Here is a 112,911-nt window from a genome sequence, read left to right on the forward strand (position 1 = left end):
ATCGACTCCGTCTCCTGGGGCGGCCACCACCACCGCTGACCCGCAACCACCGCACGCCGGCGGCTGACCGAGACCCGCACCGGTGGGCGGATGAACGCCGGCGGCGCGCCGGCCCTGACCTCGGCGCGCCGCCGGTCAGCTGGACAGGAAGAGGGACAGCGGTTCCGCTGCCCCTCTTCCTGCTGGCCGGGGTGTTCTATCCGCAGTCGTTGCGGTTGATCTTCAGGGAGCGGCATCGATGGCCCCCGGGGCTTGGACATCGACCACCTGGTGCCGCTCGCGGAAGCTGGGACTCCGGCGCGTACGCGTGGAGCCCGGCGGAGCGGGAGGCCTACGCCAACGACCTGGGGGATGACCGGGCGCTGATCGCGGTGTCCGCCGCCTCGAACCGGTCGAAGGCGGACCAGGACCCGACGACGTGGCTGCCGCCGGCCGTCGGCTACCGCTGTACGTACGTGACTCGACTGGGTGGCCGACAAGATGCGCTGGGGCCTGAACATCGACGCCGGCGAACAGTCTGCACTGGCCGAGACGTTGAACCAATGTCCCGACAGCCCCATCACCGTCACCCTGGCCCGGTAGCCCGGCGCTGGCCCTGCAGCCCAGTGGGCAGTGCACTTGGGGGAGGTTCGGCCGGAGTCGCGTGTGCCCTGTGACCAGCAGCCCGGTCATAGCGTTCCCAACCTTGCCCGGTGCCTGACCCCGCCATGGGCGTGTGGGGCATGTGAGTGGAGGCACCCCTTGCACCCTCCACGCCGGTCGTCGCGCCTTGGGGCAGCTCATGGCCGCGAAGATCGTGGGCGATCAGGTTGTCGAGCCAGTGGAGTCCGCCCGGGCGCTCGACCTCGTGGCGGCACTGGAGGAGATTGTCCGGGCTGCCGAGCGGACGCACGAACGCTCGCGGCAACGGCCATAACCGGCAGTGTGGCCCGACGCCTTGGGAGGCGCCAGGCCGCCTGGCCTACAGGAAGGTCAGCTGCTGCGGTCCGTTCGGATCTTGCGGCGGTCGCCAGGTGGACGGCGGTGCGTCGGGTGCGTTCCGGTTGGTTCGCAGCCACCACGCGAACTGCCAGTTACGGCAGGTCCGGTATCTCCACTGGTCCCGCCTGCGAGCCCAGGCGGGTATTGAGTGCTCGCCCCATCCGGTGATAGGGCGAGCGTTTTCGAGGGTCACCGTGAGGCCCCGCACGAGGGCGGGGCCTTCCCACTGGTGGCCTTCGGTGTACTCGAAGGCCAGGTGTGCGTTCTTCGTCCAGTCCCACGGGTGGGGAAGGGCGCACACGTACCAGGCCAGCGGCGGGTTCTCCGCCGGCAGGGTGATGCTCTGGCGGGGTGCCCGTGGGTTGACGGGGTGGCGGTCGGAGGCACCGAACGATTCCAGGCAGTGGCGGTCGAGGTTCACGTTGCGAACCCCGGCCAGCCACATGATCAGGTATGGCGTGGCGCTGTTCAGACCGACCCTGACAGGCAGCTGTGGCATTACTTGAATCCCCCCTCTTGATGAATGCTAGGGCGTTCCCCTTTCTTTCACCAATTTTACCAAATTTTCCACGAGCTGCTTATGGCGGCCATGCCGGAATTCATTCGGGTAAGGCATATTGAATTCCTCGTCCAAGGCCCTTTCGTAATCGAGGTCGGAAAGCCTGAGAGGGCGTTTGCAGGTGGCCCGGAGCGTGGCGTTGGACCGGCCGACGACCTTCACTTCCCCGAAGTACGCCTCCAGCAGTTCCTGCAGCGACTCGGGGGTGTGGTAGCGGATCCGCATCCACTTGCCCTGCATGAACCGCATGTCGACGTTCTCCTTGTCCAGGAACGACAGGCGGGTGGAGTCGTGCCGGCTGGTCGAGTGCTGCTTCTTCTCGAAGTTCAGCTCGGCGAGCAGGTTGCGGGTGCCGATGCACACCGTGCCGTCGGCCCGGCACAGCGCATTGACGGTGGTGAGCACCCAGTGCTGGTAGTCCAGCGACGTGGTGGCGTTGATGACGGAGTCGAGGACCACCATGTCGTACAGGCCGTGCTCGGCGACCCGCTTTTCGATGGTGCGGATCATGCCGACGACGCTCTTGATGTCGACGGCGTACTTGCCGGGCGTGGTGCGGTACGGCTCGTAGTCGTCGATCAGGTAGCCGTCCTCGGCGCGCAGCTTCTTGGCGTAGTCGCCGTGCCCGGCGCCGAAGTCGACCACGCGCATGTCGGGCTGCTTGCGCAGCCGGGGCAGGGCCAGCTTCTCCCACGTCTCGCTCTTGTAGGCGAGCTTCCCGGCCTTCTTCAGCGAGCTGTACTGGCGCAGCCGCTTGGGCTGCACGATGTGCTGGTTGTAGACGGGCGCCTGGTCCTCCAGGCCGGACCAGTCGTAGACGCCGTACTCGCCGGTGAGGTCCGCGACCAGCTGGGCGGCGTCCAGGGAGGGGCAGGTCCAGGCGAGGATGTCGAAGTGGTTCGCGGCCGCCACCACCGCGTACTCGGCGTTCAGGGCGATGCGGCCCTGGTCGTCGATGACGACGCTGCCCCACGCGCCGTGCCCGCCGGTCATGTAGGAGATGGCCTGCTGGAACGGCTTGTTGCGGGAGTGGGCGACGTTGATGGTCTCCCACGGGATCCACGACCAGGCGCCCACGGGGCCGGGCTCGGCGTAGACGATGCTCGCCTCGGTCTCCACGCGGTTGTGGAGGAGGTTGAACTGGATTTCGTCGGTGAGGCGGACCTTCGTGCCCAGCATGACCGCCGGCGTGTGCGTGATGCCGAGGGCCTTCATCGCCTTGGTTCTCTGGTGGCCTGCGACCAGGGTGCCGTCCGCGTTGAGGATGACCGGCTTGACGATGCCGTGCCGGCCGATGGACACCTTCAGTCGCTCGAAGGCCTCCTCGCTCAGCAGACGCGGGTTGTAGTCGGCGGGCTGCAGGTCAGCCAGCGGATACGCCTCGTAGAACGTGGTCTGGGGTGCGGCGGTCCTCATGCGTCCTCGTCCTCCGCGTCCTCGTCCTCGTCGGCGTCGGGCAGCTCGTCCTTGTCGGGGGCGGGCTCGACGGCGACGTCGGGGGCCTCGGCGGTCTCGGTGTGGGCCTCCTGCAGCAGGTGCCAGCCGAAGCCGAGGTCGCCGCGGTTCTCGGTGGTGTACCGCTCGTAGATCTGGTTGAGGGTTTCCACCTCGGCCGCGGTGATCTGCACGCGCATGTTGGACCACTGCAGGTAGCCCCACTGCAGGTACTCCAGCTTGGCCATCGCGCCGGTGCCCTGCCCGTCGCTCGGCAGGTCGATCGTCTCGGGCAGGGCCCGCACGTCGAGCAGCTTGTCCAGGGCGTCCTGGTCGTAGCCGGTGCCGTCCAGGTCGGGCAGCTCCTCCAGGATGTCGGCCAGCAGCTCGCTGTCGTAGCCGGCCAGGTCGGAGGTGCGGTTGTCGACGACGACGATACGGGCCGCGTCCTCGTCGGTGACGTCGACGAAGGTGGCGGCGATCTGCTCCCAGCCGAGCTGCTTGGCGGCGGCCCACGTGTGGTTACCGGCCAGAATCTCGTTGGGGCGGCCGGTGTGGGTTCCGCGGTTGACGACGATGGCCTTGTACTGGCCGTTGACGCGCAGCGAGTCGGCGATGGCGTCGACGTCGCCGCTGCGCGGGTTGCGGTGATACTCGGCCAGCTCGTCGATCGGGACGGCCAGCGGCAGCAGCGACTCAGGAATGCGGGCGGGCGCAGCACTCACAGCAGGAGCCCTTCGTGTAGGAGCGTGCCCCCGCGCCCTACGCCCGCCCACCCTAAAGGATTAACGGCTCAGCAGGTCCATCTAGCCAAGCAGCCGCCGGTATCTACATCCTCCGTCCGGTGATCACGCAGTCGCGGCAGGAGACCCAGACACTCTTCCGAACCGCTGGCGGACACTACGAACTCCTGGACAGAGCCACTCAGCCTCAGCTGGCTTTCACCGTCCTTGCACGAAGCCTGCGACATCCAAGGCGCTGCGGGCACCCCGCCCGTATACAAGGGATGCGCCAAGGACACCACTCGCGCCGACGAGGGCAGTAGTGGCGGAATCGGGCAGGTTGAGCACTGCGATGGCGACAGCCGCGCCCGCGATGAACAGGGCCGTGATGACCATTCGCACTGGCTCCCAGTCTCGAACAGGCTGCAGGTCCTGGAGATCTTCGGGCGGCAGGAGAGCGCCGCGCTGCCCTCGCGTATAGCCGTCCGCAATCTTCATCAGCAATGTCGAGAGACTGGTCAAGCTGGCGATTGGGGCGACATCGAGCTGTGTCTCAGCCCTCTGGATGGCTGCAACCACCAGGTTCTGGTGCTCGCGTAGTCGCCGAGCCCGGGAGGAGAAGACTGGCACTCCCGCGGCCTGATGTGAACTGGCAACCTGACGCTTGACTGCTTTGAGACATGTGACGAGCCGGCCGGCATTGCGCGGGATATTCCTGCTCCCTTGCCTCCTTATGCGGTCTGCCGCCACTACCGCCGACGCGATGCGCCCGATGAGAGCTGTTTCGCGCGCTACGACCGCCCTCATGCGTCTGTGGGGTACGACCTTCCACAGCAGGCGCGCACTCTCATAGGGGATGCCGATGTAAAGGATGAACGCTGCCTGGACAGTTGCGGTCACGAAAAAGAACGTCAACCCGATAACTGCGGCGTAGAGGAAGGGAGTCCACGGCATGTTGTCGATCCCCGGTACATCTGCATTCTCGTGCTGCTTTGGCGCGTGAAACAGCCTGGTGACAAAGACGGTCAGCCAATAACACAGCTGAGCGTAGAGCGTGAGGAACGCAACGACGGCACTGGCACGCATCAAGCCGATCGGTGTGTTGGCGCCTTTTGACCAGTACCAGCGACGCAGGGCTATCCGTACCTGAACTGGCGGCGGTGGCAGGCCAAGGGCTGTGAGGGCCTTCGTGACTTCGCTCATTTGCTCGGCAATGTACTCCCGGCGCCTCACATTCAGCCGCACAGTCACTCCCCCGCAATGGCTGTCGTGCAGGCAAGCTTACTGCCGTTGCACCGCTGCCGGGGTCCGGCCGGTCATGTGCCCCTCGTGTTGCCGAAGGGAAGGACGGCGGTCGAAAGTCGCTGGCTGTGCGGCGCTCCAGTGGGCTGCCCGTAGCGGGTGACGCACGTTGAGCCCACCGGCGCCTTGCAGGTGGGGCAGTCGACGTCGAGGGCGGGGCGGGAGCCGGCGGCGAGCAGCCGGGTGAGCCGGGTGACCTCGGTGGCTAGCCCGGCCTGGCTGGCGAGCAGGTGCTCCATGCCGGCGCGCAGCCGGGCGGCCTCGTCTGCGGACAGGACGCGGCTTTCGCTCCGGCTAATCAGGTTGCGGAGCTGCTCGACGGTGGGCCGCTCCATCTTGGGTCGGGTCCGCCTCACCGCAAGCCGCCACCGTGGAAGAGATGCAACGCAGCCTCGCTCACGAGTTGTTGCAGCCGCAGATGCCCTGCGGGGTGCACCAGCCGTCGCACGAGTTGCACCAGGTCATGCCCGGAGCCGGCGGGGTGCGCTTGGTGGTCGCGGCCGGGGCGGGGCGGGTGACCGTCACGCCTATCGCCTCCTGCAGGTCGGCGAAGTGCTCGGCGGCGTCGGGGTCGGGCTTGGCGGTGTAGGCCGGGCGCATGGTGACGGGTCTCCGGGGCGGGGTGGGTGGAGGGGGGCCCGGGCGGGTGCGTTCGGCCAGGATCTTGCTCGGCTGTCCGTTGCGTTCCGTGATGAGCCGTTCGTATAGGGCTGGGTCAGCCGTGACCTCGGCCAGCGGTCCGTAGCGTTCCGTCATGAGCCGTTCGTATAGGGCTGGGTCAGCGGCATGGTCGCTGCGATAGGTCGCGGTCATGTGGTTTCTCCGGATGGACGCGGGGACCCGCCCGGCCTGGCGGCGTGGGCGGGTCCAATCGCGAGTGCGTGGAGCGGCGTCCCCGTGTGGCGCCGCATGGGCGGAGCCGGCGCCTGGCGGGTAGGGCGCGGGGGGTTTGCCACCCGCCAGACACCGTTGGGGGATGCCGCATGCCACGGCAGTGCTGAGGGGCCGGTCCCGCGGCTGCAGCCGTTCCCGTTCAGCGAGTAGAACATAACACGGTCGAGCGTTGTGGCACATTTAGCGGGAGGGATCTTCGTCGGGCGGGGCGGTGTCGTCCTGGGTGCCGGACAGGGTGGCGCCGTAGCCGTAGCCGTCGAAGGCGTCGGTGCCGCAGGCGTCGGGCTCGTCGACGAGGAACAGCGCGTCCTGTTTGGGCTTGGTGGGACGGCCGAACTCGTCGGGTGTCATGCGCCGCCAGTCGCGGCCGGGGGTGTTGCTCACGGGGTTCCCTTCGGTGGTCGAAAGCGGCCCCGGCCCTCCCCCAGGCGGGGGCGGGCCGGTCGGGTCAGGCCTTCGCGGAGACGGCGCGCTTGGCCGGGACCTTCGGCCGGGGCGCGATGGGCTTGGGCGCGGCCTTCTTGACGGCGGGGGGCTGCGGCCTGGGTGCGGCCTTCTTGGCCGGGGCGAGGCTCTGGTGTTCGGCGTCGGGGTTCAGGCGGGCGATCTCGCGGGCCTCGGCGTGGGCCTTGGCCTGCCGCAGGTTGAACCGGGCCTTGGCGATGGCGTCGGCGACGCGGTCCATCTGCTCCAGGCGCTTGGTGACCTCGCCCTCCAGGGCGATGGCGAGCTTCATCGCGTCGGCCTTGGCCAGCTCCTCCACCAGTCCCAGCACCTGCTCGATGCGGTCGATGTCCTTGCGGGTCGTGGTGCGCTCGCGCTGCCGCTCCTCGCGCTCCTCAGGGCTCATGTCCTCGACGATCATCGCGACGACCTGGTTCTGCTGCTGCTTGAGCGCGTACGCGAAGTGGACGAGCTCGTTGTCGCCGGCGAAGGCGCCGCCCGCCCACTTCTTGAGGACGGCGGCCTGGTTGCCGGGGGTGAGCGCGGCGATCTGGACGGCGGCCTGGGTGCCGATCGCGCCGGAGTTGACGTGCTGCTGGACCTCTTCGGTCAGGTCGAGCAGCGCCAGGCGCAGCATCACGTACTGCGTGGACTTGCCGAACTCCTTGGCGACGTCCTTGGCTTCGGCGCCCTCGCTGTCGTCGAGGATCCGGCGGAAGGCCTTGGCCTCCTCCATCGGCGTCATGTCGGCCCGGTTGATGTTCTCGGCGACGGACCGCTTGAACCGCTCGATATCGGTGAGGTTGTCGTCGATGACGATGACCTTGATCTCGGTGAGCTCGGCGAGCTGGTGCGCGCGCCAGCGGCGCTCGCCGGCAACGATCTCATAGGTGTCGCCGTCGCGGCGGACCTCGATGGGCTGCATGAGGCCGAACCGCTTGATGGAGTCGGCCAGCTCCTGCAGGGCGGTGGGCTCGAAGTACTCGCGGGGCTGGCGCTCGTTTCTATGGATCTGGTCGATGGGGAGGGTCGTGATCGTCATGGCTCGCTCCAAGAGGCCGTGGTCGGTGCGGGCCGGTCCCTTCCCTGCCCGCTCCTCTTATTCTAGCGCACTGGTGATCTTGGGCCAGATTTTTGGGGGGAATTTTTGCAGGTCAGAGGGCATGCGGAGGGGCGGGCATCGAGAGATGCCCGCCCCATGCGGATGTGGTTTCAGCTTGCCTGCTGCAGCGCCACAGGATCGCCCGTCGGCCCCTCCCGTGGTTCCCCGCCGACCACTACGGCCAACGCGCGTAGAGCTTCGACAGCCTCACCGACACTCAAAGAACGTCGGCCCGACTGCTCAGCCTCGAGGGCGCGTCTCCGTATCCGGGCCGGATCGATCGCCACTGCACTATTCCTCCCCTACGGCGGTCCCCCGCCCTCGATCTCAGCCACATCCACCGACCCCGCAGTCCCCCCTCGTCATGGCCGGCCCCCACCGGCCCGAGGCGAGGAACTACCAGGTCGTATCGAGGGACTGGATCCGGGAGCCGCCGCCGTTGCCGCCGTCGCCCTGTTGGACCAGCCAGGTGGTGTCGTCGGCCTGAACCTGACCCGGCGCGTGATGTGATTCCACGCCGACGATGAGGGCCAGACCAGCGAGCACGACGATCGAAGCAACGCGGAAGGCACGTTTGGTGAGCACTAGTTTTCCCCTGAGGTTTCAACGCTTGGTCGGAGCGGGCAGCACGGGAAGGCGGCAACTGGTCTGCTGAACCGTTGAGTTCGCGCCATGCGCCCGTCAGACCACACCTTGTTACGGGCGCAAGTCATATGCAAGCGTGATCTACACCGTACTTTCACCAGGCTTACAAATCAGGGGATTGAAAGGTGCCACAAGTTCCTGACCTGCCGGATCTGTCCGATGACGTGATCGTCGCGTACCAGCGGGTACTGGACGGCGAGTCAGTGGCGGCTGGGACTCCGGGCCTGGCTGAACTGCTCGCCACCGGGCTCGTCGTGAAGAACTGGCACGCAGGCAACGACACTTACAGCCCCATCGAGCCGAGGTACCCCGCGCTCGGGATGATCGAGCAGGTACACGCCCACATGGACATGCTCACCGCACACCTGGGCGCGTTGCCGGGGTTCCTGGCCACCCTCCGCGACCAGTACCAGTCAGCCCGCCTGCCGAACGAGACCATCCAGCACCTCAAGGGCCGCGGTCTCGTCAACGACCACATCGCCCGCGAACACGCCAGCGCCCGCACCGAGATCATGTCTGCGCAGCCGGGCCCCCGGACCCCGGAGGACCTGGCGTTCTCTTACGACCGGGACCTTGGCGCTCTCAAGCAGGGCATGGCCATGCGAACGCTGTACCACAGCTCAGTGCGCCGCGTAGCCACGGTCGGCAACTGGGCGAAGGCCATGGCCGCTGCCGGCGGGGAGATCCGCACACTCAACGGCCGGTTCCCCCGGAGCATCATCTTCGACCGGCGCGTGGCCTTCGTTCCCGTGCACACCGGCACCAGCGACAACGAGCCTCCCGCCGACGAAGCCGTCATGATCTCCGATCCCCTCGTAGTGGCACGGATCGCTCACACCTTCGACCTGTTCTGGGAACGCGCCGACCCCTGGGATAGCGGGCCACGGGGCGAAGAGAAGGGCCTGTCGACCACACCGTTGCAGCGGGCAATCCTGCGAGAGCTGTGCTTGGGCCGCACGCAGGCGCTGGCCGCGAAGAACCTCGGCATCGGCCCAGCCTGGATCAACGAACAGCTCAGCCAGCTCCGCAAGAAGCTCGGCGTGCAGACCCTGAACGAGCTCATCTACTGGTGGGCGAAGTCACCCGACCACGACGTACAGGACTAAGACGCCCTAGGCACGGTGTCGGCGCGCCAGTGCAGCGTGACCCTGTCGTCCACATCCCGAACCCCGCGCGCCCGCGCGGGGTGGACGAGCACCTTCTCCAACAGCAGGACCGACAGGCTTCGCTTGGAGCTGTGCGGCGCGTGCTCCCACCAGCGGGCCAGGTCCTCGACCCCGCCGATCGGCACATCCACGATCTGCTCCAGGAACCGCAGGCGGGCCCGCTCCTTCTTCAGGCTGTCCCCGATCTTCCGGTCGGCAGCACCGAAGGCGGCCCGCGACAGCTGGCGTCCCTCGTACGGCTCGGCCAACTCGATCCGGGCCTTCTCCAGATTGGTGATCCGAACGCGCACCTCGTCAGCCTCGGCAGCCATGCGCGCACGGGCCTCCTCCAGCGCGGCCTGCGCGCCAGGACGCGCCAACTCGCCAAGGATGTGCTCGGCGACGTAATCCTCCAGCAGCGACGCGGTGATGCGGACCTTGCCACACCCGCCTCGGCCCTCGAAGGTCGTGGGGCAGCGGTAGGAGGGCGTGCCCGCGCTGGTCCGCCCACCAGTCATCTGCTGTCCGCATTGGCCGCACACGCCCAGCCCGCCCGTCAGCAGGTACTCGTAGTCGTCCTCACGGCGCTGACCACTGCGATGGCTGCCAAGACGGCTAGGACGGTTCTCCTGCAACCACACGAACTCTTCTGGTTCGATCAGCCTTTCCCGGCCGGTCTCCCGCAGCTCGCCTGTGTCTGGATCCCGCTCTAGTCCGGCGATCGCAGGATTGTCCAGCAGGCGGCCGAGCGTCATGGTGGTCCACTCACCGCCTAGCGTGCCACGGTGCCCCTCGGCGTTCATCCACGCTGCGACCTCGGCCTGCGACTGCCCGGCACGAAGCCGGCCAACGGCCTCTCGAACGACTTGCCGCTCCTCGGCGCGGGTACGCGTCAGCGCCTGGTTGTCGAAGCCGTACAAGCGCGGCATGCACGCTCCCCATCACTCAGCGGCCCGCGGTCAATCGTGCCGCAGCGGGCCGATCCCCAACGCCTCCCACAAGGCGGCCGTCGGTATGCGAACCGTGCTGCCCATTGCCAGCGTCCGCACAGGGAACTGCCCCGCCTTGATCAAGTCGTACGCCTTGTTGTGACCGATACCCAACGCCCGGGCCGCAGTCACGACGTTGACCGTTACGGGCAGAGCAAGGACCTCTTCCAGGCTCATCCCGCCGTGGTCGGCAGCCGGAGTACTCGTCGTCGCCATATTTGTTGTCGCGTTTCTCCCCCGCGCCAACCTGGGCACACCATACACGGGTAAAGCAAGGCTGTCCCGAACAACATCGGTAAGAACCAGCGCCAACGGTGACCAGTGCGGTTGGGAGGGGCAAGTGCCGGAAAGCGACTTCTGCACAGCGCGTCCTGCAAGTCCCATCGCTGCCGATCCTGTAGGCCCTGGCCCAGGAGCTGAGGGTTCCTGACACAGCTCTGTTGTCCGGGCAGCCGCCGGCCAAGGCTGTTCGTACCCATGTTCGAGTGGCGGGCGCTGTCTCGATTGGCAGCCGCTTCAGGCAAACCCGGCGACAAGTCCTGAAGCTTGTCGCCGACACGGACCGGCCGCTCCGTCGACCGCTCCCAGGCTGCGGCGGCCACGACCGAAAGCCCACCAGTCGCATTGCGGCTCGGGGGTGCTGCCGTGTGTGGCCATCTGCACTCAAACCCGCTGGCACAGGCGCCGGCCGCCTACGCCCGCTTGGCCCGGGCCAAACTAAGTGCCGCCGAGAGGCGGCTGATGTCATCGAGCGTCATCGAAAGGCGTGTGTTTGTCCCGATTCCCTGCGTCTTCGCAGGTCACATTAGGGTCAAAAATCGGGTTCGATTCCCGTCCGCCTCCGTCGCTCTCCCCCGTCCGGCAGCGTCTGCGCTGGTCGTCGACGCGTTCCGTGAGCCCTCGGGAGTCGAGGAACTCCAGCAGCGGCACGGCGACCCTGCGGGTGGTCTCGAGCGCCGTGCGGGCCTCGCTGAGCGTGAAGGGCTGCGGCAGCCGGCTCAGCACCTCGGCGGCCCAGGTGTCCGCCCCCGGCAGCAGGACGACGGTGTCGGTGATCCGCAGCAGCGCGCCCGCCCGTACGGCGGCGGCAACCGCCTTGCGGGTCAGGCCGAGTTCGGTGAGCCGGTCGGCCTCCGGCGCGCGGAAGGGCGCCTTCTCCAGCTCCTGCCGTACGGCGTCGACGGCGGCCCGCACGGGCTCGGGCAGATCGGGGCGGGCGCCGTCGGGGCCGTACAACCGGCCCTGACGGCACAGCAGTTCGGTGCTGCCCGGGGTGCGGGCGAGGGCGTCGACCAGGGCCCGGTCGGGCAGGTTCAGCAGCCGCCGGGCGGCCTCGGCGGGCAGACCCGGCTCCATGGGGTGCTGCCGCGCGTGGCGCTCGGCCTCGGCGGCGAGGCGCTCGCGCAGCCGGGCCCAGTGCGCCGGGTCGGCCAGCCAGTCCCCGGTGACGGGCTCGCCGGGCGCGGGTACGCCCATCGCCAGCAGGTCCGAGCGGCGTACCAGCCCCCGGCGCCGCAGCTCCGCCGTGCCGTCGGGACGGCCGGTCATCGCGGCCAGCTCCGCCGCCCTGGCGCGGCCCGCGCCCCGCCGGGTCAGACGTGGCGGGCGCACGTCGAGCACGACCACGGCGGAAGGCGGGCGTCCGCCGCCCGGTTCGCGCAGCACCGCCCGGTCCCCGACGCGCAGCGGCAGCCGCCGTACCAGGGTCAGTCTGGCGGTGTCGTCTCCCAGCGGTCGGACGGTCACGGGGACCGCCGCGGTGCCGATGTGCAGGGTGACCGTGCGGGGCAGTTCGCCCGCGGGCTCGCCGGTGACGCGGACGTCGATCAGGTCGGTGCGCAGCCAGCGGTCCGGGGTCAGCAGCACCTGACCGCGTCGTAGCTCGCCGTCCCGGTCGCCGTGCACGTTGACCGCCACGCGCGCCACCCCGCTGACGGCGGTCCGCTCCTGCTTCAGGCACTGCAGTCCGCGCACCCGCAGCACCTCCGAGCCGTCCCCGGTCACCAGCCGGTCGCCGACACGCAGGGTGCCGGCGCCCAGCGTGCCCGTCACGACGGTGCCGTGGCCGCGCACCGTGAACGCCCGGTCCAGCCACAGCCGTACGTCGGCGTCGGCGGGCGGCACCGGCAGCGTGCGGGCGAGCCGGGTCAGCTCGGTGCGCAGGCCGTCCAGTCCGGCGCCGGTCACCGCGCTCACCGCGGCGGACGGAACGTGCCCCAGCGAGGTCCCGGCCAGCCGCCGCAGCGCCTCGGCGCGCACCGGTTCGGGGTCGGCGAGATCGCTGCGGGTCACGGCGAGGACGGCGTGCCGTACGCCGAGGGCGTCGAGGATCGCCAGGTGCTCCTGCGACTGGGGCTGCCACCCCTGGTCGGCGGCGACCACGAACAGCACGGCGGGCACGGGTCCGACCCCGGCCAGCATGGTGGCCACGAACCGCTCGTGCCCGGGGACGTCCACGAAGGCCAGGTGCTCGCCGTCTGCGTCCGGGCCCGTCCAGACGAAGCCGAGGTCGAGGGTGAGTCCGCGACGTCGCTCCTCCGCGTGGCGGTCGGGTTCCATCCCGGTCAGCGCCCGCACCAGGGCGGACTTGCCGTGGTCGACATGGCCCGCGGTGGCCAGGACCCGCATGGCGCCCACCTAGCCCTCCACCGCTGCGGCGGTCACCGCTGTGGCGGCCGCCTCTTCGGTGGCCGCCACGGCAGTGGCCGACCGGACGGCCTGGGCCAGCCGGGCGTCGTCCTCCGGCGCCACCGCCCGCAGGTCCAGCAGGCACCTCCCGGCCTCCAGGCGGCCGACCACGGGGACGGGGCCGGTGCGCAGCACGGAGGCATACGGCTCCGGCAGGGACAGCGCGGCGCTGGGCAGGGTCACACCGGGTGCGCCCCCGCCACCGATCGTGGCGGTGCTGGTGACGGCCCGTACGTCCACACCGGCGGCGCTCAGCGGGGCGGCGAGGTGTTCGGCCCGGCGCATGAGGTCGCGCGGGTCGGCGGTCAGGGCCTCGGCGGTGGGGGTGGCGGGGCCCGTGAGGGTCGCCTCCAGCGCGGCCAGGGTGAGCTTGTCCACGCGCAGGGCGCGGGCCAGGGGGTGCCGGGCCAGAGCGCGGACCAGGTCCTCGTCGCCGAGGAGCAGCCCGCACTGGGGTCCCCCGAGCAGTTTGTCCCCGCTGGCGGTCACCAGCGACGCGCCCGCCCTCAGCTGGGTCTCGGCGTCGGGCTCGGCGGGCAGCAGCGGATGGGGGGCGAGCAGCCCGGAGCCGATGTCGACGACGACCGGCACGCCCAGTGCCGCCAGTTCGCGGGTGCCGGCGGCGCGGGTGAAGCCGGTGATGCGGAAGTTGGAGGGGTGGACCTTCAGGACGAAGGCGGTGTCGGGGCCGATCGCGTCGGCGTAGTCCTCGACGCTCGTACGGTTGGTGGTCCCGACCTCGCGCAGCCGGGCTCCGGTGGACACCAGCAGGTCCGGCAGCCGGAAGCCGTCCCCGATCTCCACCATCTCCCCCCGGCTGATGACGATCTCCCGGCCGGTGGCGAGCGCGGTGGCGGCGAGGACGAGGGCGGCGGCGCCGTTGTTGACGACGTGTGCCGCGGCGGCGGACGGCACCCGGGCGCGCAGCGCGTCCAGGGCGGAGCGGCCCCGGCGGGCCCGGACACCGGTCGGCAGGTCCATCTCGACGTCGGTGGGTCCGGCGGCGTCCAGCACCGCCCGCCGGGCCGCCGCCGACAGCGGCGCCCGGCCGAGGTTGGTGTGCAGCAGCACTCCGGTGGCGTTGATCACCGGGCGCAGGCCGCAGGCCGTGGACGGCAGCAGCGCCACCGCCGTGTCCGCGACCTCCTCGGGCGGGAGCGTGCCGTGGCGCGCCTGCTGCTGAGCCCGCCGGACGGCGGCCTTCACCGGTTCCGGCCCGAGCCGCGCCACCGCCGCCTCCAGACGCGGGTCGCGCAGGACGGCGTCGGTGCGCGGGATCCGGCGTCGCGGGTCGGGGCCGGTGCCCTCGGCCCCGCTCTCCTCGGTCTCGCCTCGGTCGGTCTCGCTCCCCTCCGACTCGTTCTGCTCGGTCCTACTCTGCTCGGTCTCGCTCTGCTCGGTCTCGCTCTGCTCCGTCTCGGTCTGCTCCGCGACCCGCTGGTCCACGCAGCCCCTCCGTTCCTGGCCCGGCCTGATGGCGGTGCGGGTACCACGCCCATCGTCTCCCGGTCCCGGCCACCGCCCGCATGACACGCCGGGCGAGGGTCAGGTGCTCAGGAGGCGGTTGAAGAAGGCCCGGTAGCGCTGCAGCGCCCTGCGCAGGTCCTCCGTGTCCACCTTCTCCCCCTGGCTCCACTGGCCCTCCAGATCCTGCTTGTGCCGGGCGAAGGTGGCGGCCAGGGTCTGCATGACGTCCGCGACGAGGGTGTCGGCGGTGTGCACCGCCTCGCGCGGGTCGTCCACGAACCTGCTCTGCACCGCGCGCCACCGCTCCCGGAAGGCCTGTTCCTCGTCCGGGGTCAGCAGCCGAGGGGTGGCCTCCTCGGGGGCGGGCGGCTCGGGCCGGTCCGGGGCCGTGCCCGTGGTGGTGCCCGTGGGCGTGCCGGTGTCCCGGCCGGTGTCCGGGGTGGCCGCGGGCCGCTCGGCTCGTTCGGCTCCCTCGGGCCGTTCCGCTCGCTCGGGTCGCTCCACGGTGGGGCGCTCTGCTCGCTCGGGCCGCTCCACGGTGGGGCGCCGTGTCGTCGCCTCGCCCGTGCTCTCACCGGGATAGACCGGGGTTCCGGTCGAGGAGGAGGTCTCCTGGGCGAGATCCTCGGTGGACAGGCCGCGGCCGAAGCGGCTCGGTTTCTCGTTGCTGTGCATGGCGTTCCGTTCCTCCCTGCCGGGACGGCGGGGCAGGCGGGTTCTCAGGAGGGGGCGGGCTGGGCACGGCCCCCGTCGGAGATCAGTTCGTCGAAGAGCGTCCGGTAGTGGACCATGGCGCCCCGGAGCTGCTCGGTCGTGGCCTTGCTGCTGGTGCTCAGCGCTTCGACCTCGTGGGCGGCGCGGTAGTGCTCGAGCGTGCGGCCGTGCTCCACCGAGAGGTCCGCGGCCTGCTGCTCGAAGCCCTCCGTCGGGTAGCCGCGCTCGTGCATCAGCGCGGTCACCAGCCGGTCGGCGTCGTGCACCGCGTCCTCGGGCCGGTCCACGAATTCTTGCTGGACGTTGCTCCACTCGCGTGTGTAGCGGTCCCGTGAGACGGCCGGCAGCGGCTTGATGTCGAGCGCGTCGTGCCGCTTTTCGCGGGCCCTGAGCTCACGCTCACCGGCCCGCCTGCTCTCGGCGTCCTCGACCGTCCGTTCGTACTCGGGGCCGAAGCGCTCACGGAGGTGACGGCGCCTGGTCAGCAGTGTTGCCGCCACGGCGATCAGGGCGAGCACGACGACGATCGGGATGATGATCGCGAGAAGGGTTCCCGTGGACATGTGACACCCCCTTGGGCATTGGTCCGTCTGCCCCTCCGCGGCCGCATCATGCGCGTGGGCGCTGCTTTGCCCAGGCACATGCCGTGGCTGCCGCCCCGGAACACACCGTCACCGGAGGGTCCCGTTCCGTCGCGTATTCCGGCCGGAACAAAGGGCGTTGCCGTGTTGCCCGGGGCGCCCTCTCGAGATGCCGACCGGCCGAGGGGCGACTAGCGTCTACCGATGAGAGCCGCAAACGGGGGCACGCCCCGTCCGGCGTGGTCTCCACAGCGGGGGCCGTTGCCGCAACGCTCGCCCGTGCGATCCCGCGCGGACGGGACGTGGCGGCGTCGGGCACCGAGACGTGCTTCTCACATACGGCGGCGACACCTCAGACCGCGCCGCACCTTCTCATCCATCCGGCGGGCGCGGCCATCCTCCTCGCGCGGTTCCCTTGCGCGAGACGATGGAAGGAAAGGTACTACCCATGCGAGCACAGCGCGTTAAGCGTCTCATCGCCGTGTCCGCGGCCGGCATCGTCATGGCAGGCGGCGCCGCGATCGGCGCAGCGGGGACCGCTTCGGCTCACGACTCGGGCTACGACCACTCCGGTTACAGCTGGGGATCCGGCGACGACTGGTGGGGCGGCGGCGACCACGGTGACCACGGTGACCACGGCGACTACGGCGGCCACCACGGCTACAACGGCGGCGGTGGAGACCACGGCGGCGACCATGGTGACCACGGCGGCTATGGCGACTACGGCGGCCACCACGGCTACAACGGCGGCGGTGGAGACCACGGCGGTGGCGGAGACCACGGCGGTGGCGACCACGGCGGTGGCGACCACGGTGGCGGAGACCACGGTGGCGGAGACCACGGCGGGTACTGAGCCCTCTGGTCCGAGCGTCGAGTCACCGCCCCTCTGACGCCGAGTCTCCAACCCACTCGGTGAACGACAGCCGCGGTGTGCGGTCCGGTGAGGACCGCGCACCGCGGTGTGTTTCCGTCCGCCTCCGGCGGCTCAGCCGCTGGCGTGCTCCACGCGCATCCGCACCTGGTCCTCCAGCCGCCGCAGGCTGTCGTCGAGGGCTTCCAGGGCGGCGCGCTCGCCCGGGTCGTGACTGTCCTCGAAGAACGACAGGTGGACGGTCACCTCGCTGGCGCCGCCGCCGATGCCGGAGACCTGGAGCCAGCCGGCGTAGCTGCCCTGCTCGCGGGTCCCCCATTCGATCCGCATCTGCTCGCGCTCCGCGCGCATCAGGGCCGAGGTGTCCTGGTCGGTGTGGTCCTCGTGCACGGTGACGGCGGGCGGCTCCTCGACGCGCACGTGGAGGGCGTCCGGCAGCCAGGCGTCGAGCTGGCCGACGTTGGCCGCCTGGTCGAAGACCTGCTCGGGCTGGGCGGGCATCGTGCGTGAACGTTCGTACTCGGACATCACGGCACCGTTCCTCTGCTGCTCGGGGGTCGTACCCAGGAACGCGTGCCCGTTCTGCCGCGGCCGAAAAGGCCACCGCCGAACGGCTCGGGCGTCCGCGTCGCTACGGCGGTGCGGGCCGCAGCGCGGACAGGACCGCCCAGACGACCGAGACGAACGGGACGGCGACGACGGCGCCGATCACACCGGCGACGATGCTGCCGGCGATGACGGACACGGCGACGACGAGCGGGTGCAGGCGGACCGACCAGCCCATCACCAGGGGATGCAGGACATGCCCTTCGAGCTGGCCGATGACGACGATGAGCAGCAGCACGGCCAGCGCCGTGATCGGGCCGCGCCCGGCCAGGGCGACCACCGTGGCCACGCCGAGCGCGACCGGCGAGCCCACCAGCGGCACGAACGTCGCGAAGAACTCCAGCAGCATCAGCGGCAGGGCGAGCGGCACGCGCAGCAGGATCAGGGCGACGCCGACCAGTACGGCGTTGGTGGCGGCCACGATGATGATGCCGCGCGTGTACCCGGCGAAGGCACGCCAGGCGGCGTGCCCGGCCCGGTCCCACACCGGCCGGGCGCCTGCGGGCAGCAGCACGTCCCGCACCCAGCGCCACTGGCGTTCTCCTGAGTGGATGAAGAACACGGAGGTGAACAGCGCGAGCGCACCGGCGGTGACCAGCTCGACGATCCGGCCCAGGCCGCTGAGCGCGCTGTTGAGCAGGCTCGCCCGGTGCGCGGACAGATAGGCCAGGAGCTGGTCCTGAAGGGCGGTGAGCCTTCCGGGACTGATCCGGAACGGCGGACCCTGGAGCCACCGCTCGATCCGGTGGATGCCGCCGCGCAGCTCCTCCGCCAGCTGCGCCCACTCCCCCGCGACCGCCTCGCCCACGAAGGCGAGCAGGGCGGACACGAGCAGCACGCTGCCCACCAGGACCACGGCGACGCACAGCGGCCGTGGCAGCAGACGGTTCAGCAGGTCGGCGAGGGGGCGCAGGACCGAGGTGACGACGAGCGCGATGAACAGGGCCACCGCGACGAGCTGGAAGCGGCCGAGGATCGTGAAGACGCCGTAGACGACGATGCCGACGAGGATGAGCCGCCAGGCGTAGGCGGCGGCGACGCGCAGCCAGGGCACGGTGCGCTCGGCCCGGGGGTGCTCGGTGGCCAGGGCCGCCGGGCCGGAGCGCGAGGGCGGCGGCAGCCGCACGGAGTGCGCCGGCCGGCTGCCCAGCACCACTTTGCCCGGCCGGCGCCCGCCGCGCCGCCCGGACGCCGGACCGCCCGCTTCCGTCACCGCGCCTCCCGTTGCCGCCCGACGGTCACGTCCACAGCACGGTACGGGCCGCCCGGGCGGGTGTCCGGGCGCAACGCGCCAGGGCGCCGGTCATCGGGGGACAGGGCTGCCCGTCCGGCGCAGGTGGGCGCCGGTCACGGCGCGGGCTTCTCCAGCAGGCCCGGCCCGTTGTTGCGGACGTCGTTGACGGCCGGGGAGACGGGCCGGGCGGCCAGATGGCCGCCCCCCGGAGGGCCGAGCAGCTCCCGCAGCCCACCGGGGTCCTGGTGGCCGGGGTCGAGCCAGGCGTCGTAGTGGTCCGGGCTGAGGGCGAGGGGCATGCGGGGGTGGACGCGGCCGGCCGCGTCGGTGGCCTCGGTGGTCAGGACGGTGCAGGTCGTCACCCAGGCGGCGGGGTCGTCCTCCCCCGCCACCTCCGGGTCGCGCCAGTACTCGTACAGGCCGGCGAGCGCCATCACCTCACCGTTCTCGGGGTGGATGAAGTACGGCTGCTTGCGCGTCCTGCCGGTGTCCTTCGCCCTGACCTGCTGCCACTCGTAGAAGCCGTCGGCGGGCAGCAGGCAGCGGCGTTTGGCGAAGGCACGGCGGAAGGCGGGCTTCTCGTGCACGGTCTCGACCCGTGCGTTGATCAGCCGTGCGCCGATCCGCAGGTCCTTCGCCCAGGACGGAACCAGCCCCCAGCGCAGCGCCCTCAGCTCCCGGCGCACCGAGCCCTCCTCCCGGTCCTCCCGCGGGGTGCGCTCCAGCACGGCCCACACCGGGTCGGTGGGTGCGACGTTCCAGCTCGGCTCCAGTGCGTCCTGAGGGCGCCACTCGGTGACCCGGAAGTGCCGGACCAGGTCTCCGGGGCTGCGCGTGGAGACGTAGCGACCGCACATATCGAACCACCTCTCCGACCTGCGGAAACGCCAGATCACGCCATGTCGGTCAGCACCAAATCAGCACGGTGCCGGGTCAGCGCCCGACCCGTCACCTTCACAGCCCGGCCCGTCGAGTCGGGGGTGAGGTGCCCATACGCTTCCGCCGTCTCCTTGATGCTCTTGTGCCCGAGCCACCTGGACACATCCAAGAGTGGCAGACCATGACTGAGTGCGGTGGTAGCGAACCAGTGCCGCAGGCCGTGCGGGCGACCAGTCATGGTCGACCTTCTTGATCGCTTCACGGAACCGGCCGACTACAGTGGACCGCCCAGTCCATTCTGTGGAGGTCGGCATGACCGGGAAGCTGACGGCGAAGGGCAGGGCCACGCGCGGCCGGATCGTCGAGGGAGCCGCCGAGGTCCTGCGGGAGCGCGGTGTCACCGGGACGACGCTGGACGACATCATGGCGCGCACCCGCACCAGCAAGAGCCAGCTGTTCCACTACTTCCCGGCCGGCAAGGACGAACTGCTGCTGGCGGTCGCCCGGTTCGAGGCCGATCAGGTGATCGAGGACCAGCAGCCCCATCTCGGCCGCCTGGACTCCTGGGAAGCCTGGGAGCGGTGGCGGGACGTGGTCGTCGAGCGTTACGAGGCGCAGGGCGACCATTGCCCGCTCGGGTCGCTGTTCTTTCAGATCGGGCGTTCCACCCCCGGCGCGCGGGCGATCGTGATCGAGCTGATGCGGCGCTGGCAGGAGAGCCTGGCGGCGGGCATCCGGGCGCTGCAGGCCGCCGGCAGGCTGCCCTCGGACATCGACGTCGACGCGAGGGCCGCGGCCCTGCTGGCCGCGATCCAGGGCGGTGTGTCGATCCTGCTGTCCACGGGCCGGTCGGCCCACCTGCGCGCCGCGCTCGACCAGGGGATCGCCGACCTGCGCCGGACCGGACGCGCCGGGGACTGACCCCCTGCCCCGGCCTCGGCGGGGCAGGCGCCGACGGTCGGCACCGGGCGTCAGGCGGCGATCACGGCGGCGGTGGTTCGGCCGCCGTCGACGTCGAGCACGATGCCGTGGACGAAGGAGGACTCGTCGGCGGCCAGGTACACAGCCGCCTTCGCGATCGCGTCGGGCGTGCCCATACGGCCCGCGGGAGTGCCTTTCATCATGGTCTCGGCGGGGTGGACCTCGCCGGGGACGGACGGCAGCACGACGCCCGGGGAGATAGCGTTCACCCGCACGCCCCGCGGCCCGAACTCGGCCGCCCAGGCCCGGGTGAGGGTCTCGACGGCGCCCTTGGTGGAGCTGTAGAGGGCACCCACCGGAATGCCCAGCCGCGCGATCCACGACCCCAGGTTCACGATCGCCCCGCCGCCGGCCTCCGCCATGGCCGGCGCGACGGCTGCGGTGAGGAAGAAGGGCGCCTTCACATTGACCGCGTAGACCTCGTCGAAGGTCTTCTCGTCGGTCTCCGCCGTGCTGTCGGCGGGGTAGATGCCGGCGTTGTTGACGAGGACGTCGATCCGGCCGCCGAGGACCCGGCCCGCCTCCTCGGCGAGTGCCCGCGAGGCGGCGGCGCTGCCGTCCAGGTCGGCGCGGACGAAGTCGGCGCGACCGCCGCGTGCGCGGATCCCGTCGACCACCTCCGCGCCGCGCTCGGGGTTGCGGCCCGAGACGACGACATGCGCCCCCTCGGCCGCGATCTCCTCCGCGATCGCCCGCCCGATGTTGCTGGTCGCCCCGGTCACCAGGGCGGTCTTGCCTGCCAGCCGATTCGGCATGGTCACTCCCTCAGCAGGTCGTTCCGTGTGGACCCGAGCGGCCGGACCGCGGGTGCCGCCGCGACCGTCGGGGCCCTGGAGGACCAGGGCAGTGCCACTGTGCGGCAGGAAAAATGGACCAGCAAGTCCAGAAATAATGCCGACTCAGTCCTTGCCGAACCGGGCGGTGAGCCTCTGGCGCAGGAGAGCACGCTCGCGGGCAGTGGTGGCAGCCCAGCTGCCCTCCGGGGTGAGGCCGGGGTGAGACAGGGCCCACTGCAGGCAGGCGGTGGCGATGGGGCAGCGCCGGCAGGCAGCCTTGGCCCTGTGCGGTCGCGTACTCCGGGGTCCCTGCCGGTGCCGCGGTCGTGGACGAAGGTCTGCGGCTGTGCACGGCAGGCGGTCGGGGTCGGCGAGCAGGGGAACGGGATGCGTTCGTCGGCACAAGACGTGCGCGGAAGCCTGGATCACTGCCAACCCTGCCCAGGCCCTGTTTGGGCCGGTTCGTGTCCGATCCCCAGCCCTCCAAGGGAGGCGAGTCCCAGACCGAGGCGAGTGATCCGCAGGGTTGTGCGGCCCAACGGCACTGACTCGTCCGCTCGCATCCGCAGCTCCTTCCTTCCGCGAGCCACGCCCTCACCCGTCGAGGCGCAGCGGGAACGGGCTACGAGCCGAACGGGGAAAGGCTACGAGCCGAACGTCAGGCCGGCGCCGCAGCCGTCGTCACGATCCTCACCGAGGTCCGGATGAACGCCGGGCGCGCGAGCACGCCGCTACCGGCTCGTGCTGACGAAGGCCGAGGTTCGGTGCCCGGGCGGAAGGATTCCGAGACGCGCCACGGCCGGAAAACGGGCGCCGGGGGCGAGCACCTGCGTGCTCGACCCCGGCCAGGCCGCTGCGCGTGGCCGGCCGGATCGCTCAGGAGCCGGTCCGCAACGGCCACGTGTCCATGGTGGTTACGGTCATTCAGACGCGGCCGGCAGGACCTCGATGGTCTTCGAGGTCGTGATCGGCGTGAGCGAGCTGTCGTCGGTGTAGGCGCGCATCGAGTCGTTCGTCACCGACACGGTCACCGAGCCACGGCGCAGCGCGGTCAGCGTCCCGGTCTGCGGGTCGAGGATCGCGACCTCACCCATGTCGCGGGCCTGGTCGATGGCGTGCTTGCCACTGCCGATCGCCAGGTTGGACGAGCCGCTCCAGTGGACCGACATCGGGTACCGCAGCGGCACCACGCGGGTGCCCGTCCCCACGCCCTGCGGCTGCACGATGCTGCCCGAGAGCTGCGCGGTCCTGCCGGCCTCTACCGAAGCCGGGGTCTTGAGCGTGATGGACTGCGCGAAGGCGCGCACATCGGCCTCGAGCCACTGCTCGTTCGCGCTCCGGTCCGCGTCGACGGACCAGTCGACCCACCCGGTGAAGCCACCGCGGTCCGGCGTGCCGTACGGGTCCTTGCCCGACGACGGCAGCACCATGTACGGGACGCCTTCGAGGCGGTGGACATCGGCGATCTGGGCGTGGGATCCGACCATCGCCGCGCCCTTGCCCGTGGCGCCACGGAAGTCCGTGAGCATGTGCTCAACGAGCGCGGCCTCGTCGCGGTCGCCGAGCTGGCTCGACTTCGTCTCGGCGGGGTCGTCCACCGGGTGGTGGGCGAACACCATGACGTTGTTGACCGAGTCGTCGTTCTTCGCGTCGGCGAGCGCCTTCTGGAGCATCGGCAGCTGGTCCCATGCCGTCCCGCGCAGCGACCCGACGGAGCTCGCGAGCAGGATGAACCGCGTGCCCTTGTGGTCGAACGTGCGGTACGGCCGGCCGAACTCCTTGGTGAAGTTCGTCAGGTCCTGCTGGACGTTGTCGAGGCCGTAGGACTCGTGGTTGCCCGGCACGTAGTAGCAGGGGACCGAGCCGGACTTCGGGTCCGGCGTGCTGTTCGCCGCCGGCTCCTGGCCGACCGGTATAAGGTCGCACCCGGCGTCGGTGAGTACCTTGCGGGCGAGGGAGAGGTCCTGCGGCAGGCCGCGGTCGGTGATGTCACCGTTGAGGACGATCAGGTCCGGATCGGTCTTGCGGATCCGCTGGATGGCGGCCGTGGCGACCTGGGTCAACGCCGGGTTGTCGGCGGTGAACTGCACGTCCGACAGCGTGGCGAACCTCCACGTGTCGCGGCCCTTGAGCAGCGAGCCGTCGTCGGAGACGAGCGGGTCCGGCTGCAGGTCGGGCTGGGCGGGCAGGTCGATCGCCGTCGGGACGTCGGCCTCGATGCGGTCCAGGACGAACGTGCCCGCCTTCTGCTGCGCGGTGCTCGTGTTGATGCCCTGGAAGCCCGAGATCGCGATCGGGAACTTCGTGCTCGCCGGCAGCGTGAACGAGGCGTTCTGCCAGTTGTCGCTCGCGGTCAGGCCGCTGCCGTAGACGCCGTTGCTCTTGCCGTCCGCGTCGACGTAGCTGATGTAGGTCAGACCGTTCGGCACGCTGATGCTCGACTTGAGTCGCATCCGCAGGCGAAGCGGTTGGCCGGGCACCGGAATGCGTCCGGCCGCCGATGCCGTGGTGATGCCCACGTTTCGCATCGCGTCGAAGTCGATCCGCAGGCCGTCGGGGTCCGCCGAGAACGTTGTGGCCGCGGTGCTGTTGTTGCGCCAGCGGGCGAGTACGTCGTCGTCGAAGTCGTAGACCGTCTTGGTCTGCACGCCGACCGTGATCGGGAGCTGGACCGACTTCCCGCCGACCGAGACCTTGAGGACCGTGCCCGCGTCGGTGAGCGGGGTGATCTTCAGCTTGCCGTCCACGGACTTGATGTCCACGACGCTGTGGTCGTAGTCGAGCGAGAGGTCCTGCGGGTCGATCGGAGCCGTGTAGCCCTGGGCGTCGCGTCCGGTCACGGAGATGGTGACAGCGTTGTCAGGCGTCGCGTCGGGGATCGACAGGCGCTGGGACGACATCTCCACGCTGTTGACCGGGCCGAGGACGGAGACCTTCTCCTGCGCCTGCTTGTTCCGCACATGCGCGCGGACGGTGATCGCGCGATGCGCCTGGGCCGGGGCCGCGAGACTGCCGCCCTTGACGGCTGCTCCGTTCGCGGTCCACAGCACGGACTTCGGGTCGACCGTCACCGGCGTCTCGTGGTTGTCGACGCCCTCCGCGACGAGGCGGCGGTGCATTCCCGGGAAGACCTTCACACCGCCGTCGGCCGACGCCGCTCCAGGAGCGGGCTTGACGAGGAGCTGGTCCAGGTGGCCGTCGCCCTTCGCGACGAACACCCCGACGCCGTTGGGGTCGTTGCGCTCGTGGCCGTCGGACGGGACGTTGCGGACGGTCGCGGCGTCCTCGCCGAGCGCGCGGGCGACCATCGTGCTGGAGCCGCCGCCGTCGAGGTTGACCGCGGTCTCCACGCCCATCGCGGCGAGGTCACGCGCCTCCTTGTCGATCCCGACACCGCCCTTGCCGGTGCCGCCGGGGCCGTCCCAGGTGGCGAGAACGAGCGTCCTGCCGCCGTTCCTGAAGCCGAGCGCGGTGCGCGGGGCGATCGAGGTGTCGAGACCGCTGACGACCTTGCCGCCGGAGACGATGGTGCCGCCATGGCCGAGCGCGAACTTCATCGTCTTGGCGGCGCTGTCGGCGAGATCGTAGTCGAGCTTCACCGAGTCGCCGGGCTTCAGCGCGCGGAGCGCGGTCGCTGCGGCGCCGCGCCCGACGAGCACGAAGCTGTCGTCCGCGATGGTGCCCGAGCCCGCGGGACCGTTCGGCGTGACCGACACGACCGAGCCGTTCTTGACCAGTACCTCGGCGATCTGGTCGTTGGCCACGCCCGTCAGGCCGCGGTTGCGGCTGTAGTCGCCCCACGCCGACGTGAACGCGATCAGACCGTCCGCGGGGACCCCGCCGCCGTTCGCGGCGTTGAGCGACAGCACCTTGTGGTCCGCACCCGCGAAGTTCGCGTTGGCGTTGACCGTGAGGTCCACGAGCCGGGCGATGCCGTCCTTGGTGACGCCCACGTGCTGACGGCCGCCGATATCGGCGGACTTGATCAGCTTCCCGTTCTGGACCTCGCCGCCGAGCGCCGCGTTGGAGTTGCCGATGTCGAAGAACTCGCCGTTGACGCCGGCGACGGCACCGGCCTTGTCGGCCGCCTCGCTGAGCGGTCCGCCGGACGCGACCGGTCCGGAGGTCAGCAGGTCCGTGCCGACCGCGCGGTTGGTCAGGTCCACGGTCAGGAACTGCGCGTCGTACCAGCCCTTCTGGTCGAGCGCCTTGACGTGCTGGAGGCCGATCCCCGGGCCGATCTGCTCGGACGTGCTGGTCAAGGGGATACCGCCGGTGACCGGCGCACCGGTCACGGGCGCACCGGTGGTCTGAGCACCGGTGACGGGCACACCGGTTACGGGCACACCGGTGACCGGATCGACGTTGGCCGGAGCGACGACGACCGGCGCGACCGGGCCGCTGTCCGCGTACGCGACGGCAGATGCGGCGGCCATTGCGGTCGCTGTGGCGAGTACGACCAGCCATGGTCTCGTGCGCCGATGGTTCAAGACCATCAATCTCATGGGTACCTCGGGTAAAGAGAGGAAGCGGGGGAAACTCCCCCGCTACGCCCATTTCGATCATGGACGCACAACCGATCACAAAGGGCTACCCGTACGTGAGAACGACGCCGACACAAGTCTTTGGTGAACATTGGCCGTAAGTTGCCGCTTGTTGCTGTGATGCGCCCGAGAGCGCTTGCCGTGTCCGCCTGATGAATTGACGCCCTGTCGGCGGGCCCCGTTGTCGGCTGCGTCGGCCCGGACGGCGACCCCGACGACCCGTCCAGCGCAGCGACATGGACATCGTGAGCCACCCGGTCTTCACGAGGATCTGCGTGGGACGCTTTGGTCGACGGAGGGGCGGGAGACCGCCTGGCACTGCTCCTGGACGACCAGCACACCGACGGCGCGGTCACCATGGACGACCCGGACGCGGACCAGGACGGCGGGATCGAGCAGGTCGAGGCGCACGCGGAGGGCGCCCAGGCGGCAGGCGAGGCCGCCTGCGCTTCGATCGACCTCCGCCGTGCTCCCGCCGGTGCGCAGCTCGCCGAGGCGACGCTCGACCCTGATCGGCCTGTGCCAGAGCTAGCGTGCGACTTCGCGCCGCACCCCAGCTCAGACACCAGCCGCCAAAGCAGCCCGCCGGTTCAGGGCGGAGCCGCCGATGGTCGAGCTGCCCGCGGACGTTGCCTACGTCGTCCGACTAGCGCCAGATGAAGCCGCCCGCGTTGGCCATCATGAACGGTGCCGATGACTGACAATGCCGGGATGACCCGACCCAGAGTCCGTGTCGCCGCATACGTGATCCGGCATCGTGCCGTCCCCGAGCTGTTGGTGTTCGACCATGTCGGTATACCGGAGGCCGGCACCCAGGTCCCTGCGGGAGGAGTCAAGTCGGGCGAAGGACTGGAAGACGCGGTTCTCCGAGAGGTCGCCGAGGAGACCGGTCTGCTGACAACCACAGTGGTCCGGCAGATTGCCGTGGAGGACAAGCCCCACCCCGACACGGGTCAGCCACGACGAACCGGCTTCTTCTACCTCCAGGCACCCGCGGACACCCCCGACGCGTGGGAGCACCACGTCCACGGCGACGGCGACGACGCCGGCCTCACTTTCGCCTGCCGGTTCCTCTCGCTTCCCTTGAGGCAACCACTGGCCGACGATCAAGATGCATGGCTGGGCCGCATCGACCCGCGATGGACCACCGATACCCGTTACAGTCACTAATCAGCCGCCGAACCCACACGCCGGATAAGTGAGCCGAGCTGTTTCAGACGCTGCGGGCCGCGACCCGGTGGCCGCCGCAGTGGTGGTGAGGTCTCTGATGATGCTGGGCGTGATCGTGACGGTGCCGGGGCTGAGCCACTTCTTCGGCAGCCGGTCCCTGGGCCCAGCGGGCTGGACGATCGCGCTGACGTCGGCGGCGGAATCCGCAGTGTTGCCCACCGTGGCGACCGACGTGACCCGTCGGCTGGGGCCGGGGAACGTGGCACTCCGGAAAGGGAGAGTTCACCTTCAGGTCATGTGACTGCCGCCTGCCGGATGCCGTGGGACCGGACAAAGGAGAGGTACCCAGCACAATCCTCATGAAAGACGGCCGATCATGCCGCACATTCTTGCCAAGATACTGACCCAGGTGGCGGTCGCCCTGCTGGAGGCCGCCCTGGTTCGTCTGTCCGCCCAGCTCTGGAAGACGTTCACCGCCGGCCGACAGTCGGCCACCGCGCACGCCTGATCGGTCATGCGCATCTGACCACCTCATCCTTCCACCTCGTTCTCGTTCATTGACCTCCAAACATGGAAGGTGCCCGAAGGCCACCTCCTCTCCACGCGGTCCGCTCAGCATGTCCATCTGGTTGCCTTGCACTGATGGGCTTGTCCGGAGTCTGGCGTGATCGGCGGCCGGCGGTCGGCGGTCGGCGGTCGGCGGTCGGCGGTCGGCGGTCGGCGCATGGTTGCCTGACGTGGCCGGTGGCGACGTTGCCCCTGGCGGGAAGAAGATTGGGGTGAAGAGCGCGGGCGCGGTCTGCTGGACTGCGGGGCATAGGCGCGGAGTCCCCGCACAGCGTCCTGGCCCCCGGGCCGTGACGTGCCCTGGGCCCGGCCGGCCCGTGAGGATTCGCGAGGCCGCCAGGCGCCGGAGACCGTTTCCCGGGTCCAGGCCGGAGGAGGATGTGACTCGGCAACCCGGCCCGGGTGTGCCGGGAAGTCGATTCGGCAGTGAAGAAGCCGCCCCGTGATCTATTACATGCTCAAGTACGTCCTTCTGGGACCATTGCTGAGGTTGCTGTTGCGGCCGCGGGTCGAGGGTCTCGAGCATGTTCCGACGCAGGGTGCGGCGATCGTCGCCGGGAACCACCTGTCCTTCGCCGACCCCCTCCTCATGGCCGCGGTACTGAAACGGCGCATCACGTTCCTGGCCAAGGCGGAGTACTTCACGGCGCCGGGTCTCAGGGGCCGGCTGACCGCGCTGATCCTTCGCCGTACCGGGCAGATCTCGGTGGACAGGTCGGGCAGGGCGGCAGGACAGGCAGCCCTCAGCGAGGGGCAGGCGGTACTGGCGCAGGGAGAACTGCTCGCGATCTATCCAGAGGGCACGCGCTCCCCCGACGGCCGGCTGTACAAGGGCAAGGTGGGGGTGGCGGTGATGGCTCTGGCGGCGCGGGTTCCGGTGATTCCGTGCGCGATGGTGGGGACGTACCAGATCTGGGATCGGGCACGTGTCCGGAAGAGACACCCGCCCGTCACGATCCGCTTCGGGGAACCGCTGGACTTCTCGCACTTTGCGGGGACGGCGCACCAGGAGACGGTGCTGCGGGCCGTCACCGACGAGATCACGTACGCGATCTTGCGGCTTTCGGGCCAGGAGTACGTGGATCTGTACGCGGCCGACGTGAAGGCCGCACAAGCTCCGGGGCGCCGGGGAAGCTGAGGTCTCCGCCGCCGTTGGGCGCGCTCAAGACTGGGGCCTCGAAGGCCTCCGAACCGGGCGAGGTGGTCCTCAGGCAGCCAGTCGTCCAGCGACGGAGGCAGCAGCAGGACCTGATGCGGGTCGAACGCCCGGAACCGCTTGTCCACTGTCACCCATGCCGTCGGCTCCCCCGCTCGGGCAGCTGGACCGGCTCCATGGCGAACAGCCCATCACCATCGCGCATGCCCTGATCATCCCGTACGAACAGTCACGCACCGCGGGTGGGCTGCCGTCTGATCGGCACGCATCACGGCTGTGGCCGCGACGCCCCGATCAACGAGACCGCCGCGCTCAGCAAGCCGATCTCGCGGGCAGTCAGGTTGGGGTCGTCCCGCCGGAACCGCACTGCCTGATCCAACGCCTCGGAAGGCACAGCGCCGACGCCGGCCAAGAACGCGGTGAGGAACGTACCGGCTAGCGCGGCCTCCTCCCGCACGGAGTCGACCGCGACTTGCGCCACGATCAGTGCGGACACGGCGACATCGAACTCAGGCGGACCCTGTCCGGAGTTACGCCAGTCGATCACAACCGGTCCTCGCGCTTCGAGCATGACATTCGCCGGGTGCAGATCCAGATGCACCTGGCGGTCTCCGGGCTTGTGCGGCATCTGTGGCGGCAACGCGTGCAGGCGCGCATGCAGGCCGGCCAGCAGGTCCGCAGCCGCCACCGCGGTGATCTCCCCGGAGCCCAGCGCCTGCAGCATGGTCGGACCGGTGAGCCGTTCGAGGACCAGATCACCACCATTCGCCGAGTAGACCCGTGGCACCGGGAATCCCAACCCACCCACATAGGCCATCACAGCGGCTTCAGCGGCCACGTCCCCTTCATCCCGATATCGACGCAGGACGCGCTGCGAGTCGAGAGCGTAGACATCAGCGTCTCGGCCAGCCGCTAGCAAAACGAACTCGGTCACACCGTGACTCTACTGGCGTTACTGACCCATGCTCCTAGCCGGCGGCAGTGACGTTGTGGCCCAAAGAGCTGCTCTACCGGCCCACCCTGCATGGCTGAGTCCACCGGCCGGCGGGGCGGGACACCGTGCCGGCTCGCGCCCGTACAGGCGGTGCTGGAACGGCGGCCGCCGGAGGCAGCAGAACACCGATGCCTCGATTGCAGCGACGACCGGGGCATTGAGGAAGCGGAGGATGGTCGGCGAGAAAGTACCGGACCGCGCAATCCACTTGACGTTCGTCCGGTCGACGGCCCCGGAGCCTTCCGACAGCACCCCGGCGCTGGTCTCCCGACAGGCGGCGCGGGAGCCCGCCCGATTCCCGTTCATGAGCCACCGCCGTGAGCTCCGGTTCGGGACGCGCCGCAAGGCGGCCCGAGCGCGCCGGCAGCCCGACGCAGTACGCGCAGAACGCTCCCGGCCCAGAGGACACCCACCACACGATGACATCGGCGAACTCGATCTGGTCGATCAGCAGGTCGCTGGTTCCGGCCGCGACTGCGTGATGGTCACGCCAGATGCCCATCGCTCTCGTCGGCACCGGCTGGTGCTCCACGGAAGCGCAGTCAGAGCTGCCTTCAGGCCGTCGGCTTTCGCTGCTCAGCTTGCCCGCCACCTTGCAGCGCCGCGATCCGGCACACCGACCGCCCGTGCCAGGCGCTTGTCCTCCCAACCGGTCTGGCGGTGCAGGAGGTGTGGTCAGGGTCCTCTCTCCTCCCAGGCGGAGCCAGGGATGCCGGCGAGCTTTGCCATCACGGCCGTGGCTGCGACCGGCTACGCGATCCTCGTACAGCGAGCCGTCCCCGCTTCCCCCCTCGGACCACGCCGGCCGGCGACCAGCCAGTAGGGATTGGACCTTTCACCGGTTCCAGCTTTCGTCGTACGGATCTCGCGGGGTCGGCACCGGTTTCGCCTCGGTTACCTGCAGGTACGGGATCGGGCGGTTGTTCACCGGATCCTTGGTCTGCTTCGGGGTGTATACGCCCGTCACTTGCAGCCATGCGTCCGGTCGCAGGACTGGCGGAATGTCGCCCATCAGGGCGAGCTTCACCGGCTGGGCGTCCGCGGCGCAGCAGTTCAGGGCCATCCGGACCAGGTACGGCGCGCCTTTGGTGTCCAGGGCCACGAAGCCCGTGATCCGTACCTTTCGGTTGCGCAGCGACCGGCCGTGGTCGTACACCGCGCGCCCCGCGTAGTCGACCAGGCTGATCGGCACGGGGTCCGAGGCCGGAAGCTTCGCGTAGCCGTACGGCTGCTGCAACGCCGTACCGGTACGCATCGCGCTGTAGGAGCCGAGTGCCGGCGGCGCCACCAGCATCAGCGCGAAGAGGGGGACCAACAGCAGCCATGAGATGCGCGCTTCGCGGTGCCCGTGATCATTGTCCACACGGTGGTCATGTTCGTCACCGGGGTCAGGGCCGTCGTCGTGGACCCGGTGAGCATGCGCGTCCTCGCGTCTGTCCTGCTGGGCGTGTCGCCTCCGGCCCTTGAACTCGTACCAGACCGCCGCCGGCGCCCCAACCATCAACACCGCCCCCGCCGCCAGCAGCAGCGGCCGCAAGCCTGCCTTCACGTACCGCAGATACAGATCCGTGAACCCGGCATGCAGTAGTACCGCGCCGACCAGGAACATGACCACCGCCTGAACCTGCCGGTTCACAGGAGCACCGCCCCAGTCACGACCGCTCCCGCGATCGCCAGCACGAAAGTGGCCGGGGCGAAGCGGAGAGCGAAACCACGGCCGAAGGTACCCGCCTGCATCGCGAACAACTTCAGGTCGATCATCGGGCCGACCACCAGGAACACCAGCTTCGCCGTCAGCGAGAACTGCGTCAGCGAGGCCGCCACGAACGCGTCCGCTTCCGAACAGATCGACAGCACTACGGCCAAGACCGCCAACGCGCCTACGGCTGTAAAGGGATTACCCGCCGCCGTGCGCAGCCAGTCCGCCGGGGCCACCGTCTTGAGCGTCGCAGCCGCCATCGCGCCCAGGACCAGGAAACCCCCTGCGTGCATCACGTCGTGCCGGACCGAGTCCCAGAATGCCGCGCCCTTGCTCCGCCCGTCGTACCTCGCGTGTGCCGGCGGACGCAGCCAGTCCGTGCGGCCCAGTCGCTGCCACAGCCAGCCCATGGCACAGGCGACGAGCAGGCCGGCCGCGAAACGGCCCAGCACCATCTCCGGCCGGCGCGGGAACGCCACCGCCGTCGCCGTCAGCACGACCGGGTTGATCGCCGGCGCGGACAGAAGGAATGCGAGTGCCGCCGCGGGAGTCACGCCACGACGCACCAGCGCCCCCGCCACCGGGACCGACGCACACTCGCAGCCCGGCAGCACCGCGCCCGCCATGCCTGCGACCGGCACGGCGAGCCCTGGGCGGTTCGGCAGTGCACGGGCGAAGAACGAGGAAGGGACGAAGACCGCGAGCACCGCGGACAGCAAGACGCCCAACACCAGAAACGGCAGCGCCTGGAGCACGACCGCGACGAACACCGTCATCCAGCTCTGCATCACCGGAGCGGCGAGCGCCGAGCGGATCGGGCCCTGCACCACGACGACCAGGAGCAGGACCGTGATCAAGGCAAGGGAGGAGTTCACGTGCCAGCCATCACCGGCCATACGATCCCCGCCGGTACGCTCACCCGCGGTCTCTGCCGGTCGTTCCGGGCCGTCCGGCGCCCGTACGATCGCGTCCCGGTCGTCCGTCGCGGTCGTGAGGGCTGGTCTTGTGGTGGCCACGGGTGCGACACCTCCGGCGGGCTGCGCTTGTCGGTCTGCCTCGCCCCTGACTACGACGGCCACAGCACAGACGTTCAACCCGCTCTGGAACCACCCGCACCATGTGCAGTCCAAGGCCACTCCAGCACCACGCAGACAGCCAGTGACACCACACTCCCACTTCGCGAGCGTCGAAGGAACACGGACCGCAGTGCGGCAGGCCCGTGTCCTCACCCTGTCATTCCGCCCCGTCGGCACCCCCCGAAATTCCCCACCCGCGCTCTTCTCCCCGGTTGATTGCGGACTCGACGAGGAGGCTACCGGCTACCAAGCCAACTGTGGCGCGCATCACATCGGCCTCATGTCACGGACTGGCTCGCAGCTTCCATCCACTGGTCGTCAACAGCGAGCGGAGGAAGGCAGAGCGATGAGCGAACAGCACGAAACCGGCACGGTGACCACCACCCACCGCGTTCTGATCCTGGGCGCGGCTATTCGGGCATGTCCGCAGCTGTCCAACTCGCGACCCGGGTCAAGCGGCGCGAGGACGTGCGGGTGACCGTGGTGAACGCGCAGGAGCGGTTCACCGAGCGGCTGCGGTTGCACATGACGGCGACCGGGCAGCAACTCGCCGAGCTGAGCATTCCGGAGCTGTTGGAGGGGACGGGCGCACAGTTCGTGCGCGGCTGGGTGACGGCGGTGGACGCGGACGCACGTACGGTACGGATCGACGACGACCGGGTCCTGCATTACGACACGCTGGTGTACGGATTGGGCAGCGTGGCCGACACGACTGCGGTGCCGGGCGTCGACGACCACGCGTACACCCTCAACAGCCCCCAGGACGCCGAGGTGCTGGCCGATCGGCTGGCGCGGCTCGGCAGCGGCACGGCAGTGATCGTCGGCAGTGGGCTGACCGGCATCGAGTCGGCAGCGGAGATCGCCGAGCGGCACCCGGAGCTGAACGTCGTACTGCTGGGCCGGGACGAACCCGGTGCGGCCATGACCCCGAAGGCCAGGAGGTACCTGCAGTCGGCGCTCGACCGCCTCGGCGTCCGCGTGCGCAGCGGCGTCGAGGCGGTGAAAGCGCTGCCCGGGTCGGTCGAGCTGGCGGACGGGCAGAGCGTCGCCGCCGATGTAGTCCTGTGGACGAGCGGTACGCGGGTGTCGCCGCTGGCAGCCGCCGCCGGACTGGCCGTCGACGAACACGGCCGTATCGTCACCGACACCGCGCTGCGTTCGGTGTCGCACCCCGATGTGTACGCCATCGGTGACGCCGCAGCGATCCGCCAGGGCTACGGCGTCATGCACGGCACCTGCCAGGGCGGGATGCCGACCGGCGTGCACGCCGCGGTGTCGATCGTCCGCACGCTGAAGGGCAAGCGGCCCAAGCCGTTCCGCTTCGGCTACTACCACACGCCGGTGAGCCTGGGCCGGCACGACGCCGTCGTGCAGTTCACCCGCCCCGACGACAGCCCGCGACGAATTCATCTGACCGGCCGGATGGCGGCCCGGTATAAGGAGACGGTGACTGCCTCGCCCTGGCCGACCTTCGGCCGCATGAAGAAGATGCCCGCCTCGGGCGCGTTCTGGCCGCACGGCGGTCGCTTCACCCCCGTCGCCGAGGATGGCGAGTGAGCGCCGACCAGCAGGTCTTCCACGAGTACCGCAAGCTGCTGTTCTCCGTGGCCTACCGCGTCCTCGGCTCCGCGGCCGACGCCGAGGACGCGGTGCAGGACGCCTGGATCAAGTGGTCGTCCGCCGACCGTGGCCAAGTTACCGACCCCAGAGCGTACTTGACACGGATCGTGTCCAACTTGGCGCTGGAACGCCTGCGTTCCACCCGGCACAAGCGCGAGACCTACGTCGGCCCGTGGCTGCCCGAGCCCATCCTCACCAGCAGCGACACCGCCGACGCCGTCACGGACGCCGAGTCGGTGTCGATGGCGATGCTGGTGGTGCTGGAGACGCTGAGCCCGCTGGAGCGCGCGGTCTTCGTGCTGAAGGAGGTCTTCGGCTTCAGCCACGCCGAGATCGCGGAGGCGGTGGAGCGGTCCGAGGCGGCGGTACGACAGGCCGCGCACCGTGCGCGTGAGCACGTACGGGCCCGCAGGCCCCGGTTTGCCGCCGACCGCTCTCGGCAGCGCGAGGTCACCGAGCGGTTCTTCGTCGCCGCGACCGGTGGTGACATCAACACCCTGATGGAACTGTTGTCGCCGGACGTCACCCTGTGGACCGACGGCGGCGGCAAGGTCCGTCAGGCGCTCAAGCCGGTCGTGGGAGCGCAGACGGTGGCCTCGTGGTTCGCGGCCATCGGCACGGTCACCTACCAGGGTGTCCAGCCCGCCGACATCCGCGCCGAGCTCGTCGAGATCAACGGCGGCCCCGGCATCGTGTTCAGCACCCCGGACCGGGTGATCGCCACCGTCACCTTCGACTTCGAATTCGACGGTCGCATTACCGCCGTCCACAACGTAGCCAACCCCGACAAGCTCCGGGCCATCACGGACGGCACCGCCCACGACGTAGCGACGCGGTGAGCGTTGGGCGGGAACTGCCCTCGGACGGCAACCGAGGGTCGGCCCGGAAGGGCCGCTCACCCTTTTGCGCCATCGGCCCCAGCGTGTGTCGGCCCGTGCCCACGACGCGTCCCACTGCCGCACCCGGTACCTGGACCGCACATATCAAGCCACCCACGGAATAAAGTGCACATTATGAGTGCGAACAGTGACGAAGACGCAACGAACCCGGAAGAGGCCGGACAGAGCGAGGACGCCGAGCGCCGGGCGACCGAGAAATTCATCGGCGATCTGCTGGCGAGGGGCGAGGCGGTGTTCGAGGGAGAGGAGCCGACGCCGAGAACGACGCACGTCGTCGGGCGCGGAGACGACGGCCGGCTCACCGTCCGCCGCCTCCGCTTCTTCCACTGATCCAGCCGATACCGCTACCCGCTCAGTCGAAGCACTTCCGCACGAGGGCGAGGCCCTCGCCGGTCGAGCTCCGCGTGATCTGGTGCGTCTTGAGCCGCGAGGGGTTGTCGTCGCTGAACGCCACATCGGAGCGGTGCTCCTCGGGCACATGGACACGGCCGCGACGGAAGAGGTCCTCCAGATACGACGCGGCGACCCGCTCGGGGTCGGCGGGCCGGAGTGTGCCGCCGGCCGGGTCGGAGCCGGCGATGCCGAACCGTCGTTCCGCCGCGGGGGCGGAGAGCGTGAGGGCCTGGGTGACGCCGTACGTCGCCCCGTGGACCGTGACGGCCGTGAGACCCTCGTCGTCGCCACCGCCCGGCGTCGCCTCGGCCATTCCGGCACCTCGGCGTGCCAGCTCCGGCTCGGTGATGGACGCGGCGGCGTCGAGGGAGAGAATGCCGTGCCGGATGAACGCCGAGCGCAGGGACTGGCCGTACTTGCCGCCGTTCCTGCGCTGGTCCGCGGCGATCATGTGACCCGCCACCTGTGCGTAGTAGGCGGACACCACGGGCGCCGCCACGACAGCGTCCACCAGCAGCTGTCCCGCGATCTCGGCCGCCGCGGCCAGGCCCGCCTGGTCCTGCAGGTCCTGCTGCCGGAAAATCCCGGCCACGACCTTCAGGAACGCTCCGCTGAACACCCTGGAGAACGAGTGCGGCTCGCTGGAGAGGGTGTTCGCGGGACCGTTCGGCGGCAGCTCCACCGGGTCGCGGTAGAAGAAGCTGTTCGACAGGTTGCGCAGGCAGTCCCGGTCGACCGCGTTCGGGTGGCCCTGGCGGATCGCCCAGCCCAGTTGCTCGGCCATCCTCGACACTCTCGAGGACAGTTCGAGGTCGCCCTGGGTCTCGGCCAGTACCGCGATCCGCAGCGACTCCAGCCCGAGTGAGCTCAGCAGGGCGCTGATGTCACCGAACGCTTCGTGGAGGGCAGCCGCCTCCGCACTCGCCGCATTGAACAACTGAGGGCGCAGGGCGTCGAGGATCGCGTGCCCCGTCTCATGCTCGACGACCTCGTTGCTCTCGCACGCGGCGACGGTGACGCCTCCCACGGTGCGGCGGAAGAACCACAGACCCCTGCGGTCGTAGAAGGCGTTGAGGTCGTCTCCTGCGTTGAGGTGTGCGGTGAGAGCGCGGCCGACCATCGGATGCCATTGCGTTCCGGCCGGGACGAGTGGACCCCAGGTCCGGCTGGCCCTGCTGAGCGCGTCGGCCGCCACCCAGTACCGGAATGCCTCGCTGCCCGGCCCGGCACTGTCCGGCTGCGGCGCCGCTTCGGCGATGGCCGTCGGAAAGGGCTGTGTGTCGAGTTGTGGGATGGGATGCGGTACGGGCATGTTGACCAGCGGAGGATTTCCGGGGTCGTCCTCATAGACCAGAACCGTCGGCATCGTGGCTTGCTGTTGCTGCACCGTCATGGAGCCTCCCTGGGCGGAGAGTTTGCAGATGGCGGAATCCCCCCAGGGAACCGTTGGCCAGGGGTCCCTCGTGTTCAGTACGGGGTCATGGCAGCCCGCTGTCAATCCCGACACCGGGGGTGAGGCCCCACTCCGGCCGGTTGTGGCAGCGGACAACCGGGCGGGCACTGTGGCCCACGGCCGGTGTGTACGGGCCGGCGCACTGGGCGACGGACAAGCGGCCGAACGGGTGACGCAAACCAATGCAGGCGTTCGACGGCCTCCAGATCCCACGTCCAGAGGAGCCTGGATGGCGATGCCATGGATCAACGGTGACGATGAAACCCGAGCCCATGGCGCGGCGGCAGGTCTCCTGGGTCCGTGCTTCGCACGTGCGGTTTCCCTGATGCGGTGGCCGCAGGAGGTGATCGCTTGAAGACTCCCCCCAGGCCTCGCTCCAACTCGCGCCTGAAGGCGCGTCGGCCACCGCCGAGAACCCCGCGGTCCCGGGTGACCATGGCGGTGATCGTGCTGGTCCTCCTCCTGACGACCCTTCCGCTGAGTTTCTTCGGCATTGATGACTTCTTGCATGCTCTGACCTTCCCCGGGCGGGTCACCGGGACGGTCCTCATCGCGGTCGCGCTCGCAACGTTGTTGGGGGCCGCCGCGGCCCTGGACCACTGGCTCTGGCGCAGCTTCCCCTACTCCGGAGTGGTCGCGCTGATCGGAGCGTTCGCGGCCTTTCTGACCAACCTCTTTCTCCTGGTCGAGACGACGAAGGACGGCGATTCCACGATCGTCCCGGCGCTGTTCGCAGCGCTCACGGCGGGTTCGGTCTGGGCTGTCTACGCGGTGTGGCGGACATCGGTCGTGATCCCCGCTCCGAAGCGGGTGGCCGTGGCGCTGATCGTTTCCTCGGTCATCGCGATCGCCAATTTCGGTTACCAGAACCTGTACCAGCCGTACCAGCGTGAGACCAGGCCCCTCCTCAAGTTGTCCACGGGTAAGCCAGACGTGAGTCAGGACGGGAAGGCGTTCGCCGTACCGGTCGACATCACGTTCGAGAATCACGGCACCGTCGGTTTCTACGTGCTGGGCACCGAATTCCATGCCATGGCCGAACACGTGCCGCTGAGCAAGACGGACCGGCTCCGCGAACAGTGGCGAACCGACGCCGAACAGTGGGCCAATTCCCAGGAAATAAACCCACTGTCCCGCCGGGAGATTCACCAGCCGGGGCAGTTGGTCCAGGCGCAACCGTGGATGGACCCTGGAGTGTGGATCGATCCGGGCGACGTGTTCTCCATGCGAGTGGTGGTGCAACTGCCCATCGACACGCCGTACGACCAACTGGCGATGTATGCCAGCGCGAGCCTTGCCCGCAAGGACCAACTCGACCTCGAGCCACCGCTTCAGTTCAAGGCGTATTCCTGGAAGGGGAGCAACGTCCCCGTATGGGTGAAGAAGCAGGAGAAAAACGGTCTCGACACCCTCGTCTACCAGGCCAGGGTGCACGAGAACAACGCGATCGACGAGTTTACGAGGGAACCACGATACGTGAGCGTCTACTGGGAATTCGGCGCGCACGGCTCCAGTGTCCTGTCAGCCGTTGCACCACAGGGTGAGGAGGACCACAAGGTGAACGGGGAGGAACAAAAAGAGGTGATAAGCCGGTACGGTCTCGTCGACGTCCTCGCGGGCCCGGTCGAACGCACCCTGTGGGACATCAAGAGCCGGCAATGACGGGAACGGCCGGGCGGACCGCGCCGGAGCACTGGTCCAGGCGCTCCAGCCACATCACCAGAGCCAGCGAGCTGTTCACACGATCGCAGGCGTAGGAGTCCCCGATGCCGAGCTGGGCCTCCCGCACCGCCTGGCACAGCGTCTCGACATCGAACATCTCCGGGATCAGCGGATGCCGGGCGGTGCGGCACAGGTCGATGAGTTCGTCTCCGTGGGTCCGCAGGCCGCGGACGTAGAGCTCGTTGAACGGGGTCTTGACCGCCCTGCCACGGATCCGGGCCGGGAGCAGGTCCGCCATGGCCTCACGCAGCACCGACTTGGGACGACCTGGATCGAATGCGACGTCGACGGGGAGGCGCCGCATCGTGGCGACGACCTCCGGGTCGAGGAAGGGGTGCGTGAGGAAGAACCCGTCCTGTCGCGCTCGGTGCCAGGACAGCGGGTCCGGAGCGGCGAGGTAGTTGGCCGCGTCGTAGAGCGACTGTTCCGGCTTGCGCCCGTACACGAAGCGGCTCTCCGCGATGCTGGCCTCACGGTAGCCGTGGGCGCGCGCGAATCCGGAGCGCAGCCACCGGGGGCGGTTGAAGGTGCCGAGGCCGCCGAGCGCCGTTCCGCCGCGGACGAGCGCTGTGATCCGTTCGGCTGCCAGCGGAAGTGCCGGCTGTACGACGTATGCCTGGACGATGTCCCTCGAGCCCCGATCGCTCCCCGCGGCCCAGGCGTGCGCCTGCCCGGCCATCTGTCGGAGCCGTCCCGTGCGGGCGAGTCTGTGCAGGTGAAACGGGTTGGCGTCGACTATGGGATCGGCCCCGCAACCGGTCAGCAGGGTCTCACAGCCCAGCTCGGCGGCAGCGGCGTGAAGCCTGGCCCAGAACGGGGCGCGGAAGGCGTGCGCATGAGGCTCGTCCGTGTCTCCCGCGTGGTGCTGGAAGTCGTCGAAGTCGGCCACGTCGTCGGCGTCGACGAGCACCGGTCGGGCCGCCGGGGCGTGACGGCGGATCTCCTCCAACGCCGCATGCAGGTACGGCTGCTCCCCCGCCAGCTCTCCCCCGGAGAAACGCCCGGCGAGCAGGACAAGGTCCCCGGGGTCCGCCCGTCCCGCGGCCGGCAGGTCCGCCGCGAGCAGCGCGACACTGGTGGAGTCGGTGCCGCCGGACACGTGGCATGCGGTCTTCGCGCCCATACGGCGGCCGACGGCGTGCTCCAGAGCGAGGCGCAGGTCCTGGGCGGCGGTCCGGCGGGCGTGGGGTCCGTCCGCTGCCGACACGGGCGGATCGGGTGCCTGACGGCCGCGTCCCAGCAGCCGACTGCGCATGCGCCCGGTGACCGAGAGCTCCACCATCTCGCCGCCGAGGACACGGTGCACCCCGGCGAACGGGGTGAGGTCCGTGTGCTGTTGCGCCATGTTCCCGGTGAGGTAGCGGCAGAAGTAGCGCGGTTCCAGCTCAGTGACGCTCCCCAAGGCGCGGGCCGAGGTGCCCACGGCGCTCACCCGGCCACCGGACTCCCTGAGGAACAAGGGGATGCGCGCCTGCTCGTCCCGCATCACCAGGATGCGGTCGCGGCACGCCAGAACGGCCGCGTAGTCACCCGCCGGCAGCGGGAGGGCGGCGCCCCGCCGGCCGAAGTCGTCGAGGAGGCGGCGTGCGCACGCCACTCGGTCTCGTGTCGAGCCGACCCAGCCGACGACGGCGGCGACGCCGACCCGCGAGGTGACCGTCGTGACGAGTCCCTGACGCTCCATGGTCTCGTCGGTCCAAAGCTTCGGTGCGCCCCCCACCCACTCGAGGCGGAGCGCATCCATGTCACTGTCCTCCGCAGTCGATCGAGAGCACCGGTGTGAACGCGTGCCCGCGCGGGTCGGCGTCGGGGATGCTCAGCCCGGCCGAGGTCGTCCAGGCGTGCATGGCGAAGGGGTGTTCGCGCACCCCGACGTGGAGCGTGGCCTTCAGCCCTCGCCGCCGCAGCAGGACGAAGGCCGTCACGGCCTCGGACTTGCAGTCGCCGTTGACCAGCCAGCTTCTGCGGCTGTGGGACTGCACCGCTCGTTTCAGTCGTAGCACCTCTTCCGCGGGGGCAGGGTCCGCACGGATGTAACCCGGAGCCGCCAGGGACAGCAGCCGAAGGGCACCACCGAATCCCGTGGCCCGGATCAGCAGATGTACTCCACGCAGCCACGACCCGACGCCGATGTCCGAATGCTCCTTCGGGCGGTGGTCAGCGCACCCGGCGCGAACCAGTTCGGTGACAAGTTCGCCGTGCTCCCCCGGACTTGACTCACCGAACGTCTGGACATCCGCCGTCGTCATCCCGAGAAAACGCGTCCGCTTCCAGTCCGCGATCAGCACACCGCTGGACATCCGGGTGACACGGCAATGCGGTGACAGAATTCGTGCCATGGCCGCCAGGGCATCGGTGTCGGCATCGGCGTCTTCTGTCACCGCACATCCTCCCGGATTTCCGTCGTGAACGGTGTCAGCCGTGGTACCCGTGACCGTCGTAGAATCCACCGCTGAAGCCCCGGATCCGACGGCCGTTGCCGAGTCGGACGAGCCGATGCGGCTTGTGAAGCCGCAGCAGTCGGAGAAACATTCGTCTACCTCCAGAATCAGGCAGAGGCCATCACTTCCAGGTTCCCTCCGCACCGATGGGCCCGCAAGCGCGATGCGCTCCGGGAGAGTTTCATGCCGTCCGCAGGACGTCATTGAACGAGTGACCACCGGGCACCACGCGGTAGTTGCGATGCCGCAGCAGCGGGAATAGGCTTTTGTGTAGGGCGCATGTACCACCGCCCCACTGGTACCACCGCCTCACTGAAGGGCGCTCAGCCGGCCCGGGCAGGGTCCCATGATCCCGTGATGTGCGGAGCGATTCGCGAAACCTTACGAACGCGGGCTGGAGTCAGGGGACTCGGCGGCGCGGACCGGCGCGTTGGACCCGTGCGGTCGACGCGAGGAGAACATCATGACCACCGCCGGTGCGGCAGCACCGCACAGGACTCCGGCCGAGTTGCAACTCGGTGGCGTGGAGTCGGAGAACCACCCCTGGAAGATCCGCTTGGTGGATCACCCCAAGCGCTACGAATCGGCGTACTTCCGCGCGGCCAAGAAGACGGTGCACAAGATTCTCGCCGAGATGAGCGATGACGACCTGCCTTACGGAACCCGGCCATCCGGAACTCAGCACTGGGAGATGCACCACGGCGGCAGCCTGTGGGTGAAGGGGGAGAGCGGCTGGCGGATGTACCGCGCCAGGGTCGGCATCGAGTGGAGCATGCAGTTCTGTGCCGAGCCGTCGAGGGTCGACCGGCTGCGCCGGGACGCGGCCGAGCTGGTCGACGCGTTCCCCCTCACCCTGCCTGCTCTGGCGGCGCTGGGGTACGAGGAGGCGGCGGACCTGCTCCGCACTCCGGTCACGGACGCCGATGGCGTCGAACGGTGGACCGACTGCCTGTTCAACTCCTCCGTGCCGATGAGCCACGGCAACCACCAGGGAGTCCTGCCGCAGGTTCCCGGGGAGCACCACTACCCGTGGCCGGTGAAGGGCGCGGACTTCGTCCGGTACGAAGACTTCGAGCTGTGGGTGACCCTGCCCGACGGGACGCACGGCGCCGTCGCGCCGGTGGACCGACGGGGCTCGGGCGACGGCCACGTACGCCTGGTCCACGTGCCCGAGGAGAGCGAGGCGGCAGCGGCGTTCGTCGCGGCACAGGAGCAGGGGAAGATGGCGGTGCTGCCGCCCAACAGCTCCGTCGCGTTGCAGGCCTTCGCCCGGCAGATCGAGCCTGAGCGGCGCACTGCGACCGGCCCGCTGGTCACCTCGTCGCGGCGGACTCGTGCACCCCGGCGGGCCTCGGGCCGTCCCCGGTAGTCGAGGAGCGGACATGCCGCGCAGTATCGTCATCTGCCTCGACGGCTCGGGGAACCAGGTGGGTGCCAGTCACCCCACCAACGTGGTCAGGCTGTTCGAGATGCTCGAGGCGGACCGCCCCGAACGGCAACTGCTCTACTACGACCCGGGCGTGGGAACCATGTCGTCGGCCACCGCGCGCGGACCGGCCGGCCGCTGGCTCTCACGCATGTGCGGACTGGCGTTCGGCACCGGGCTGAAGACCAACCTCGCCGAGGCCTACACCTACCTGATGCGGCACTGGCAGCCGGGCGACCGTGTGTACGTCTTCGGGTTCAGCCGCGGCGCGTACACAGCTCGCGCACTGGTGGGGATGCTCAACAAACCCGGACTCATGCGCCCCGGCTCCGAGAACCTGGTCACGTACGCCGTGGGGAAGTACGCGTTCAACCAGGACATCGAGGCGAGCCAGGAGCAGGTCGCCCGCTTCTCGCACGCCTTCTGCCGCAGGACCGAGACCGAGCCACTGTGGGCCACGGTGAAAGAGAACAACCCGCGGCAGGTCTCGCACCACGCCCTGCCGGTCACCTATCTCGGCCTCTGGGACACAGTGAAGGCAGCCGGCGTACTCCGGTTGGGCAATCTGCGCTGGCCCTACACCCGCCAACTGCCGAACGCCGCCCGCATCCGCCATGCCGTCTCCCTCGACGAAAAGCGCCGCCCTTACCGCGAGTATCTCGTCACCGCCCGCGAGGGCCCTCTTCGGGACACGGCTCAAGAGGTGTGGTTCGCAGGGGTCCACTCCGACGTGGGCGGCACCTTCGCACATCCCGCGGGCGCGCCCTTGCTCTCCTCCATACCCCTGAAATGGATCGTCGACGGCGTCCGTGAGGAGCTGGACTTCGCCCCCGACGCCTACGACGAAGCCTGCGCCCTGACCGAGGACTTCGCCGACGCACCCGTCCACGACAACGGACCGCTGTGGATCCTGGCGGGCCGGCGCACTCGGCCCGTACCCAAGGATGCCCTGCTGCACGCGAGCGTCAGGCTGCGGTGCGAGCACGATCCCGGCTACCGCCCGGATCTCCCCGGTCCGCATGAGGCCGGACGCTGGGCCGACCTCGACTGGACCAAGACGACATGACAGAGCGCCAGGTCTTCGACCGACCGATCACAGAGCCGCGTCGGTACGAAGAGCGGCGCCCGTACGAAGAGCGGCGGGGCGACGCAGTGCGGGAGCCGGCCCCGACACGGTGAACCAGGCAGATTCTGCGACGGTTGCCGACCGTGGCGCATGTTCCTGCGATGCCCGCCCCGGAGCGCCCCTGTCCAACCGCTTGCGCCGCCGGGCCATGCCTCGGCGCAGAGAGGAAGCGAGCCGTCATGGTCGCTTTGTCCAACGTCCGCTTCGGCAAGACCAACGAGGACGTACGCATCGTGCAGAAGGCCCTCATCGCCCGAGGGCACAGCATCCCGGACGGAGCCACCGGCACCTTCGGAGTCCAGACGAAAGCAGCCTACCGGGCCGAACAACTCGCCCAGGGCTTCGAAGGAACGGACGCCGACGGCATACCCGGCTGCACCTCACTCACCGACCTCGGCCGCCACGCCGGCTTCACCGTCGACTGCACCGGCGCCACGGCCCCCGGCACGGACGGCAGACTCACCCTCCGCCAGGTGACCTATCGCGATCCCGACGACGACTTCGGGGAACCGGCCATGCGGCGTTACGCCAGGACGGCGTGCGAGCTGACCGGGATGGATCCGAGGTTCGGCGTCCCCGCGCTGGTCACCATCACGCGGCGCGAGTCCGCCTACAACGCCCCGAAGCAGCGGGTGAACACACGGGATTCCAACGCGCGGGGTCCGATCGTGTCCGACGGCCACCGGCAGAACTGCTCGCGGGGAGCCACTCAGTGCATTCCTTCCACGTTCGCCGCATACCACCAGGCCCACACGGCCACCACGCCCTACGACGTGGTCGCGGACATGTGCGCGACGATCAATTACGTGCGCGACCGATATCACGTGAACCGGTCGGGTTCGAACTTCGCGGCCCGTGTGCAGCAGGCGGACCCGCACCGGCCACCTCACGGATACTAGGAGCACGTCATGGTCGCCCTGTCCAACGTCCGCTTCGGCAAGACCAACGAGGACGTACGCATCGTGCAGAAGGCCCTCATCGCCCGAGGGCACAGCATCCCGGACGGAGCCACCGGCACCTTCGGAGTCCAGACGAAAGCAGCCTACCGAGCCGAACAACTCGCCCAGGGCTTCGAAGGAACGGACGCCGACGGCATACCCGGCTGCACCTCACTCACCAACCTCGGCCGCCACGCCGGCTTCACCGTCGACTGCACCGGCGCCGCGACACCGACCGGAGGCGGCCAGGGGGCCGGCCGACGACACGTGTCGTCACCTGTGCCCGGTCACCGGGTGACCTTCGACTTCTTCGCCCGCGGCCCCTACGCCTGGAAGCCGGACGGCGTGGGCCGGCACACCGGCCAGGACTTCGCCGCTCCCCCCGGCGCTCCCGTGGTCGCCGTGCGTGACGGCACCATCGTCTGGTCGAACGGTCAGGGGGGTGCCTACGGCCAGTGGATCGGGCTGCGCGCGGACAACGGCCATGTGTACACGTACTGCCATCTCTCGCTACGGCAGGTGGCGAAAGGTCAGGCGGTCACCGCCGGCCAGCAGCTCGGCAAGGTCGGCAGCACCGGCAACGCCACCGGACCGCATCTGCACTTCGAGATGGCGAAGAGCTCCAGCTGGTCCTACGGCAACGTCGCGAGGCCGAGCTGGTGAGCGGCGCGGTGGCGGGTCTTACGGAGTGGTGACGGGACCGGCGCGTTCGTGCGGTGCGGTGCCGTCGGCGGCCTAGCGTGGGCCGTATGCGCGTACTGGTCACCGGCGGTGCCGGGTTCATCGGGTCCCATGTCGTTCAGGCGCTGACGGAGCGCGGGCACGAAGCCGTGGTGTTCGACGTGAGCACGGCCGCGGGTGCGGACGTGCGGAACCCGGAGGCGGTCGGCCGTGCGCTGTCGGGGGTGGACGCCGTGTGCCACCAGGCGGCGATGGTCGGCCTCGGCAAAGGCGTCCTGGACGCGGCCGAGTACGTCTCCCGCAACGATCTCGGCACCGCCGTCCTGCTCGCCGCGATGGCCGAGGCGGGCGTTCGGCGCCTGGTGCTGGCCGGGTCGATGGTGGTGTACGGGGAGGGGCGGTACGAGTGCGGGGAACACGGCGTCGTACGGCCGGGTCCGCGGGCCGTGCGGGACCTGGACGCGGGCCGGTTCGAGCCGGTGTGCCCGAGGTGCGGGCGGGAGCTGCGTCCCGGACTGGTCGGTGAGGACGCCCCGCCCGATCCGCGGAACGTCTACGCGGCGACCAAGCTGGCCCAGGAGCACCTGTCGGCCGCCTGGGCACGGTCGACGGAGGGGTCGGCGGTCTCCCTGCGCTACCACAACGTGTACGGGCCCCGGATGCCCCGTGACACCCCGTACGCGGGTGTCGCGTCCTTCTTCCGCTCCGCGCTGGCCCGGGGTGAGGCGCCGCGCGTGTTCGAGGACGGCCGGCAGCGGCGCGACTTCGTGCACGTACGGGACGTGGCCGCGGCCAACGTCGCGGCGCTGGAGGCGGAGCCGCCGCGGGGCCTGCTCACCGTCTACAACACCGGAAGCGGCGAGCCGCACACGGTCGGCGCGATGGCGCGGGCCCTGGCCGCCGCGTACGGCGGGCCCGAGCCCGTCGTCACCGGCGAGTACCGCCTGGGCGACGTGCGGCACATCACCGCGGACTCCTCACGGCTGCGGGCCGAACTGGGCTGGAAGCCCGAGGTCCGCTTCGAGGAGGGGATGCGGGAGTTCGCCGACTCGCCCCTGCGCGACGAGAAGCCGAACGGCCACATGTCGTAGCCGAGCGGCTCCCGCGCCGATCGGGTGGGGTCCGGGGTCAGGTCTCCGCGGTGGGGAGGGTCACCTCGAAGCGGCACCCGCCGGGGATGTTGCGTACGGCGGTGTGGCCCTGGTGGGCCTCGACGATGCCCCGGACGATGGCGAGGCCCAGGCCCGCGCCGGCCGGGGGCGTGCGGGCGTGGGTGCCGCGCCAGCCGGTGTCGAAGACCCGGGGCAGGTCCTCCTCGGGGATGCCGCCGCAGCCGTCGCTGACGGACAGGACGACGCCCTCGGGCGAGCGTTCGGCGGCGACGGCGACCGTGCCGTCGGCGGGGGTGCGGCGGATCGCGTTCACCAGCAGGTTGCCGAGCACCCGGCTCATCTCCTTGCCGTCCACCTCGACCGGCACCGGCGCCACCCGGTCGCCCACGAGGCGCACGCCGTGCTCCCTGGCCAGCGGGTCGGCCCCGGCGAGGGCGTCGCCGACCAGGTCGTACAGCGAGATCCGGGAGCGGGTCAGGGCGAGGCTGCCGGCGTGGATGCGGGAGAGCTCGAACAGGTCGCCGACCATGTCGTTCAGGCGCTCGACCTCGGCGCGGATCTGCTTGAGGTAGCGGTCCGGGTCGGTGGCGACCCCGTCCTCCAGCGCCTCGGACATGGCGCGCAGTCCGGCGAGCGGGGTGCGCAGGTCGTGCGAGATCCAGGCGACGAGCTCCCGGCGCGAGGACTCCAGGGCGCGCTCGCGCTCCCTGGACTCGGCCAGCCGTGCGCTGGTGGCGGCCAGCTCGCGGCTGAGGGACTCCAGCTCGGCGGTCGCCGGGGTGCCGGGCGCGGAGAAGTCGCCGCCGTCGCCGAACGAGCGGGCGGCCAGGGCGAGTTCGCGGCTGCGGGCAACCACCCAGCGACCGAGTAGCAGCGCGGTGACCAGGGACACCACTGCTGCCATGGCCACCACGGTGGTGACGACGGACAGGTCGTGCTCGGAGAGGAACATCGCCTGCGCCACCACCAGAGTGCCGGCGAGCATCGCGCCCACCGCCACGCCGGCGACCACGGCGAGCGAGGCGGTCAGGGAGCGCCGGCGGATCAGCCGCAGCACACCGGCCCCGGCCAGGCCGGTCGCGGCGGCGCCGAGGAAGGCGTACAGGGCGATCAGCAGGATGTCGCGCACGGTCAGCTCCCTTCGCCCTCGTGTGCTTCGTCCTTGTGTGCTTCGCCCTCGCGTGCTTCACCCTCGTGCGCGGTGGGGTCGAAGCGGTAGCCGACGCCCCACACGGTCTGGATCAGGCGGGGCCGGGCCGGGTCGTCCTCCACCTTGCCGCGCAGCCGCCGGACATGGACGGTGACCGTGGACAGGTCGCCGAAGTCCCAGCCCCACACCTCGCGCATCAGGTCCTCGCGGCTGAAGGCGCGGCCGGGGTGCCTGAGGAAGAAGGCGAGAAGGTCGAACTCGCGCAGGGTGAGGGCGAGCTCGGTGCCGTTCTTGGTGGCGCGGCGGGCGGCCGGATCGACGGCGAGTCCGGCCGCGGCCGGTGGCCGCGACACGGCGGCGGGCCGGGTGCGGCGCAGCACCGACTCCACACGCAGGACGAGTTCGCGGGGGCTGAACGGCTTGGTCACGTAGTCGTCGGCGCCGACCTCCAGACCGAGGATGCGGTCGTCCTCGTCGCCGCGGGCGGTGAGCATGATGACCGGCACCGGGCCGCGTCCGCGCATCCGGCGGCACACCTCCAGGCCGTCCATGCCGGGCAGCATCAGGTCCAGCACCACCAGGTCGGGCCAGTGCGCGGCGGCGCGGGCCAGCGCGGTCGGCCCGTCCCCCGCCCGGTCCACGACGTGGCCGGCGCGGTCGAGGTACCCGGAGACCACCTCGGCGACGGTGGGGTCGTCCTCCACGACCAGGACGCGGGCGGCCGGGGCCGGACGGCGGCCGGCGGTGCCGGGTTCGGCGGTTCCGGGCTCGGTGGTCCGGGGCTCACCGGTGCCGGGCTCACCGGTGCCGGGTTCACCCGTCCGGGGTTCGCCGGTTCCCGCGTCGTGACCGCCCGCTGAGGGCTCGTACGGCTGCTGCATGCGTCCAGCCTGGCACCACGGCCGCCGCGGTGCCGCTGCCGGTGGCTTCGCGGCCTCCGACGTCCGCGTTTCGTAAGGAGCCGACATCCGTTATGCCTGTTTTGCGTTCGTAGGGTGAGAGCCGTGACGACCTCTCCCACACCACCGGACGTCGACGTGGTGCTCCCCTGTCTGAACGAGGCCGGCGCCCTGCCCTGGGTGCTCGCCCGCATCCCCGAGGGCTGGCGCGCCCTGGTCGTGGACAACGGCTCCACCGACGGCTCGGCCGAGCTGGCGCGTGAGCTGGGCGCGACCGTCGTGTCCGAGCCGCGCCGCGGGTTCGGCGCCGCCTGCCACGCGGGGCTGACCGCCGCCACCGCCGAGATCGTGTGCTTCTGCGACTGCGACGGCTCGCTCGACCCGGCGCTGCTGGTGCCCTTCGTCCGCGAGGTGCGCACCGGCACGGCAGACCTGGTGCTCGGCCGGCGCCGGCCGCGGGGCCCGGGAGCCTGGCCCGCGCACGCCCGGGCGGGGAACCTCGTGCTGGCCCGGATGCTGCGCCGCCGCACCGGTCTGCGCCTGCACGACCTCGGCCCGCTGCGGGCGGCGCGCCGGGCGCCGCTGCTCGCCCTCGGCCTCACCGACCGCCGCAGCGGCTACCCGCTGCAGATGGTGGTGCGCGCCGCCGACGCGGGCTGGCGCGTCACCGAGCACGACGTGCCGTACCTGCCGCGCACCGGCGCCTCGAAGGTGACGGGCACCTGGCGCGGGACCTGGCAGGCGGTACGGGACATGCGCCGGGTGCTGGCCGAGCCGGGCCCGCACAGCGCCCCGGGTGCGCCCGCGGCCCCGCACGCGACCCGAGGAGTGCCCCGGTGACCACACTGCTCGTCATCGCCAAGGAGCCGCTGCCGGGGAAGGTGAAGACCCGGCTGACACCGCCGTTCACCCCTCGGGAGGCGGCCGAACTCGCCGAGGCGGCCCTCGCGGACACCCTGCTCGCCGTGGCCGCGACCCCCGCCGACCGCCGCGTCCTCGTTCTCGACGGTGCACCCGGCCCCTGGCTGCCGCCCGGCTTCGACGTCGTACGGCAGTGCGCGGGCGGCCTGGACGAACGGCTGGCCGCGGCCTTCGCGGGCTGCACCGGTCCGGCGCTGCTGATCGGGATGGACACCCCGCAGGTGACCCCGGAGCTGCTCGGCGTCGACTTCGCCACCTGCGACGCCTGGTTCGGCCCCGCCGAGGACGGCGGTTTCTGGGCCCTGGGACTGGCGGAGCCGGATCCCGCGCTGCTGCGGGGCGTGCCCATGTCGACGCCCGTGACCGGCGCCGTGCAGCGGGACAGGCTCGTCGCGGCGGGCCTGCGGGTGCGCGACCTTCCGCTGCTGCGCGACGTGGACACCGCCGCCGACGCCCGCGCCGTCGCCGCCCGCGCACCGCACGGCCGCTTCGCCGCACGGCTCGCCCGCTGCACGGCGGTCACCGGCCGATGAGCACCGCACACGAGATCGCCGCACCGACGACCGGTACGGCCGGCACCGGGACGGCCGCACCGGCGTCCGGGGCCGAGTGGGCAGCGACCGGGCACACAGGGCGTGGCGTCGGGGGCACCGGAACGGCCGACGGGCCGACATGGACCGCAGGCGGGCGCGCAGGGTCCGCCGAGGGGCCCGCTCGGACCGCCGATCGACGCGCGGGCACTACGGACGGACGCCCGCGGATCGCCGACCGGCACGCAGCAACCACCGACGGACCCGAATGGACCGCCGACGGGCCCTACTCCGCCGCTCTGCGTGCGGGTCGGGGGCCGCTGTTTCTGCGGCGGGCCGACGGGTGGCTGCTGCCGCTGGAGGTGGAGCGGTGGTGTGCGGAGCCCGACGCGGTGGATCTGGAGGTGCTGGGCCGTTGCGAGGGCGCGGTGCTGGACGTCGGATGCGGGCCGGGGCGGCTGGTCGCGGCGCTGGCGGCGCGGGGGCGGCCCGTCCTGGGCATCGACGTGAGCGAGGCCGCTGTCGCCCGCACCGTGGACCTCGGCGGTCCCGCGCTGCGCCGCTCGGTCTTCGAACCGCTCCCCGGTGAGGGCCGTTGGGACACAGCCCTCCTCATGGACGGCAACGTCGGCATCGGCGGCGACCCGCGCGTCCTGCTGCGCCGGCTGGCCCGGCTGCTGCGGCCCGGCGGTCTGCTGATCGCCGAGGCCGCGCCCGTGGACATCGACGAGCGCGTCGAGGTCCAGGTCGTCCACCGGGCCGACGTGGCAGGCGGCGCGGGCGCCCCCTTCCCCTGGGCGCGCGTCGGCGCCCCGGCCCTGCTGCGCCACGCCGGGCGCGCGGGCTGGCGGGCCGTCGATCAGTGGACGGCGGGCGGCCGGTGCTTCGCCGCCCTGCGCAGCCGCACCACGAGGACCAGCGCCGAGCCGCCGAAGAGCACGGCCGTGATCAGCAGCCAGCGGGCGAGGAAGCCGTCCGGCGACAGTCCGGTGGTCAGCCGGTAGCGCCGCCGGTCCACCTGCCCGGCGATCAGCGGGAACCACACCAGGAGCAGCAGCCCGGACAGGACCGCCGGGACCCGCACGTACGCCACCCACGCGCGGCGGCCGGCCCGGCCGGCGGCCCGCAGGGCGGCGCGGTCGGCCGCCGCGTACAGCGGCAGCAGCACCAGGTCGTGCAGCAGCGCCGCCCCCACGAACCACAGCGCCACCCCGAACCAGTCGCCGGCGAACAGGCGCACCCCCGCGTATCCGGCCAGCGCGAACGAGCAGGCGAGCAGCACGAGCTGCAGCGGGCTCCCGAGCGGGAGGCGCAGGGGGCGGAGGGCGTGCGGGAGGCGAGGGAAACGCGGGGTCATCACAGGTCTCCGAAGGTCAGCCGGGCCACCCACTTGGTGTTCATCACACCGGGTGCCGCGGGCACGATGACCCGGGCCGGGTAGCCGTGGTCCGGGGTCAGGTCCTCGCCGTTGGCCTGCAGGGCGAGCAGGGAGAGCGGGTCGCGCACCTGGTTGGCGCGCAGGCCGGCCCGGCGGAAGGCACCGTGCCGCTGAAGCGACTCCACGAAGACGTCGGGCACCCCGGCCGGGTCCTCGTACCCGACGAGCGCCGCGAGGTCGCGCAACCGGACGCCGCGCCACCACTGGTCGGAGGTCGACCAGCCCTCCACGCAGGCGATGGGCAGCGCGGAACTGTGCAGGGGCAGGCGGAGCAGATCGGCGCGGGCGAGCCGGACGGTGCCGGTGCGGCCGGTGACGACCAACCGCCACGCATCGTCGCTCGTCTCGGCCGCGTCGATCCCGGCGTACGCGGCGGTCTTGTTGATCTGGAACCCGCCCGGGCCGCTGCCGGGTTCGGGCCCGCCGTGCGGGGCCAGCAGGGCGGTCCGCCGCAGCGGTCCGTCGAAGCCGCGGCCCGCCGTGGTGGCGAAGAGCAGCAGCGAGCCGCCCCCGACCAGCCACAGCGCCCCACGGCGCGAGACGCTGGGCGGGTCCGGCCGCGGGGACACCAGGTCCCCGCCCTCGCGCGGCGGCGCGGGCTCGCCGCCCGCTGCCCGCGCACGGCGCACGTTGCGCAGCGCCGCGGGCAGCTTCAGGGCCACGTGGACGGCGAAGGCGGCGAAGAACACCCAGGCGCCGTAGAAGTGCAGCGGGTAGAACGAGCCGGGGAAGACGTAGTCCAGCTGGACGTTGAGCACCCCGGTGGTGAACTCGAACAGGACGCCCCCGACCAGCAGGAGCAGCGAGATCCGTTCCAGCGCGTGGGTGAGGGACCGGGCGGGCGGCAGCGCGAACAGCCGGGGCACCACCGACCAGAGCTTGGCCAGCAGGACCGGGATCAGCGTGATCCCGAGCGTCACGTGGACGTTCTGGGTGAGCCGGTACAGCCAGCTCGGACGCGTAGGCCAGTCGAAGAGGTAGAACCCGAGGATCCCCTTGCCGGGGGTCTGGTCGTTCACCGGCGTCAGGCCCGGGTTGTAGGCGGCGTACGACACCAGGCCGGTCACGAAGAGCACGGTGATGCCGACCAGCAGGACCAGCCCCAGCACCGAGGTGAACCAGGGACCGCGCAGCGGGCTGCGCCAGAAGCCGGGAGAGGTGGGGAGCCGTCGATCGCTCATGTCCCGACGGTAGGCCGCTCCCGCCCGGAAAGGCGGCGCGCGACCCATGACGAATTCCTGACGTCCGGGCCGCCGACCGGCGCATACGCCGTCCGCCGCCCTAGCGTTCCGGTGTGATCCGCACTCATCTCCGCGAGCCGCGCGTCCCGCGCGACCTGTACGCCGTCGCGGCCGCCGTCCTGCTCGTCACGGCAGCGGTCCTCGTCGGCCGCCCCATCCAGTCCGCCCACCACACACTGTTCGTCCACTGGCCCCCGCTGCTCGCCGATTGGGACCCCCACGTGGGACCGGGGACACCGGCCGCCGTGCTGGTGGCCGCGGCGGTGGTGATCTACGGGCCGACGCTCGCCCTGCGGCTGCCGTGGCGGGCGCTGCTCGCCGCCGCCTGGGGCACGGCCATGGCCTGGACCTGGTCACTCGCCCTCGTCGACGGCTGGCAGCGGGGCGTGGCCGGCCGGCTCACCACCCCCAACGAGTATCTGCGGGTCATCGGCCGCTTCCACGACATCCCGGCCACGCTCCACGACTTCACCCACCACATCGTGATCGGCCCCCCGTCCCCGTGGCCGGCGCATGTCTCCGGTCATCCGGCGGCAGCGACGCTGACGTTCGTGCTGCTCGACCGCGTCGGGCTGGGGGGCGGCGGCTGGGCCGGCGCCTGGTGCATCACCGTCGGCACCACGGCGTGCGTGGCGGTGCTGGTGGCGGTGCGGGTGCTGGCCGGGGAAGGCCTGGCGCGCCGGGCGGCGCCGTTCCTGGTGGCCGCGCCCGCCGCGGTGTGGGTGGGCGCGTCCGCCGACGGGTACTTCTCGGCCGTCGCCGCCTGGTTCGTCGCGCTGCTCGCCCTGGCGGTGCGGGGAGGTGCCCGCCCCGGGTGGAGGGCGGCCGCGGCCGTCGGGTCGGGGCTGCTGTTCGGCCTGACCTGCTATCTCTCCTACGGTCTGACGTTGTTCGCGCTCATCGGGGCGGGCGTGGTGCTGCTGGGGCGGGCACGGCCGCGTACCCTGCTGCGGGGGCTCCCGCTGTTCCTGGCCGGGCTGGCCGTCGTCCCCGCGCTGTTCACCGTGGCCGGATTCGACTGGTGGGAGGCGTACCGGCTGCTGGTCACCCGCTACTACCAGGGCGCGGGTGGCATCCGGCCGTACGGCTACTGGGTGTGGGCCAACCTGGCGTGCACCGTGCTGATCACGGGCCTTGCGACGGCGGCCGGACTGGGCCGGGCGGGCGCCGTACTCGCCCGCCGTCGCGTCCGCGCCACCGACGGCGATATTGGCGGCGACGACAGTGGCAGGGACACCGACCGCACCGACCGCGACTGCGCCGATACCGCGGCCGGTTCCGTGACCGGCTCCAGGTCCGGCTCGCTGATCGACTCCGTGATCGGCGCCAGGGCCGAGGCCCGGCTCGCCGTGCTCGTGTTCTCCGCCCTGCTGGCGCTCCTCGTCGCCGACGTCTCCGGCATGAGCAAGGCGGAGACCGAGCGCATCTGGCTGCCGTTCGCGATGTGGCTGCTTCCGGCCTGCGCCCTTCTGACCCGTCCCCGTGCGTGGCTCGCCGCCCAGACCGTCCTCGCGCTGCTGCTCAACCACCTGTTGCTGACGGGCTGGTGATCACCCCTCAGCAACAGATGTCGAAGAAGGTTACGAATATGTATCGGACATTTCACGCCTCAACCTTCACGCCAGGCACACATGTTCGCTAGGTTGGCGCCCAGGCCGCACGATTGCCTCCGGCGAGTCCCGTCGGATCGTGCGACCTCCGCCGAGTCCGGTGCGCCTCCACGGCGGCCGGAGCCGAGCACCCGATCGACATCGTGGTGAGTCGGGCCACGTGCGGCCTACGGAAGGAGCACGTCTTCCTTGGCGCCGGAACGCATCTCGCGCTCGGGAGGCATCGGCCTCCCCGGCCCGCGCGACTCCTCCCCGTCGACGGCCCGGAACGACGACGGGCCCAGCCGCGCCGAGGTCCAGCGGCGGGTCAGCAGCCTCTACGACCGGGCCGAGACCGCCACCGGCAACTACAACGCGACCCGCGCGATGAACCGGGGGCGGCGCACGCGGGTCTCTCCCGCGCCGCAGGACGCCTCCGAGCTGTCCGCGTCCGCGCTGGACGGCGTGGCCAGGCGCTGGTTCGACACGGCCCGCGCCCAGCTGGGTCCGTCCGTCCCGGCGGCCCTGCCGCCCGACCGCACGCCACGGCCACGACCGCGTCCGGTCGACTCCCCTACGGCGGAGGCCGGGAGCGGTCCGGGTGACGGCTCGGGCCGCCTGCCTGCCCTCGGCCCCGGCGCCCGGCCGGGCGCCCCCTCGCCCCTCCTGGAATTGACGGCGGGCCCGGCAACGCCCATGACACTCCGTCAACTTCCGGAGCTGACCACGGGACTGCCGACGCCGACCCCAGCCCCGGCCCCGGCCCCGGCCCCGGAGAGTGACGTACGGTCGTTGCCCGCCGCGCCGACCCCGGAGCCGTCGGCCGCGCCCGGCACCGGCCCCGAGGTGTCCCGTGCTCTGTCCGGCTCCGTCGCCCGGCCGCCGCAGCCGGCGCTGCGACCCGCCAAGGACCGGCTCCGCGGGAAACTCTCCGACGCACGCGACCTGTTGTCCCGGCAGGCCGCAGCGCTCCAGAGCGCGCCGCCCGCCGTCGAAGCCCGGCCGGCCGAGGAGCCCTGGCCCACAACACCTCAGGACCCCTGGCCCGCCTCCGCCTCGGAGTTCGCACCCGCGGCGCCGGAGACGGGTCCGGCCCTCGCCGGCCCGTACACCTGGGCGGACGCCGGCGCGGACATCCGGCCGGACGCCGGAGTCGACCCGGCGTACGACTCGGGCAGCGACTCGGCGTACGACTCGGGCAGCGACTCGGCGTACGACTCGTCCGCCGGCTCGGCGTACGAGCGGAAGGCGGCCCGGGCGCTGACGTTCGCCCGCGCGCAGATCGGCAGACCGTGCGTCTGGGGCGCGACCGGGCCGGGCTCCTACGACTGCTCCAGCCTCACCCAGGCCGCCTGGCGGGTCGCCGGGGTGGCACTGCCGCGCACCGCCCAGCAGCAGGCCGCGTCCGGCACGGCGATCGACCTCGCCGAACTCCGGCCCGGCGACCTGGTCTTCTTCTACGGCGACGCCGTCCATGTGGGGCTGTACACGGGCAACGGCACGATGGTCCACGCCCCCACCCCGGGGGCGTCGATCCGCGAGGAGTCGATCTTCTTCGCGGGCCCCCAGGCCATCCACGGCGCGAGACGGCCCGCCTGAGGAGCCGGTCCTCGAGCCGCGCCCGCGCCCGCGGTGGTCACCGGCTCTTGCGCCCGACCCCCGCGTACACCCAGTACTGCGACGGGTTCTCGGGGACGTCCTCCTGCCGGTCGGGGCGCCACAGCGGGACATGCACCAGGCCGGGTTCGACCAGGTCGAAGCCGTCGAAGAGGGATGCGATCTCGTCGTGGGAGCGGGCGGTGACCGGGGAGGTGGCCCGGTCCCGGTAGAGCTGCCCCACGGCGGCGGCCGTGTCCGGGCGGTCCTCGTCCGTGGCGTGGGTCAGGGCCAGCCAGCTGCCCTCCGGCAGCGCGTCCCGGAAGGCCGCCACGATCCCCGCCGGGGCCTCCTCCCGCGTGATGAAGTGCAGAATCGTGATCATCAGGACGGCTACCGGCTGCTCGAAGTCGATCAGTTTCCGTACGCCGGGCGAGGACAGGACGTCGGCTGGGCGCCGGATGTCGGCGGACACGATCGTCGCGTCCGCGTTGTCGGCGAGCAGCGCCTCGCTGTGCGCGACGGCCACCGGGTCGTTGTCGACGTACACCACCCTCGCGCCGGGCGCGCCGGCCTGGGCGACCTCGTGGACGTTGCCCTGGGTGGGGATGCCGGAGCCGAGGTCGATGAACTGGCGCACGCCCGCGTCGACCAGGAAACGCACCGCACGGCCCAGGAAGGCGCGGTTGGCGCGGGCCAGGGTGCGCACCTGCGGGTCGATCGCCGTGAAGGCCGCCACCGCCTCCCGGTCGATGGCGAAGTTGTGCTCGCCACCCAGCATGGCGTCGTACATCCGGGCCACGCTGGCCTTGCCCGGATCCACGTCCCGCGGCAGCACGTCCTCGTCCCGCATCGCCAACCAACTCCCCATGTTCTCCACCGAACTTGACCAGGGATCATATAGTTGCCCACGGCACTCTCCACCGCTACCGGCCCCACCCGGAAGGCAAACGACCCTGCGTAACACCGAACGCAGTGAACCCACGGAACCCGACGGCACTCCCCTCGTCGCGCCGCCGCGTCGCCGCGGCCACCACCGCGGGTACTTCTCGCCCGCCGCCGACGCCATCGGCAGCGAGCTCGACCTGGGGCTGACGGGCCGTCATGTCGTGCACGCCCTCGCACCGGGGTTCTGCGACGCGGCCTCGGTGTACCTGCTGCAACGCTGGCTGCTGGAGGAGCAGCCGCACAGGACGGCCGATCCGCCGCAGATCGAGGCCCGCCGGCTCGCCCTGCGCGTGGGGTCCGACGCCTCGGAGGAGTGGGAGCATCTGCTGCCGGCCGGCGAGGTCCTGGTCTTCCCCCGCGAGACGCCGTACGCGCGGGCCGTCGCCGGCGGGCAGTCGCAGCTGCTCGACGGTGTGGACGGGCACACCCTCGAACGGCTGCGCAAGACCGGTCCCGGCGACGCGGGGATGGAGTCCCTGCTGAACTGCGTGTCCTTCCTCATCGTCCCGCTCCGGCTGCGCGGCACGGCCGTCGGTTTCATCGCCTGCACCCGCGGCCCGGACCGGGAGCCCTTCGCGCGCGGCGACGCCGTCGCCGTCGAGTCGCTCGGCGCCCGGGCCTGTGTGGCGCTCGACAACGCCCGGCGCTACGAACGGGAGCGCCGCACGGCGCTGGCCATCCGCCGCAGCCTGCTGCCCGACACCGGTCAGGCCTTCGCGGGCTGCCGGGTCGCCCACGGCTACCGGCCCGCCGGGCAGGACAACGTCATCGGCGGTGACTGGTACGACGTGCTGCCCCGGGCCGGCCACAGGCTCGGCATGGTCGTCGGCGACGCCATGGGCCACGGGCCGGAGTCCGCCGTCGCCATGATCCAGCTGCGCACCGCCGTCCGTACCCTGGCGGCGCTGGACATCGGCCCGACGGAGCTGATGCACCGGCTGGACGCGGTGGCCGGCGCCACGCCCGGCGCCTCCTTCGCCACCTGCATGTACGCGGAGTGGGACGCGGATCTGCGCACCTGCACCTTCGTCGGGGCGGGCCACCCGCCACCACTGGTCCGCGGGCCCGGCGGCCCGGCGGCGCGGGTCGAGCTCACCACCGCGGGCCTGCCTCTCGGACTGGGCACGGACCGCTACGAGCCGACGGTGCTGCACCTGTCCGAACCGGCCCTCGTGCTGCTCTACAGCGACGGGCTGGTGGAGTCCCGTACCAGTGACATCGACGAGGGCATCTCCCGTCTCGCCCGGACCCTCGACGCCGGCGCCGCCACCGTGCCGGACCTCGCGCACCCGGACGCCCTGCCGTCCCTGTGCGGGCGGCTGTTGACGGAGTCCGGGGCCGACGGCGGCGACGACCGGACGCTGCTGCTGGCCGAGCTGACTCCTGGGTGAACGAGGCGGCCCGCCGGGCTGCTTGTCGCATGAGCGGACGCGTCCGTTCGAGCGGTCTCCTCACCTGATGCGGTGAGGGAGCGGGCCACGGCGCGTACGGACGGGGGGCGACCGGCGTTGCTTCGGCATGGACAGCACTTCTCGGGCCGTGCCGCCCTCCCTCGGCCACCCGCCGGCGGACCGGCCCTACGCGGAACTGACCGGCGGCCCCCATCCCTCCGGAGTGCGCTGGGCGTCGTTCGCGGAGGCCGGCTCGCCTCCGCCCTGCGCCCCGGCGGGGCGCGAGCCCGGCAAGCCGCTGCTTCGCCCCTGGGGCACCGGAGCGGGCGGACTCCTCCCGGACAGGGGCAAGGGAGCGGGCGCGGGGGCAGGTGCGGGGTCGGCGGCGCGAGCGGCGGAGGCGGCGGCGATGCCCGGGACGGTCCCCGCGGTGCCGGTGCCGCGCGGGATCCTGGTCCTGTGAGGCCGGCCGACGTGACGGCGGTGCCACCACGGCGCCCGCGTACGTCGGCGTGGCCGCGTACGTCGCCGTGGCCGCGTACGTCGCCGTGGCCGCGTCCTGTCACCGAGCGCGGCAGGGAGGCATGGGAGGACGGAGACTGCCCCTGGTGCCGCGCGCTGCTCGGCCCGGGACTCGCCCTCGCCGAACCGGGCATCGGGCACGGGAGCGGCCGTTCCCGGTCGCGGCGGGCGGACCTGCCGGCCTGGGTGCACCGCGCCCGCCTGGTCATGGTGCCGATGGCGGCGCTCACGGTGGTGGCCGCGGTCCTGGTGGCGCTGGCCTGACCCGCCCCGGACCGGCCTGCCGACGCGGTCACCGTGCACGCCCTGCACGCCAGGCCCGGCGCGCGGCTCCTCGGTCGCCCGGGGTCCGTCTCAGTCGCGGAAGCCGATGTGCACGTGGTCGTGGTGCGTGGCGTCGCTGAAGAACTGGTCGGGCGTGGTGCCGCCGGAGAGCTGGACCAGGCCGCCGACGTCGTAGGAGCCGGCCGCGGCCGCGCCGTGCATGAAGCGCTCGAGGGAGCGGGGCGTGCGCGGGTCGACGACCGCGTGCCCGTCGATCTGCCGGACGTCGAAGGCGCGCCCGCGCGGGTGGTCGCTGGGCCTGCTGGTACCGAAGACGTCCAGCGGATGCCCGGAGCGGACCACGCTCACGTACATCCGGTACGTCCCCGCCGGGCGCCGCATCGCGGTCAGGACGCTGTCGTGGACCTGGCCGCTCCGCACGTCCGCCTGGGCCGCGGGCGGCAGCACGATCCGGGAGTCGGCCAGCACCTCGCGGACCCCGGCCCGCGGAGCCGCCGAGGGAGCACCGGGGCGGGCGGGGTGCAGGGCGGTGACCGTCCATCCGCTCACGGTCCGCGCCAGCCGTACGTCCACGGTCGTGCCGCCCGCCCGGACCGTGGCGCCGTGCCGGGTCCATTGCCGGCACACCACGAGCACGCTGGCCGAGTCGGCGAGGATCCCGCCGTACTGGGCGTCGATCACCTGCAGCACCGCCTCGTCGGCGGAGGGCAGCAGCGGGCCCGCCTGTGCGACGAGGGCGGTGGGCAGGTGCAGGGCGGCGACCTCGGCCCTGGCCGCGGCGGGGCCGCCCTTGCCGGTGTGCCAGGCGCCGATCGCCTCGACGAGTTCGACGGCTCGCCGTTTCACCTCGGGGTGGATCTCGGTGGGGCCGGGGCGCCACGGCGTGGTGCGGGGCAGCGCGGCGGGCACGCTCGACGACGACCCGGCCGGGGACGGGATTGATCCGGTCGGGGCGGGGGTGGCGGTCCCGGCGCGTCCGGCGGTGGTACGGCCGGTGCAGCCCGCGACGCCGAGCAGCGCTCCCGCCGTGGCCGGCAGCACGGCGCGGCGCTCGACGGGCCGCGCCCCGGCGTCCGGCCGACGGGTCATTTCCTCAGTGTCCGTCGGGCGCACGCCGACCGCCCGCCCGCGCCCGTCTCCCGCGCCCGGCAGGGGGATTCGGTGGCCGGTTCCGGTGGTGCCAGGTGGGTACGGGGTTGTTATGACGCCTGTCATGACGCATGCTGCTCCGGAGCCGACGAACGGAGATGATCCGGCATGACCGACGTCCTGGCACGGGCGCTGTGGGAGCGCTACGAACCGGTCCACGGCCTTGTGTACTTCGCGCCCGAGGCCCGTCGGGCGGCGGACGCGCTGGGGCTGCGCGGCTTCTGGATGGGGTACTTCGCGCTGCGCGCCGCCCCCCTCGGCGTCGTGCCCGCTCCCGTCGTCACGAGCTCCTTCTACGTCTTCCACCCGGACCGCGTGGCGCGGGCCCTGCCGGACGCCTGGCGGTACACGGCCCCGGCCGACGCCCTCGCGGCCCGGCAGGAGGCGGTGGACGCCGCCCTGACCCGCCTGCTCGGCCGGGACGCCGTCACCGGTCCGCAGCTGACCGAGGCGGCGGACCTGGCATGGCGGGCGGCCGCGGCGGCCGACACCGCGGGACGGGTGCTCGGCGCCGCCAACCAGGCGCTCGCCCGGCCCGCGCTGCCGCACGTCCGGCTCTGGCAGGCCCTGACGACCCTGCGCGAACACCGGGGCGACGGACATGTGGCCGTGCTGGTCGCCCATGGCCTCGGCCCCGTGGCCGCGATGGTGCTGAAGTGCGCCGCCGGCGAGTCCGACGCGACGCTGCTGCGGGAGACCCGCAAGTGGGACCTGACGGCCTGGCGGGCGGCCGAGGACGATCTGCGCGAACGCGGCTTGCTCGCCGGGGACGGCACGCTGACCGCCGCCGGAGCCGCCGTCCACACCGAGGTGGAGGCACGGACGGACGCGGCCGCCCGGCAGCCGTGGAGCGCCCTGGGCACCGACGGCGGCGCGCGCCTGGCCGATCTCCTCGAACCGCTGGCCAAGACGGTGCTGCACACCGGCCTGATCCCGGCCGGGAACCCGGTGGGCCTCACCGGCGCCCTGTGGAACGCCTCACCCGCCGCCACCGGGGCCACCGGCACCGGCAGCGGGTGAACCCGCCCCCGGCCGGCGGCAGTCGACGTCGGTCGGCCTCGACCGGCGTCAGTCCGTCTTCCCGCGGCCGGACAGCGCGTCCCTGATCCGGTCGACCATGCCGGCGCCGGGAGCCAGGAGCTTGTTCGCGGGCGGTGTGTCCGGGGCCGTGGGGTGCGGCCTCGTCGGGGCCGTCTTCTTGGCGGTGCGCACCTTCTCGCCGAGCTGCTCCAGGTCCTCGGGGGTCGCGGCCTGACGCAGCTGGGGGAAGAGGTTCTGTTCCTCGTCCGTCAGGTGTTCCCGGATCTCCCGCATCAGGCGGCCCATGAGCTCGTCGAACCGCGCCTCGTCGGGGCGGCAGCCCTCCAGGTCCTTCATCGTCCGCTCGGCCTCCGCGTGGTCCTGGATCTCCCGGTCGGCGATCGCGTCGCCGTCCGGCACCCACCGGCGGACCGCCGGGTACAGGTACATCTCCTCGGCCACGGAGTGCCGGACCAGTTCGATCGTGGCCTGGTCCGCCAGGTTCTTGCGCCGCTTGTCGCCGGCCGGGAGGGCCTCGATCTGGGCGAAGATCTCCTCGACCTCGCGGTGGTCGGTGGTCAGTTCGTTGATGACGTCTCCGCCGTGTCCCATGGCAGCGCTCCTTGGTGTTCGAGGGTGGCGTATCGGATGGTGTGGCCCCCGGTGGACCGCCGGTCGGGTTCCCGCGCCGGTCCGCGCCACACCGCCGTCCTCCGCCGCCACACCACCGGCCGCCACACCACCCGCCGCCACGGCCGCCGCCGTACGGCGGTTCGGTGCGTGTACGCCGCTGATGACGAAGCCGCTGCGCGGACGGGCCGGAACACGGCGCAGCGGGATCCGGAGGTCCTGGTCGGGGACGTCGTACTCCAGGCGGGCCAGGCGCACCGCGAGGGACTCCAGCAGGCCGAGGACGACCCCCTCACCGGGGCACCGGTGACCGGTCCACGGGTCACCCCCACCCTGCGGGATCAGCTCGTCGCGCTGGGCCGGGTGTTCCAGGAAGCGCTGCGGCCGGAAGGCGTACGGGTCGCCCCAGAGGTCCGCGTCGTGGTTCTGCCCGTAGACGTCGAGGAGCACCATGCCGCCCTCGGGAACCGGCTGCCCCTGCCAGGACAGGTCCCGGACGGCCAGGCCCCCGAGGAAGGGGGCGAACGGGTAGAAGCGGCGCACCTCGTGGGCGAACGCGGCGGCGTAGGCGGCATCGCCCTCACGCAGCCGTGCGCGCGTCTCGGGCCGGCGGTGCAGCGCGTGGGCGGCGAACGCGACGAACCAGCTGACGGCGGCCGTGGGACGGAGCACGTTGAGCAGCTCGACCGCGGCCGTCCGCGGTGGCAGCGACTCCCCGTCGGCGTCACGGTGTCGGACGACCCGCTCCAGCATGGAACCGGCCGGGGCCGCGGCACGGCCGGAACGCACGTCCCGTACCAGACGGGTCAGCCGCTCCTCCTGCCGGGCGCGGGCGCGCCGGGCCCGCCAGTGGCCCGGTCCCAGGGTGGCGAAGCCGTCGACCATCGCGATCAGGTCGCGGGCCGTCGCCGCGGCATCCGTGTCCGCGTGCGTCTTCGCATACGTCTCCGCGTCCGCTTCCGCCAGGGGGACACCGGCCCAGCGGCACACACCGCGCGTGAGCACCACGGCCGCCTCGTCGAACAGCACGACGCGGTCGCGCCGCGCCCAGCCGGCCGCGGCCTCGTCCCATGCCGCCGCGGCCTCCTCGACGACGCCGGCGATCCGGGCGGCGTGCAGCAGCGGCAGGAACAGCCGCTTGCGCTCCCGGTGTTCCTCGCCGTCGAGCGTGTGTACGGCGTCCTGACCGAAAAGCGTGTCCAGGACGGGTTCCGGGATCGCGTCGTGGCGGCGGACGTTGCGCTCGTCGTAGAAGAAGCGCACGGCTTCCGGACCGCGCACGGCGAGGGCGGGGCGGCCCATGAGCCGGGTCCGGACCGCCCGCTCGGTGACCACCCGCGGATTGCTCTCCCGCATGCGCCGAGGCAGCCAGGCATAGCCCCCGGCGAACAGGGAGAGCGTCTGGTCGGTCAGGGGCCGTGAGGGGCGTCGAAGGGCGTCCATGCAGGCCCGAGTGCCCAGGGCGCCCTGCGGGAACCCCGGTGCGGGATCCGGACCCCGGGAACGATCAGCTGACGTCAGCGGACGTCAGCGGACGAGCCTCAGGTCGGTGATCTTGCGGGTCTTCAGGTCGGAGCGGACGTCGATCCGCGTCACCTGGGCGTCCCTGCGGTCGCTCCAGACGAGCGTCACCCTGCTGGTGGCTTGGCCCGCGCCCGACCCGGTGTAGGCCACCTTCCACTTCACCGGCACGTTCTGGGCGAACAGGATCCCGTCCGCGTGCTCCCTGGCCTCGTAGGCGGCCACCTTCCGGCGAGCGTCGGCGGACAGGTAGAAGCTCTTCAGCGCCTTCAGGCTCGCGCCGGCGGCCGGGTCCTCGCCGTCCCAGACCGTGTCGATGTAGGCGCCGTAGAAGTCGGCGACCCGCTGGGTCACGGCGCGCGGGTCGCCCTGGGCCGTGGGCACGGATGCCGTACGGCCGGCGCCGTCGGTGGTGTGGGTGGTGCCGGTCCCGGCCAGCGCCGGCGTCACGGCGCCCAGGCAGAGGGCCCCGGCCAGGGCGGAGGCGGTGACAAGACCGCGGCGGCTGCGCACACGCGTGGACATATGGGTGCTCCCCCAGCGAATGGCGGGCCGGGCGGTTCCCGGCCCTGGTCGGCAGGTAAGACACGGCTCGGCACACGTCGGTTCCGTAATGTCCCGGAAGATTGGCGATGTCCCGAAACAAGAAAAAGGTTGTACTACATTTCGGCCGTCCGCAGACCGGAGCGCACCCCCTCCGCGTCCCTTCGGCCCCTTCTCGCGGCTTCTTTTCGCCCCTTCGTGTACGCCTCTGTCGCCCCTTCGGCGGACACGCTTCCCGCCCGTCCCTCTCGATTGCGCGCGTCCGGCCCGGGAACTCGGCGAACGCCGTACACCAATACGCCCCATGCCCCGCACCCCTTGGAGAGGACCATGAGTCTGCTGCGCCTGGCCGGTCGGCCCCTGCTCGCCTCCATGTTCGTCGTCGGAGGGATCAACTCCGTCCGCAAGCCCCAGGACGTGGCCCCGGCCGCCGAGCCCGTCGTACGGCCGATCCGGGCGCGCGTGCCGGTGCTGCCGGAGAGGACCGAACACGTCGTGCGGCTGAGCGGCGGCGTGCAGGTCGCCGCGGGCGCCATGCTGGCCGTCGGGCGGCTGCCCCGGCTCTGCGCGCTGGCCCTCGCGGGCACGCTGGTGCCGACCACGCTGGCGGGACACCGGTTCTGGGAGGCCGACGACCCCGCCGAGCGCTCCCAGCAGCTCGTCCACTTCCTGAAGAACCTCTCCATGCTGGGCGGCCTGCTGATCGCGGCGGACGACAGCGGCGGTGCGCCCTCGTTGCTGTGGCGCGGCCGGCGCACGGCCCGTGAACTCCAGCGGGAGGCGGGCCTGGTACGCCGCACCGTCCGTGCGACCGCGGGTCCGGCCGCCACGATCGGCGGCATACGCGCCAAGCTGCCCGGCTGATCGTTGGGACACGCCATGAACGACCAGGGACGCTCCATACCCTTCCTTACGGGGCTCGCCGGGCAGAACGGCTACACCTTGCTCGGGATCTACCTCAACGACCATCTGGCGGGCGCGACCATGGGCGCCGAGCGGGCCCGGCACCTCGCCACCGCGTGCCGGGGGTCCGACCTCGGCGCCGCGGTGGCGCCGATCGCCACCGCGATCGCCGAGGACCGCAGGAGCCTGCTGGCCGTCATGCGGCGGCTGGAACTGCCCGTGCGGCGCTACAAGGTCTACGCCGGGCGGCTCGGCGAGCGGGCCGGACGGCTGAAGAGCAACGGCTCCCTGCTCCGGCGCTCGCCGCTGAGTTCCCTACTGGAGCTGGAACTGCTGCAGATCGGCGTGCAGGGAAAGATCTGCGCCTGGGACACGCTCCGGGCGCTCGCCGACCACGAGCGGCGCCTCGACCCGCACCAGCTCGACGGGCTCCTGGATCGGGCCCGGGAACAGCTGCGCACGATCGACGACCTGCGCGCGCGTCGGGCGGCGGAGACGTTCCGGGGCCCGTGACCGGGACCGGCGCGGTATCGCCCCTCCCCCATCACTTCACTCCCGGCCGCCGCACCGGCAGGCAGGGGTGGGCTGTTCGGGGATTCTGCGGGGGTGGCAGCGCGCGGTGCGGGAGGAGTCCCGGCGCCAGTCGAGGACGGCGATCGTCAGGGCTGCCAGCATGGCGACGAGAGCGGCGCCCACCGACAGCGCCACCGCCTCCCGGAAGTCCCTGCCGCTCGAGCCGAGCACCAGGTAGAACAGGCCCGGGAGGGCGGCCGTACCCACGGCGCCGCCCAGGCGCTGGCCGGTCTGGAGCGCGCCGCCCGCCGCACCGGCCATCCGCACCGGCACCTCGCGCAGCGTCATCGTCACGTTCGGGGAGATCACGCAGCCACTGCCCAGTCCGCCGACGAAGAGGGCGGGCGCGGCGAGCCACGTCATGACGTCGGGCGGGGCGGAGCGCAGCACCAGCGCCGTCGCGGCCAGCCCCGCCATCACCGCCACCAGCCCGCAGACGGTCAGCAGCCGGCCCAGCCGCTCCACCAGCCGCCCGGCCACCACCGCCGCCGCGGCCGAGCCGATCGCGAACGGCGTCACCGCGAGACCGGAGCGCAGCGGCTCGTAGCCGAGGCCGTTCTGGAAGAACAGGGCGAACACCAGCCACACCCCGCTGAATCCCACGAAGTACAGCGCGCCCAGCGCCGTCCCCAGGGCGTAACCGCGCGTACCGGTGAGCAGCCGGGGATCCAGCAGGGGCCGGCCCTCGCGTGCCGACACCCGCCGCTCCCAGCGCGCGAAGCAGGCCAGGAGTGCCAGGCCCACCGGGAACAGCCACCACAGCCGGCGCAGTCCGCCGCTCTCGGCGAAGACCAGCGGCAGCATCCAGGCCAGGACTCCGGCGCCGAGCAGGGCCACGCCCGGCAGGTCGAGGCGTTCCCGGCGGCCGGGGGCGACACGGGGCAGCAGCCGCAGCCCCAGCAGCAGTGCGACCGCGCCGACCGGTACGTTGACGTAGAAGATCCAGCGCCAGCCCTGCGCGCCGTGCGCCAGTGCCAGGATCAGGCCGCCGGTGATCGGTCCGACGGCGCTGGAGACGCCCACCGTGGCGCCGAAGAGCCCGAAGGCCCGGCCGCGTTCGGCGCCGCGGAACATCTGCTGGATCAGGGCGGAGTTCTGCGGGGCGAGGCATCCCGCGCAGGCGCCCTGCGCGAGCCGGGCCACGACGAGCCAGGCGATCGTGGGCGCGGCGCCCGCCGCGGCGCTGCACAGCACGAACCCGGCCAGGGCGCACAGGAAGATGCGGCGTCTGCCCACCGCGTCACCCACTCGGCCCGCCGGTACCAGGGCGAGGGCGAACGTGAGGGCGTATCCGGACACCACCCACTGCACGGAGGACGCCGAGGCATGCAGGTCGCGCTGCATCGACGGCAGCGCCACGGCCACGATCGTCACATCCAGCAGGCTCATGAAGCCCGTCGTCAGGGTGACCCACAGGGCCTTCCAGCGTCCGGGGTCGGCCGGGCCGCCCGGCGCGCCGCCGCGTCGGCCCGCCCGCGTGTCCCTGTCCACGAACGCTCCTCCTGGTTGCGGCCCCGGCACGCACCGTTCATCTCGTTGCGGCGTGCCGAAGTGGCGCGTTCCCCTGTGAACCGAGGTGGAACACCTCACCTGGAAAGGGCGGCGTCACTGCTCCACCCGGACAGACAGCGGCTGCCGGACGGCGGCGGAGGTGTTTTCCTCGTGAGGTGAAGGCAACTCGGCCCGCACATCCGCACAGTGCCGTCCCCCGACCGCAGCCTGCTCCACGGAACGGGAGTTCCGGATGACCACCTCACCGCACCGGACGCCCCGCTCACGGGCCCCGCGCATCGGCCTGCTGGGCTCCTACGGCGGCTACAACATCGGCGACGAAGCCATCCTCCAGTGCGTCCTCGGCTGCCTGCGCGGTCACCGTCCCCAGGCCCACCTGATCGTCTTCAGCCGCGACGCCGAGCACACCCGCGCACACCAGTCGATGGCAGACGAGGTGGTGCCCTGGGAGGGCGTGCCGCAGAGGCAGGTCACCGACGTGCTCTCCGGCCTGGACCTGCTGGTCCTCGGCGGCGGCGGCATCCTCTACGACGGCGAGGCGCGCCGCTATCTGAAACTGGTGCGGGCGGCGCAGCTCCGTGGCGTCCGCACGTTCGCCTACGCGGTCGGCGCGGGCCCGCTGCACGAGAGCGACGACCGCGAGGCCGTGCGCACCGTACTGGCGGCCATGGACGAGGTGGTGGTGCGCGACCAGGAGTCGCGGCTGGTGCTGGAGGAGGTCGGGGTCGAACGGGATCTGGTCGTCACCGCCGACCCGGCGCTGCTGCTGCCGCCCGAGCCGTTCACCGCGGAGATGATGCGGCAGGAGGGCGTGCCGGCGGACGCCCGGCTGGTGGGGATGTCCGTGCGCGAGCCCGGCCGGGCCGCGGAGAAGCTGGACGAGGGCGACTACCACGCGCTGCTCGCCGACGTGGCCGACTTTCTCGTGCGCCGCCTGGACGCCCATGTGGTCTTCATGCCGATGGAACGCCACGACGTCCGCCACGCGCACGCCGTGCTGTCCCGGATGACCGCGCCCGACCGGGGCCGGATCCTGCACAGCGCCTACACGCCCGGGCAGGTCCTGGGCCTGATGAGCCATCTGGACCTGGTGGTGGGCATGCGCCTGCACTTCCTGATCTTCGCGGCCGTGTCCGGCCTGCCCGTCCTGCCGCTGCCCTACGCGGGCAAGGTCTTCGACTTCGCCCGCCGGCTCGGGGCCCCGGCGCTGGTGGGTGTGGCCCGTGAGCAGGTGGGGCTGCTGCTGGCGGAGGTGGACCGGCTGTGGGACGAGTTCCCGCAGCGCCGGGTCGACCTGGGCGCACGCGTCCGCGCCCTGCGGGAGCTGGCCGGGGAGACCTGCGCGCGGTGCGGGGCTCTGCTCGACGCCATGGACCGGGAGGGCGACGACGACCGGGCCGTGGATGCCTCGGACAGGTCCGCGGGCACCGACCCCACCGGCCCCGGCAGTTCCACCGTCGGCCCCGACAGCCCCACCGGCCCGGGCAGTCCCACTGACCCCGCCGGCCCCGCCGAGCCCGGCAGCGGCACCACGCGCCCCGGCAGCCCGGCCGATCCCGTGGGGGCGGCCGGCGCTCCCGTGGGCGACACCCCGGTGTCGACGCCCCACGGCCTGCATCTCCTGCGTCCCGCCCCCGGGACCGGGCCGAGGCCCGGACCGGAGCCCGGGACCGTGCCAGGTGCCGCACCCGATCCCGACCCCGGCGTCGTACCGGATCCCGAGGACGGCGTCGTACCGGATCCCGAGGACGGCGCGGTGCGCAGCGGCGGAGCCGGGCAGGAGGCGTGATGCCTGTTCTGCGCCGCCCCGAGCAGCCGCGTACCGTCACCCTCCCCGCGCGCTCGGCCCTGCACGGGGGCCGCACGGACGTCCTGGTGGTGGGCGGCGGACCCGCCGGCACCGCGGCCGCGTGGGCGGCGGCCGACGCCGGCGCGGAGGTGGTCCTGGTCGAGCGGTACGCCTTCCTCGGCGGCAACGCGACCGTCGCGCTGGTGATGCCGCTGATGTCGTTCCACAACGAGCACAAGCAGGCGGTCTTCGGCGAGAACGGCGCGGGCGACCGGCTGCTGCCCACCGACCACGGCGAGGGCGAACCGGTGGTCGCCGGCTTCCTGTGGCAGTTGCTGGACCGGCTCACCGCGCGCGGCGGCTGCATCCCGCCGTCCCTGGAGACCGGCTACACCGTGCCCTTCGACCCGGAGCTGTTCAAGCTGGTCCTGCTCGACATGCTGGACGAGGCGGGGGTGCGGCTGCTGTTCCACTCCTTCGCGTCGGCGGCGCTGCCCCTGGACGATGGCTGGCGCGTGGTCTTCGAGACCAAGTCGGGCCCTGTGGTGATCGACGCCGGTGTGGTCGTGGACGGCACCGGCGACGGTGACGTGGCCGCCTCGTGCGGGGCCCCGTTCGAGGTGGGGCGCCGGGAGGACGGGCGGGTGCAGCCGATGACGCTGATGTTCCGCATGGCCGACTTCGCCCGGCCGGGGTTCTCGGAGTACGTCCGGTCCCACCCCGACCAGTGGCGGGGCGTCCACGGGCTGTGGGACCTGGTGCGGGAGGCCACCGAGGCCGGCGAGCTGCGGCTGCCGCGCGAGGACATCCTGTTCTTCGGCACCCCTCACCCGCGTGAGCTCGCCGTCAACAGCACCCGGGTCACCGGCGCGCTGGGCATCGACGTGTGGGACCTCAGCCGTGCCGAGTGGACGGCCCGGCGCCAGCTGGCCGAGATCGACCGGTTCCTGCGCTCACGGGTGCCGGGCTTCGAGGAGGCGTACACGGTGCAGAGCGGCACCCAGATCGGGGTCCGGGAGACCCGCCGGGTCATGGGCGACTACCGGCTGACCGGCTACGACATCCTGGACGCCCGGTCCTTCCCGGACGTCGTCGCGCACGGCGCCTACCCCATCGACATCCACAACCCGGAGGGCAGCGGTACCGTCATCAGGCGTGTCCCCAGGGGCCGGTTCTACGACATCCCGCTGCGCTGTCTGCTGCCGTCCGGCACCGACCGGCTGCTCGTCGCGGGGCGCTGCATCTCCGGTTCGCACGTGGCGCACTCGTCGTACCGGGTCATGCCCATCGCGATGGCCACCGGGCAGGCGGCGGGTGTCTGCGCCGCGCTGGCCACCCGTCTGGGCCGCGGCCCGCGGGACGTGCCGTACGCCCTGGTCCAGGAGGAGCTAACACGTCAGGGCGCCCGACTGCGGGTGCCGGAAAGCGGTCCGCTGCCGACGGGTGAAATGAGCCGACCGGAGAAATAATGGGTGTGAGGTTTCCGGAGGGGGGTACACGCTGCGAAGCCCGTCTTGATCACGAGACGGTCACGGCAGGCGACGCGTCGGCTCAGAGGGAGGACACGCACGATGGCGGTGACCACAGAGGTAAAGGTGACTCCGGCGGGGACGGAGCTGCCGGAGGTGGCCGACCCCTCGCAGGTCGCGCCGAGTGACGCTCGGGCGCTGTCGCGGCTCTTCTTCGAACGGCTGGCGACCCTGGAAGAGGGCACGCACGAGCACCAGTACGCCCGCAACACGCTGATCGAGATGAACATGTCCCTGGTGCGCTACGCCGCGGGCCGCTTCCGCAGCCGGGGCCCCCAGGAGATGGAGGACATCGTCCAGGTCGGCATGATCGGACTGATCAAGGCGATCGACCGGTTCGAGCTCTCCCGCGAGGTGGAGTTCACCTCCTTCGCCGTGCCCTACATCGTCGGCGAAATCAAACGTTTCTTCCGGGACACGTCCTGGGCCGTGCACGTGCCGCGCCGGCTTCAGGAGGCGCGGGTGGAGCTCGCCCGGGCCACGGAGGAGCTCGGCAGCCGGCTGGGGCGCAAGCCCACGACGCAGGAGTTGGCCGAGCTGATGAACCTGCCCGAGCAGGAGGTCGTCGACGCGATGGTGGCCTCCAACGGCTACACCTCCGCCTCGCTGGACGCCGCCGTCGGCGGCAGCGAGGAAGGCGAGAGCGTCCTGGCCGACTTCATCGGCGCCGAGGACATGACCATGGAGCTCGTGGAGGACGTGCACAGCCTGGCCCCGCTCCTGGCGGACCTCGACGAGCGGGACCGGCAGATCATCCACATGCGGTTCGTCGAGGAGCTCACCCAGGCACAGATCGGAGAGCGGCTGGGCATCTCCCAGATGCACGTGTCCCGTCTGCTCAGCCGCCTGCTCGCCCGGCTGCGGCAGGGAATGCTCGCCACGGGCTGAGCGGACACCGGGTGCAGGGGCCGGACACCGCCGTCCTGGGGAGGTGGGCGGTGTCCGGCCCCGTTTCGTGTGCTCACCGAGGCGGGGCTTCGTGTGCTCACCGAGGCGGGGCGTGGACGTGGACGTGGACGTGGACGAGCGTCCGGCGGGTCAGCGTCCCGCCCGGGTGCCCGTACGGCCGTCGCCGACCAGGGTCTGCTGGGCGTGCGGGACCACACGCGTCAGCCGGACCACGCCCCACGCGATGAGCCCGGCCCCCACCAGCTCCGGCAACAGCCACACGCCCGTACGGACGTGCTCGCCGAACAGCATGACGCCCAGCAGCAGACTCACCGTCGCGTCGCCGATGGTCAGCGCCGGCTGGGAGGCCGCCAGCGACCCGGCCTGGAGGGCGTTCTCCAGCAGCAGCAGCGAGCTGACGCCGACGACGGCGAACCCGTAGGTCTGCCAGGTGGTGAGGAAGGCGTCGAGGCCCTCGGCCTCCAGCACGCCGCTCGCGGACTTCAGCATGGCGGCGGTCAGGGCATTGCCGATGGCCGCGGCGGCGGCCAGTACGGCGGCCCGGAACAGCGGGGAACGCCCCGGGCGCGCCAGGACGACCGCCGCGGCCATCGCCCCCAGGCACAGGATCAGGGCGGGGACCCAGCGCACCATGGACGCCTGGTCCTCGGCCCCGGAGGGCGAGGCCGCGACCAGGACCAGCACCAGACCGCAGACGACGCCGGCCACGGCCCACCATCCGGCGCCGGGCAGTCGGCGGTGCATCAGGGCGCCGGCGGCCAGCAGGGCGAACGGCAGTTCCATGATGAACAGCGGTTGCACCAGCGCCATCGGCCCGTTGACCAGCGCGAGCGCCTGGAACATGGCCGAGGCGAGCACTCCGCAGATGCCGGCCAGCCAGACCGGCCGCCGCGCCAGGGCGAGCAGCAGCCGCAGTCCGCCGCCCTGCGCGACGGTGGAGGCGGCCTTCCGCTGGAAGGCGGTGCCCATCGCGTTGCTGGCCGCCCCCAGGACGGCGAAGCCCACGGCCAACCCGATCACAGCTCCACCATGCCCGACGGAACGCGTCCCGTCCTGCCGCGGTGCCGGCACCCATCACTGCACCTTTGCCAACCCATAATCGAGCCTTATGACCTCATAGACCGGACCCCCGTACCAACTTAGGTTTGCCTTAATTTAGGGTTGCCGTCGAGTCGCCTGTCACCGCTCGAAGGGAACCTGATCATGCCCCGCCCCCTGCGGGTAGCCATCGTCGGAGCCGGCCCCGCCGGTATCTACGCCGCCGACGCCCTGCTCAAGTCCGGCGTGGCCGCCGAGCCGGGCGTGTCCATCGACCTCTTCGAACGGATGCCGGCGCCGTTCGGACTGATCCGCTACGGCGTCGCCCCCGACCACCCCCGCATCAAGGGCATCGTCACGGCGCTGCACCAGGTGCTCGACAAGCCGCAGATCCGGCTCTTCGGCAACGTCGACTACCCGGGCGACATCACGCTGGACGACCTGCGCGCGTTCTACGACGCCGTGATCTTCTCCACCGGCGCCACGGCCGACCGGGCACTGCCCATACCCGGCATCGACCTGGACGGCTCCTACGGCGCCGCCGACTTCGTCTCCTGGTACGACGGCCACCCGGACGTGCCGCGCACCTGGCCGCTCCAGGCCGAGAAGGTCGCCGTGCTCGGGGTCGGCAACGTCGCCCTCGACGTGGCCCGGATCCTGGCGAAGACGGCCGACGAACTGCTGCCGACCGAGATCCCGCCGAACGTGTACGAGGGCCTGAAGGCCAACAAGGCGCTGGAGATCCACGTGTTCGGTCGGCGCGGTCCCGCGCAGGCGAAGTTCAGCCCTATGGAGCTGCGCGAGCTGGACCACTCCCCGAACATCGAGGTCATCGTCGACCCCGAGGACATCGATTACGACGAGGGCTCCATCGCCACCCGGCGCGGCAACAAGCAGGCCGACATGGTCGCCAAGACGCTGGAGAACTGGGCGATCCGCGATGCCGGCGACCGGCCGCACAAGCTGTTCCTGCACTTCTTCGAGTCCCCGGCCGAGATCCTCGGCGAGGACGGCAGGGTGGCCGGCCTGCGCACCGAGCGCACCGAGCTCGACGGCACCGGCAACGTCAAGGGCACCGGGACCTTCAAGGACTGGGACGTCACCGCCGTCTATCGCGCGGTGGGCTACCTCTCCGACCCGCTGCCCAAGCTGCCGTGGGACGACGAGACGGGCACGGTTCCCGACCAGGGCGGCCGGATCATCGGCGAGAGCGGCGAGCACGTGCAGTCGACGTACGTCACCGGCTGGATCCGCCGTGGCCCGGTGGGCCTGATCGGCCACACCAAGGGCGACGCCAACGAGACGGTCGCCAACCTGCTGGAGGACTACGCGGCCGGGCGCCTGCACACCCCCGCCTCCCCCGGCCCGGAGGCCGTCGACGCCTTCCTGGCCGAGCGGAACGTACGCTTCACCACCTGGGAGGGCTGGTACCGCCTCGACGCCGCGGAGAAGGCGCTGGGCGAGCCCCAGGGCCGCGAGCGGGTGAAGATCGTCGAGCGCGAGGACATGCTCCGGGCCAGCGGGTCGTAGCACCGGAACGGCAGGCAGGCGGGCAAGCAGCGGCCGGGGTGCCGCGTGCCGCGCACGGGACCCGTACCCCCGCGCACGGGGTGTGCGCGCCCCACTCGGCCGCGCGCCCGCACACCTGTGTCGCCGGACGGTGCCAGCGACCACAATGGTCGGCGGACGGGGCCCGCCCACCATCCGCATCGGGGCGTGCCCCGTCTGCGGTGCCGGAAGGACACCGGACCCCGCGCGCGAACGAGCCGTACCCCGGGATCGGGGTACGGCTCGTTCGGCTGCTGCCCGTCAGGGGCTTCCTTACTTGGTCGCGCACGCGTTCCCGGCGGCGGGATTGAGCACACCGATCACGTCGACGGTGGTCCCGCACAGGTTCAGGTCGAGGTCGACTGGGACCTGGATGACGTTGCCGGAGACCAGGCCCGGGCTGGTGGAGGCGGTGCCCGTCGCGCTGGCGCCGTCGTCGGCGACGGCCGTGCCCGCGCCCGCCACCAGTGCCGCACCCGCCAGGACCGCGGCGGCCGTCATTCGGATCCTCATGAGAACTCCTGTCGCTCGAAGTAGCAGGTGCCTCCACAGTGAGGGCGTCAACCGCCGCGGCACCATCACCCCACGGCCGAACGGAGTAGACATGTCAGTCTCCCCGGGCGTCGGTTGGACCGAACGGGGAACCTGGTGTGCTGCCGTACGGGCGACGCCGCAGGCAGATCGAGCGCGCGTCAACGTCACGCCGCGGCGTTCCCGGCCGACCGGCGCGCCCGGCGGCCCCCGGCCGGCCGATCATGATCCGCTCTGGTTGATACTGGAAAGCGCACGCCGTCCCCGCCCGCAGATTGGCCCATGTCGAACTCTTCCTCCTCCTCTCCCGCGGCCCCGCCCACGGTGTGGTCGGCGCGCGGCCGCCACATCGGTCCCGGCGCGGCGGACGCCGTACGGCGCCACCTGGAGAAGCTCAAGGCCGACGACGTCATCCACAGTCATCTCGAACCCGACGACGCCGACCCCGCCCGCGAACACGTCTTCGAGGCCCGCTGGCTCGCGCCCGGCGAGGTGACCGTACGCGCCCGGCTCGCCCTGTCGCCCCACCGCGGCTCCGCCGAGGAGCGGGACTGGGTGCTGGTGGCGGAGGCCGAACGGGCGTGGGACCCACGGTGGCCGTCCCCCGCGGCCATGTTCTGGCCGCAGCGGCCCGACGCCGGCTGGGACCGGGAGGCCGTCACCGGACTGCGCCTGGGAGACGTCAACCCGCTCCCGGACGACGACAAGGAGCTCCGGCGCGTGCTGCGGCACGCGGTACGTGACAGCTGGTGCGTGCATGTCGTCGTGCACGAGGCCATGACTCCCGACGAACGCGGCCGTGCGACGCTGCTGGGGCCGCTGCCGGAGGGCCTGCGGCACCGGGTCGTGGAGCACCGTGCCGCACCGCAGCGCCTCAGGGCCGTCAACTGGGTGCTGGACGACTTCGGCACCCGGGTGCCCCGCGGCGGCGCCGTCGTCCTGCCCGGACACCCGGCGGCGCCCGGCTACGAGGCGCAGGAGTTCTCCGTGCGCAGCGTCTTCCTGGACGGCACCGAGCCGGCCGATCTCCTCGACGCGATCACGCGGTTCGCCGCGCTGCAACGGCCCTTGCCGGACGGCGCCGACGACGCCCTGACCGCGCTGCGGGAGCAGTGGCACCTGAGGACGACGGAGGAGGAGCTCGCCCACGCCCGTGAGCTGGTGGCCATGTACGCCGAGGCCCTGGAGGCGATGACGAAGTCCCGGGACCTGTACCGCGAGGCGGCCGAGCGGGCCCACGAAGCCCTCGCCGTCCTCCGCGAGGGCGGGGCCGAGGGCGTGCCACCCGCGCGGAAGCCGCCCCGTTCGGGCACGGGCTCCCCGTTCCGGCAACTGGCGCGTGGCCTGGAGCGGCTTCGGGGCTCGGCCCTGTCGCCGCGCCCCGGCACGGTCCCCGAGCAAGAGGACTCCGGGGACGCCGCCCCCTCATCCGGCCCCTCGGACCGCCCCACCGGATCCTGACCCCGCCCTCCGGCACGCCCGCACGGACGTTCCGGTTCAGCCGGAGGGCCGTGGAGCCGGATGCCTCTCGGCCACCTGCACCATCAGCAGCAGGGAGAGGGCGGCCAGCGAGGCCAGGGACGCGCACACCGCGGTGAGCCCGGCGCTCGCCGGCGGAGCCAGGGTGATCGCCAGTGCCCGGGACAACTCCGCCGGGGCGAACCGGCCTTCGACGTACCAGAGGGCGGCCAGGGCTCCTGGCACCACCGCTCCCGCGACCAGCACCACCACCCCGGGCCGCAGGGCGAGCGCGAGGGCGAGCATCCCGCACAGCGCGGAGGCCGCGAAGGTCATGCCGTAGGCGTAGACGGGCGCGCCCTCGCGGCGCGGGAAGTGGGCCGCGCCGCACACCACGAGTGCCGCCGCGGCCAGCCAGCTGGGCCAGAACGCCAGCCGGCCCTTCCACCCGCCGGAGCGCCGTGTGCCGCTGTCCGTTCCTTCGGCCTCGGGCGCGTCCGGGACTCCCGAGTGTTCGCCGGTTCGGGTCGCCGCGGTCATCGGCTCCTCGCCGGGGAGCACCGGCGTCTGGCCGGCGCCGTGGGGCTGCGCGGGGTCCCGGTCGCGGGCGAGCCGGCCGATCAGTTCCACGAGGTCCTCCGAGCTGCGGGCGTCGGTCGCCGCCCGGACCGCTTCCCGTCCGCAGTGCGGCAGTTGGGGTTCCCGGTGCAGCAGGGTCACCAGCCGGGTGACGTCCTCGACGCAGCGGTGTTCGACCGCGGCGCGGATCGTGTCGTCGGCGCTGTCGGCCGGATACGGCGGCCGGGTCAGCTCGGCGACCAGCCGGGCCACCTCCTCCACGGGGCGGTCCACCGCGACCGCGCGCAGTACGGGGCCGGCGGCGTCCGCGTACTCCCGCGACTCCCGGAGCAGGGTGACGAGCCGGGCGACCTCCTCCACGCTGCGGTCGCCGACGGCGGCCCGCATCAGTCCGCGTGCCGCGTCGCCGTCCACGCGCTCACCCGCGCCCTCGCCGCCGCCCGCCGTCCCGCCGGGCGGTCCGGCCCAGGGGACCTCCTCGGTGAAGGAGATGACGGACTGGTCCGACTGGGGTGGTGAAGGGCGGGTGGTCATCTGGGCTCCAGGGGAGGGGTGCGGCCGCTCCTGCAACCCCGAAGTGCGGCACGCGACTTACCCTGACCATTACAAGAGCCGGCTCTGCCCGTTCGCCACCCGGGTGCGCCACAGGGGTGAGCGGGCCGCAGAGCGGGCTCGCGCGGGTCCCGAGCGCCCTGACTACGCTCCGTAAGGAAACCATTCACCCGTTCGATTCGTATAAGTCTCGGGAACCCGAAACGAAGTCAGCGGGCCAAGCGACGCCGCAAGGACGACCACCGCTTGATCGCGGCTGCACCGACAGGGGAGAGACGATGCAACCGTTCGCGCTCAACTACGCACGTCCGGCCGTGGAACGCGAGGCCGCCACGCCGTACGTCTACGACTCCGGACTGCAGCTGAACGTGCTCCTCGACGGCCGGATCGCCGCCTGCGACCACGCGCTGCTGAGGGAACTGGGCACCACCACCTCCACGGCGGGCTCCAAGACGCACTTCGACGACTGAATACGGCCGGCAACGATGACCGTACTCATCCTCACCGGCGAGGAGGACGTGACGGCGGACATGGTGGTGGTGCACCTGAACGCCTCCTCGGTCCCGGTGGTCCGGCTGGATCCGGCCGATCTGACCGCGGGCGCCGCCCTCTCGGGCGAGTATGTGCACGGCTCCTTCCGCGGCCATCTGTCCGCCGGGGGGCGGCTGGTGAGCATGAACGGCCTGCGGTCCGTCTGGGTGCGCCGGCCGGGAGTCCCGGCCGCCCGGGCGCCCGAGCCCTCGGCCTGGCTCACCGAGGAGGCGTCACAGGCGCTCTACGGCATGCTGCGCGGCAGCGGGGCGCGCTGGATGAACCATCCCGACGCGGCACGGCGTGCCCGGCACAAGCCGTGGCAGCTGAGGCTGGCGCAGCGCTGCGGCCTGCCGGTGCCGGCCACGCTCATCACGACCTTTCCGCAGGTGGCCCGGGAGTTCGCCGAGCGGTTCCCGGATCTGGTGGTCAAGCCGGTCTCCGGCGCGCATCCGCAGGACCCGCCGAGGGCGGTGCCGGCCAGCCGTGTCGCACCGGACACGGACTTCGCGGCGGTGGCCTACGGCCCGACTCTGCTGCAACGGCGGATCGTCAAGCGGGCCGACATCCGGCTGACCGCGGTCGGCGAGACGCTGCTGGCCGCCCGGAAGGCGACCCCGGCGGACGCGGACCCGGACGAGGTGGACGTCCGCTTCGCCTCCTCCGCCACTGACTGGCTGCCGGTGGAGGTGCCGCCGCGCGTGGCGGCGACCGTGCGCCGCTATCTGAAGGAGGCAGAACTGGCGTACGGCGCCTTCGACTTCGCCGAGGACGCCGACGGGACCTGGTGGTTCCTGGAGTGCAACCAGTCGGGTCAGTTCGGGTTCGTCGAGGTGGAGACCGGCCTGCCCATCGCCCGCACCATCGCCGCGTGGCTGGCCCGCTCCGCCCCGGGGGAGCCCGGGCATGTCGACGACCGGCGCACCGTCGCCCCTTGACCGACGGCGGTGCGCCGCGTCGGCACTCAGTGCCATGAAGTGTCGCGGAGGTCCCGGACGGTCGCCCCGGACGTCACACGGCCAGGGACAGGTCGTCCGCCCCGTCGGGGTCCGTGGGGGCCTGTGCCGCGCGGCCGGCGGCGAGCAGCAGCGCGTCCGCCCGGGCGATGGCGTCGTCGATGCTGGTGGTGCCCATCATGACGCACAACGTGTAACTGACGTCCTCCAGCTCCCGAGCCGTCTCGGCCCGCTCCCTCTCCGCCTGAGCGATCTTCAGCGATGCGTACCGAGTCAGCAACGTCCTGACGACCTTCGGGTCCGGAACCAGCACGGAGCGCCCCTCTCTCGAATTTTTCCTGCGTATGCCCCAGGCACGCCGTGCCATGCATACCGACCGCCTAGCGGCACATGATTGTCCGGATTCCGTCGATTTCCGGTGGATCAACAGTGGATCGACGTCGGGGACCCGTCGGCCGTCATCGGCGGCGGTCCTCGGATCTGCCGCGCACTCTGGCGCGGCGCTCCCCCGCGGTCATGCCGCCCCAGACGCCGTCGTACTCACTGTTGCGCAGGGCGAAGGCCAGGCACTCGCGCAGTACGGGGCACCGTCGGCACACCGCGCGGGCCTGTTCCGTCTGCCGCAGCGACAGAACGCCGTCCCCGAGCGGGAAGAAGAGTTCGGGGTCCTCGAAGCGGCACGCTCCGTGCTCGCGCCAGTTCATGGCCACTTCTCCGTCGCACCGCTCGTGGTGCGGGACGCGTGGAGCGGCGCGCGACGGACTCGCGCACCGCGCTCGATTCCTTGGGTGACGCTCACCGGGGCCTCCGCTGAACACTCGGCCGCACATGTCCGGGCAGCTCCCGTCTACGGCGTCTCGGCGCCGCACGACCCGGCAGAGGTATCCGCAATATAGGTGCTTTGAGGGCCTTCGGCCAAGATTGTGTCAACGGCACGCAGCAGCCGGGCAGAAGAACAAGCCGTCATGAGCCGCCCAGGGCGCACGGCTTGCGGCGACGGCGGTGGTTCGGCGGGGAAATCTCCGCGCCCGCGCGGGGACCCGGGCTGCCCGGGCGCACGGCGAGGTGCCGGCCCGGGGTCGACGGTGAACTGCCGGCGTTCGCACGGCCGGCCAAGGCTTCGGCGCTCGTACGATCGGCAGGGCGTCCGCGCCCGCACGGTCGGCCAGGAGGTCGGCGCCCGCTCAGTCGGCGAGGGCGTCGGCGAGCTCGCCGGAGACCCGGGTGATCTCCCGGTCCTGTTCCGCCAGCAACGTCCGCAGGGCACCACGTCGGGCCCGGACGGCCTGCCGCGCCCTGCGCTCCCACACCACGGGGTTCTCACGGTGGTTGAGGAGTTTGGGGTAGACGGCGGCGACGGACTCCCACTGGCGGGCGTCGGCGATGTTCTTGAGCAGCTGGAGGATCTGCGCCCGGCAGGTCACGTGCGGCAGCTGGGCGAGCTCCCACAGGAACGGGACCGTGGCGGCGGTCGCCTGTTCCACCACGAAGCCGTACTGGCAGATACGGGTGCGCAGGTCCTCCAGTGCGGCCCGGGCGGCCTCCGCCTCTCCACGGGCCACGCTGCGCAGCAGCTGGGGGATGGCGCTCGCGGGACCGGTGGAGTCCCTGATCTCGCTCCAGGGCACCTGTCCCAGTGCCGAAAGGGGCGTGGTGGCGGCCACGCCGGTCGGGGTCGTCGCGCGGTCGGTGCGCTGTGTGCTCGGCTGCTCCGTCGGTGCGGTGCGCATGGCGTCGGGCCTTTCCGCGGCGGGCGTACGGGGGGGGAGGGTGGGTCAGTGGGGCGGGCTGGTCGGCAGCCTGGCCCAGACGGTCTTGCCCTGCGGCGGTCTCGGGGTCCAGCCCCACTCCTCCGCCAGGGCCTCGACGATGCCCAGTCCCCGGCCGTGCTCCGCCAGGCCGGGGCCGGCCGGGCGGGTGGGCACGGGGCGACTGCCACAGGGGTCGGAGACGGTGAGCACCAGATGAGCGCCGTCGAGGGCGAGCCCGAGCCAGACGTCCGTGCGCCCCTCAGGGGCGAACGGCACCGCGTGCGTCGCGGCGTTGGCCGCGAGCTCGGTGACGACGACGGCGGCATCGTCACCGCAGTGGTCGAGCGACCAGCCGGACAGCGTCCGGCGCGTGAAGGCGCGGGCGCGGGCGAAGCCCTCCCGGCCGCACTCGATGCGCAGCGCCGCGGCCGCGAGCGCGCCGGGGACCATGTCCGGCGCCCGGCCGGACATGGTCCCCGGTGCTGCCATGGTCGGCGCGCCGGGCGTTCCGAGCTGCGGGCTCGCGGGTGAAGGCACGGCATCTCCCTGATGCGACGTCACCGTGTGGCGCCGACCGAGGGGTTGACGCCACGGCTATTATCCACGCTGACGGCGTCCGCGTGCAATTGCACGCGAAATTTCTCGTGAAAATGCTCGGCGACGGGAAGAGTCCGGTGGGACGCGGCCGGCCCCGGCAGCGGGCCGGGCACGCCTCACGGCGGAACGTGAACAGCAAGGAGAATGCGGTGCCACCAGTGCGCAACGGAGTGCGGGCCAGTTCCCTGGACACCCGATGGATCAAGAGCAGGCACAGCAACGCCGAGGGCAACTGCGTGGAGGTCGCCGCCCTCGTCGGCGGGGACATCGCGGTGCGCAACTCCCGCGACCCCGACGGCCCCGCCCTGGTCTACACCCCCGCGGAGGTGGCCGCGTTCCTGGCGGGCGCGAAGGAGGGCGAGTTCGACCACTTGCTGTGAGCTGCGCCCCTTACGCGGTGAAGCGGAAGGGGTGTAACGACTTGCGCTGACGGATGCGCTCCGCAGCGGGGCGGTGCGATAGTGTAAACCTCAAGTCTGCCGGTCCACTGGGGAGTCAGGATGTCAGCCGAGCCGCATCGCCTCTCCCGCCTCGAACCGTATCTGGACCGGTCAGAGCCGGCCCCGACGCTTTTGAAGATGCTGGTCGGTGTCCAGCTGGCGGGTTTCCGCGAGGACGCCGGTCTGTCGCAGGAGCAGGCGGCACGCGAACTGGGATTCAGTGCCGCCAAGCTCTCCCGCATCGAGTCCGGCAAGGGACGCCGTCCTCCGGCGGAGGCCGACGTCCGCGCCCTACTGCGGTTGTACGACACCGACGACTACGAGTCCTCCGTCCTGCTGAAGCTGCTGCGGCGCGCGGGCGAGCCCGGCTGGTGGCAGCGCTACGACAAGCGGCTGATGCCCGAGTGGTTCGACCGGCTGGTCGGGCTCCAGGAGGCGGCCGCCGCGATCCGCACCTTCGAGATCCAGTACGTCCCCGGTCTGCTGCAGACCCCGGCGTACACCCGGGCCGTGGTGGAACGCGGGCTGCCGACCGCGTCCGCCGGCGAGGTGCAGCGGCGCGTGGAACTGCGCACCCGCCGCGCGGAGTTGGTCACCCGCCAGGACGCACCCCAGCTGTGGGCGATCATCGACGAGTCGGTGCTGCTGCGCGTGCTGGGCAGCCGGGTCGTCATGCGCGACCAGCTCACCCGCCTCGTCGAGATGGCCCAGCGCCCCAATGTGACGCTGCAGGTCGTGCCGTTGGACGTGACGAACGCGTCCGCGCCCAACGTCCCGATCACCTATCTCCGCTTCGGCGGGCTCGACCTGCCCGACGTCGTCTACCTCGAGCACATCCGCAGCGCCAACTTCCTCGAGGACCGCGACGAGACGGAGGAGTACCGGATCGCGCTCGACCGGCTGGCCGACGAGGCACTGACGCCCCTGGAGTCCCTGGCGTTGCTGCGCAAGACGATGAAGGACCGCTACGCGGCGCCCTGACCGGCACCGGCACCCCGTCGATCGCACCACCACCGCGCCGTGCGCCGACCCCGGCGGGGTTCCTAGCGGAGCAGTCCCAGACCACCGAACTCCACCCACTCATGGGTGAGCTGACGGGGCGCCACCTCGGTGTCCGGCCGCCAAGTGGACACCTCCACCAGCCCCGGTTCGAGGATCTCCAGGCCGTCGAACCACTCGTACACGTCCTTCTGCTCGCGCACCCGGCCCCAGTGACCCTGCGTGGCCTGGTCCATGAAGTTGGTGACGAACTCGCGGACCTCGGGGTCCTCGCTCACCAGTTGACACATGAGCATGATGCTGCCGGGCGCGAGGTGTGAGCGCACGCGCTCGACCACCGCGAGCGGGCCGTCGGTGTCGCTGTCCGGGATGCAGTGGAACACCGAGTTGAACAGCACGGCGACCGGCTCGGAGAAGTCGATCAGCCGCTTGGTGTCCGGGTGCGCGAGGATCTCGTCGGTGCGGCGCATGTCGGCGTGGATGACCGCGGTGCGCTCGTCCTGCTGCAGCAGGGCGCGACCGTGGACCAGCACCATCGGGTCGTTGTCCACGTACACCACGCGCGTGTCGGACGAGACCCGCTGGGCGACCTGGTGGACGTTGTCCTGGGTGGGCAGGCCGGAGCCGTGGTCGAGGAACTGCCGGATGCCGTACTCCTCGGCGATCACCCTGACGGCCCGCTGCAGGAAGCGGCGGTTGTTCAGGGCGAGCCGGCGCGTGCTGGGGACGACCTTGTCGAGTTCCTCGCACGCGGCGCGGTCCGCCGCGTAGTTGTCCTTGCCGCCGAGGTAGTGGTCGTACATGCGCGCGGCGGTCGGCACGTTCTCGTCGATCTTCGTGGACAGCTGGTTCTCCGTAGGCATCGATCCCCCAGATTCGCCGAATCCACCGCGCCAACTGGGCCGGTCTGACAGAGAGTACATCGTAGGGAAGCCGTGTTCGGCCGAACCAGTCCACGAACGAACGACAGCACGGAACATCCGCCCGAACTGCCCGATCGTCACGAAGTCTTCACTTCGAAAGGCACTCGACGACGCCCTCAACAGGCTTGTTTTCGAACGGACTTGCGGCAAACGGCGCACGGCCCGTCCGACGTCCCGACCGCTGTGACACGCTCGGTCACGACAGGACAGGAGGGGGACGGACCCGGTTCCGTCCCCCTCGTTCGACACCACGGAGAGGCAGCGGCATGCGCATAGGACTGCTCGGCACCGGCCCCTGGGCCCGGATGGTCCACGCTCCCGCCCTGAGCGGGCACGACGAACTGGAGTTCGTCGGCGTGTGGGGACGACGGGCGGACGCCGCCAAGGAGCTGGCCGGACGCCACGGCACCCGCGCCTACGACGACGTGGACGCCCTGCTGGCCGAGGTGGACGCGGTCGCGGTCGCGCTCCCGCCGGACGTGCAGGCCGATCTGGCGGTGCGTGCCGCACGCGCCGGGTGCCATCTGCTGCTGGACAAGCCCCTGGCCGCGACGGTGTCCCAGGGCCGCGCCGTGGTCGAGGCGGCCCGGGAGGCCCAGGTCGCCTCGGTGGTCTTCTTCACCACGCGGTTCCAGACCGGGCCGGAGTCCTGGATCGCGTCGCAGGCCGGGCAGGAGGGCTGGTTCACGGCGCGGGCCGAGTGGCTGGGCGCGGTGTTCACCGGTGACAGCCCGTTCGCCGACTCGCCGTGGCGGCAGGAGAAGGGCGCGCTGTGGGACGTGGGCCCGCACGCGTTGTCGGTGCTGCTGCCGGTGCTGGGCGACGTACGCCGGGTTGCGGCCGCCGCGCACGGGCCCGGGGACACCGTGCACGTGGTCCTCGATCACGCCGGCGGCGCCTCGAGCACCCTGACCCTGAGCCTCACCGCTCCGCCGGCGGCGGCAGGGGCCGCCGTGGAACTGCGCGGCACGGCCGGGGTGACCACCCTTCCCGAGAGCTCCGAGGAGGCGGTCGCCTCCTTCGCCCGGGCGGCCGACGCGCTGCTCACCGCCGCGCGCACCGGGCGCCCGCATCCGTGCGACGCCGCGTTCGGCCTGCGGGTCACGGAGATCCTCGCGGCGGCGGAGTCACTGCTGGCGCGCTGAAGGCTGGTGCGGAAGGCCGAGCGGGCGGGCGGGCGCCCGCACAGGATTAAGGGGCTCTTAAGCGCGGATTAAGCGCCGACCGCCGCCGACCGCGTTACCCAAGTAGGCGCGGATTCAAGGACCTTGGGTCGGCGCCGCGGCGGTTGCGCGTTCCGCGGTGCTGCGTAGCATCGGGGACCCCGACGGCGGTGAGAGCGCTCTCACCGCCTGCCGCCGTCGCTCCCCCCATGCACGTGTCGCTCCAAGGAGGCACCCCCACATGGCCCCTCGCCACCAGCGCACCCTCGGCCGCAGGAAGTTCCTCGCCGCTCTCGGCGGCGTGGCGGTGGCCGCGCCCGCCGCCGCCGTGATCGCCCCGCACGCCCTGGCGGGGACGCCGTCGCAGACCGCGGCGGCCGCGGACACGCTGCCGCTGACGATCGTCAACAACACCGGTTCCTTCGGCAATGCCTCCGTCCACGTGTACATCGTGGGCAACCAGGACGGCCGGCAGGTCAGGGTCACGCCCGAGGGCACGCTCGCGCCGATCGCCGTCTCGGACAACGGCGCGGACGGCTTCACCGACTACGCGATACCGCTGGCCGGCAGCGGCGAGACCCGGCTGTCCCTGCCGCGGATGTCCGGCCGGATCTACGTGTCCCTCGGGCAGAAGCTCAAGCTGCGGGCCGTCACCGACGGGGCCGGCAACCCCGCCCTGCAGTACCCGGCGGGCTGGGTGTCCTCCGACCCCAACTATCCGGTGCTGCACGACTGCGCCGAGTTCACGTACAACGCCTCGGGCATGTTCTGCAACACGACCATGGTCGACATGTTCAGCGTGCCGCTGAGCATCCGCCTGACCGGCGCCCGGGACCAGACGACCGGCACCCTGCGCGACGGCGGACGGGCGGCGGCGTTCGCCGCCGTGCGGCAGGCCGAGGGGTTCGGGAAGCTGGTCGTGGACGACACCCGGGTGATCGCCCCGGGCCACGGACTGGACGCCGGACTGTTCGCCAAGGACTACTTCGCCCCGTACATCGACGAGGTCTGGAGCACGTACACGGGCAAGGACCTCACGGTCGCCACGGCCGCGGGCACGTTCACCGGCCGGGTGCGCGGCGGGAAGCTCGTCCTCGCGGGGCCGGCCACCGTCTCCTTCGACCAGCCGACCACCCGGGACGTGCTGTTCTGCGACGGCGCGCTCGCCGCGCCCAACGACGGGACGACCGGTCCCGTCGCCGCGGTGGTCGGTGCCGGTTTCAACCGTTCCACGCTGCTGGCCTCCGCAGCCCAGCCGGTGACCGACGCCTCCTCCTTCTACCGCACCGCCGTCACCAACCACTACGCCGCCGCCATGCACGCGGCCACCGGGGACGGCCGGGCCTACGGCTTCGCCTTCGACGACGTGGCGGACTTCGCCTCCTACATCCAGGACACGGCCCCTTCGAACATCCGCCTGACCCTTACCCCCTTCTAGATTCCACCGGGGGGTCTCGACGTGCGGCCGGGGTGGGGGCGTAGCAGCGTGGTGGTGTGGTGAAGGTGCCTGTTCCGGCGGCGCGCCGGGATCCGCACCGGCGAGGCTGGCTGCGGGGCGCGCCGCCGCCTCGCTGGGTGCGGGTGCTACCGCTCGCGCTGATCGTCGTCGTGGGCTCGGTCACGCTGGCGAGCCCGAACCCGATCGACGTCGGCTTCCTGCTGGGTGCGATCCCGCCGCTGGCCGTGATGTCGTACGGTCCGCTGGCGACCGCGGTGATGGGCTGCGTGGTGGTGGCCCTGCTCACCGTGCCGGTGTTCGGGCTGGACCACCCGGGCAACACCGACCTGGAGACGATCTGTTTCGTCGCCGTGCTGAGCGTGTTCCTCTCCTATGTGCGCAGCCGCCGGGACGCGCAGCTGAACCTGGAGCGCATGGTCGCCGAGGCCGCGCAGCGGGCCGTGGTCCCGCCGCTGCCCGAGCGGGTGGGCACGGTGCGCTGCGCGGGCCTGTACCGGGCCGCGCAGCTCGGGACGCTGGTCGGCGGGGACTTCTTCGACGTGCGCCGGGGCCCCGCGAGCGGCGTACGGGCGGTCATGGGCGATGTGCAGGGACACGGCCTGGCGGCGGTGTCCACGGTCGCCGCGCTGCTGGGGAGCTTCCGGGAGGCGGTGCTCGACCGGCCGGACCTCACGGCGGTCGCCGCCGCCCTGGACCGCCGGCTCATGGTGGACTCGGCGGAGGTGCGGAACGCGGAGCTGTTCGCGACCGCCGTACTGCTGGAGTTCTCCGGCGACGCGCGGTCCGTGCGGATGGTGACGTGCGGCCACCCTCCCCCGGTCCTGCTCCGGGACGGGAAGGCCACGGAGATCGAGCTCGTGCCGTGGACACCCCTGGGCCTGGGCCTGTCCGACGGGGTGCCGCACCAGGACGGGCAGGTCCTGCCGCTGCGGCCGGGTGACATGTTGTTCCTGGCCTCGGACGGGGTCACCGAGGCCAGGGACGCCCACGGCGCGTTCTACCCCCTGCTGGACCGCCTGCCCGGCCTCGCCGACCGGGACCCGGCCGTTCTCGCCGGTCATGTGCTGGCCGATCTCCTGGCGCACAGCGGCACGCTCCGCGACGACGTGACGATGCTCGTCCTGACCCCCTGCCCGCGGGACGCTCCCTGACGGGGCTGGTTAGGGCGGCGGGGACGGAGCTGGTTCGGTCGACGGCGACGGCGCCGGCTCAGGCGGCAGCGGCACAGCCCGCGGCGCAGAGCTCGCCGTGTCCGGGAGCGGTGCAGTCGGCGGCGACGGGCCGAGACGGCACCGGGCGCGGCGCGGCCGGTACGGTGCCGCCGATCGTGACCGGCAGCACGCCGGCCGCACGCTCCGCGGGGGCGCGGCGTGCGCGGCGGTCGCGCAGGACGGCACCGGTGCCGATGGCGCCGGCGATGAGGACGCCGCCGATCACCAGTGCGCCCCTCGCCCCCGCGGTCTGCATCAGCACACCCAGCAGCGGTGGGCCGACGAGGCTCCACCCGGTGCTCGCGGTGCGCCACACGCCGAGGACCCGGCCGCGCATGTGCGCCGGCGGGTCGGTCTGCAGGACCGTCGTGCCGGCGGTGTCCGAGACGGACTCCACCACGGCCATCGGGGCGACGAGCAGCAGCAGGACCCACAGGGTGGGGGACAGACCGGCGGCGATCTGGAGCACGGCTCCGGCCGCGGCGAGGGCGCCCACCAGGCGTACGGAGGGGCTGCGCAGGCGTCCGGCGAGCACCGCGCCCGCCACACCGCCCACGGCCAGCACGCTGGAGACCGTGCCGAAGGCCCCGGCGGCGCCGCCGAGCGGTCCGGTGACCAGCACGGCCAGGGTCAGGCCGTAGTTCCGGCCGAAGACGCTGCTGAGCGCGGTGATGCCGGCCAGGGCCACGAGCCGCGGGCGGCGCAGGAAGAAGCCGAGGCCCTCGCGCGCTCCGGTGCCCCGCCGCGCGGGCGATGCGGCGGCCCCGTCCTGCCGGGACCCGTCGGCCGTCCGCTTCCGTTGCCGGGGCGCCGCGGCCGGCGCCTGCCCTGCCTCCGGGTGCGGTCGCAGGAAGGGGATCACCGCGGCGACGGCCAGGAAGGACACTCCGTTGGCGGCGTACGCCGCTCCGGGTCCCCACAGGCCGACCACCACGCCGGCCAGCGCGGTTCCGCCCACGCGGCCGGCCCCGCTCACCACCGAGCCCAGGGCGATCGAGGAGGGCACGTCCTCGGCGGGCACGAGATCGTTGCCGAGCAGGGCGCAGGCGGGCGCGTCGACGGTGGCGATCAGTCCGGTGACGGCGGCGAGCACCATCAGGATCGGCACCGTCAGGTGGTCGGTGACGACCAGCCCGGCGGTGAGGAAGCCGACCAGGGCGAGCAGGGCCTGGCTCACCGAGGCGGTGAGCCGGCGCGGCCAGGCGTCGACGGCGGCGCCGCCGAGGAGTCCGAGCAGCAGCCCGGGCGCGGCCTGTGCGGACAGCGACAGGCCGGTCGCCGCCGCGGAGCCCGTGAGGTGGAGCACCAGCAGGTTCTGCGCGGTCAGCTGCATCCAGGTGCCGGCGTTGGACACCAGGTTGGCGGCCGACCACCAGCGCATGCTGCGGTGGCGCAGCGACCGCCACGGGGCGCGGTCCTCGCCGGCCGTCGCCCGGCGGTCCGGGCGGCGGAGAGAGGGCAGGAGCACGCGGCGCGGCGCGGCCGAGGGCTGGGGGGAAGGAGCAGTGGTGGAAGAAGCCACAGAAAGTCGTTCTCTGTCGGAGACCGGACGGCTTGCCGTGCTGTGCCGCCAGGGGCGGCTCGACGGTGAGACGTGGCCCGGCACAGCGGCTGCCCATCTTCGCCCAAGGCAGGGGACAGTCGACGATCACACCGCTTCCCGGCGGCCGACACGTGCCCCAACTGGCTGCCGGCACAAGTGAGTTCGCGTTGTGGTGGTGTTCCTCACAGGCCGCGCCGCGGACAGAGACCTGGAACACACCGCCGGACGAGACAGGGCTCCGCTGTGAGATGCGCCTCTGTCCCTCTCTCCGGAGGAGGCCGGACCGGTCCCCCGCTCCGGTCCCGCCTCCGCGGTGTGTCGAACCTACGTCGCTCTCCGCAGCCGTCGACATCGCGCCAGTGCCCTCTCGGCCGGCCGGAGGGCTCACCCGTGCACAACTGAGTCCGCTATGCCCTCGTTCGTGCACACCGGCGCCTTCGTGGTCCTCATACGGGCCCGTCGAGGGCGGGCGGTTCCAGGTCGCCCACCACGAGATGGGCCAGGACGACCTCGTACAGGTCGCTGCCGGTGTCGAGGAGCCGTCGTTCCAGAACGGGCTCGACGCCGCGGACGTGCTCCCGCACCGTCTGCGCGTGGACACCGAGCAGCCGTGCGGCGCGCTCGGCGTTGCCGCCGGCGGCGATCCAGGCGCGCAGGGTGCCGCGCAGGTCACGTGTGTCCGCCGTCAGCCGCCCGAGGAGCTCGTGCGCCCAGGTGCGCAGCGCCGGCCCGGACAGCAGATCACCGAGGCGTACGGCTCGGTCCCGCGGTGCGGGGGTGGCGGCGGTCTCGTCGTGGAGGCCCGCCTGGGTGTTCAGGGCCAGGTGGACGGCGGCGCGGACGGTCAGCGGGGAGAGGTCGGTGCCGAGCAGCCGCTCCAACCGCTCCATCCGGGCGCGGACGGTGTTGCGGCTCACACCGAGGATCCGCGCGGCGCTCACCGCGGTGAACTCCAGCCCCAGCCGCACGGTGGCGACCAGCTCGGCCCGGGTGTGGTGGGGCAGGGCGTCCAGCGGCCGCAGCAGCCGGTCCGACCAGGCGCGCAGCGCCCCGGGGTCCATCAGGCGCTCGGGGTGGGTGCGCTCGGCGTACACGGCCGTGCCGTCCGGGCGGAACCGGGCCAGGGCGAGGGCGCTCACCGCCTGCCCGTACGCCGTCGCGGTCCGGGCGAGACTGTGCCGGGCGCTGCCGCCGAGGAAGGTGCGCGGGCGCCCGCCGACCAGCGAGCGCAGGGCCGGGCCGGTGGTCTCGGCGGGGGCGACCACGATCACATGGCCGTCCACCGCCGGGCAGCGTACGACCAGGGCCTGCCCGCCGGTGGCGTCCAGGCAGTCGGCGGTGAGCCGCTCGCGCTCCTCGCGGTGCGTCTCCAGGACGTAGACGTGCGCGGTGTCGGTGTCGAGGAGACCGGGCCACGGGCCGGCGGACACCCGGCGGGCCGAGACGGTGTCCTCCACCATCAGCAGTTGCAGGACCGCCAGCCGCAGCGCGGACGTCGCCTCCTGGAGCCGGCGTCCGGCCTCGCCGCTCTCGCGGGCGCGCAGCAGCAGCTCGACCACTCCCGCCGTGTGGCTGAGCACGTCGGCGGCCTCCCGGTCGAAGGGTGCGGCACGGGAGACGGCCAGCACACCGGCCGGAGGCGAGTGCTGGCCCCCCACGCGCACCACGCGCAGGTGGCGCCGCTCGTCCTCCAGCGCGGCGGAGGCGAACCGGCCGGAGACGACGTCCGCGACCAGTTCCTCGGCCGGCGGCAGGGGCCGGCCGGCGAGCAGTGCGCCGCCGCCGTCCAGGAGGCAGGCCGTGCCGTGCACGGCCTCGGCGAGCCAGGCCACGACCTTGCCCACGTCGCGCCCGGCCGGCCGCAGCTGGCCGAGAAGCTCCTCGGCCCATGTCGTACGGCGGCTCTCCCGCCCGCCTGCCGTGACGGCACCGTCCTCCTGGCCGGCCATGTCGGCCCCTGCCCCCTCTCGTCGTGCGCCGCGCTGACCTCGGCGTTCTCGGTCTGGGACGTTACCAGCGGCCTTCGCCGACCGCCCGGGCCGAGCGCTGTGACGCATGCCTCGGGACAGCGGGGAGCGCGGGAGGAGGGAAGGGGGCTTCGCCGGCGCTGCACGGGGGGAGGTGAGCGGCCGGCGAAGCCGCACGCCCGGGGCCGGGGGGCCGCCTCCGAGCGGTACACAGCTCTGGTTCCCCGGTACGGGCCGTGTAAGCACGCGAAGTTGACGACGTTTCGGCGTGTCGCGCATCGGTCGGACGGGTGGCACGTGTCATCAGGCGGGTCGCCCATGTCACTGGGCCTGTCACACGTGTCACCGAGCCCGGTGCGCGGCCACGGGCCTCGGGGCAGGCGGTGCAGGCGCGGGGGCAGGTCCGGGGCGGGGGCAGTCCGGGGCGGGGGCAGTCCGGGGCGGGGGCAGTCCGGGGCGGGGGCAGTCCGGGGCGGGGGCAGTCCGGGGCGGGGGCAGTCCGGGGCGGGGGCAGTCCGGGGCGGGCGCGGCGCGCTGACGGCCGGACAGCGGACTGCACGGCGCCCGCCGGGTGCACGGCATAAGCTCGGCGAATGGCGAAGTACTTCGACGTGCACCCGGACAACCCCCAGCCACGCGCAATCCGCCAGGTCGCCGACGGCGTGCGCGAAGGGGCGTTGATCGCGTATCCGACCGACTCCTGTTACGCCCTGGGCTGCCGGCTGGGCAGCCGCGACGGCATCGACCGGATCCGCGCGATCCGACAGCTGGACGACCGGCACCACTTCACGCTGGTGTGCCAGGACTTCGCCCAGCTCGGCCAGTTCGTACGCATCGACAACGACGTGTTCCGTGCGATCAAGGCCTCCACACCCGGCAGTTACACCTTCATCCTGCCCGCCACGCGTGAGGTGCCGCGCATGCTGCAGCACCCGAAGAAGAAGACGGTCGGGGTGCGCATCCCCGACCATGTCGTCGCGCAGGCGCTGCTCGCGGAGCTCGGCGAGCCGTTGCTGTCCAGCACGCTGCTGCTGCCCGACGAGGACGAGCCGATGACCCAGGGCTGGGAGATCAAGGACCGGCTCGACCATGTGCTGGACGCGGTGGTCGACTCGGGCGACTGCGGCACCGAGCCGACCACGGTCATCGACTTCTCCGGGGGTGAGGCCGAGATCGTCCGGCGCGGCGCGGGCGACACCTCACGGTTCGAGTAGCGACACCTCACGGTTCGAGTAGGGCCACGGCCACGGGGCCGGCGCGGCACCGCACCGAGTGGTGTGCGGCGGCCCCTCGCTCGGCCCCTGCTGAAGGTCACGTGATGTCAGCGGGCCGCGTCACCAGGGGAGTTCGACCCGGGGTGGCGGGTGCGCTGATCGCGGGCCCCCCTCCTCGGCGCGGCCACGGCGTTGTTACGGTGCACCGCGTGTCTGACTCCTCACGCGATACCGTCGAAGGCGCCGGCTGGAACGCAGCCGAGCGCGGCACCTACCGGGAGCTCATGCCCGCGCGGGTCGAGAAGCTGTCCTGGCTGAACCCCCGGACGCTGTGGGCCGCGCGCAACGGCGTGGTCGCGTCCTGGTTCGGGGACCCCACGGGCCGTACCCGGAGCCGCTGGGTGGCTCAGCGGGCCGCGGCAGGCGCCCCGGCGGACAAGGTGATCCGGCGCACGGAGGCGGATCGCTTCTCCTTCATGGTCGTCGGGGACACCGGCGAGGGCGACGACTCCCAGTACGCCGTGGTCCCCGGCTTCTTGAAGGCCTCCGAGGGCACGTCGTTCGCCGTGATCGCCAGCGACGTGAACTATCCGGTCGGCAGCACGGACGACTACGGCACGAAGTTCTTCCGGCCGTACCGGGACTACCCGGCGCCGATCTACGCCGTCCCCGGCAACCACGACTGGTACGAGGACCTCGGCGCCTTCATGCGGGTCTTCTGCGACGACGCCCCGCCGCTCGCCCCGGAGCCGAGGCCCCGCCCGCTGAGCCGCGCCTGGTGGCGTGCGCTGCTGTGGCACCGGCCGCGCCCGGCGGACGAACGGCGCCTGGCCGACGCGCGGAAGCTGCGTTCCGCGCCGGGGCAGCAGGCCGTCCAGCCGGGCCCGTACTGGGCGATCGACGCCGGGCCGGTGCGGATCGTCGGCATCGACACCGGCCTGCTCGGCACCATCGACGCCGAGCAGGGCGCCTGGCTGCGGGAGGTGTCCCAGGGGCCCCGCCCGAAGATCCTCGTCACCGGCTCCCCCCTGTACGTGGACGGCGAGCACCACCCCTGCGCGATAGAGGGCGGCGGCACCGTCGACGACGTCGTCCGCGCCCCGGAGCACCACTACGTGGCGGCGATAGGCGGCGACATCCACAACTACCAGCGCTACCCGGTGGACGTGGACGGCCGCACCGTCCAGTACGTGGTCTCGGGCGGCGGCGGCGCGTTCATGCACGCCACCCACACCATCCCGCGCGTGTCGATCGGAAACGTCACGGAGTCCGACTTCCGGTGTTATCCGCTGCGCGGCGACTCCCTGGCCTTCTACAGCAGGCTCTACGGCCGCCGGCTGCGCATGCCCCGCCTGTTCACGATCAGCGAGGCCGAGGGCATGGCCGTCATCGCCGAACGGCTCGGCATCCCCCTGACCCGCGCACAGAGCGACCCCGTACGGGTCACCCGGCGGGTGCGCCTGATCGCGAGCCTGCTGGGCACCGCCCGGCGCCCGGACCGCAGGGCCCGCTTCCGCCTGCCGGTCCGCAAGCTCTACACCCGGCTGTTCTCGCCCGGCTCGGCCACGTACAGCCCGCCGTTCTTCAAGTCGTTCCTGCGTCTGGACGTCACACCGGAAGCGGTCCGGCTGCGCTGCTTCGCCGCGACCGGCAACCTCGCCCAGGAGATCGACCCGCCGGTCGAGGACGAGGTGACCATCCCCCTGCGCTGAGCGGCGACCGGCCCGTCACCAGCGGCCCGGCTGGCTTCCGGTGATCGGCTCGGAGGCCTTTCCGTCCACCCCGACCGGCACCTCCCCGGAGAGCATCACCCGGTGCATGATCCGGGGCAAGCCGAGATGGGCGTTGTCGCCGGGCGCCAGGTGGACGGTGGCCCGGTTGTCCCAGAAGGCCACACTGCCCGGCTCCCACCGGAACCTGACGGTGTACTCGGGCCGGACCGCCTGCTCCAGCAGCATCTGAAGGATCGCGGCGCTCTCCGCACGGGAGACGCCCTCGATCTGCTCGACGTAGTACCCGTTGACGAACAGCACCCGCTCCCCCGTCTCCGGGTGGACGCGCACCAGCGGATGCACGGTGGCGATCTGACGATCCAGCAGGTGACGGACGTACGCGTCGTCGCCGGGCCGCGGCTGGTAGCCGACCCCGAGCCGGTGTTCGGCGCGCAGCCCGTCGACGAACGCGCGGACCGGGGCCGACAGTCCCGCGTAGGCGGCCGCCAGGTTGGACCATGTGGTGTCGCCGCCGTAGGGCGGGACGGTCTCGGCGCGCAGGATGGTCGCGGCGGGCGGGTCGACGCGGGCGCCGTGGTCGCAGTGCCAGCCGCGCAGCAGTGTGTGCCGGCGCCGCTGGAGCCACTCCTCGTGATCCATCCCGAACCGCCCGCCCAGCTCCAGCCGGTCGGCGGTCGTCTCCACCTCGGGAACGTCCGGCGGTGACGCACCGCCCCGCCTGCGCAGCACCACGGGCTCGCCGAAACGGCGGGCGAACGCCACATGGGCCGCGTGGTCCAGCCGCTGCCCGCGGAAGAACACCACCTTCCAGCGCAGCACCGCCGCCCGGATCCGCGCGACCACGGCGTCGTCGAGGTCCGCGGCGAGATCCACTCCGGTGATCTCGGCGCCGATGTGCCCGGCGACCGGCTTCACCTCGATCCCCTCGGTGCCCTCCGCGCCCTCGGTGCCCCGCGCGCCCGCTCCGCCCGTGCCTGTCGCCGTCATCTGCGCTCCGATGGTCGCCCGTCAGGTTCCACAGAAATCGTGACAGGCTTTCCGGCGGGCTGCGACAGGGCGCCGCTACACCGAGAACTCCCGTATCACCGTGTTCCGGAACACCGCCGTACCGCCCGCGGCGAACAGGGCCAGCCGGTCGTCGACCAGGTACGGGAACACCTCCGTGGAGTGCACATGGCGGCCGTCGTCCACGAACATCTCCACCGAGGTGCGGTCCACCAGGACGCGCAGCCTGACGGTGCGCGCGGACGGGTCGAAGGGTGTGCGGCTCTCCTGGCAGGCACCGGAGACGTCGGGGTTGACGGTGGCGCGGCGGTTGAGGAAGGCGTAGTCGCCCCAGACTCCGGCGTCGATGTGGCGGTTTCCGTCCGGGGAACGGCGCAGTTGCAGGCCCGCTCCGGTCAGCCGGTCCCAGGTGATCTCGCAGCTCACCTCGTAGGAGATGCCCCGGTGGTCGAGCACGCGGGTGCCGTCGACGGTCAGATCGCCCAGGCGGGTCGTCCGGGAGACGTAGGAGTCCAGCGCGGCGACGGGCCGGGAGGCCAGGTAGTACGTTCCGGAGGGGTCGCGCTCGAGCGTGACCTCGCGGACGATCGAGTCGGTGCCGTTGAAGCCGTCGCAGTCGATGGTGGGGGCGGTGTGGGCGTAGTCCCAGTTGTTGAGCCAGCCCAACGCGTACCGTGCGCGCGGGTCGGGGGTGCCGTCCGGCCGGTGCTTGTCGAAGGTGACGGCGGCGTACCAGTCCCAGCCGTGGTCGAGCCACTGGGGTTCGGTCGTGTCGGTGGTGAAGGAGCCGCCGTCGAAGGAACCCGTCCAGTAGGCATAGGTGTTGGGCAGCCCGGCCGGTTTGCCGTTGGCGCTCAGGCCCAGGACCCACTTGTCGGTGCCGTCGCCGGCGGTGATGCGGAACAGGTCGGGGCACTCCAGGACGCCGAGCCCGTCGTGTGTGAACGTCCCGGCGGGCGTCCATGTCCTCAGGTCCGCGGAGTGGTGGAAGCCGATGGTGTGGCCCTGCGCGAGGGCCATCACCCAGCGGTCACGTTCCTCGTCGCGGATCACCTTCGGGTCGCGGAAGTCGGCCACGCCGGGGTTGGGCAGGACCGGTTCGGTGCCGTGATCGGTGAAGGTGCGGCCGCCGTCGGTGGAGTAGTACAGGAACTGCTCCTGGTGGTCGGTGCCGCCGCCGGGTGACATGGTGACCAGGGCGACCACCGCGCCTGCGCCGAAACCGGCGGTGTCGTGCGTGTCCACCACGGCGGAACCCGACCAGACGTCCCCGTTGGGCGTGGTGTCCTTGGGCACGGCGATCCCGCGGTCGGTGAAGGAGACCAGGTCGGTGCTGGTGGCCAGGCGCCAGGCGGTGCCGACGGCGCCGGTGAGGTAGTCCGCGTTGTACAGGTAGTAGTAGTGGTACTCGCCGTCGATCCAGACGGGGCGCTGGGGGTCGTTCTTCCACTGGTCGGGGACCGTGAAGTGGTACCCGGCCCGGTAACTCGCGCAGGTCCCCTCGGACTTCGGCTTCTTCGCGGCCGATGCCGCCGGTGCAGTCGGTGCAGTCGGTGCAATCGGTGCCGAGGCTGCCGCCGGTGCGGCCGTGGACGGCGCCGCGGGCAGGAGCGCGCCGGCCGCGCCCGCTGCCGACCCTGCGAACAGTGCCCTCCTGGACATCCCACGCATCACAAAGATTCCTCTCGTCGCGACGGCTCGAACGGACCAGGAGGACTGTAGACCTAACTCGTTAAAGGTCAAGGGGCGCATGACCTCTTGACAGGGGCCGAGCAGGGTTCCCATCATCTGGGCACCGAACATCTAACACGAGTTAGGCATCCCCGATGAGCGACTCGCACCTCTCCCGGCGCACCCTGTTCCGGTACGGCGCCTACGGCGCGGGGGCCGCCGCCCTGGCCGGCACCGCCGCGAGCTGGGACCGGCTCACCGGAGCCGACATCCCCGGCCGGGACGACGGCGCCCTCGTCGTCGCCACCCTCGGCTCCGCCTTCGACCCGGCCGCCGTGCGGGCGATGCGCGAGGGCTTCCGCGCCCTGCACCCCGACATCGACGTGCGGGTCAACGCCGTACAGGCCGTCGACTGGTCGGACTTCTTCGCCAAGATCCTCACCCAGATCGCCGCGGGCACCGCCCCCGACCTGGTCTACGTCGCCACCGAGGGCGTCCAGCTGTTCGCCCGGCGCCTCGGGGTCCCGTTGGACCACTGGGTGAAGCGGGACGCGGCCGAACTGCGCGAGTACTTCGCCGACGTCCACCCCTCGCTGGTGGAGTCGATGATGTACGAGGGGAGCCTGTACCAGCTCCCGGTCGAGTTCAACGCGGCCGACTTGTACCTCAACAAGCAGGTGCTGAAGCGGGCGGGGGCCGAGTTGCCGCCGGCCGACTGGACCCGGGACGACTTCACCGCGCTGCTGCGGCAGATGAAGCGTGCGGGCGACTCGCACTTCACCCCGTACTTCTGGACCAACCGGCTGTGGGGCGGTGTCGTCCCCTGGCTGTTCGCCAACGGCACCGATCTGCTCGCCGAGTCCAAGGCGCCCGGCGGAAGCTGGCTGTGGGACAGCTTCTACCCCGCCGCCCAGCGCGCGGGCCGGGGCGGCGGCTTCCGGTGGACCACACCGCAGGCCACCGACGCCCGGGTGGAGGAGGCGTACGACTATCTGGCCTCCCTCGTCCAGGAGGACCTGTGCACCCGCCCCGAGGGGGGCAACGGCAGCAACCTCGTCGGTGTGTTCTCCACCGGCCGGGTCGGGATCACGCCGGCCGGCGGCTTCTGGGCGGGCGGACTGCACCTGGCGGGGATGCGGCCGGCCGACTACGACGTGCAGTACTTCCCGCGCTGGCGCACCCAGCGCCACCAGTTCGGCGCCGCGGGCTACGCGCTGCTGCGCACCTCGAAGAAGCAGGACGCTGCCTGGGAGTTCATCAAGTACGCCGTGCGCCGGGACACCCTGACCCGGCTGTTCCGGGCCAACCAGACGACCCCGGCCCGGCGTTCGATGCTGACCGAGTCCCGCTACACGCAGACCGGTCCGGCGCACTGGCGGGTCTTCTACGACACCCTCGACCGCTTTCCCGACACCGGGCCCATACCGGCCCCGCCCCAGGTCGCGGAGGTGACGGAGGTGCTGCTCAAGCACACCGGAACGGCTCTCGCCTCCCCGCGCGCGGTGCGTCCCGCGCTGCGCCGGATGCAGAACGACCTGGAGAAGGCCATGGAGCGTGACGTATGACGAACATCCAGATCCCGGCCGTACGGCCCCGGCCGGCCGCCCCGTCCGCCGTCGCCGCCCGGCGTACCGCCCGTGACCGGGGCACCCGGCTGCTGGCCGCGCTGTTCCTGGCTCCGACGGTCGTCGGCATCGTGGTCTTCACGGTCGTGCCGATCGCCGGCTCGGTGGTGCTCAGCCTCTTCCACTGGGACGTGATCGACTCCCCGTCCTTCGCGGGCGGCGCCAACTACCGTGAGGTGTTCGGCGACTCGACGGTGCTGGTGTCCTTCCGCAACACGCTGGTGTTCATGGTGCTCGCGGTCGCCCTGCAACTGCTGATCGCGCTGGTCCTCGCCCTCACCCTCAACGGGCGGATGCCCACCTGGCTGCGCTCGGTGTTCCGCTCGGCGTTCTTCTTCCCGCTGGTGCTGTCCGCCGCCTCCATCTCGGTGGTGATGAAGTACCTGTTCAACCAGGACTTCGGGGTCGTGAACTGGCTGCTCGGTCTGGTCGGGGTCGCCCCGGTGCCCTGGCTGACCTCGGAGCACGCGGCGATGGCCACCGTGATCCTCGTCTACGTCTGGCAGCAGTTCGGCTTCTCCTTCCTGCTGTTCGTCGGCGGTCTGAACAACATCCCCAAGGAGATCCACGAGGCCGCGGCCCTCGACGGGGCGACGGGGCTGCGCAAGCACCTGGCCGTCACCCTGCCGCTGCTGTCGCCGACCCTGCTCGTCGCGTCCGTGGTCGGCATCATCAACGCGCTCCAGGTCTTCGAGCAGCCGTACGTCCTCACCGCCGGCGGGCCCGGCGACGCCACCCGCACCGTCGTGATGGTCATCTACGAGAGGGCCTTCGAGCAGCTCCGCTTCGGCGAGGCCTCCGCGGTGGGCGTGCTGCTCTTCGTACTGATCATGGCGGTCACCGCCCTGCAGTTCCGGCTCAGCCGGCGCTTCGTCCACTACCAGTGAGCCGGGTGAGTCCCATGAGCCAAGCAACCCTGTCCCTCAGCCGTGCCCGGCACTCCCTCGCGCCGTGGGCGCGGATCGCCGGGCTGACCGTGTGCGCCCTGCTGACCCTCGGGCCGGTCGTCTGGACCGTCTCCACCTCGCTGCGCACCCCCGCCCAGTCCTTCGAGCTGCCGCCGCGGATCATCCCCACCCACCCCAGCGCCGCGGCCTACCGGGGGGTCTTCGACCAGCTCGACGTGTGGCTGCTCGCGCTGAACTCGACCCTGGTGACGGCGCTGATCGCGGCCGGCCAGATGGTCACGGCCGGGCTCGCCGGATACGCCTTCGCCCGGCTGGAGTTCCGCTTCAAGAAGCCGCTGTTCGGGCTGGTGCTGGCCACCATGATGGTGCCGTTGCAGGTCACGATCGTGCCGGTGTTCCTGGTGCTGAAGTCGATGGGTCTGACCGACACCCTGCTCGGCCTGATCGTCCCGGCCTTCCCGACCGCCTTCGGCACCTTCCTGATGCGGCAGTACTTCCTGGGCATGCCCAAGGACCTCGGCGAGGCGGCCATGCTGGACGGCGCCGGCCCCTGGCGGGTCTTCCGCTCCGTCTACGCCCCGCTGGCCGCGCCCGGTCTCGCCATCGTCGGCGTGCTGGCCTTCAACTACCACTGGAACGAGTTCTTCCGCCCGCTGATCCTGGAGACCTCCGGCCAGAACTACACGCTGCCGCTGGGTCTGGTCTCCCTCCAGGGCAACCTCGGCACCGGCTCCGTCTCCGTGGTCCTCGCCGGTGTCGTGCTGTCGATGATCCCCGCCGTCGCCGTCTTCGTCGTCGGCCAGCGCCCTCTCCGCGAGGGCATCACCTCCGCAGGAGTCAACCGTTGAGCCTCGCCGCTCCGTCCACCACCGGTCCGCACGCCCCGCGCTTCCGGGTCCGTCCCGCCGCCCACTGGATCAACGACCCCAACGGGCCGTTCCGCTGGCACGACCGCTACCACCTGTTCTACCAGCACAACCCGGACGCTCCGGTGCACGGGAACATCCACTGGGGCCACGCCTCCAGCCCCGACCTCGCGCACTGGGAGCACCATCCCCTCGCCCTCACGCCGACGCCCGGCGGCCCGGACGAGGCGGGCTGCTGGTCGGGGTGCGTGGTCGACGACGGAGGCACACCGACGGCCGTCTACACGGGAATCGACCACGATCACACCGGTGTGGGCGCGATCTGCCTGGCCCGGGCCGCCGACCCGGACGACCCACGGCTCCTGAACTGGCGGCCGCTGCCCGAACCCGTGGTGCCCGGACCGCCGGAGGACCTGGACGTGGTGATGTTCCGCGACCCGTTCGTCTTCCGGCACGCGGGACGGCGCTGGGCCCTCGTCGGCGCCGGACACGCCGACGGTACGCCGTCCGTCCTGCTCTACGACTGCGACGACCTGACCCGGTGGCGCTTCGCCGGGGTGTTCCTGGACGGCCACGACCCGGTCGCCCTGGACGCCTTCGGCGACCGGGCCGTCGGCTGGGAGTGCCCGCAGCTGCTGCGCACCGCCGATGGCACCTGGGTGCTGGTCGTGTCGCTGTGGGACGGGGACCCCTGCTCCACCGGCTACCTGGCGGGGACGCTGCCTACGTCTTCCGACGGCGGGCCGCGTTTCGAGGCGCGCGCCGCGGGCCGGCTCGACCACGGCCGTGACTTCTACGCTCCCGCCGTACTGCAGGAGGACGACCGGGCCCTGATGTGGGGCTGGTCGTGGGAGGCGCGCGGGCAGGACGAGGTGGCGCGGGCCGGCTGGGCCGGGGTCCTCACCGCGCCACGGGTCGTCGACGTCCGGCCGGACGGCTCGCTGCGCGTGTCCCCCGCGCCGGAGCTGGACCTGCTGCGCGCCGCCGAGCCGTTCGTCACGGCAGCGGACCGCCCGGACCGCCCGGTCCGGCTCCCGGAGGCGTACGACCTGACGCTCACCGCGCGCGCCCCGACGACGGCGACGCTGCTGCGGTCCGCCGACGGGAGCGCGGACCTGACCGTCCGCATCGACCCGGACGCGGGAGCGGTCACCCTCGACCGCGGCACCCGTCCCCGCGCGGGCCGCGAGGGCTCCGGCCCGATCGCGGTGCGTCTGCCGCGGCGGCGCGAGATCACCGTCCGCGTTCTCGTCGACGGCTCGCTCGTCGAACTGTTCGCCGAGGACCGGGCCATGGTCACCGAACGCGTCTACCGGCGGCCGGACGACGTGGCCGAACTGGTGGTCGAGGGCACGCCGGCCGCAGTCACCGGATGGGAGCTGGTCCCACAGAGGCACGGCTGACCACCGGGCAGGCCACACGGCGCGTGGTGGCCGGCGGGGTGCGGCCGGTGCCGATGGCGTCCAGGAGCAGCCGCGCCGCCGCCTCGCCCATCGCCCGGTGCGGCAGGGCGACCGAGGTGAGCGGCGGGGTGAGGAAGGCGGCCATGTGCTCCTGGTCGTCGTAGCCGACCACCGACAGATCGGCGGGAACGTCGATCCCGAGCCGGGTCGCGGCGTGCAGGACGCCCGCCGCGACCCGGTCGTTGTAGCAGAAGACGCCGGTGGGGCGCTCCCGTGGGTCGGTGCCGGCGAGCAGCCGGATCGCGCCCTCGTACCCGCCGGAGATCTCGCCGCCGGTGCGGACCACCCGGTCGCGGGGCACGGTGATGCCCTCGGCGCGCAGCGCGTCCCGGAAGCCGCGCAGCCGCTCCGCCGACGCGATGTCGTCGAGCCCGCCGACCACCGCCAGCCTGCGGTGCCCCTGGTCGAGCAGGAGCCGGGCCGCACTGCGGCCGCCGGCGCGCTCGGCGGGGACGACGGCGGGCAACGAGTCGTCCTCGGGCAGGCAGTTGGCCAGCACGGAGTGGGTGCGGTGCAGGCCCTCCGGGACGCGGACCCGGCGCAGCGACATGGCCGCGTAGATGATGCCGTCGACGCGTCGGTCGAGGAGCTCCGCGACGGCCGCGTCCTCCTTGGCCGGGTCGCCGCCGGAGTCGATGGTGAGCACGAGGTGGTCGTCGGCCCAGGCGGTCTCCATGGCACCGCGCAGCAGCCGGCCCGCGAACGGCGAGGAGGCGATCTCGTCGGTGACCAGGCCGATCACGGCCGTACGGCGGCGGCGCAGGCCGCGCGCCACGGGGTCGGGACGGTAGCCGAGCCGGGCCGCGGCCTGCCGGATGCGCTCCTGGGTGGCGGGCGAGAGGTTGCCCTCGGCCCGGCCGTTGAACACGAAGGAGACGGCGGTGTGCGAGACACCGGCGAGCCGGGCGACGTCCCGTGACGTGGGCCGGGACGCGGCCCGCCCGCCGCCCGTGCCGTTCCTGTCCTCGGCGCTGGTGCCCATGCCGTCCGCCGTCCTCATCCCCGTTCCCCGCCCGTCCGGTCGATCGCCCTCACCCTATCGGCGACGGAGCCGGCGGCGCCGGGCGGGAGGGGCCGCCCATACTGGCCGTACGCCACCGCCAACGGGAAGGTTCCGACGTGATCAGCATCCCGGCGCACACCCTGAACGACGGCACGCGGATCCCCGCGGTCGGTCTGGGCACCTGGCCGATGAACGACACCGAGGCCGAGCGGGCCGTGCACGACGCCCTGGGGCTGGGCTACCGGCTGGTCGACACTGCGGCCAACTACCGCAACGAGACGGGTGTCGGCCGCGCGATCGCCCGCAGCGACGCGCCCCGCGAGGAGATCGTGGTGACGACGAAGCTGCCCGGCCGGCACCACGGGTACGAGGAGACCCTCGCCTCCTTCGAGGAGTCCCGGCGGCGCCTCGGTCTCGAGTACGTGGACCTGTACCTCATCCACTGGCCGCTCCCCCGCGTCGGGAAGTACGTGGACTCCTGGAAGGCCATGATCAGGCTCCGTGAGGACGGCCTGGTGCGCTCGATCGGCGTCTCCAACTTCACCCGCGGGCACATCGAGCGGCTGGAGAAGGAGACCGGGGTCCTGCCCTCCGTGAACCAGATCGAGCTGCACCCGCTCCTTCCGCAGGAGGAACTGCGCGCCTTCCACGCGGACAAGGGCATCCTCACCGAGAGCTGGAGCCCGCTGGGCCGGGGTTCGGGGGTGCTGGACGATCCGGCGGTCGTCGCGGTCGCGGAGGCGCTCGGTGTGACGCCCGGCCAGGCGGTGCTGCGCTGGCACACCCAGCTCGGCGCGGTTCCCGTCCCGAAGTCGGCGAACCCGGGGCGGCAGCGGGAGAACCTCGACCTCTTCGGCTTCGAGCTCGCCCCCGACCAGCTCGCCGCGCTCGTCCACGAGGCCCCGCGGCGCCTGGGCGGGGATCCGGAGACGTACGAGGAGTTCTGAGCGGCGCGGCCCGGCGTCGCTCCGGCGGCGCCGGGTACTCGGGTGGCCGGTGACCTGCGCGGAGCGCGCGAAGGAGGTTCAGGTGGCTGCGGACGAACGGCTGCGGGAGTACCGCGGCAAGCGCGACTTCGAGCGGACCCGGGAGCCCTCGGGGCAGGGGCCGTCCGGCGGTGCCGAGCCACGGTTCGTGGTGCAGATCCACGACGCGCGCCGGATGCACTTCGACTTCCGGCTGCAGGTCGACGACGTGCTCAGGTCCTGGTCGGTCCCGAGGGGGCCCTCGGACGACCCGCACGACAAGCGGCTCGCGGTGCCCACGGAGGACCACCCGCTGGAGTACGAGGACTTCGAGGGCGTGATCCCGAAGGGCGAGTACGGCGGCGGCACGGTGATCGTCTGGGACCGGGGCACGTACGAGCCGCTGAGCCACGACCGCAGGGGGCGGCCGGTCGACTTCGCCGAGTCGCTGGAGCGCGGGCACGCCACCTTCCGGCTGCGCGGGTCGAAGCTGCACGGCGAGTACGCGCTGACCCGCTTCCGCGGCGGCCGGGACGACGCCGAGGAGGAGGCGTGGCTGCTGGTGAAGAAGGGCGGCGGCCGCAGCAGCGGACACGGCACGCCCGACCCCCGCCGCGCCCGCTCGGTACGCACCGGCCGCACACTGGCCCAGGTCGCGGCGGAGAACGGCGAGGGGTGACCCGGCGCCGGGGCGGGATCCTGGCCGCGCGGTGGGGCCGGATCCTGGCCGGGCGTGCTCGCTGCTCAAACCCGCGAGGTGCCCTCGCTGCCGGGCCCCGTGCCCCGTGCCGCAGCGGGCTCGGCATCGCAACCGCACCGGGGGCCCTGAGCACCGCACCCCGTGCCGGGCGCGCTCGGCACCGCCGTTCTCGTCGGCGCGCCGAGTGCCGCGGCCGGTCAGGGGCGCGGTGGGGTGGTGGCGTGGTCAGCCGGAGGGGAGGGGCTGCTCGCACCAGATGGTCTTGCCGCGGCCGGTGGGGCGGCTGCCCCAGCGCTGGGTGAGCTGGGCGACCAGGAGGAGGCCGCGGCCTCCTTCGTCGTAGGCGTGGGCCCGGCGCAGGTGCGGCGAGGTCGAACTGCCGTCGGAGACCTCGCAGATCAGCGCCTGATCGCGGATCAGCCGCAGCTGGACGGGGGGTTCGCCGTAGCGGATGGCGTTGGTGACCAGTTCGCTGACGACCAGTTCGGTGACGAACGCGGTCTCCTCCAGTCCCCAGGCGGCCAGTTGATCCGCGGCGGCCTGGCGGGTGGCGGCCACGTGCGCCGGGTCCGGTGGGACGTCCCAGGTGGCGATCCGGTCCGCGCCGAGCGCGCGGGTACGGGCCAGGAGCAGGGCCACGTCGTCGCCGGGCTCCTCCGGCAGCACGGCCTTCAGCACTCCGTCCCCGAGGTCCTCCAGCGATGCGGCGGGGGCGCACAGGACCCGGCACAGTTCGGCGGTGGCGCGGTCGACGTCGCGGTCGCGGTGCTCCACGAGGCCGTCGGTGAACAGGGCGACGACCGAGCCCTCGGGCAGCCGTAGCTCGGTCGCCTCGAAGGGCAGGCCGCCGACGCCGAGGGGTGGTCCGGGGGCCACGGTGACCGGCGCGGCGTCTCCGCCCGGCGCCACGACGACCGGTGCCGGGTGGCCGGCGGTGGCCAGGGTCAGCCGCCGCGAGACGGGGTCGTAGACGGCGTAGAGGCAGGTGGCGCCCAGCTCCGGTACCTCGCCGCCGTCCTGTTCGTCGGCCAGGTGGGCCACCAGGTCGTCGAGGTGGGTGAGGAGTTCGTCCGGGGGCAGGTCCACGTCGGCGAGGGTCCGTACGGCCGTGCGCAGACGTCCCATGGTGGCCGACGACTGGATGCCGTGGCCCACCACGTCGCCGACGACCAGGGCGACCCGGCTGCCGGAGAGCGGGATCACGTCGAACCAGTCGCCGCCGATGCCCGCCTGCGAGCCGCAGGGCAGGTAGCGGTGGGCCACCTCCACCGCCGTCTGGCCGGTCAGCCCGCGCGGCAGCAGGCTGTGCTGCAGGGCGAGAGCGGTGGAACGCTCGCGGGCGAAGCGGCGGGCGTTGTCGATGCAGACGGCGGCACGGCTCGCGAGTTCCTCCACGACCACGGCGTCGTCGGCGGCGTAGGCGTCCGGCTGGCTGATCCTGAGGCCCACGGCGACCCCCAGGGTGGTGCCGCGGGCCCGGAGCGGCACGGTGATCATCGAGTGGGCGCCCCTGCGGTAGGGGCGTCCCGCGGGGTCCCGCGTGTCGCGATCCGTGATCCATCCCGTGAACTCGGGCTGGTCGGCCTGGCTGAGCACCGCCCGTCCGACCCGCATCGCCCGTGTGGCGGCCGAGTCGGCCGGGCGGACGTCGCTCTCGCCCACACGTATGGCCGCCTCCGGTGTGCCCCGGGTGACGGAGCTGTGGGCGACCCGGCGCAGCACGATCTCGTCGGCCGCCGCGTCCGGCGGTTCCTCGGCGCCGAGGACCCACTCGAGGAGGTCGACCATGGCGAAGTCGGCGAACTGCGGCACGAGGAGTTCCACCAGTTCCTCGGCGGTGCGCACCACGTCGAGGGTGGTGCCGATGCCCGCCGCGGCCTCGTTCAGCAGGGCGAGACGGCGCCGGGACCAGTACTGGTCGCTGCTGTCGAGGGCCGCCAGGGCGACCCCGGTCAGGGTTCCGCCGGCGTCCCGCACGGGCCACATCTCGATCGTCCAGGCCTGCTCCCGGTCCAGGGCGGGGGCGCTCGCGAAGCTCTCGTAGCGGGCCGGGCGGCCGGTCTCGGCGACCCGGCGCAGATGCTCCAGGAAGCCCCGGTTGGGCGCGGTGTCCTCCACGCTGTCCAGGTAGGGCCTGCCGAGCAGGGTCTCCTCGGGCACGCCCATCACCTGGCAGGCCACCTCGTTGAGCCGCAGGTAGTGCTGCCGGGTGTCGAAGACCGACATCGCCACGGAGGCCTGCTGGAACGCCTGTCCGGCCAGGACGTGCTCGGGCGGGGTCTCCGGTCCGGCGGTCACGACGAAGCCGTCCGGCCGGCCGTCCGCGCCGAGTACGGGGCAGGCCCGCAGCGCGGTCGTCACAGGGGAGCCGTCCCGGTGGCGCAGGACGGCGGGGCCGGAGAGCGCGGTCAGGGCCCCGGGCGGCGGCTCCTCGGCGAGCAGGGCGCGCACCGGCCGCCCGACCGCTTCCTCGGCCGGGTATCCGGTCAGCCGCCGGGCACCTTCGCTCCAGCCCGTGACGATGCCGTGGGCGTCGACCACGGCCGTGGCGGAGACCTGCTCCATATCCTCAGAATGAGGCGGTTGTCACACCACATCAAGCGCGGCGGGCGGCGGTCCTGGCGACCCCGCGGGCCCACAGCACGAGGGGCAGTTGCAGGGGCAGGCGTCCGAGGGCCGCCGCCTTCTGCGGGGCGGGGCGGTGCCGCCAGTCGACCGCCATCTGCACATTGGCGGGGAAGACGCCGACGAAGAATGCGGCCGTGGCCAGCGCCGCGGTCCTTCGGGTCCGGGGCAGCGCCAGGCCCGCGGCCAGCGCTATCTCTGCGGCGCCGCTGGCGTAGGTCCAGGTGCGGGGGCGGCCTGGCAGGGCGCGCGGGATGGTCGCGTCGAACTGCCGGGGAGAGGCGAAGTGGGCGACACCCGCAGTGGCCAGCAGGCCGGCGAGCAGCAGGGGTGAGCGATCGGACCGGGGCACGGTTCCTCCTCGAGGGTCTGCCGCGGGATCCTACTGGACGGTCGGTATGCGAGACTACTGAACGGTAGGTATGTGAGGACAGACCTCTCCCCTCCGCTTCTCTCCGCCCTCTCCCCCGCAGCCACCGTTCAGGGGAAAGTGATCCGGAGGGCGCTTGACGGCGGACCGGTTCGTCGACACCTCAGCCGTGACCCTGCCGCTGATCCCGCCCATGCTCGCCACGCCCGGTTCGCTGCCCTCCCCCGCGCAGGACGCGCGCTGGGCGTACGAAACGAAGCAGGACGGCCAGCGCATGGTGGCGTATCTGCCCGGTGACGGCTCCCTGCTGCTGCGGGCCCGCTCCGGCGAGGAGATCACGGCCGCCTATCCCGAGCTGCGCCCGCTGGGCCGGGCCCTGGGCACCACACCCGCGATCCTGGACGGCGAGATCCTGGCGCTGGACGAGGCGGGCCGCGCCAGCTTCCAGCTGCTCCAGGGCCGCATGGGGCTGGCCCACGCCCCCGGCCTCGCGGCACGCCGGGCGGCGCGGATCCCCGTGCACGCGGTGCTGTTCGACGTGCTGTACCTGGGCACCGAGCCGCTGATCCGGCTGCCCTACGTCGAGCGCCGCGAGCGGCTGGAGGCGCTCGGTCTCGACGGGCCGTACTGGTCGACGCCCGCTGCCGTCTTCGGCCACGGCGCCCAGGCCCTGGCCGCCACCCGCGAGCACGGCCTGGAGGGCCTGGTCTGCAAGCGGCTGGACTCGGTGTACGAGCCGGGGGTGCGCTCCCGGGCCTGGATCAAGATCCGCAACATGCGCAGCGAGGACGTCGTGGTGGGCGGCTGGCTGCCCGGCAAGGGGCGGCTGACCGGGCTGCCGGGCGCCGTGCTGGTGGGGCAGCGCGGGGGCGGGAAGCTGCGCTACGTCGGCAGCGTGGGCACGGGCTGGAGCGAGGCCGAGCGCTCCGAGCTCGCCGCGCTGCTCGCGGACCTGGCGACCGACGTGTGCCCCTTCGACCCCGTACCGGCCGCGCGCGGGGCCCACTGGGTGCTGCCCCGCCTGGTCGGCGAGGTCCGCTACAGCGTCCGCACCCGCGCGGGCATGCTGCGCCAGCCGTCCTGGCTACGGCTCCGCCCGGACCTCGCCCCCGAGGAGTCGGCGGCAGACCTGCCGGACGACCCGCTGAGGTAGCGGCGCGGTGGTGTCATGCGCGGCGTCCGGTGAGTTGGGGGGTTCACGGAAGGTCTATCGTGTGCCGCATGGCCGTGCCTGAAATGATCCGTGTCGTCTCCCGGGACTCGCCGATGGCGTTGGCTCAGGTGGAGCGTGTCCGTGCCGAGTTGGCCGCCCTGTACCCGGGTGTGCGCACCGAGGTGGTGCCGGTGAAGACCACCGGCGACAAGTGGCTGGGCGAGCTGGCCAAGGTCGAGGGCAAGGGCGCCTTCACCAAGGAGGTCGACGCCGCGCTGCTGGCCGGGGAGGCGGATCTCGCGGTGCACTGCCTGAAGGACGTGCCCGCCGACCGGCCCCTGCCCCCGGGCACCACGTTCGCCGCGTTCCTGAAGCGGGACGACATCCGCGACGCCCTGGTGCACCCCGGCGGCCTCACCCTCGACGAGCTTCCGCCCGGCACCAGGATCGGTACGTCCGCGGTGCGCCGTATCGCTCAGCTGGCCGCCACCCATCCGCACCTCACGTGCGTCCCGTTCCGCGGCAACGCCAACCGGCGGCTGGAGAAGCTCGCGGCCGGGGAGGCGGACGCCCTGCTGCTGGCAGTGTCCGGTCTGGAGCGCATCGGACGGCAGGACATGATCAGCGAGGTGCTGCCCCCGGAGACGATGATGCCACCGATCGGCGCGGGCATCCTCGCCCTGCAGTGCCGCGAGGGGGACACCGAGCTGATCGAGACCGTCAGCGCCCTCGGTGACGCCGACACCTACCGTGCCGCCACCGCGGAGCGCATGTTCCTGCATGTGCTCCAGGGGCACTGCAACAGCCCGATCGCCGGGTACGCGCAGGTCGACCGCAGCGGTGAGCTGTCACTGCGGGCGTGCGTGTTCACCCCCGACGGCAAGACCCGGCTGAACGCCCACGAGTGGGCGGGCCGCCTGGACGCCGCCACGCTCGGCACCTCGGTCGCCGTGGCCCTGCTGCGCCAGGGCGCCCGCGAGATCATCGACGGCATCCCGCACTGAGGCGAGCGAGGCGACCCGGGCGCCTGGTCCCGGCCCAGCACGACCCGGCATCGATGCGCGGCGCCGGGGCGGTGCCCGGTCGCGTCAGCCGGCCGTGCCCGGTTCGGCCTGGTCGCGCAGGAAGTTGCTGATCTGGTGCACCAGCCCGCCCTGGGCGCCCGCGCAGGCCGCGCCCGCCGCGACGGACTCCTCGTGCGCACCGATGCCCCCGGTCCACATCCGCCGGTCGGTCCACTCGTCGTCGACGCGCAGCTGGACCTGGACGTCGACCTGGGACAGGGACGACTCCGGGCCCGCCGCGTACAGCACGGCGGTGACCCGGCGCAGCGGGTAGACGTCGTAGCCCTCGATGAACTGCGAGTTGCGCCAGTCGACGAACGCGCCCTCACCGTCGGGGCCGATCCGCACGTCGATCTGGCCGTCCTCCAGGTGGACGCCGAAGCTGCGCGTGCCACGGTTCTCGACGGTGACGCGGATACGGAAGTACGTCAGCCCCTCGGCCGCGTCGTCGCGTCCGCGCGGCGGCTCGGCCGGCTCCAGGCGGTGGACGCGGACACGCAGACCGGCATGCCCGTCGTACTCCTGCCAGTCCCCGACCACGTTCGGCTCGTACACAATGCACCTCTCGACTACCAAGAGCTGCTTCCTATCTGTGGGCCGAGCACACTGTCAAATGTGTCGAATGCGGCGTGGCCTGGGAATTCGCCTGCAATTGATCGCTGATCAAGCCGTGTGCTGGAGAAACCTCCGATTCGGCCCTTCCGGCCGCCTCCGCGGGCGTGCCGCACATCACGCCGTACGGCCGCCCGACGGATGGGTGAGCCCCCGTCACCGGGCGAGCCGGCCGAGCAGGCCGGAGGCCGCGGTGATGCCGAGCGCGGCGGCCACCACGAGGACGACGAAGTCGAGGGCGAGATGCGCGGAGGTGCCGAGCAGCAGTCCACGCAGCGCGTCGACCTGGTAGCTGAGCGGGTTGGCCTTGCTGACGGCCTGGAGCCAGCCCGGCATGACGGCCACGGGATACAGCGCGTTGGAGCCGAAGAACAGCGGCATGGTGATCGCCTGCCCGATGCCCATGAGCCGGTCGCGGCTGAGCACGATGCCGGCGATGGTCATCGACAGGCAGGAGAAGAACGCGGATCCGAGGATCACGGCGGCGGCGACGCCGAGCAGCCGCAGCGGGTTCCAGGTCAGCGCCACCCCCAACAGGGCGGCGATGACGATCACGACGATCGCCTGGATCAGCGACTTCACCCCGGCCGCGAACGCCTTGCCGGTGACCAGGGCCGAGCGCGGGGTCGGGGTCACCAGGAGCTTGTTGAGGACACCCGCGTCCCGCTCCCAGATGATCTGGATGCCGTAGAAGATGGCGATGAACATGGCGGACTGGGCGATGATGCCGGGCGCCATGAAGTCGATGTAGGGGATCCCGCCGGTGGGGATCGCCCGGATGCGGGTGAAGGTCTGACCGAAGATCAGCAGCCAGAGGGCCGGCTGGACCGCGCGGGTGTAGAGCTCGGTGCGGTCGTGGCGCAGCTTCTGCAGCTCCACGGCGCACATGGCGGCGACGCGGGCGGGCAGCAGCCGCCAGCCCGCGCGGGGCCGCGGGGGCCGCACGAGAAGGCCGATGCCGCTCTCCCCGGCCGGCTCAGCCGAGACGGTGGGCGGTGCGGCGGGTGCTTCGGACATCGCGGAAATCTCCTGAGGTGTCGTCGAGACCGCTGCCGGCCACGTCACGGAAGACGTCCTCGAGCGTGGGCGGCGGATCGGTGGCCGGGGCGCCCTGGGCGCGGCGCCGTTCGCCGAGGCCCTGCCGCAGTTCGGCGGGGGTGCCGAGGGCCCGGATCCGGCCGCGGTGCATCAGGCCGACGCGGTCGCAGTACTGGTCGGCCTCGTCCATGTAGTGCGTGGTGACCAGGACCGTCATGCCGGTGGCGGCGCGGACGGCGTTGATGTGCTCCCACACTCCGGTGCGGGCGATCGGGTCGAGGCCGATCGTGGGCTCGTCGAGGATCAGCAGGCGGGGCGCGCTCACCAGGGCCTGGGCCAGTTCCAGGCGGCGGATCATGCCGCCGGAGTACGTCTTGGCCAGCCGGTCGGCGGCGTCGGTCAGGTCCACGGCGGCCAGGGCCTGGGCGACCCGGGCGGCGCGTTCGCGGCGCGGGACGTCGAAGACCCGCGCGAACAGGGTGACGTTCTCCCGGCCGGTGAGGGCGGCGTCGGCGGACAGCTGCTGGGGGACGTAGCCCAGCAGGCGGCGTACGGCCATCCGGTCGCGGGCGGGGTCGTGGCCGAAGACGCGGACCATGCCGGCGGGGACCGGCAGCAGCGTGGTGATGCAGCGGATCGCCGTGGTCTTCCCGGCCCCGTTGGGCCCGAGCAGCCCGAAGACCTCCCCCGGGCCCACGGCCAGGTCCAGGCCGTCGACGGCCTTGGTGCCGCCGAAGGCGTGGGCGAGTCCGGTGCAGGTGACCGCGTCGTCGGCCGCGGCCCGCTCGGCGGCGGCCCCGGCGGTGTCCGGCGTCATGGTCGGTCGGCCTCCTCACGCAGGTTGTCGGCCAGCCGGCGCAGGGCGGGGATCGCGGCGCTCAGGGCGTCCCGGTCGGCCTGGTCGAGCCGGTCGACCTGGCGGCGGACCAGAGCCGCGCGGCGCTCGCGCCAGTCGCGCAGGCGGGCCCCGGCGGCCTCGGTGAGCAGCAGGCGGGCGGCCCGCCGGTCGGCGGGGTCCGTCTCGCGGACCAGTTGCCCGTCCCGGACCAGCCGGTTGACCAGTGTCGACACGGAGTTGCCCGCCAGGTGCAGCTCCTTGGCGGCCTCCGAGACACCGATGCCGGGGCGGGCCTCGACCAGGCGCAGCAGTTCCACCTCGGCGCCGCGCAGCCGCGGCACGGTCAGCCCGGCGCGCAGCCGGCGCCGGATCGGTCGCAGGACACCGACGAGCGCGTCGGCCAGCTCCTCGGCGTAGGCCTGCGGTTCCACGTCGGTCTCCGGCTCCATGCCGGCAGATTACCTCTGTGACAGAGGTAAGTGCCCCAAGAGACGGTCAAGACCGGCGCGACCGCCGGGCCTCACGGCGATTCACGCATTGATTGAATTTGGTAATTGAAATTCGATATTCAACGCGACAGCAATTCCGAACCCACGGTTCGACGCATCAGAATCATCCGGTCGCACAACGTCACCGAATTCTGGAATTGTTTCGGAATCGCCGGCTTCGGGAATGCCCATTTCAGTGCTTCGGACAGGAGGCACGTCCGTGGGAGCCGGCGCGCCGGGCCCCGATGTCTGTCTCCAGGTCCGAGCCACGCGCCTCCCGCGGTGTCCGTCCATCGAGCACCTGCTGAGGGAGGCGCAGCGTATGCGTACCACCGGCAGAACGAAGTCCCATCCGCATGACGACGCCCCCGACACCGCGGCGGCGTTCGAGCGGCTCGCACGACTGCCGGACGGCCCCGAGCGCAAGGCGCTCCGGGACGAGCTGGTCCAGGTGTGGCTGCCGATGGCCGAGCGGATCGCCGTCCGCTTCCGCGGGCGCGGCGAGGCCCTGGAAGATCTGTACCAGGTGGCGGCGCTCGGCCTGGTCAAGGCCGTCGACCACTACGATCCGGCGCGTGGCTACGCGTTCGAGGCGTACGCCGTGCCGACCGTCACCGGGGAGATCAAGCGGCACTTCCGCGACCACATGTGGACGCTGCACGTGCCGCGCCGGGTCCAGGACCTGCGCAACCGGGTGCGGCGCGCCGCGAAGGAGCTGGCGCAGACCACCCCGGGCCGGGCGCCGACCATCAGCGAGATCGCCGAGTACACCCATCTGAGCGTCAGCGACGTGCGCACCGGCATGGAGGCCCTGGACTGCTTCGCCGCGCTCTCCCTGGAGGCGGAGGTGCCGGGCACCGAGGGCTACGCGCTCGGCGACGGCCTGGGCGAGGCCGACCCGCGCTACGACCTCGTGGTGGACCGGGTGGCCGTCAAACCGTGTCTGGAGGCGCTGCCCGAACGCGAGCGGATGATCCTCTACCTGCGCTTCTTCCGGGGTATGACGCAGAGCCGGATCGCACAGCAGCTCGGGATCTCGCAGATGCACGTCTCACGGCTGCTCAGCGGCTGCTTCGCCCAGTTGCGCGAGGAGTTGCTCGCCGAGACGCTCTGACCGCAGGCGCCCCGCTCCCCCGGTCGATCACCGTCCCCCCTGACCGCCCGGTCGGGTGATCGGGTGTGGGCCGGGCCGCCGTTTCGGCGGCATCGGGAGGGTACTCGGCAAGCGCCCCAGGGCGTTCCCGTCGGACACTGGTGTGAGACCGGTGGCCACCGGTCGACGAAAACCAGGACGTGCAATGAACCACGACGCGACACCCTCCAGCCACCCCGAGCCCGGCGTCCTCTCCACCCACTCGGTGTGCGGCGCGCCCTGCTGGGTCAGCCTGACCAGCCGCGACCTGGAGGCCACCGAGGACTTCTACCACGCCGTGCTGGGCTGGGACTGGCGCTCGACGGCCAAGCTCGGTGAGCACTTCCGTATCGCGCTCGTCGACGGTGCGCCGGTCGCGGGGATCGCGGCCGTGGCCTCCATGTGGCAGATGGCGGTGGCCTGGACCCCGTACTTCGCCGTGCCCAGCGCCGACGCCGCCGTCTCGCGGGTGCAGGAACGCGGCGGTACGGCGGCGGTCGGGCCGATCTCGCTGCCGCCCGGGCGGGCCGCCCTGCTGGCCGACCGGGACGGCGCGACCTTCGGGATCTGGGA

At 72.1% G+C, this 112,911-nt stretch carries 105 protein-coding genes and 4 pseudogenes (1 of these 109 cut by a window edge); 51 read left to right on the plus strand and 58 right to left on the minus strand.

Going from position 1 to position 112,911, the window contains the following annotated elements; genetic code table 11:
- Nucleotides 1–234: 234 nt before the first annotated feature.
- A pseudogene (locus tag IE318_RS22410) lies at nt 235–582 on the plus strand (HNH endonuclease family protein); the annotation flags it as partial.
- 379 nt (nt 583–961) lie between these two features.
- Here IE318_RS22410 and IE318_RS22415 read toward each other — a convergent pair.
- From IE318_RS22415 to IE318_RS22455, 9 genes are all read right to left on the minus strand, one after another.
- Entirely contained in the window at nt 962–1,480 is a 519-nt protein-coding gene (locus tag IE318_RS22415; protein ID WP_189903055.1) for a hypothetical protein, read from the minus strand.
- 27 nt (nt 1,481–1,507) lie between these two features.
- Nucleotides 1,508–2,956, minus strand: coding sequence for a ParB N-terminal domain-containing protein (locus tag IE318_RS22420; protein WP_189903057.1), 1,449 nt, complete (start codon nt 2,954–2,956; stop codon nt 1,508–1,510).
- A complete protein-coding gene (locus IE318_RS45115; protein ID WP_229903684.1) occupies nt 2,953–3,699 on the minus strand; it encodes a ParB/RepB/Spo0J family partition protein in 747 nt (248 codons plus the stop codon). The genes IE318_RS22420 and IE318_RS45115 overlap by 4 nt, the downstream gene beginning before the upstream one ends.
- 216 nt (nt 3,700–3,915) lie before the next feature.
- Nucleotides 3,916–4,899 (minus strand): hypothetical protein, encoded by a 984-nt coding sequence (locus IE318_RS22430; RefSeq protein WP_189903059.1) that lies wholly within the window; start codon nt 4,897–4,899, stop codon nt 3,916–3,918.
- A gap of 113 nt (nt 4,900–5,012) precedes the next feature.
- On the minus strand, nt 5,013–5,333 hold the full coding sequence (locus tag IE318_RS22435; protein WP_189903061.1) for a zinc finger domain-containing protein: 321 nt from the start codon (nt 5,331–5,333) through the stop codon (nt 5,013–5,015).
- Between the two features lie 61 nt (nt 5,334–5,394).
- On the minus strand, nt 5,395–5,754 hold the full coding sequence (locus tag IE318_RS22440) for a hypothetical protein (protein ID WP_189903063.1): 360 nt from the start codon (nt 5,752–5,754) through the stop codon (nt 5,395–5,397).
- A gap of 318 nt (nt 5,755–6,072) precedes the next feature.
- Nucleotides 6,073–6,276 carry a hypothetical protein gene (locus IE318_RS22445; protein WP_189903065.1) on the minus strand — a complete coding sequence of 68 codons (204 nt, stop codon included), beginning with the start codon at nt 6,274–6,276 and terminating at the stop codon, nt 6,073–6,075.
- A 64-nt stretch (nt 6,277–6,340) separates the two neighbouring features.
- Nucleotides 6,341–7,378: a ParB/RepB/Spo0J family partition protein gene (locus tag IE318_RS22450; protein WP_189903067.1), complete on the minus strand. Its 1,038-nt coding sequence runs from the start codon at nt 7,376–7,378 to the stop codon at nt 6,341–6,343.
- Between the two features lie 456 nt (nt 7,379–7,834).
- Nucleotides 7,835–8,023, minus strand: coding sequence for a hypothetical protein (locus IE318_RS22455; RefSeq protein ID WP_189903069.1), 189 nt, complete (start codon nt 8,021–8,023; stop codon nt 7,835–7,837).
- A 224-nt stretch (nt 8,024–8,247) separates the two neighbouring features.
- Between IE318_RS22455 and IE318_RS22460 the strand changes: the two genes are divergently transcribed.
- Nucleotides 8,248–9,189, plus strand: a complete 942-nt coding sequence (locus IE318_RS22460) for a helix-turn-helix domain-containing protein (protein ID WP_189903071.1) — start codon at nt 8,248–8,250, stop codon at nt 9,187–9,189.
- Here IE318_RS22460 and IE318_RS22465 read toward each other — a convergent pair.
- The 6 genes from IE318_RS22465 to IE318_RS22490 all read right to left on the minus strand — a co-directional run bounded on the left by IE318_RS22465 (nt 9,186) and on the right by IE318_RS22490 (nt 15,649).
- Nucleotides 9,186–10,157: a recombinase zinc beta ribbon domain-containing protein gene (locus tag IE318_RS22465; RefSeq protein WP_189903073.1), complete on the minus strand. Its 972-nt coding sequence runs from the start codon at nt 10,155–10,157 to the stop codon at nt 9,186–9,188. The two genes, IE318_RS22460 and IE318_RS22465, sit on opposite strands and share 4 nt — an antisense overlap.
- Before the next feature lie 30 nt (nt 10,158–10,187).
- The gene (locus IE318_RS22470; RefSeq protein ID WP_189903075.1) at nt 10,188–10,394 is read right to left on the minus strand and encodes a helix-turn-helix domain-containing protein; all 207 of its coding nucleotides are present in this window, start codon (nt 10,392–10,394) and stop codon (nt 10,188–10,190) included.
- A gap of 567 nt (nt 10,395–10,961) precedes the next feature.
- On the minus strand, nt 10,962–12,845 hold the full coding sequence (locus IE318_RS22475; RefSeq protein WP_189903232.1) for a selenocysteine-specific translation elongation factor: 1,884 nt from the start codon (nt 12,843–12,845) through the stop codon (nt 10,962–10,964).
- 9 nt (nt 12,846–12,854) lie between these two features.
- A complete protein-coding gene (gene selA, locus IE318_RS22480; protein WP_229903694.1) occupies nt 12,855–14,183 on the minus strand; it encodes an L-seryl-tRNA(Sec) selenium transferase in 1,329 nt (442 codons plus the stop codon).
- A 267-nt stretch (nt 14,184–14,450) separates the two neighbouring features.
- A complete protein-coding gene (locus IE318_RS22485) occupies nt 14,451–15,047 on the minus strand; it encodes a hypothetical protein (protein ID WP_189903079.1) in 597 nt (198 codons plus the stop codon).
- 44 nt (nt 15,048–15,091) lie between these two features.
- Nucleotides 15,092–15,649 carry a hypothetical protein gene (locus IE318_RS22490; protein WP_189903081.1) on the minus strand — a complete coding sequence of 186 codons (558 nt, stop codon included), beginning with the start codon at nt 15,647–15,649 and terminating at the stop codon, nt 15,092–15,094.
- Nucleotides 15,650–16,115: 466 nt separating this feature from the next.
- Here IE318_RS22490 and IE318_RS22495 point away from each other — a divergent pair, with 466 nt between their 5' ends.
- Nucleotides 16,116–16,520 carry a hypothetical protein gene (locus IE318_RS22495; protein ID WP_189903083.1) on the plus strand — a complete coding sequence of 135 codons (405 nt, stop codon included), beginning with the start codon at nt 16,116–16,118 and terminating at the stop codon, nt 16,518–16,520.
- Between the two features lie 132 nt (nt 16,521–16,652).
- Here IE318_RS22495 and IE318_RS22500 read toward each other — a convergent pair whose 3' ends face one another.
- The 4 genes from IE318_RS22500 to IE318_RS22515 all read right to left on the minus strand — a co-directional run bounded on the left by IE318_RS22500 (nt 16,653) and on the right by IE318_RS22515 (nt 19,495).
- On the minus strand, nt 16,653–17,066 hold the full coding sequence (locus tag IE318_RS22500; RefSeq protein WP_189903085.1) for an SRPBCC family protein: 414 nt from the start codon (nt 17,064–17,066) through the stop codon (nt 16,653–16,655).
- A gap of 103 nt (nt 17,067–17,169) precedes the next feature.
- Nucleotides 17,170–18,357: an AI-2E family transporter gene (locus tag IE318_RS22505; protein WP_189903088.1), complete on the minus strand. Its 1,188-nt coding sequence runs from the start codon at nt 18,355–18,357 to the stop codon at nt 17,170–17,172.
- A gap of 134 nt (nt 18,358–18,491) precedes the next feature.
- Nucleotides 18,492–19,235, minus strand: a complete 744-nt coding sequence (locus tag IE318_RS22510; protein WP_189903090.1) for an SOS response-associated peptidase — start codon at nt 19,233–19,235, stop codon at nt 18,492–18,494.
- Between the two features lie 35 nt (nt 19,236–19,270).
- A complete protein-coding gene (locus tag IE318_RS22515; protein WP_189903093.1) occupies nt 19,271–19,495 on the minus strand; it encodes a tyrosine-type recombinase/integrase in 225 nt (74 codons plus the stop codon).
- Nucleotides 19,496–19,569: 74 nt separating this feature from the next.
- Here IE318_RS22515 and IE318_RS22520 point away from each other — a divergent pair, with 74 nt between their 5' ends.
- Nucleotides 19,570–20,178 carry a TetR/AcrR family transcriptional regulator gene (locus IE318_RS22520; RefSeq protein WP_189903095.1) on the plus strand — a complete coding sequence of 203 codons (609 nt, stop codon included), beginning with the start codon at nt 19,570–19,572 and terminating at the stop codon, nt 20,176–20,178.
- Between the two features lie 50 nt (nt 20,179–20,228).
- On the opposite strand, the gene IE318_RS22525 is transcribed toward IE318_RS22520, so the two are convergent.
- The 4 genes from IE318_RS22525 to IE318_RS22540 all read right to left on the minus strand — a co-directional run bounded on the left by IE318_RS22525 (nt 20,229) and on the right by IE318_RS22540 (nt 25,969).
- Nucleotides 20,229–20,993 (minus strand): SDR family NAD(P)-dependent oxidoreductase, encoded by a 765-nt coding sequence (locus tag IE318_RS22525; protein ID WP_030173441.1) that lies wholly within the window; start codon nt 20,991–20,993, stop codon nt 20,229–20,231.
- Between the two features lie 144 nt (nt 20,994–21,137).
- Entirely contained in the window at nt 21,138–21,443 is a 306-nt protein-coding gene (locus IE318_RS46535) for a WhiB family transcriptional regulator (RefSeq protein WP_373311243.1), read from the minus strand.
- Between the two features lie 491 nt (nt 21,444–21,934).
- On the minus strand, nt 21,935–25,450 hold the full coding sequence (locus tag IE318_RS22535) for a phosphodiester glycosidase family protein (protein ID WP_189903099.1): 3,516 nt from the start codon (nt 25,448–25,450) through the stop codon (nt 21,935–21,937).
- A 369-nt stretch (nt 25,451–25,819) separates the two neighbouring features.
- On the minus strand, nt 25,820–25,969 hold the full coding sequence (locus tag IE318_RS22540; protein WP_189903101.1) for a hypothetical protein: 150 nt from the start codon (nt 25,967–25,969) through the stop codon (nt 25,820–25,822).
- A gap of 300 nt (nt 25,970–26,269) precedes the next feature.
- On the opposite strand from IE318_RS22540, the gene IE318_RS22545 reads away from it, so the two are divergent.
- The 3 genes from IE318_RS22545 (at nt 26,270) to IE318_RS22550 (ending at nt 28,433) form a co-directional block, all read left to right on the plus strand.
- Nucleotides 26,270–26,728: an NUDIX hydrolase gene (locus tag IE318_RS22545; protein WP_189903234.1), complete on the plus strand. Its 459-nt coding sequence runs from the start codon at nt 26,270–26,272 to the stop codon at nt 26,726–26,728.
- 376 nt (nt 26,729–27,104) lie between these two features.
- Nucleotides 27,105–27,236, plus strand: coding sequence for a hypothetical protein (locus IE318_RS46150; RefSeq protein ID WP_268256745.1), 132 nt, complete (start codon nt 27,105–27,107; stop codon nt 27,234–27,236).
- Between the two features lie 501 nt (nt 27,237–27,737).
- Nucleotides 27,738–28,433, plus strand: coding sequence for a lysophospholipid acyltransferase family protein (locus IE318_RS22550; protein WP_189903103.1), 696 nt, complete (start codon nt 27,738–27,740; stop codon nt 28,431–28,433).
- 286 nt (nt 28,434–28,719) lie between these two features.
- Here IE318_RS22550 and IE318_RS22555 read toward each other — a convergent pair whose 3' ends face one another.
- The 3 genes from IE318_RS22555 to IE318_RS22565 form a co-directional block, all read right to left on the minus strand.
- Entirely contained in the window at nt 28,720–29,385 is a 666-nt protein-coding gene (locus IE318_RS22555; RefSeq protein WP_189903105.1) for a phosphotransferase, read from the minus strand.
- Nucleotides 29,386–30,280: 895 nt separating this feature from the next.
- On the minus strand, nt 30,281–31,081 hold the full coding sequence (locus IE318_RS22560) for a TIGR03943 family putative permease subunit (RefSeq protein ID WP_189903107.1): 801 nt from the start codon (nt 31,079–31,081) through the stop codon (nt 30,281–30,283).
- Nucleotides 31,078–32,040 carry a permease gene (locus IE318_RS22565; RefSeq protein ID WP_189903236.1) on the minus strand — a complete coding sequence of 321 codons (963 nt, stop codon included), beginning with the start codon at nt 32,038–32,040 and terminating at the stop codon, nt 31,078–31,080. The genes IE318_RS22560 and IE318_RS22565 overlap by 4 nt, the downstream gene beginning before the upstream one ends.
- A 600-nt stretch (nt 32,041–32,640) precedes the next feature.
- On the opposite strand from IE318_RS22565, the gene IE318_RS22570 reads away from it, so the two are divergent.
- The 3 genes from IE318_RS22570 (at nt 32,641) to IE318_RS22580 (ending at nt 35,069) form a co-directional block, all read left to right on the plus strand.
- Nucleotides 32,641–33,777 (plus strand): NAD(P)/FAD-dependent oxidoreductase, encoded by a 1,137-nt coding sequence (locus tag IE318_RS22570; RefSeq protein ID WP_189903109.1) that lies wholly within the window; start codon nt 32,641–32,643, stop codon nt 33,775–33,777.
- Nucleotides 33,774–34,679 carry an RNA polymerase sigma-70 factor gene (locus IE318_RS22575; protein ID WP_189903111.1) on the plus strand — a complete coding sequence of 302 codons (906 nt, stop codon included), beginning with the start codon at nt 33,774–33,776 and terminating at the stop codon, nt 34,677–34,679. The genes IE318_RS22570 and IE318_RS22575 overlap by 4 nt, the downstream gene beginning before the upstream one ends.
- Nucleotides 34,680–34,853: 174 nt before the next feature.
- Nucleotides 34,854–35,069, plus strand: a complete 216-nt coding sequence (locus tag IE318_RS22580) for a hypothetical protein (RefSeq protein WP_229903685.1) — start codon at nt 34,854–34,856, stop codon at nt 35,067–35,069.
- 22 nt (nt 35,070–35,091) lie between these two features.
- On the opposite strand, the gene IE318_RS22585 is transcribed toward IE318_RS22580, so the two are convergent.
- On the minus strand, nt 35,092–36,525 hold the full coding sequence (locus tag IE318_RS22585) for a gluzincin family metallopeptidase (RefSeq protein WP_229903686.1): 1,434 nt from the start codon (nt 36,523–36,525) through the stop codon (nt 35,092–35,094).
- 495 nt (nt 36,526–37,020) lie between these two features.
- On the opposite strand from IE318_RS22585, the gene IE318_RS22590 reads away from it, so the two are divergent.
- Nucleotides 37,021–38,247, plus strand: coding sequence for a hypothetical protein (locus IE318_RS22590; RefSeq protein WP_229903687.1), 1,227 nt, complete (start codon nt 37,021–37,023; stop codon nt 38,245–38,247).
- On the opposite strand, the gene IE318_RS22595 is transcribed toward IE318_RS22590, so the two are convergent.
- Together IE318_RS22595 and IE318_RS46340 are read right to left on the minus strand one after the other, a co-directional pair.
- Nucleotides 38,231–40,051: an asparagine synthase-related protein gene (locus tag IE318_RS22595; RefSeq protein ID WP_189903115.1), complete on the minus strand. Its 1,821-nt coding sequence runs from the start codon at nt 40,049–40,051 to the stop codon at nt 38,231–38,233. The genes IE318_RS22590 and IE318_RS22595 overlap by 17 nt on opposite strands.
- A 1-nt stretch (nt 40,052) precedes the next feature.
- Nucleotides 40,053–40,952 (minus strand): lasso peptide biosynthesis B2 protein, encoded by a 900-nt coding sequence (locus IE318_RS46340; protein WP_308438590.1) that lies wholly within the window; start codon nt 40,950–40,952, stop codon nt 40,053–40,055.
- Between the two features lie 259 nt (nt 40,953–41,211).
- Here IE318_RS46340 and IE318_RS22605 point away from each other — a divergent pair, with 259 nt between their 5' ends.
- The 5 genes from IE318_RS22605 to IE318_RS22625 all read left to right on the plus strand — a co-directional run bounded on the left by IE318_RS22605 (nt 41,212) and on the right by IE318_RS22625 (nt 46,010).
- Nucleotides 41,212–42,117: a DUF6424 family protein gene (locus IE318_RS22605; RefSeq protein WP_189903118.1), complete on the plus strand. Its 906-nt coding sequence runs from the start codon at nt 41,212–41,214 to the stop codon at nt 42,115–42,117.
- Nucleotides 42,118–42,130: 13 nt separating this feature from the next.
- The gene (locus IE318_RS22610; protein WP_189903120.1) at nt 42,131–43,240 is read left to right on the plus strand and encodes a T6SS phospholipase effector Tle1-like catalytic domain-containing protein; all 1,110 of its coding nucleotides are present in this window, start codon (nt 42,131–42,133) and stop codon (nt 43,238–43,240) included.
- Between the two features lie 239 nt (nt 43,241–43,479).
- A complete protein-coding gene (locus IE318_RS45120) occupies nt 43,480–44,199 on the plus strand; it encodes a peptidoglycan-binding protein (RefSeq protein WP_229903688.1) in 720 nt (239 codons plus the stop codon).
- Between the two features lie 9 nt (nt 44,200–44,208).
- Complete coding sequence (locus IE318_RS22620) at nt 44,209–44,901, plus strand: peptidoglycan DD-metalloendopeptidase family protein (protein ID WP_189903122.1); 693 nt, start codon at nt 44,209–44,211, stop codon at nt 44,899–44,901.
- An 86-nt stretch (nt 44,902–44,987) separates the two neighbouring features.
- Entirely contained in the window at nt 44,988–46,010 is a 1,023-nt protein-coding gene (locus IE318_RS22625) for an NAD-dependent epimerase/dehydratase family protein (protein WP_189903124.1), read from the plus strand.
- Between the two features lie 37 nt (nt 46,011–46,047).
- On the opposite strand, the gene IE318_RS22630 is transcribed toward IE318_RS22625, so the two are convergent.
- A complete protein-coding gene (locus tag IE318_RS22630; RefSeq protein ID WP_189903126.1) occupies nt 46,048–47,160 on the minus strand; it encodes a sensor histidine kinase in 1,113 nt (370 codons plus the stop codon).
- Between the two features lie 2 nt (nt 47,161–47,162).
- Nucleotides 47,163–48,062: a response regulator transcription factor gene (locus IE318_RS22635; RefSeq protein WP_229903689.1), complete on the minus strand. Its 900-nt coding sequence runs from the start codon at nt 48,060–48,062 to the stop codon at nt 47,163–47,165.
- 114 nt (nt 48,063–48,176) lie between these two features.
- Here IE318_RS22635 and IE318_RS22640 point away from each other — a divergent pair, with 114 nt between their 5' ends.
- The 3 genes and pseudogenes from IE318_RS22640 to IE318_RS46540 all read left to right on the plus strand — a co-directional run.
- Complete coding sequence (locus tag IE318_RS22640; protein ID WP_189903128.1) at nt 48,177–48,920, plus strand: glycosyltransferase family 2 protein; 744 nt, start codon at nt 48,177–48,179, stop codon at nt 48,918–48,920.
- Nucleotides 48,917–49,534, plus strand: coding sequence for a TIGR04282 family arsenosugar biosynthesis glycosyltransferase (locus IE318_RS22645; protein WP_030175434.1), 618 nt, complete (start codon nt 48,917–48,919; stop codon nt 49,532–49,534). Before IE318_RS22640 ends, IE318_RS22645 begins: the two co-directional genes overlap by 4 nt.
- Nucleotides 49,531–50,181 (plus strand): annotated as a pseudogene (locus tag IE318_RS46540) (class I SAM-dependent methyltransferase); the annotation flags it as partial. The gene IE318_RS22645 and the pseudogene IE318_RS46540, both read left to right, overlap by 4 nt.
- Before the next feature lie 209 nt (nt 50,182–50,390).
- On the opposite strand, the gene IE318_RS46545 reads toward IE318_RS46540, so the two are convergent.
- A complete protein-coding gene (locus IE318_RS46545; protein ID WP_229903690.1) occupies nt 50,391–50,888 on the minus strand; it encodes a hypothetical protein in 498 nt (165 codons plus the stop codon).
- Entirely contained in the window at nt 50,888–52,150 is a 1,263-nt protein-coding gene (locus IE318_RS22655) for a molybdopterin-dependent oxidoreductase (protein ID WP_189903130.1), read from the minus strand. Before IE318_RS22655 ends, IE318_RS46545 begins: the two co-directional genes overlap by 1 nt.
- 113 nt (nt 52,151–52,263) lie before the next feature.
- On the opposite strand from IE318_RS22655, the gene IE318_RS22660 reads away from it, so the two are divergent.
- Both IE318_RS22660 and IE318_RS22665 read left to right on the plus strand, forming a co-directional pair.
- The gene (locus IE318_RS22660; RefSeq protein WP_229903691.1) at nt 52,264–53,760 is read left to right on the plus strand and encodes a hypothetical protein; all 1,497 of its coding nucleotides are present in this window, start codon (nt 52,264–52,266) and stop codon (nt 53,758–53,760) included.
- 249 nt (nt 53,761–54,009) lie between these two features.
- Entirely contained in the window at nt 54,010–55,398 is a 1,389-nt protein-coding gene (locus IE318_RS22665; RefSeq protein ID WP_229903692.1) for a C40 family peptidase, read from the plus strand.
- 37 nt (nt 55,399–55,435) lie between these two features.
- Here IE318_RS22665 and IE318_RS22670 read toward each other — a convergent pair whose 3' ends face one another.
- Complete coding sequence (locus tag IE318_RS22670; protein WP_189903248.1) at nt 55,436–56,248, minus strand: SAM-dependent methyltransferase; 813 nt, start codon at nt 56,246–56,248, stop codon at nt 55,436–55,438.
- A 256-nt stretch (nt 56,249–56,504) separates the two neighbouring features.
- Between IE318_RS22670 and IE318_RS22675 the strand changes: the two genes are divergently transcribed.
- The 3 genes from IE318_RS22675 (at nt 56,505) to IE318_RS22685 (ending at nt 58,520) form a co-directional block, all read left to right on the plus strand.
- Complete coding sequence (locus tag IE318_RS22675; protein WP_308438591.1) at nt 56,505–57,734, plus strand: PP2C family protein-serine/threonine phosphatase; 1,230 nt, start codon at nt 56,505–56,507, stop codon at nt 57,732–57,734.
- Nucleotides 57,735–57,861: 127 nt separating this feature from the next.
- Complete coding sequence (locus tag IE318_RS22680) at nt 57,862–58,197, plus strand: hypothetical protein (RefSeq protein WP_189903134.1); 336 nt, start codon at nt 57,862–57,864, stop codon at nt 58,195–58,197.
- A complete protein-coding gene (locus tag IE318_RS22685) occupies nt 58,194–58,520 on the plus strand; it encodes a hypothetical protein (protein WP_189903136.1) in 327 nt (108 codons plus the stop codon). The genes IE318_RS22680 and IE318_RS22685 overlap by 4 nt, the downstream gene beginning before the upstream one ends.
- 90 nt (nt 58,521–58,610) lie before the next feature.
- Here IE318_RS22685 and IE318_RS22690 read toward each other — a convergent pair whose 3' ends face one another.
- Nucleotides 58,611–59,630, minus strand: coding sequence for a hypothetical protein (locus IE318_RS22690; protein ID WP_189903138.1), 1,020 nt, complete (start codon nt 59,628–59,630; stop codon nt 58,611–58,613).
- A gap of 168 nt (nt 59,631–59,798) precedes the next feature.
- On the opposite strand from IE318_RS22690, the gene IE318_RS22695 reads away from it, so the two are divergent.
- Nucleotides 59,799–60,710, plus strand: a complete 912-nt coding sequence (locus tag IE318_RS22695) for an SCO6745 family protein (protein WP_189903140.1) — start codon at nt 59,799–59,801, stop codon at nt 60,708–60,710.
- A gap of 48 nt (nt 60,711–60,758) precedes the next feature.
- Here the strand turns inward: IE318_RS22695 and IE318_RS22700 are convergent, their stop codons facing one another.
- The 3 genes and pseudogenes from IE318_RS22700 to IE318_RS22710 form a co-directional block, all read right to left on the minus strand.
- Nucleotides 60,759–61,322 (minus strand): hemerythrin domain-containing protein, encoded by a 564-nt coding sequence (locus IE318_RS22700; RefSeq protein ID WP_189903250.1) that lies wholly within the window; start codon nt 61,320–61,322, stop codon nt 60,759–60,761.
- A 129-nt stretch (nt 61,323–61,451) separates the two neighbouring features.
- Nucleotides 61,452–62,783, minus strand: a pseudogene (locus tag IE318_RS22705) (cytochrome P450); the annotation flags it as partial.
- Between the two features lie 84 nt (nt 62,784–62,867).
- Nucleotides 62,868–63,386, minus strand: coding sequence for a hypothetical protein (locus IE318_RS22710; protein WP_189903142.1), 519 nt, complete (start codon nt 63,384–63,386; stop codon nt 62,868–62,870).
- A gap of 348 nt (nt 63,387–63,734) precedes the next feature.
- Here IE318_RS22710 and IE318_RS22715 point away from each other — a divergent pair, with 348 nt between their 5' ends.
- Nucleotides 63,735–64,268 carry a DoxX family protein gene (locus IE318_RS22715; protein WP_189903144.1) on the plus strand — a complete coding sequence of 178 codons (534 nt, stop codon included), beginning with the start codon at nt 63,735–63,737 and terminating at the stop codon, nt 64,266–64,268.
- A gap of 15 nt (nt 64,269–64,283) precedes the next feature.
- Nucleotides 64,284–64,820 (plus strand): hypothetical protein, encoded by a 537-nt coding sequence (locus IE318_RS22720; protein ID WP_189903145.1) that lies wholly within the window; start codon nt 64,284–64,286, stop codon nt 64,818–64,820.
- Between the two features lie 36 nt (nt 64,821–64,856).
- On the opposite strand, the gene IE318_RS22725 is transcribed toward IE318_RS22720, so the two are convergent.
- On the minus strand, nt 64,857–66,371 hold the full coding sequence (locus IE318_RS22725) for an MFS transporter (protein WP_189903147.1): 1,515 nt from the start codon (nt 66,369–66,371) through the stop codon (nt 64,857–64,859).
- 253 nt (nt 66,372–66,624) lie between these two features.
- Here IE318_RS22725 and IE318_RS22730 point away from each other — a divergent pair.
- The 3 genes and pseudogenes from IE318_RS22730 to IE318_RS22740 form a co-directional block, all read left to right on the plus strand.
- Nucleotides 66,625–67,767, plus strand: a pseudogene (locus tag IE318_RS22730) (polysaccharide pyruvyl transferase family protein); the annotation flags it as partial.
- 413 nt (nt 67,768–68,180) lie between these two features.
- On the plus strand, nt 68,181–69,650 hold the full coding sequence (locus IE318_RS22735) for an FAD-dependent oxidoreductase (RefSeq protein WP_051844391.1): 1,470 nt from the start codon (nt 68,181–68,183) through the stop codon (nt 69,648–69,650).
- Nucleotides 69,651–69,752: 102 nt separating this feature from the next.
- A complete protein-coding gene (locus IE318_RS22740) occupies nt 69,753–70,598 on the plus strand; it encodes an RNA polymerase sigma factor SigF (protein ID WP_189903149.1) in 846 nt (281 codons plus the stop codon).
- Between the two features lie 150 nt (nt 70,599–70,748).
- Here IE318_RS22740 and IE318_RS22745 read toward each other — a convergent pair whose 3' ends face one another.
- Entirely contained in the window at nt 70,749–71,639 is an 891-nt protein-coding gene (locus IE318_RS22745; protein ID WP_189903151.1) for a DMT family transporter, read from the minus strand.
- Between the two features lie 183 nt (nt 71,640–71,822).
- Here IE318_RS22745 and IE318_RS22750 point away from each other — a divergent pair, with 183 nt between their 5' ends.
- Complete coding sequence (locus IE318_RS22750) at nt 71,823–73,187, plus strand: FAD-dependent oxidoreductase (RefSeq protein WP_189903153.1); 1,365 nt, start codon at nt 71,823–71,825, stop codon at nt 73,185–73,187.
- Between the two features lie 291 nt (nt 73,188–73,478).
- Here the strand turns inward: IE318_RS22750 and IE318_RS22755 are convergent, their stop codons facing one another.
- The gene (locus IE318_RS22755; protein WP_189903155.1) at nt 73,479–73,718 is read right to left on the minus strand and encodes a chaplin; all 240 of its coding nucleotides are present in this window, start codon (nt 73,716–73,718) and stop codon (nt 73,479–73,481) included.
- Nucleotides 73,719–74,018: 300 nt separating this feature from the next.
- Between IE318_RS22755 and IE318_RS22760 the strand changes: the two genes are divergently transcribed.
- Nucleotides 74,019–75,197 (plus strand): hypothetical protein, encoded by a 1,179-nt coding sequence (locus tag IE318_RS22760; protein ID WP_189903157.1) that lies wholly within the window; start codon nt 74,019–74,021, stop codon nt 75,195–75,197.
- Nucleotides 75,198–75,233: 36 nt separating this feature from the next.
- On the opposite strand, the gene IE318_RS22765 is transcribed toward IE318_RS22760, so the two are convergent.
- Complete coding sequence (locus tag IE318_RS22765; RefSeq protein WP_189903159.1) at nt 75,234–76,307, minus strand: hypothetical protein; 1,074 nt, start codon at nt 76,305–76,307, stop codon at nt 75,234–75,236.
- A gap of 296 nt (nt 76,308–76,603) precedes the next feature.
- Between IE318_RS22765 and tgmA the strand changes: the two genes are divergently transcribed.
- Nucleotides 76,604–76,795, plus strand: a complete 192-nt coding sequence (gene tgmA / locus IE318_RS22770; protein ID WP_030175376.1) for a putative ATP-grasp-modified RiPP — start codon at nt 76,604–76,606, stop codon at nt 76,793–76,795.
- 15 nt (nt 76,796–76,810) lie between these two features.
- Complete coding sequence (gene tgmB / locus IE318_RS22775; RefSeq protein WP_189903161.1) at nt 76,811–77,794, plus strand: ATP-grasp ribosomal peptide maturase; 984 nt, start codon at nt 76,811–76,813, stop codon at nt 77,792–77,794.
- A gap of 73 nt (nt 77,795–77,867) precedes the next feature.
- Here tgmB and IE318_RS22780 read toward each other — a convergent pair whose 3' ends face one another.
- From IE318_RS22780 to IE318_RS22795, 4 genes are all read right to left on the minus strand, one after another.
- On the minus strand, nt 77,868–78,125 hold the full coding sequence (locus IE318_RS22780; RefSeq protein ID WP_030175369.1) for a DUF5133 domain-containing protein: 258 nt from the start codon (nt 78,123–78,125) through the stop codon (nt 77,868–77,870).
- 145 nt (nt 78,126–78,270) lie between these two features.
- Nucleotides 78,271–78,516: a WhiB family transcriptional regulator gene (locus IE318_RS22785; protein ID WP_189903163.1), complete on the minus strand. Its 246-nt coding sequence runs from the start codon at nt 78,514–78,516 to the stop codon at nt 78,271–78,273.
- Nucleotides 78,517–78,996: 480 nt separating this feature from the next.
- Nucleotides 78,997–79,542 carry a hypothetical protein gene (locus tag IE318_RS22790; protein ID WP_030175364.1) on the minus strand — a complete coding sequence of 182 codons (546 nt, stop codon included), beginning with the start codon at nt 79,540–79,542 and terminating at the stop codon, nt 78,997–78,999.
- A 45-nt stretch (nt 79,543–79,587) separates the two neighbouring features.
- A complete protein-coding gene (locus IE318_RS22795) occupies nt 79,588–80,100 on the minus strand; it encodes an ATP-binding protein (RefSeq protein WP_037868690.1) in 513 nt (170 codons plus the stop codon).
- Nucleotides 80,101–80,309: 209 nt separating this feature from the next.
- On the opposite strand from IE318_RS22795, the gene IE318_RS22800 reads away from it, so the two are divergent.
- Nucleotides 80,310–80,540, plus strand: a complete 231-nt coding sequence (locus IE318_RS22800) for a DUF397 domain-containing protein (RefSeq protein WP_189903165.1) — start codon at nt 80,310–80,312, stop codon at nt 80,538–80,540.
- 120 nt (nt 80,541–80,660) lie between these two features.
- Entirely contained in the window at nt 80,661–81,581 is a 921-nt protein-coding gene (locus tag IE318_RS22805) for a helix-turn-helix domain-containing protein (protein WP_189903168.1), read from the plus strand.
- A 62-nt stretch (nt 81,582–81,643) separates the two neighbouring features.
- On the opposite strand, the gene IE318_RS22810 is transcribed toward IE318_RS22805, so the two are convergent.
- Nucleotides 81,644–82,462: an SAM-dependent methyltransferase gene (locus tag IE318_RS22810; RefSeq protein ID WP_030175351.1), complete on the minus strand. Its 819-nt coding sequence runs from the start codon at nt 82,460–82,462 to the stop codon at nt 81,644–81,646.
- 326 nt (nt 82,463–82,788) lie between these two features.
- On the opposite strand from IE318_RS22810, the gene IE318_RS22815 reads away from it, so the two are divergent.
- The 3 genes from IE318_RS22815 (at nt 82,789) to IE318_RS22825 (ending at nt 86,295) form a co-directional block, all read left to right on the plus strand.
- Complete coding sequence (locus IE318_RS22815) at nt 82,789–83,667, plus strand: Gfo/Idh/MocA family protein (protein WP_189903170.1); 879 nt, start codon at nt 82,789–82,791, stop codon at nt 83,665–83,667.
- Nucleotides 83,668–83,926: 259 nt separating this feature from the next.
- A complete protein-coding gene (locus tag IE318_RS22820; protein ID WP_189903172.1) occupies nt 83,927–85,123 on the plus strand; it encodes a beta-1,3-glucanase family protein in 1,197 nt (398 codons plus the stop codon).
- Between the two features lie 56 nt (nt 85,124–85,179).
- Nucleotides 85,180–86,295 carry a PP2C family protein-serine/threonine phosphatase gene (locus IE318_RS22825; RefSeq protein ID WP_189903174.1) on the plus strand — a complete coding sequence of 372 codons (1,116 nt, stop codon included), beginning with the start codon at nt 85,180–85,182 and terminating at the stop codon, nt 86,293–86,295.
- A 58-nt stretch (nt 86,296–86,353) separates the two neighbouring features.
- On the opposite strand, the gene IE318_RS22830 is transcribed toward IE318_RS22825, so the two are convergent.
- Together IE318_RS22830 and IE318_RS22835 are read right to left on the minus strand one after the other, a co-directional pair.
- Nucleotides 86,354–87,736, minus strand: coding sequence for an MFS transporter (locus IE318_RS22830; RefSeq protein ID WP_229903697.1), 1,383 nt, complete (start codon nt 87,734–87,736; stop codon nt 86,354–86,356).
- A 608-nt stretch (nt 87,737–88,344) separates the two neighbouring features.
- The gene (locus tag IE318_RS22835) at nt 88,345–89,847 is read right to left on the minus strand and encodes a helix-turn-helix domain-containing protein (protein WP_189903178.1); all 1,503 of its coding nucleotides are present in this window, start codon (nt 89,845–89,847) and stop codon (nt 88,345–88,347) included.
- A 611-nt stretch (nt 89,848–90,458) separates the two neighbouring features.
- Between IE318_RS22835 and IE318_RS22840 the strand changes: the two genes are divergently transcribed.
- Both IE318_RS22840 and IE318_RS22845 read left to right on the plus strand, forming a co-directional pair.
- Nucleotides 90,459–91,079 carry an L-threonylcarbamoyladenylate synthase gene (locus IE318_RS22840; RefSeq protein ID WP_030175341.1) on the plus strand — a complete coding sequence of 207 codons (621 nt, stop codon included), beginning with the start codon at nt 90,459–90,461 and terminating at the stop codon, nt 91,077–91,079.
- A 209-nt stretch (nt 91,080–91,288) separates the two neighbouring features.
- A complete protein-coding gene (locus IE318_RS22845) occupies nt 91,289–92,791 on the plus strand; it encodes a metallophosphoesterase family protein (RefSeq protein WP_189903180.1) in 1,503 nt (500 codons plus the stop codon).
- Nucleotides 92,792–92,806: 15 nt separating this feature from the next.
- Here the strand turns inward: IE318_RS22845 and IE318_RS22850 are convergent, their stop codons facing one another.
- On the minus strand, nt 92,807–93,799 hold the full coding sequence (locus tag IE318_RS22850) for a TauD/TfdA dioxygenase family protein (RefSeq protein ID WP_189903182.1): 993 nt from the start codon (nt 93,797–93,799) through the stop codon (nt 92,807–92,809).
- A gap of 75 nt (nt 93,800–93,874) precedes the next feature.
- Nucleotides 93,875–95,488, minus strand: a complete 1,614-nt coding sequence (locus tag IE318_RS22855; protein WP_189903184.1) for a glycoside hydrolase family 32 protein — start codon at nt 95,486–95,488, stop codon at nt 93,875–93,877.
- A 155-nt stretch (nt 95,489–95,643) separates the two neighbouring features.
- Between IE318_RS22855 and IE318_RS22860 the strand changes: the two genes are divergently transcribed.
- The 4 genes from IE318_RS22860 to IE318_RS22875 are packed head-to-tail and all read left to right on the plus strand — an operon-like array spanning nt 95,644 to nt 100,290.
- Nucleotides 95,644–97,053 carry an extracellular solute-binding protein gene (locus tag IE318_RS22860; RefSeq protein ID WP_189903187.1) on the plus strand — a complete coding sequence of 470 codons (1,410 nt, stop codon included), beginning with the start codon at nt 95,644–95,646 and terminating at the stop codon, nt 97,051–97,053.
- Nucleotides 97,050–98,000 carry a carbohydrate ABC transporter permease gene (locus tag IE318_RS22865; protein WP_189903189.1) on the plus strand — a complete coding sequence of 317 codons (951 nt, stop codon included), beginning with the start codon at nt 97,050–97,052 and terminating at the stop codon, nt 97,998–98,000. The genes IE318_RS22860 and IE318_RS22865 overlap by 4 nt, the downstream gene beginning before the upstream one ends.
- Nucleotides 98,001–98,014: 14 nt before the next feature.
- Nucleotides 98,015–98,869, plus strand: coding sequence for a carbohydrate ABC transporter permease (locus IE318_RS22870; protein WP_189903191.1), 855 nt, complete (start codon nt 98,015–98,017; stop codon nt 98,867–98,869).
- Nucleotides 98,866–100,290 carry a glycoside hydrolase family 32 protein gene (locus IE318_RS22875; RefSeq protein ID WP_189903193.1) on the plus strand — a complete coding sequence of 475 codons (1,425 nt, stop codon included), beginning with the start codon at nt 98,866–98,868 and terminating at the stop codon, nt 100,288–100,290. Before IE318_RS22870 ends, IE318_RS22875 begins: the two co-directional genes overlap by 4 nt.
- On the opposite strand, the gene IE318_RS22880 is transcribed toward IE318_RS22875, so the two are convergent.
- Nucleotides 100,253–101,332 carry a LacI family DNA-binding transcriptional regulator gene (locus tag IE318_RS22880; protein WP_189903251.1) on the minus strand — a complete coding sequence of 360 codons (1,080 nt, stop codon included), beginning with the start codon at nt 101,330–101,332 and terminating at the stop codon, nt 100,253–100,255. The genes IE318_RS22875 and IE318_RS22880 overlap by 38 nt on opposite strands.
- A 137-nt stretch (nt 101,333–101,469) precedes the next feature.
- Here IE318_RS22880 and IE318_RS22885 point away from each other — a divergent pair, with 137 nt between their 5' ends.
- The gene (locus tag IE318_RS22885; protein ID WP_189903195.1) at nt 101,470–102,300 is read left to right on the plus strand and encodes an aldo/keto reductase; all 831 of its coding nucleotides are present in this window, start codon (nt 101,470–101,472) and stop codon (nt 102,298–102,300) included.
- Between the two features lie 82 nt (nt 102,301–102,382).
- Nucleotides 102,383–102,997, plus strand: coding sequence for a DNA polymerase ligase N-terminal domain-containing protein (locus IE318_RS22890; protein ID WP_189903198.1), 615 nt, complete (start codon nt 102,383–102,385; stop codon nt 102,995–102,997).
- Nucleotides 102,998–103,243: 246 nt separating this feature from the next.
- Here the strand turns inward: IE318_RS22890 and IE318_RS22895 are convergent, their stop codons facing one another.
- Together IE318_RS22895 and IE318_RS22900 are read right to left on the minus strand one after the other, a co-directional pair.
- Nucleotides 103,244–105,583 carry a SpoIIE family protein phosphatase gene (locus IE318_RS22895; RefSeq protein WP_189903200.1) on the minus strand — a complete coding sequence of 780 codons (2,340 nt, stop codon included), beginning with the start codon at nt 105,581–105,583 and terminating at the stop codon, nt 103,244–103,246.
- Between the two features lie 31 nt (nt 105,584–105,614).
- Nucleotides 105,615–105,995 carry a DoxX family protein gene (locus tag IE318_RS22900; protein ID WP_189903202.1) on the minus strand — a complete coding sequence of 127 codons (381 nt, stop codon included), beginning with the start codon at nt 105,993–105,995 and terminating at the stop codon, nt 105,615–105,617.
- A gap of 187 nt (nt 105,996–106,182) precedes the next feature.
- Between IE318_RS22900 and IE318_RS22905 the strand changes: the two genes are divergently transcribed.
- Together IE318_RS22905 and hemC are read left to right on the plus strand one after the other, a co-directional pair.
- A complete protein-coding gene (locus IE318_RS22905) occupies nt 106,183–107,166 on the plus strand; it encodes an ATP-dependent DNA ligase (RefSeq protein WP_189903253.1) in 984 nt (327 codons plus the stop codon).
- Nucleotides 107,167–107,234: 68 nt separating this feature from the next.
- The gene (gene hemC / locus IE318_RS22910) at nt 107,235–108,170 is read left to right on the plus strand and encodes a hydroxymethylbilane synthase (protein WP_189903204.1); all 936 of its coding nucleotides are present in this window, start codon (nt 107,235–107,237) and stop codon (nt 108,168–108,170) included.
- Between the two features lie 84 nt (nt 108,171–108,254).
- Here hemC and IE318_RS22915 read toward each other — a convergent pair whose 3' ends face one another.
- From IE318_RS22915 to IE318_RS22930, 4 genes are all read right to left on the minus strand, one after another.
- Nucleotides 108,255–108,785: a hypothetical protein gene (locus IE318_RS22915; RefSeq protein ID WP_030175308.1), complete on the minus strand. Its 531-nt coding sequence runs from the start codon at nt 108,783–108,785 to the stop codon at nt 108,255–108,257.
- A 213-nt stretch (nt 108,786–108,998) separates the two neighbouring features.
- Nucleotides 108,999–109,859: an ABC transporter permease gene (locus IE318_RS22920; RefSeq protein ID WP_189903206.1), complete on the minus strand. Its 861-nt coding sequence runs from the start codon at nt 109,857–109,859 to the stop codon at nt 108,999–109,001.
- Nucleotides 109,819–110,697 carry an ABC transporter ATP-binding protein gene (locus IE318_RS22925; RefSeq protein WP_189903209.1) on the minus strand — a complete coding sequence of 293 codons (879 nt, stop codon included), beginning with the start codon at nt 110,695–110,697 and terminating at the stop codon, nt 109,819–109,821. The genes IE318_RS22920 and IE318_RS22925 overlap by 41 nt, the downstream gene beginning before the upstream one ends.
- A complete protein-coding gene (locus IE318_RS22930; RefSeq protein WP_189903211.1) occupies nt 110,694–111,167 on the minus strand; it encodes a MarR family winged helix-turn-helix transcriptional regulator in 474 nt (157 codons plus the stop codon). Before IE318_RS22930 ends, IE318_RS22925 begins: the two co-directional genes overlap by 4 nt.
- Before the next feature lie 361 nt (nt 111,168–111,528).
- Here IE318_RS22930 and IE318_RS22935 point away from each other — a divergent pair, with 361 nt between their 5' ends.
- Nucleotides 111,529–112,320, plus strand: a complete 792-nt coding sequence (locus IE318_RS22935; protein ID WP_189903213.1) for a SigB/SigF/SigG family RNA polymerase sigma factor — start codon at nt 111,529–111,531, stop codon at nt 112,318–112,320.
- Nucleotides 112,321–112,504: 184 nt separating this feature from the next.
- A protein-coding gene (locus IE318_RS22940) for a VOC family protein (RefSeq protein ID WP_189903215.1) crosses the window boundary here: on the plus strand, nt 112,505–112,911 show its 5' portion. Its footprint extends 403 nt past the window's final position; only the first 407 of its 810 coding nucleotides appear in the window; it begins with the start codon at nt 112,505–112,507; its stop codon lies off the right edge, out of view.

Source organism: Streptomyces spiralis (assembly GCF_014654675.1).
In the GTDB taxonomy this organism is placed as follows: domain Bacteria; phylum Actinomycetota; class Actinomycetes; order Streptomycetales; family Streptomycetaceae; genus Streptomyces; species Streptomyces spiralis.

Bases quoted from the DNA above. Each gene is read 5' to 3' on its own strand.
- IE318_RS22415 (WP_189903055.1), bottom strand. From the start codon at position 1,480: ATGCCACAGCTGCCTGTCAGGGTCGGTCTGAACAGCGCCACGCCATAC.
- IE318_RS22420 (WP_189903057.1), bottom strand. From the start codon at position 2,956: ATGAGGACCGCCGCACCCCAGACCACGTTCTACGAGGCGTATCCGCTG.
- IE318_RS22430 (WP_189903059.1), bottom strand. From the start codon at position 4,899: ATGAGCGAAGTCACGAAGGCCCTCACAGCCCTTGGCCTGCCACCGCCG.
- IE318_RS22435 (WP_189903061.1), bottom strand. From the start codon at position 5,333: ATGGAGCGGCCCACCGTCGAGCAGCTCCGCAACCTGATTAGCCGGAGC.
- IE318_RS22440 (WP_189903063.1), bottom strand. From the start codon at position 5,754: ATGACGGAACGCTACGGACCGCTGGCCGAGGTCACGGCTGACCCAGCC.
- IE318_RS22450 (WP_189903067.1), bottom strand. From the start codon at position 7,378: ATGACGATCACGACCCTCCCCATCGACCAGATCCATAGAAACGAGCGC.
- IE318_RS22465 (WP_189903073.1), bottom strand. From the start codon at position 10,157: ATGCCGCGCTTGTACGGCTTCGACAACCAGGCGCTGACGCGTACCCGC.
- IE318_RS22470 (WP_189903075.1), bottom strand. From the start codon at position 10,394: ATGAGCCTGGAAGAGGTCCTTGCTCTGCCCGTAACGGTCAACGTCGTG.
- IE318_RS22475 (WP_189903232.1), bottom strand. From the start codon at position 12,845: ATGCGGGTCCTGGCCACCGCGGGCCATGTCGACCACGGCAAGTCCGCC.
- IE318_RS22485 (WP_189903079.1), bottom strand. From the start codon at position 15,047: ATGCACAGCAACGAGAAACCGAGCCGCTTCGGCCGCGGCCTGTCCACC.
- IE318_RS22490 (WP_189903081.1), bottom strand. From the start codon at position 15,649: ATGTCCACGGGAACCCTTCTCGCGATCATCATCCCGATCGTCGTCGTG.
- IE318_RS22495 (WP_189903083.1), top strand. From the start codon at position 16,116: ATGCGAGCACAGCGCGTTAAGCGTCTCATCGCCGTGTCCGCGGCCGGC.
- IE318_RS22500 (WP_189903085.1), bottom strand. From the start codon at position 17,066: ATGTCCGAGTACGAACGTTCACGCACGATGCCCGCCCAGCCCGAGCAG.
- IE318_RS22510 (WP_189903090.1), bottom strand. From the start codon at position 19,235: ATGTGCGGTCGCTACGTCTCCACGCGCAGCCCCGGAGACCTGGTCCGG.
- IE318_RS22515 (WP_189903093.1), bottom strand. From the start codon at position 19,495: ATGACTGGTCGCCCGCACGGCCTGCGGCACTGGTTCGCTACCACCGCA.
- IE318_RS22520 (WP_189903095.1), top strand. From the start codon at position 19,570: ATGACCGGGAAGCTGACGGCGAAGGGCAGGGCCACGCGCGGCCGGATC.
- IE318_RS22525 (WP_030173441.1), bottom strand. From the start codon at position 20,993: ATGCCGAATCGGCTGGCAGGCAAGACCGCCCTGGTGACCGGGGCGACC.
- IE318_RS22535 (WP_189903099.1), bottom strand. From the start codon at position 25,450: ATGGCCGCCGCATCTGCCGTCGCGTACGCGGACAGCGGCCCGGTCGCG.
- IE318_RS22545 (WP_189903234.1), top strand. From the start codon at position 26,270: ATGACCCGACCCAGAGTCCGTGTCGCCGCATACGTGATCCGGCATCGT.
- IE318_RS46150 (WP_268256745.1), top strand. From the start codon at position 27,105: ATGCCGCACATTCTTGCCAAGATACTGACCCAGGTGGCGGTCGCCCTG.
- IE318_RS22565 (WP_189903236.1), bottom strand. From the start codon at position 32,040: ATGGCCGGTGATGGCTGGCACGTGAACTCCTCCCTTGCCTTGATCACG.
- IE318_RS22570 (WP_189903109.1), top strand. From the start codon at position 32,641: ATGTCCGCAGCTGTCCAACTCGCGACCCGGGTCAAGCGGCGCGAGGAC.
- IE318_RS22580 (WP_229903685.1), top strand. From the start codon at position 34,854: ATGAGTGCGAACAGTGACGAAGACGCAACGAACCCGGAAGAGGCCGGA.
- IE318_RS22585 (WP_229903686.1), bottom strand. From the start codon at position 36,525: ATGACGGTGCAGCAACAGCAAGCCACGATGCCGACGGTTCTGGTCTAT.
- IE318_RS22590 (WP_229903687.1), top strand. From the start codon at position 37,021: ATGGCGGTGATCGTGCTGGTCCTCCTCCTGACGACCCTTCCGCTGAGT.
- IE318_RS22595 (WP_189903115.1), bottom strand. From the start codon at position 40,051: ATGGATGCGCTCCGCCTCGAGTGGGTGGGGGGCGCACCGAAGCTTTGG.
- IE318_RS46340 (WP_308438590.1), bottom strand. From the start codon at position 40,952: ATGACGTCCTGCGGACGGCATGAAACTCTCCCGGAGCGCATCGCGCTT.
- IE318_RS22605 (WP_189903118.1), top strand. From the start codon at position 41,212: ATGACCACCGCCGGTGCGGCAGCACCGCACAGGACTCCGGCCGAGTTG.
- IE318_RS22610 (WP_189903120.1), top strand. From the start codon at position 42,131: ATGCCGCGCAGTATCGTCATCTGCCTCGACGGCTCGGGGAACCAGGTG.
- IE318_RS45120 (WP_229903688.1), top strand. From the start codon at position 43,480: ATGGTCGCTTTGTCCAACGTCCGCTTCGGCAAGACCAACGAGGACGTA.
- IE318_RS22620 (WP_189903122.1), top strand. From the start codon at position 44,209: ATGGTCGCCCTGTCCAACGTCCGCTTCGGCAAGACCAACGAGGACGTA.
- IE318_RS22625 (WP_189903124.1), top strand. From the start codon at position 44,988: ATGCGCGTACTGGTCACCGGCGGTGCCGGGTTCATCGGGTCCCATGTC.
- IE318_RS22635 (WP_229903689.1), bottom strand. From the start codon at position 48,062: ATGCAGCAGCCGTACGAGCCCTCAGCGGGCGGTCACGACGCGGGAACC.
- IE318_RS46545 (WP_229903690.1), bottom strand. From the start codon at position 50,888: ATGACCCCGCGTTTCCCTCGCCTCCCGCACGCCCTCCGCCCCCTGCGC.
- IE318_RS22655 (WP_189903130.1), bottom strand. From the start codon at position 52,150: ATGAGCGATCGACGGCTCCCCACCTCTCCCGGCTTCTGGCGCAGCCCG.
- IE318_RS22670 (WP_189903248.1), bottom strand. From the start codon at position 56,248: ATGCGGGACGAGGACGTGCTGCCGCGGGACGTGGATCCGGGCAAGGCC.
- IE318_RS22680 (WP_189903134.1), top strand. From the start codon at position 57,862: ATGGACAGCACTTCTCGGGCCGTGCCGCCCTCCCTCGGCCACCCGCCG.
- IE318_RS22690 (WP_189903138.1), bottom strand. From the start codon at position 59,630: ATGACCCGTCGGCCGGACGCCGGGGCGCGGCCCGTCGAGCGCCGCGCC.
- IE318_RS22695 (WP_189903140.1), top strand. From the start codon at position 59,799: ATGACCGACGTCCTGGCACGGGCGCTGTGGGAGCGCTACGAACCGGTC.
- IE318_RS22700 (WP_189903250.1), bottom strand. From the start codon at position 61,322: ATGGGACACGGCGGAGACGTCATCAACGAACTGACCACCGACCACCGC.
- IE318_RS22710 (WP_189903142.1), bottom strand. From the start codon at position 63,386: ATGTCCACGCGTGTGCGCAGCCGCCGCGGTCTTGTCACCGCCTCCGCC.
- IE318_RS22715 (WP_189903144.1), top strand. From the start codon at position 63,735: ATGAGTCTGCTGCGCCTGGCCGGTCGGCCCCTGCTCGCCTCCATGTTC.
- IE318_RS22720 (WP_189903145.1), top strand. From the start codon at position 64,284: ATGAACGACCAGGGACGCTCCATACCCTTCCTTACGGGGCTCGCCGGG.
- IE318_RS22735 (WP_051844391.1), top strand. From the start codon at position 68,181: ATGCCTGTTCTGCGCCGCCCCGAGCAGCCGCGTACCGTCACCCTCCCC.
- IE318_RS22740 (WP_189903149.1), top strand. From the start codon at position 69,753: ATGGCGGTGACCACAGAGGTAAAGGTGACTCCGGCGGGGACGGAGCTG.
- IE318_RS22750 (WP_189903153.1), top strand. From the start codon at position 71,823: ATGCCCCGCCCCCTGCGGGTAGCCATCGTCGGAGCCGGCCCCGCCGGT.
- IE318_RS22755 (WP_189903155.1), bottom strand. From the start codon at position 73,718: ATGAGGATCCGAATGACGGCCGCCGCGGTCCTGGCGGGTGCGGCACTG.
- IE318_RS22760 (WP_189903157.1), top strand. From the start codon at position 74,019: ATGTCGAACTCTTCCTCCTCCTCTCCCGCGGCCCCGCCCACGGTGTGG.
- IE318_RS22765 (WP_189903159.1), bottom strand. From the start codon at position 76,307: ATGACCACCCGCCCTTCACCACCCCAGTCGGACCAGTCCGTCATCTCC.
- tgmA (WP_030175376.1), top strand. From the start codon at position 76,604: ATGCAACCGTTCGCGCTCAACTACGCACGTCCGGCCGTGGAACGCGAG.
- tgmB (WP_189903161.1), top strand. From the start codon at position 76,811: ATGACCGTACTCATCCTCACCGGCGAGGAGGACGTGACGGCGGACATG.
- IE318_RS22785 (WP_189903163.1), bottom strand. From the start codon at position 78,516: ATGAACTGGCGCGAGCACGGAGCGTGCCGCTTCGAGGACCCCGAACTC.
- IE318_RS22790 (WP_030175364.1), bottom strand. From the start codon at position 79,542: ATGCGCACCGCACCGACGGAGCAGCCGAGCACACAGCGCACCGACCGC.
- IE318_RS22805 (WP_189903168.1), top strand. From the start codon at position 80,661: ATGTCAGCCGAGCCGCATCGCCTCTCCCGCCTCGAACCGTATCTGGAC.
- IE318_RS22810 (WP_030175351.1), bottom strand. From the start codon at position 82,462: ATGCCTACGGAGAACCAGCTGTCCACGAAGATCGACGAGAACGTGCCG.
- IE318_RS22815 (WP_189903170.1), top strand. From the start codon at position 82,789: ATGCGCATAGGACTGCTCGGCACCGGCCCCTGGGCCCGGATGGTCCAC.
- IE318_RS22820 (WP_189903172.1), top strand. From the start codon at position 83,927: ATGGCCCCTCGCCACCAGCGCACCCTCGGCCGCAGGAAGTTCCTCGCC.
- IE318_RS22830 (WP_229903697.1), bottom strand. From the start codon at position 87,736: ATGCGCTGGTGGTCGGCCGCCAACCTGGTGTCCAACGCCGGCACCTGG.
- IE318_RS22835 (WP_189903178.1), bottom strand. From the start codon at position 89,847: ATGGCCGGCCAGGAGGACGGTGCCGTCACGGCAGGCGGGCGGGAGAGC.
- IE318_RS22840 (WP_030175341.1), top strand. From the start codon at position 90,459: ATGGCGAAGTACTTCGACGTGCACCCGGACAACCCCCAGCCACGCGCA.
- IE318_RS22850 (WP_189903182.1), bottom strand. From the start codon at position 93,799: ATGACGGCGACAGGCACGGGCGGAGCGGGCGCGCGGGGCACCGAGGGC.
- IE318_RS22855 (WP_189903184.1), bottom strand. From the start codon at position 95,488: ATGCGTGGGATGTCCAGGAGGGCACTGTTCGCAGGGTCGGCAGCGGGC.
- IE318_RS22860 (WP_189903187.1), top strand. From the start codon at position 95,644: ATGAGCGACTCGCACCTCTCCCGGCGCACCCTGTTCCGGTACGGCGCC.
- IE318_RS22865 (WP_189903189.1), top strand. From the start codon at position 97,050: ATGACGAACATCCAGATCCCGGCCGTACGGCCCCGGCCGGCCGCCCCG.
- IE318_RS22870 (WP_189903191.1), top strand. From the start codon at position 98,015: ATGAGCCAAGCAACCCTGTCCCTCAGCCGTGCCCGGCACTCCCTCGCG.
- IE318_RS22880 (WP_189903251.1), bottom strand. From the start codon at position 101,332: ATGGGCACCAGCGCCGAGGACAGGAACGGCACGGGCGGCGGGCGGGCC.
- IE318_RS22895 (WP_189903200.1), bottom strand. From the start codon at position 105,583: ATGGAGCAGGTCTCCGCCACGGCCGTGGTCGACGCCCACGGCATCGTC.
- hemC (WP_189903204.1), top strand. From the start codon at position 107,235: ATGGCCGTGCCTGAAATGATCCGTGTCGTCTCCCGGGACTCGCCGATG.
- IE318_RS22920 (WP_189903206.1), bottom strand. From the start codon at position 109,859: ATGTCCGAAGCACCCGCCGCACCGCCCACCGTCTCGGCTGAGCCGGCC.
- IE318_RS22925 (WP_189903209.1), bottom strand. From the start codon at position 110,697: ATGACGCCGGACACCGCCGGGGCCGCCGCCGAGCGGGCCGCGGCCGAC.
- IE318_RS22930 (WP_189903211.1), bottom strand. From the start codon at position 111,167: ATGGAGCCGGAGACCGACGTGGAACCGCAGGCCTACGCCGAGGAGCTG.
- IE318_RS22935 (WP_189903213.1), top strand. From the start codon at position 111,529: ATGCGTACCACCGGCAGAACGAAGTCCCATCCGCATGACGACGCCCCC.